Source organism: Sphingomonas sp. JC676 (genome assembly GCF_014489075.1).
Classification (GTDB): Bacteria; Pseudomonadota; Alphaproteobacteria; order Sphingomonadales; family Sphingomonadaceae; genus Sphingomonas.
On the sequence record NZ_JACTGR010000003.1, the window covers coordinates 486,111 to 574,827 of the forward strand.

Below are 88,717 nucleotides of genomic sequence, written 5' to 3' on the forward strand. Positions count from 1 at the left end.
GCACGTCGTCCTCGTCGCCGTCGAGGACTTCCTCAATCGCCTCGACCACCAGATCCAGCTGCTCAAAGCTCGCAGTGAACTCGATCGTCTCGCCGTCATCGTCTTCGAGATGCAGCGTGTAATCGCCGTCGCTGTCGGGGGTGATGGTGAATTGTGCCAGGGTCCGTGCCATGTCGCATGCTCCTTCGCTTGCGCCAAACCCCGGCTCTGGCAATTGGTTGCAGCCTGATGTCCGAACCCCTGCCCATACACGCCGTTTTGCCCGATCTGCTCGCCGCATTGCAGGCGGGGAGCAACGCCGTGCTCGTCGCGCCGCCGGGTGCGGGCAAGACGACCGCTGTCGCACCGGTCCTGTTAGCGGAAGACTGGTGCACGGGCGAGATCCTGCTCCTCTCGCCGCGCCGCCTTGCCGCGCGTGCCGCCGCCGAGCGGATGGCGGCGCTGGCGGGGGAGCCGGTCGGCAGGACCTTCGGCTATGCGACGCGGCTCGACAGCAAGCGTTCGGGGGCGACGCGGGTCACAGTTGTGACCGAGGGTATTTTCGTCAATCGCATCCAGTCCGATCCCGAGCTGGCGGGCATCTCCGCTGTGCTGTTCGACGAAATCCATGAACGCAGCCTCGACAGCGATTTCGGGCTGGCGCTCGCGCTCGACGCGCAGGCGGCGCTGCGCCCCGATCTGCGCATTGTCGCGATGTCGGCCACACTCGACGGAGTGCGCTTCTCCACGCTGATGGGAGGTGCCCCGGTGATCGAAAGCGAGGGGCGTAGCTATCCACTGACCCTGCGCCATATCGGCCGCGCTACCGAGGCGCGGATCGAGGATTCGATGGCAGCGGCGATCCGGACCGCGCTACGCGAAGAACAAGGCGGCGTGCTCGCCTTCTTGCCCGGCGTTGCGGAGATCGAGCGCACTGCCGAACGACTGGCCGACATTCCGGGCATAGTTCTGCATCGCCTGCACGGCAGCCTCGAGCCGCAGGCCCAGCGCGCCGCGATCGCGCCCGACCCCGAAGGGCGACGCAAGCTCGTGCTCGCCACCTCGATCGCCGAGACGTCTCTGACGCTCGACGGGATCCGCGTGGTCGTCGATTCAGGGCTGGCGCGGCGGCCGCGCTACGATCGCGCCGCGGGAATGACCCGGCTGGTTACCGAGCGGGCGAGCCAGGCATCGGTCACCCAGCGCGCCGGGCGTGCCGCGCGCCAGGGTCCAGGCACGACCTATCGGCTGTGGGAGGAGGCGGCGACCGCCGGGCTGCCGCGTTTCGACCCGCCCGAGATTCTCGAGGCCGATCTCTCGGCGCTCACGCTCGATTGCGCATTGTGGGGCGTCGCCGATCCGCGCCAGCTCGCCTGGCTCGATCCGCCGCCCGACGCCGCGATCTCCGAGGCGCGCGCGCGCCTTGCCGCGCTCGAAGCGCTCGACGTGGACGGCCGACCCACTGCGCATGGCAAGGCGATCGCCCGGCTGCCGCTGCCGCCCCGCCTGGGCCATATGCTGGTGCGCGCCGGCGAGCGCGGGATGGCGCATACCGCGGCGCAAGTCGCCGTGCTGCTCGGCGAGCGCGGCCTTGGGGGCAACGATGCCGATCTCGAGCTTCGCCTGCGCCGCTGGCGCTCGGAGCGCGGGCCACGCGCGGAAAATGCGCGGCGGCTGGCCGAGCGTTGGGCGAAGCTGGTCTCGGACCGGGGCGAAGGCGATGTCGCGATCTGCATCGCGCTTGCCTTTCCCGACCGTATCGCCAAACGCCGCGACGCATCGGGCGAGCATTGGGCGTCGGCGGGTGGGCGCGGCTTCCGGCTGGATCCGGCCTCGCCGCTCGCCCGCGCTGAATGGCTGGCGGTGGCCGAAACACAGGGCATGGCGGCGGGCGCGCGGATCCTTTCGGCGGCGCAGATCGATGCCGCCACGGTCGAGGCGCTATTCGGAGAGCGCATCGAGACGCGACGCAGCGTGACCTTCGATCCCGCGACCGGGCGGATAGAGACGCTGCGCGAGCGCCGGCTGGGCGCGATCCGACTTTCGAGCGGGAGCGATTCGGCGGCGAGCCCCGCCGAGATCGAGGCGGCGTTGCTGGAGGGTGTGCGCGAACATGGCCTGGCGCTGCTGCCCTGGTCCGAGACCGCGCAGGCGCTACGGACGCGCGCCGCCTATGCGGGGATCGATGCGCTGGGCGACGAAGCGCTGCTGACCAGCCTGGACGAATGGCTGCCGCCGGCGCTGGCCGGCAAGAGGCGGCTCGATGCGGTCGCGCCCGAGGCGCTGACCCAGGCGCTGCAGAATTTGCTCGGCTGGGACGGGCAGAAGACGCTCGATCGGCTAGCGCCGGCACGCTTCGAGACGCCAGCGGGATCGAGCCATGCGATCGACTATGCCGCCGAGGCGGGACCGACGGTGGAGATGCGCGTCCAGGCACTGTTCGGCCTCTCCGAGCATCCGGTGATCGGAAATGGCGTGCCGCTGGTGCTGAGCCTCACCTCGCCCGCCGGGCGTCCAATCCAGACGACGCGCGACCTGCCGGGCTTCTGGAAGGGGAGTTGGGCGGCAGTCGCCAAGGAGATGCGCGGCCGCTATCCGCGCCATCCCTGGCCCGACGATCCCGCTGCGGCTTCCGCCACGCTCCGCACCAAAAATGCGGATGCAAGGGCCGCACGCCCGCGCTAAAGGAAAATCCCATGAAGACCGCCCGAATCTATCAGCGCCCCAAGAACGCCATGCAATCCGGCCGCGCGCGGACCGATACCTGGATCCTCGAATTCGAGGCCGAACGCGCGCAAGAGCCCGATCCGCTCACCGGCTGGGCAGGCGGCGGGGACACGACCAACCAGGTCCGCATCGCCTTTCCTACGCTGGAAGCCGCCAAAGCGCATGCCGAGCGCGAGGGCTATGCCTTTCACATCGTCCCGGCGCCCGAACGCAAGCTCAAGCTCCAGGCCTACGCCGACAATTTCCGGTGACGCCGGCCCAGGTCCTCGACCGCTGGATCGAGGCCTTTCAACGCCGGTGACGCGGATGCCCTGGCGGCGCTCTATCATGCGGATGCGGTCAATCATCAGGTGGTCCGCGATCCGGTTGTCGGCCGTGATGCGATCCGTGCGATGTTCGCCGGCGAATTCGCCCAGGTCGAGATGGTCTGCGTTCCTGAGAACCGTTTCGCCGACGGCGAGTGGGCGATCCTCGAATGGCGCGATCCCCTGGGGCTGCGCGGCTGCGGCTTTTTCCGAGTTATCGAAGGCAGGATCGCTTTCCAGCGCGGCTATTGGGACCGGCTGAGCTTCGAGCGGCTCTACGCCAGCAGCGACTGAGCAAGCAGCAACAACAGCTTCACGTCGATCGCGAGGCCCTCCTCGCGTTTGGCGGCGACGAATTCCGGCAGTTCCGTCAGCGCGACGCGGTGGACGATGATGTCCTCGTCCGCCGTACCGCCACCCTGACCGATTCGCGTGAGACCACTGACCCGCACCAGAGTGAAGCCCTCGCTCACCAGACCGGGCGAGGAATAATAATCTCCCAGCGCCTCGACACTCGCGCAGCGATAGCCGGTTTCCTCCTCCAACTCGCGCCGCGCTGCGCCTTCGATCGTGTCGTTGGCATCCTCATCGCCGACCAGTCCGGCAGGCAGTTCGAGGCAGCGCCGGCCCAGCGGGACGCGATACTGATCGACCAGGAGCACATGGCCGTCGTCCACCGCGACAATCACTACCGCCCGGATCCCCCGCGCCCGCGAGACGAACTCCCAGCGCCCCTGCCGCTTGGCGGTGATCCACTTGCCCTGCCAGGCGATCTCGGTTGGTTCGTCGCTCATGGCCGCGGCCTTAGAGCTCGATGACGCGATCGGGAAGCTCGTTCGTGTCGCCCTCGCTGCGCGGGAAATGCTCCGCGAGGACGACGCCGACCTGGCGCACCGCCTCGGCCAATCCGTCGCCCAGCCGTCCCTCACGGACCGCGCCCAGCAGCCCGGCCATCGCCGCGCCCCACACATCGGGGGTGACCTTCGAATGGATCGCCTCGTCGGCGATGATCTCGGCGCGGTGCTCGGCGATCGAGAGATAGATCAGCACGCCGGTCGACGCCTTGGTGCGCTTCTCGGCGGCGGTGCGGAACAGTGCCAGTGCCCGGCGATTGACGCGGCGCGACTTGGTGACGCCGGGGGTGAGCGCGAAGCGCAGCGCGTCCCAGGTCAGCGCGACGCGCGCAACCAGGAAGGTCAATGCCATCAGGATCAGCGCGGCGGTGAGGTACCAAGTCGCCGGCACCGTCTGCGCCCAGCTGTCGACGAAGCGCGCGTGCAGCCATTCGGCGGGCGCGGGCTGCCAGGCGAGCAAAGCCAGCACCAGCAGCATCGCCAGCACCGTCCAATGGAGCGCGACGTCGTGATAGGCATCGGAGCGCCCCGCGACGACGGTGACGATCTCGCCGTCGGTGGAGAGCTCGGCCTGGGTCACCGCATTGGTGACCAGCGCGCGATCTGCGTCGGTCAATTGCATCACCAACTCCCCGAGGCGCCGCCGCCCCCGAACGATCCGCCGCCGCCGGAGAAGCCGCCGCCACCGCCACCGCCGTCCCCGCCGCCCCAGCCTCCGCCGCCGGAGCCGCCGCCCCAGCCACCGCGGCTCGATTCGCGGCCGATCTCGTTGGCGATGCTCCACAGGATGATCGGCAACGCGCCGCCGTCATTGCCGCGATAGCTCCGGGCGCCCCAAGGGCCCCCGCGGGCACGCCGCCGTCCGATGAACATCGGGATGAGCACAAAGGCCAGCACGATGCCCCAGAAGATCAGCCCGATCGGGAAGCCGCCGCCATGGCTGCGCTGGCGCGTCTGGACGGTCTTCTGCGTCGCCTGCTGCGCGCGTTGCTCGGCCGCCTCGAGCGGTAGCTTCATCTGCTCGCCGATCGCCTGCGCGCCGGCGACGATGCCGCCCGGAATATCCTTGGCGCGAAATTTCGGGAGAATGATCTCGTTGATGATCTGGCTCGAAAGCGCGTCGGTCATGATTGGTTCGAGGCCGTAGCCGACCTCGATGCCGACTTTACGGTCGTTGGGCGCGACAACCAGGATGATGCCGTTATTGGCACCCTTCTGGCCGATCCCCCAGGCACGGCCGAGCTGATAGCCATAGTCGCGGATTTCATAGCCCTGCAGATCCGGGATTGTCGCGACGACGAACTGACGCGTCGTCTTGGCGTTGATATCCTCCGCCAGCTTGGTGATTTCGGCCTTCTGCGCAGCGCTGAGCAGCCCTGCGGCGTCGACCACGGGCTCGCGATCGCGCTTGGGGAAATTGGGCTGCGCCTGCGCCGAAACCGGTAGGAGGAGCAGCAAAGCGAGCAGAACGCGTACGATGCTCATTGGGTGATCTCGCGAATGATGCCGTCGCTGCCGGCGAGGATGCCGTCAGCCATTTTCTGTTCGCGGAAGCGCGGCAGAATCATATTCTGCATGATCGCCTGCGCCTCCGCGTTGGTAAGCGCCTTCATCAGACCGTTGCCGGTCTCGATGCGCGCCTTGCGCTCGGTCGGAGCGACGATCAGCAGGGCGCCGTCGCCTAATCCATTTCGGCCGATCCCCCAATAATTGCCAAGGGTCCGGCCATAGTCGGCAATCTCATGCCCATCGAGAGACTTGATCGTGACCACCACGAATTGGTGCCTCGACCGAGCCTCGACCTGCGCCAATCGGCCGGCGAGTTTCTCCTCCACATCCTGCGGCAGAAGATCGGCCGCATCGACCACACGCCCCGTCAGCGCCGGGAAATCATAGCCGGCGGGAGGTGTCCTGGGTGGCGCCGCAGCGCTACAGGCTGCGAGCGCCCCACAGAGGAGGAGCGCCCTGGGGATCAGTTGCTGTTCCCGAAGCTGACCGGAGGCGCGACATCGGCGCCGGCCTTGGCCTCGAACGGCGTCATCGGCTTGGCGCCATAGAAGATCTTGGCGCCGACCGCGTCGGGGAAGGTGCGGATGCGGGTGTTATAGGCCTGGACCGCAGCGTTATAGTCGCGGATCGAGATCGCGATGCGGTTTTCAGTGCCTTCGAGCTGGCTCATCAGCGTGGCGAAATTGGCCTGACTCTTGAGCTCCGGATACGCCTCCACATTGGCGAGCAGGCGCGAAAGCGAACCACCAAGCTGCTGCTGCGCGGCCTGATATTGCTGGACCTTGGCGGGATCGCTCAGGTCTGCACCGGTCACCTGGATCGAGGTCGCCTTGGCGCGGGCATCGACAACGTCGGTCAGGATCTTGCCTTCGGACGCGGCCGCGCCCTTCACCGTCGCCACCAGATTGGGGACCAGATCGGCGCGACGCTGATAATTGGTCTGGACGTCTGCCCAGCGCGCCTTGGCATTCTCCTCGGCGGTGGGGACGCTGTTGATGCCGCATGCCGAAAGCAGGACGACGGCGGCAAGCGCAATGGCGGCACGAAACTTCATCGGTGGTGATCCTCCAGACGCAGTAAGTAGGTGTCTTATACGGTGCTTACACCCCCACTCGAAAGCGAAATCGGACATCAAGGGCTTGGCCCGCCCGGTCCGGCTCGTGCATGAAGGCACGGCAAGTCCTGGGAGACGCGAACCATGATCAAGGAATTCAAGGCCTTCATCGCGCGTGGCAACGTGCTCGACCTTGCCGTCGCGGTCATCATCGGCGCGGCGTTCGGCAAGATCATCAGCTCATTGACCGACGACATCCTCATGCCGCTGATCGGCAAGATCTTCGGCGGGCTCGATTTCTCGAGCTACTTCATCGCGCTGGGGCCGATCCCCGCGCAGCTCGCCGGATCGTCCGATTATGCCGCGCTGAAGAAAGCGGGCGTGCCGCTGTTCGGGTGGGGGGCGTTTGTCACGGCGTTCGTCAATTTCCTGATCGTCGCCTTCATCATCTTCCTGATCGTGCGCGCGGTGAACCGCGTGATGCCGAAGGCCGAGGAAGCCGCGGCTGCCGAGCCGGCAGACGTGACGCTGCTGCGCGAGATACGCGACGAGTTGAAGAAGCGCTGACGTCGTTTCGAGGCGATGCGCCAACAGGCGCATGGGAGGGCTCAGGCCGCGGCGAGATCCTCGGCGATCGCATCGGCCAGGCTGGTGCCGTCGAGGATTCGCGCGGTCTCATCGCGCACGCGCGCCATCGCCTGGCGAATCGCGCAGGCGGCCTCGTCCTTGCAGTCCGCGCAGGGGCGATAAGCGGTGCGGCTGACGCAGGGGACCAAAGCCAGCGGCCCTTCGATCACGCGGATGATCTCGCCCAGCGAGATGAGGTGCGAGGTGCGGGCGAGACGATAGCCGCCCATCTTGCCGCGGGTCGAGAAGAGGAAGCCCGCCTCGCGCAGATCGGCGAGGATCAGCTCGAGGAACTTGCGGGGTACATTGGCCTCGGCCGCGATGCGGTTCATCGGCACGGGGGCGCCGGCGGCGGGCTGTTCTGCGAGGAAGAGCATCGCGCGAAGCGCATAACGGGAACGCTGCGTCAACATGATGCACTCTCCATGCCAAGCGAATGCGGCACTGTGAAGGCCCCGGACGCTTTTTTGGCACCGCCGGCCTCGGTACCGGTCTCATAGGGCCGCCAACCTGACCTTTTCATTAAGCGCAAAGTGCTTATATCGGTTTTGCCGGGTTCGCCCGGCTATGGGGATAAACGACGGCGTGCAATAGGCGCAGCGGACCCGGGGGCGGTACCCGGCGGCTCCACCATAAACCCCGGAAACGGGGCTTCTGACGGGGCCGAACTAGGATCGACGTGTGTTGAAAAGCGCTAACTATCTCTCGGCGTGGGCCACCGTGACGGTCCATTACACAAGTGCCAACGATAACGAAGCACTCGCTATTGCGGCGTAACCCCAAGGCTTAACGGCCTAAGGTTATTCTAAAATGCGCGGTTGGACCGCACCGGGCAACAGAAGCGGAATCCAGCGGTACGGGGAGCACCGGGCAACAGAAGCTCCCCACTTCCTCCCAATCAATCCATCTTCAGCACGACGCGGAAGCGTGCCTTGCCGCTTATCATATGGTCATAAGCGGCCTGGGCCTGCTCGAACGGATAGATCTCGTTCATCGAGGCGATCGCGTGCAGCTCGCTGAAACGCAGCGTATCCTCCGAATCCGCCGATACCCCCGAATACCAGCCGCGCACGCCGGCGCTCTTGGTGATCAACTCGATCGGATTGATCTGGATCGGTCCGGTCGCGCCGATGACCATCATCGTGCCGCCGGCGCCCAGGCCGCCGACGATCGCCTGCATCGCATCGGTAGCGGTGACGGTGGCGATGATCACCCTGGCGCCGCCCATTGCCCGCAGCGCCTGGGCAGGGTCGTTCGCGGCGCTGTCGATATAGTCATGTGCGCCGAGCGAACGCGCCAGCCCCTCCTTGTCGGTGCCACGATTGACCGCGACGGTACGGAAGCCGAGCCGTGCGGCGAACTGGATGCCGAGATGGCCGAGCCCGCCAATGCCGTGGACCGCGACGAGATCGCCCGCCCGCGCGCCCGCATTGCGGATCGCGTTGAAGGTGGTGACGCCGGCGCAGAGCAGCGGCGCGGATTCGACCGAATCGAGCGAGGCGGGGACATGCGCCAGCGCCGAAGCCAGGGCCAGCATATGCGTGGCATAGCCGCCATCGCGCGAGACGCCGGTCGCGCCATGGACATTGTCGCAGGCATAGGCCTCGCTCCGCCGACAATGCGGGCAATAGCCGCACGAACCGGGGAACCAGCCGACCCCGACCCGGTCGCCGACGCTCCATCCGTCGACATCGGCGCCGACGACCTCGATCGTGCCGATGACCTCATGCCCGGGGATGCGCGGATATTCGATGCCGGGCGCGCCGCCGACCGTCATCGCGTCGCTGTGGCAGACGCCGCAGGCCTGTACCTTGACCAGCACTTCGTGCCGGCCAGGGGTCGGAATTTCGCGTTCCACCAGTTCGAAGGGAGCACCGGCTTGCGGAACGATCATCGCGCGCATCGTCGACATGGCATCATCTCCAACGGAAGACTCGCGGGGATTATACCATGCGCGCCTTTGCTATCGACGTTAGATCGCGTTTGGATCGTTGCCAGAATCGCCCGAATTCTCGAATATGCGCGCCGGTAGTTCCATCTCTCGGAAGAATGTCATGGACCGTATCGACGCGATGCGCGTGTTCGTCGCCGCGCTGGACGAGGGCAGCCTCGCCGGCGCGGGGCGGCGTCTGGGGCGGTCGCCCGCCGCCGTGAGCCGCGCGATCGCCTTTCTCGAGGCGCATGTCGGGACCGAGCTCCTGCATCGCACGACGCGCTCAATGAAGCTCAGCGAAGCCGGTGAGCGCTATGCGGTGGCGTGCCGGCGCGTGCTGATCGAACTCGAGGAGGCCGACCTGTCCGCCGCGGGCGAACGTGCCGCGCCGCGCGGGACGCTCACCATCACCGCGCCGCCGATCAGCGGCGAGGAGATATTGCGCCCGATCGTCGACGCGTATCTGCACGCCTATCCGGCGGTTTCGGTGAACTTCGTCCTGCTCGACCGTCACGCCAATCTGGTCGAGGAAGGCATCGACATCGCGCTGCGCGTCGGCGAGCTTCCGGATTCAGCACTGGTCGCCATCCGCGTCGGCGGTGACGTCAAGCGCGTGATCGTCGCGTCGCCGCGCTATCTCGCGGAGCATCCGCGCATCATCGAGCCCGCCGACTTGGCGAAGCACAGCATCGTGACGACCACCCATTTCGGGCAGGACAGCTGGGTGTTTCCGCCGGCGCCCGGCGCCCCGATCGCGCGGGCGGTGCACTTCAGACCACGGCTGCTCGTCAACAGCGTGCGCGCCGCACTCGCCTCCGCCGTGGAGGGCCAGGGCGTGACCCGGCTCTATACCTATCATGTCGCGGAACGCGTGCGGGACGGCTCGCTGAAGATCGTTCTGCGCGATGCGGAGCCACCTTCCATGCCGGTGCATCTGCTCCTGCCGGCCGGCCGAACCTCGGTGCCGAAGGTGCGGGCCTTTGTCGATTTCGCCGCTCCCAGGCTGCGTGCCGAGTTTGCCCGTCTCTCGGCGGAAGCAGGCGTATTCGCCCCCTAACCAGACCATTATTCCGCGAGTGGGAAGAGTGACCGCCGTATAACGAATATTCTGACGATTGATGATCGAACCTACGTGTTGCCCACGGCCTGAGGGCCTCGGCAGCAATTCCGCTGACCGAACGATCGAGACAGATCATGAGCAGCGAACAGAAAGTGGCCATCATCACCGGCGCGTCGCAGGGTATCGGCGCCGCGTTGGTCAAGGCATATCGCGACCGCAACTACCGCGTCATCGCGACGTCCCGCTCCATCAAGCAGGGCAGCGATCCCGACGTGGTGGCGATCGCGGGCGATATCGGCGATCCCGCCACCGCGGAGCGCGTCGTCAACGAGGCGATTACGCGGTTCGGACGCATCGATACGCTGGTCAACAATGCCGGCATCTTCACGGCCAAGCCGTTCACGGACTTCACGCTCGAAGACTTCTCCTCGACGATCTCGACCAACGTCGCCGGCGTCTTCCACATCACGCAGCGCGTCGTAGCGGAGATGCTGAAGCAGGAAGCCGGTCATGTCGTCAACATCACGACCAGCCTCAGCGATCATGCCATCACCGGCGTCCCGAGCGTGCTCGCCAATCTTACCAAGGGCGGTCTCAACTCGGCCACCAAATCGCTCGCGATCGAATATGCCCCGACGGGCATCCGCGTGAACGCGGTGTCGCCGGGTGTCATCAAGACGCCGATGCACGCGCCCGAAACCCATGAATTCCTCGCCGCGCTGCACCCCGTGAAGCGCATGGGCGATATCCGCGACATCGTCGACGCGGTGCTCTATCTTGAATCGGCCGCCTTCGTGACCGGCGAGATCCTGCATGTCGATGGCGGCCAGAGCGCGGGCCACTAAGGAGGATTTATGCCCATTGTCACGATCCAGGTAACGCGAGAGGGATCCGGCCCCGGTCGGGACTCGGTCACGGCGGAGGAAAAGGCCGAGCTGATCGCAGGCGTCAGCCAGCTCCTTCTCGCCGTGCTCCACAAGCCGCTCGAATCGACGTTCGTCGTCATCGAGGAAGTCGACACTGACAATTGGGGCTGGGGCGGCCTGCCCGCGCTCGAATATCGCAAAAAGCTCGCTGCCGGGACCGGCTGACGGATCTTGGGGCGCCGCCGATGCGGCGCCCCTCCCACTTCATCTTCACCTTTCCGCCGTGCTAGCTCTCCCTGACCTTGGGGGAGGATCGCATGTTCCTGCATTTCGTTTCGCTGCTCTCAGCGATGGCTGCGCAAGCTGGGCCCGCTGCCTGCCCGATCGAGGACGCAGCCTCGGAGAAGCCCGGCTGGCGCGCCGAGTGCGATGCCGCGATCAAGGCCGAGCGCGATCCCGTGGCTCAGGCGGTGTTGCTGTTCCGCAGCGCCTATGCCTATAACGAGGCTTCCCAATATTTCGAAGCGCGCGACGCGCTGGAGCGGGCGGTGAAGCTCGATCCGGCCAACCCGGTCGCCTGGCACGAACTTAGCTATACCGCGAATGCGCTGGGCGACTACGATGAAGGCGAACGGGCCGCGGATACCGAGCTGACGCTGCGGGGCGATTTTGTCGCCACCTATCAGGAACGCGCCTTCTCGCGCCTCTATCTCGCCAAGCTCGATGGGCTTTATGCGGATCGCGACAAGGTCGTGACAATGCTTCCGACCGAGGCCGCACCGTTGCTGGACCGGGCGGCGGCGGCGATGTGGCTGGGACGGTTCGACCGGGCGCGCAGCGATCTCGACTCGGCCACGAAGCTGGCAAAAGGCGACGCCGGGCTCGGCAAGTCGATAGCGGCGTTTCACGAGTCGCTGGTACTGTGGACGACAACTTCACCGAAGGGTGCCGCGGGCTGCGCATGGCCGCGCGACAATGCCGCGCTGCACGTGCCAGGTTTCATCGGAGACTGCACCGCAGCCTTTCTGGCCGCCAAGAGCCCCACGCGACGCGCCGAATTCCTCACCTATCGCTCATTGGCCTGGCTCAGCGCCAAGCAGGATAGCGCGACCGCCACGCTCGACCGGGCAGTGGCTGCGGCAATCGACCCGGGCAGCGCCGACGCGCACGCGAATCTGGGCTTCGCCTATCTCGACGCGCACCATAGCTGGGCGGCGGCGCGCGAGTTCGACCGCGCGATCGCGATCAAGGTTAGCTGGGCAGCGCTCGCCGGACGATCTGCCGCGAAATATAATCGCGAGGATCCCGAGGGCGCGTTGGCGGATGCCAAGCGCTCCTTCGAAATCGAGCCCAACGAGCTTGCGCTCACCGTCCTCGGCGACCTCGCTCATGATCGCGGGGACGACAAGTCAGCGAAGCTATACTGGATCGGCGCCTACCATCTGGGCAGCACCGGCGACGCCATGCGCGACCGGCTGAAAGGCATCGGCGTCGAGCATCCCGAAAGGGAACCGAGGGAAGGACCAAAGCCCTGACTGGACCCGCCGGCACGCCTTTCGGCGCCGACATCGGGCAAAAAAGAAGGGGCCCTTCCGGGCCCCTTCCTCATTTTCGATACAGCGAAGCTTAGTCGCGGTCGCCGGTCAGGAATGCGGGCAGGCCGATATTCTCGCCGCCTTCGTCCTTGCTCTCCGAACGCTCAGGGCGCGGACCACGGTCGCCACGGCCTTCGCCGCGGGGACCACGGTCACCACCGCCACCGCCGCCTTCGCGACGCGGACCACGGTCACCGCCACGGCCGCCGTCACGACGACGGTCGCCGTCACGCGCCGGACGGTCGCCACGATCACCGCGCGGACCACGATCGCCACGATCGCCGCCTTCGCGGGGCTCGCGGGCCGGACGGGTATCCGCCAGCTCTTCGCCGGTCTCCTGATCGACGACGCGCATCGACAGGCGAACCTTGCCGCGCGGATCGATCTCGAGGACCTTGACCTTGACTTCCTGGCCTTCGCTCAGGACGTCCGAGACCTTCTCGACGCGCTCATTCTTGATCTCCGAGACGTGGACGAGACCGTCCTTGCCGCCCATGAAGTTAACGAACGCGCCGAAATCGACGAGGTTGACGACCTTGCCGTTGTAGATCTTGCCGACCTCGGCCTCTTCGACGATGCCCTTGATCCAGGCGATCGCCGCCTCGATCTGCGCATGATCCGAGGACGAGACCTTGATCACGCCTTCGTCGTCGATGTCGACCTTGGCGCCGGTGGTGGCGACGATCTCGCGGATCACTTTGCCGCCCGTGCCGATGACGTCACGGATCTTCGACTTGTCGATCGTGATCGTCTCGATGCGCGGTGCGTGCGCCGACAGCTCTTCACGGGTGTGATCGAGCGCCTTGGCCATTTCGCCGAGGATGTGGGCGCGGCCTTCCTTGGCCTGGGCCAGCGCCTGACGCATGATCTCTTCGGTGATGCCGGCGATCTTGATGTCCATCTGCATCGTGGTGATGCCTTCGGACGTGCCCGCCACCTTGAAATCCATGTCGCCGAGATGATCCTCGTCGCCGAGGATGTCGCTGAGGACCGCGAAGTCCTTGCCTTCCAGGATCAGGCCCATCGCGATGCCCGAGACCGGGCGCTTCAGCGGCACGCCGGCATCCATCATCGACAGCGAACCGCCGCACACCGTCGCCATCGACGACGAACCGTTGGACTCGGTGATGTCGGAGAGAACGCGGATCGTGTAGGGGAACTCGTCCTTCGACGGCAGCACCGGGTGCAGCGCGCGCCAGGCAAGCTTGCCATGGCCGACTTCGCGGCGGCCCGGGGCGCCGAAGCGGCCGACTTCGCCGACCGAATAGGGCGGGAAGTTATAGTGCAGCATGAAGTGCTCGTAATTGAGCCCGTTCAGACCGTCGATCATCTGCTCGGCGTCGCGGGTGCCGAGCGTGGTGGTGCAGATCGACTGGGTCTCGCCGCGCGTGAACAGCGCCGAGCCGTGCGCGCGGGGCAGGAAGTGCACCATCGCCTCGATCGGACGGATCTGGGTGGTGGTGCGGCCGTCGATGCGGGTGCCGTCCTTGAGGATGGCGCCGCGGACGATCTCGGCTTCCAGCTTCTTCATCAGCTTGCCGGCGGCCATCTGGTCCTGCGGAGCGGCATCGGCAAAGGCAGCCTTGCCCTTGGCGCGCGCTTCGTTGAGCAGGCCCGAACGCTTGGACTTGTCGGTCACCTTGTAGGCGGCGGCGATGTCCTTGCCGATCAGCTTCTTGAGCTTGTCCTTGGCAGCCGTGAGATCGGCCTGCTCGGCCATTTCCCAGGGATCCTTGGCGGCCTTCTCGGCCAGATCGATGATCGCGTTGACGGCCTGGCGGCACGCCTTGTGCGCGAACTGGACGGCGCCGAGCATGACTTCTTCCGAAAGCTCCTTGGCTTCGGATTCGACCATCATCACGGCATCGCCGGTGGCGGCGACGACCAGATCGAGATCGCCTTCCTTCACCTGGTCGAGCGTCGGGTTGAGGATGTACTCGCCATCGACATAGCCGACGCGCGCCGCGCCGATCGGGCCCATGAAGGGCACGCCCGAGATGGTCAGGGCCGCGGAAGCGGCGACCATCGCGACGATGTCGGGCTCGTTCTCACCGTCATAGCTCAGCACCTGGGCGATGACGTTGATCTCGTTGTAGAAGCCCTCCGGGAAGAGCGGGCGGATCGGACGGTCGATGAGACGCGAGACCAGGGTCTCCTTCTCGGTCGCGCCACGCTCGCGCTTGAAGAAGCCGCCGGGGATGCGTCCCGCGGCCGAATACTTCTCCTGGTAATGGACGGTGAGCGGGAAGAAATCCTGCCCCTCCTTGACCGAGCGCGCGGCCGTGACGGCGCAGAGCACTACGGTTTCGCCGAGCGTCGCGAGGATCGCGCCGTCGGCCTGACGGGCAACACGGCCCGTTTCGAGAGTGAGCGTCTTGCCGCCCCACTCGATTTCTACTTTCTTGATGTCGAACATTTTATTTCCTTCACTCCCCGCGCCCGATGCGCAGGGGGCCTATGAGCCGGACCGTTGTTGGCCCGTTAGGAGGGACCGGATTGTCCCCCTTGTTCCCCCGCTCCTGCAGGGGTCCAGTTTTCCCCGGTTGATGCCGGGATGAAAAAACGGCGCCCGAAAAGGCGCCGTTTTGTTACTTGCGAAGCCCGAGCTTCGCGATGAGTTCCGCGTAGCGTCCTGCGTCCTTCTTCTTCAGATAGTCGAGCAGGCTGCGGCGCTTGTTGACCATCAGCAGCAGACCGCGGCGCGAATGATTGTCCTTGCCGTGGGTCTTGAAGTGCTCGGTCAGGTTCGTGATGCGCTCGGTGAGGATCGCGACCTGGACTTCGGGGCTGCCGGTATCGCCAGTGGCGCGGCCATGTTCCTTGACGAGCGCGTCCTTGCGCTCCTGCGAAATCGTCATGCTGTTTCCTTCGACATCGTCTTAGAGATTGAACCCGCGAACGACCCGGACAAGTCCGGATTGAGCCTCCACCAGCGCGACGGGAATAGCCTCCAGCAGCGCGAAATATTGGCCATCGTCAACGGCGGTCCCGGCCAAGACCTGCCCCTTGCGGAGCAGCCCTGCCTGGTCGGGGGTGAGGGATAGAGCCGGGATGTCGTCCAGCCCCGCCCTCAGCGGCAGGATGCAGTCTTCAAGGGTGCGGCCCTTAGCGGCTTCGCCCAATTTGTCCAGCGAAATCGCCTGTTCGAGGGTGAACGGACCCGCCTTGGTGCGGCGGAGCATCGTGACATGGCCGACCGTGCCCAGAGCGTGCGCGATGTCGCGCGCGAGGCTGCGGATATAGGTGCCCTTGGAGACATGGGCAGTGAAGGTGATGCACTCGAGATCCTCCCCGAGCTCGCTCGGGGAGGGGGACCGCGCGCGCAGCGCGTGGTGGAGGGGTGGTGCCAAAACGCCAGTTGCGCCTGCCCCTCCACCATCGGCTTCGCCGACGGTCCCCCTCCCCGAGACAAGCTCGGGGAGGATCTGGAGGGAGTGGATCGTCACCTTTCGGCTCGCCAGCACCACTTCCTCGCCCGCCCGGGCCAGATCATAAGCGCGCTCGCCATCCACCTTGAGCGCCGAATAGGCCGGCGGCACCTGCTCGATAGGACCGGTGAAGCGCGGCAGCACTGCTTCGATCTCCGCGAGCGTCGGGCGAATATCGGAATGCGCGACCTCGCGCCCCTCCCCGTCCAGCGTGTCGGTCTGCACGCCGAAGCGGAGCGTGAAATCATAGATCTTGTCGCTGTCGAGCATCCGCCCGGCGAGCTTGGTCGCCTCGCCCACCGCGATCGGCAGCACACCGGTCGCCAGCGGATCAAGCGTGCCGCCATGGCCGACCTTGAACTTGCCGTAGCCGCCCTCGCGCAGCGCGCGCTTGACCGCGCTCACACCTTGGGTCGAGCCCAATCCCAGCGGTTTGTCCAATATGATCCAGCCATGCATCGCTGCCGCCTAACCCAGCGGCCGCGATGCCGCCAGCGCTCAGCCCTTCTTGGCCTTCTTCGCCTTTTTGGGCGGGGGACCGCTTTGGACGATGTCGGCGATCTTGCAGCGTTCGCGATCGGCGAAGATCGTGTCGCCGCGTTCCAGCGAACTGCCATTGCCGAAGGTGTCGAACCCGATCCGGATCGCGTAGGGCAGGTTCTGGCAGCGGGCGAAGAAGCTCACATAATACCAGTTGCGCTGGTTGTTCTGGATATAGACGCCCTGGCCGTCGGGCGCGGATTCGAAGGTGCGGACGCTGCCGCGCGTGATGAACGGGATGGAGGTGCTTTCACCCTTGGGAGCGGGCGCGGCGTCCTGGGCCTGGGCAGCCGCCGCGAGCGCCAGCACCGGCAACAGGGCGGTGGCGAAGAGCTTGGACATGGAAGGTCTCCTTACGTGACCGGATCCTAGCCGATCGCGCCTGTACGCTGCATGAAGTGGCGGCGGCACAATGCGACATAGCGCTCGTTGCCGCCGATCTCTTTCTGCTCGCCCTGGCGCACGGCATTGCCCTCGGCGTCGACCCGCAGGTTCATCGTCGCCTTGCGCCCGCATTCGCACACCGACTTGAGCTCGATGAGCGAATCGGCGAGCGCGAGCAGCTCGGCCGAACCGGGGAAAAGCTTGCCCTGGAAATCGGTGCGCAGGCCGTAGCAGAGCACCGGAATACCGACTTCATCTGCGATATGGGCGAGCTGGCGGACCTGCGCGCCCGACAGGAACTGCGCCTCGTCGACCAGCACGCAGGCAAGCGGGCTGCGGAAATGCTCGTCTTCGGTGATGACGCGCAGATCGGTCTCGCCGTCGAAGGGAATGGCGCTCGCTTGGATGCCCAGCCGCGAATCGATCACGCCCTTGCCGCCGCGATCATGGACGCCCGCGGTGAACAACAGGGTGCGCATGCCGCGCTCGCGATAATTGAAATCGGCCTGGAGCAGGGTGGTCGATTTCCCCGCATTCATCGAGGCATAGTAGAAATAGAGCTTGGCCATCAGTCCTGGGCGTCGGTCTTCAGATCCTGCGCCACTTTGGGATCACGCAGAAGCTTGTCGATATGGGTGCCTTCGTCGAAGCTCTCGTCCGCGAGGAATTTGAGCTTGGCGGCGTATTTGGTCTGCACCCGCGCAGCGACTTCGCGCTGGAGATAGGCGGTGTTGGTGCGCAGCGCCTTGAGCACCACCTCCTCTTCCTTGCCGAGCAGCGGCTTCACGAACACCGTGGCGTGACGCAGATCGGGCGACATCCGGACCTCGGTGACCGACACCAGGTGCCGGGCCAAAGTTTCGTCATGGACTTCGCCGCGCTGGAGGATCTCGCTGAGCACGTGGCGCACCTGCTCGCCGACGCGGAGCAGGCGGACGGAGCGGTCTTCGGTATTGGTCGCGTTCTTCATTGCTGTCCCCGGCGCGCCATCGCGCTTTCCATGACGCGGCTCGTGAAGGTGCCGCGGGCGACGAGCGCGCCGCCTTCGTCAAATAATTCGGCCTCGGTCACCGCGATCGTCTTGCCGAGGCTGATCACCCTGGCCTTGCCGGTGAAATGGCCAGGCCGCGCTGGCTTCAGGCAGACAATGTGGAAGTCGATCGTCGGCGCATAGACCGTACCCCCGCTCGCCGAGAACAGGGCCGGGCCCTGAGTATCGTCGAGCATCGCCGCGAGGAAACCGCCCTGCACGTTGCCCGCAGGATTGAGGAAGCGATCGTCGAGGACGAAGCCGATCTCGATCGTCTGCGCCGCGGGATCGATTGCCCTTACTTCCCACCCGAGCAACCGGGCGGAGGAGGGCACGGGGAAATCATCGAAGATCGACTGGACTCCCACGTCCCCTCCTCATGTCACCGGTCAGAGCGTGCGCTCGCGCATCTCGACTTCGAACGTCTCCAGGAAGTCGCCCGGCTTGATGTCGACGAAGTTCTGCGTGAACGTCACGCCGCACTCCAGACCCGCGCGCACTTCGGGGACATCGTCCTTGAAGCGACGGAGCGAGGCGATCTCGCCCTGGTAGATGATGACGTCCTCGCGCGTGATGCGTGCCTTGAGCGCCTTGCGGATGACGCCGTCGGTGACGAGCAGACCCGCCGCCTTGCCATGCTTGCCCGCCGAGAAGACCTCGCGGATTTCGGCGCGGCCGACGACCGTTTCGAACGCTTCGGGGCCGAGCGTGCCCGCCATGCCCGCGCGGATTTCGTCCGTGAGGTCATAGATGACGTCGTAATATTTCAGCGCCACCTTGTTTCGCTCGGCGATCTCGCGCGCCTTGGAGTTGGGACGAACATTGAAACCGATGATCGGCGCGCCCGACGCACCGGCGAGCGTCACGTCGCTCTCGGTGATGCCGCCGACGCCTGAGTGCAGGATGCGCACCTTGATGTCGTCGGTCGAGATCTTGTTGAGCGAGCCCACGATCGCCTCGACCGAACCCTGGGTATCGGCCTTGATCACCAGCGGATATTCGATCGCCTGCTTGTCCTTGAGCGCCGAGAACATGCTCTCGAGGCTCGCGGGCGCGTTGGTCGTGCGCTTCTGGAGCGCGACACCCGAACGATATTCGGCGACTTCGCGGGCACGTGCCTCATTCTCGACGACCTGGAGCGGATCGCCCGACATCGGGACGCCCGACAGGCCGAGCACCTCGACCGGCATCGACGGGCCGGCTTCCTTGAGCTGGCGGCCCTTGTCGTCGATCAGCGCGCGAACCTTGCCGCTCTCGGCGCCGATGACGAAAACGTCGCCGACCCGCAGCGTGCCGCGGCTCACAAGGACGGTCGCAACCGGACCGCGGCCCTTGTCGAGCTTGGCCTCGATCACCGTGCCTTCGGCGCCGCGATCGGGATTGGCCTTGAGATCAAGCAGTTCGGCCTGGAGCTGGATCTTCTCGACCAGCGAATCGAGCCCGATTTTCTTGAGCGCCGAAACCTCGACGTCCTGGGTCTCGCCGCCCATTTCCTCGACCATCACCTCATGCTCGAGCAGACGCTCGCGCACGCGCTGCGGATTGGCGTTCTCGCGGTCGATCTTGTTGATCGCCACGATCATCGGCACGCCGGCCGCCTTGGTGTGATTGATCGCCTCGATCGTCTGCGGCATCAGGCCGTCGTCCGCCGCCACCACCAGGATGACGATATCGGTGACGTTGGCACCGCGGGCGCGCATCTCGGTGAAGGCTTCGTGGCCCGGCGTGTCGAGGAAGGTGATCTTCGACTTGTCCTTCAGCGTGACCTGATAGGCGCCGATATGCTGGGTGATGCCGCCGGCCTCGCCCTTCACGACATCGGTGCCGCGGAGAGCGTCGAGCAGCGACGTCTTGCCGTGATCGACATGGCCCATGATCGTGACCACCGGCGGACGCGGCTTCAGCGTCTCCTCGGCATCCTCGACCGTATCGGTGACGAGATCGATATCGGCATCGGAAACGCGGACGATATTGTGCCCGAATTCGGTAACCAGCAGCTCGGCTGTGTCCTGGTCGATCGTCTGCGTCATCGTGACGGGCGAGCCCATCTTGAACAGCATCTTGACCAGGTCGGCACCCTTCTCGGCCATGCGGTTGGCGAGTTCCTGGACGGTGATCGCCTCCGGCACCACGACGTCGCGGACCTGCTTGACCTGCGGCTCGCGCGGGCCGCCCATGCGGCGATGTTCCTTCTCGCGCGCCCGCTTGAGCGCGGCGAGGGAGCGCGCACGCGCGCCGTCATTGTCGCCGAGCGCACGATTGACCGTGAGCTTGCCCGCCTGGCGGCGGTCATCGCCCTTGCGGTCGCGCTGCTGCGGTCGTGCCGGCTCGGGTCCCCGGCGCACCGGAGCGCCACCGCCAGGTGCGGGACGCTGTGCGGCGGGCGTAGAGGCGGTCGATGCCGACGTGGCGGCGGCGGTCGCTTGACGCTCGGGCTGCTTCGCCTCGGGTTCGGGCTTGGGCTCCGGCTTCGGGATTTCCGGACGCTGCACCGGCGTGAACAGGCGCGGCGCGGGGCGGCTCGGATCGAGCTGCAGGCCCACGGGGGCGGGAGGCGGCGGAGGCGCGGCAGGTGCCGGCTTCGGCGCGGCCTGAACGGGTTCGGGCGCGGGCGTGGCAGCCGGCTCCGGCTCGGAGGCCGGAGCGGGAGCGGGCTTGGGCGCCTTGGCCTCTGCTTCCGCGCGGGCGCGCTCCTCGGCGCGGCGCTTTTCTTCCTCGATCGCCTCGATGCGCTCGCGCTCTTCACGACGACGCGCTTCCTCAAGCGCCTGCATGCGCTGCTCATCGGCTTCGCGCAGCAGCTTGGCCTGGCGCTCCTGCGGCGACAGATTGTCGGCAGCGGGACGCGGCGCCGGCGGCGGCGCGGGGCGCTCTGCCTGGGGCGCAGGCGCGGCAACGGGTGCGGGCGCCGGAACCGGCGTCTGCTCTTCTTGCGGCGTGCCCTGCGGACCGAGGACACGCCGGCGCTTCACCTCCACGACCACGGTGTTCGAGCGGCCATGGCTGAAGCTCTGCTTCACCTTGCCCGTCTCGACCGTGCGCTTCAGACCCAGCGGCGCGCGCATGCCCAGTTTCGGCTTATCGTTGTCGGTATCGCTCATCGCGTACTCAAAATCCTTCGTTCGTATTCTTATTCCGGTCGGGCCGTTCGCATAGCGCCGATGCGCCGTGCGAATGGGTTTCGCAAGGCTCAGGGACTGCGTTCGGGGCCAATAAAGTGCAGCCAACGGTCGAGCGCTTCGCTCACCCGCTTGGCCGCCCGGGCATCGATCAGGCCGGCATGTACCACATTTTCGCGGCCAAGCGCCAAGGACAATATGGTGCGCGGGACAGGCAATGCCAATCCCTTGAGATCACCGCCCTCCTGATCCGAGCCGACGCGCCACGCCTGGGCGAGCTTTCGCGACCCGTCCTCGCCCGCATCGGCGGCATGGAGCAGCAGATGGAGCTTGCCGGATCGCGCCGCCTTGTCGAGCTTCTCGCCGCCGGTGACCACCGCGCCCGATCTGGATTCGAGGCCGAGCCGATCAAGCAAATTGCGCTGGAGCTGCGTCTCGATCCGCTCGCCGAGATCGTCGGGAATGCGGATCTCACCGGTCTTGAACGCGCGGGCGAGCGCGCCCTTCAATTTGCCCTTGACCTGCGCGGTTTCGAGCTCGGCGCGGGTGACGCCGATCCAGGCGCCGCGGCCCGGGGCCTTGGCACGAACATCGGGCAGCACTTCGCCGTCGGGCGAGAGCGCAAGGCGCACGAGATGCTCGCGCGCCTCGTGCTCGCCAGAGAGGATGCAGCGGCGGATGGGACCATCCGCCGCGTCATCACTGCCGTTTACGCTCGGCGTCTCATTGCTCGGATTCCGCAACAGCGTCCTCCTCGCCGGCTGCGCCGGTATCAGAGGCGGAGGCGGCCGGAGCCGTCTCTTCGTCCGCGAACCAATGGGCACGGGCCGCCATGATGATCTCGTTGCCCTGCTCGTCGCTCAGGCCATATTCGGCGAGCACGCCACCCTTGTCCTCGGTGCGCTTTGGCGCATCCTCGTTGCGGCGGCGCGGCTCCTGGCGCTTCTTCTGCACCAGTTCGTCGGTGGCGAGATCGGCGAGATCGTCGAGCGTCTTGATGCCCGCCTTGCCGAGCGTGACGAGCATCGCCTCGGTGAGGTACGGCATGGTGGCGAGATCGTCCTCGACGCCCAGCGCGCGGCGCTCGGTGCGATTGGCTTCCTCGCGGCGCTCGAGCGCTTCCTGCGCGCGGCTCTGCAGCTCCTGGCCGAGCTCCTCGTCGAAGCCCTCGATCGTAGCGATCTCGCCGAGCTCGACATAGGCGACCTCTTCGAGCGACCCGAAGCCTTCGGCGACCAGCAACTGTGCCAGCGTCTCGTCGACGTCGAGCTCGTTCTGGAACATCTCCGAACGCTCGACGAATTCCTTCTGGCGCTTCTCCGAGGCATCGGCCTCGGTCAGGATGTCGATCGCCTTGGCGGTGAGCTGCGAGGCGAGACGGACATTCTGGCCGCGGCGGCCGATGGCGAGGCTCAGCTGATCGTCGGGAACGACGACTTCGATGCGATCCTCTTCCTCGTCGATCACGACGCGGCTGACATTGGCCGGCTGCAGCGCGTTGACGACGAAGGTCGCGGTGTCGGGCGACCAGGGAATGATGTCGATCTTCTCGCCCTGCATCTCCTGGACCACCGCCTGGACGCGCGAGCCCTTCATGCCGACACAGGCGCCGACCGGATCGATCGACGAATCATGGCTGATGACGCCGATCTTGGCGCGCGAGCCCGGATCGCGGGCGGCCGCCTTGATCTCGATGATGCCGTCGTAGATCTCGGGCACTTCCTGCGCGAACAGCTTCTTCATGAAGTCCGGATGCGCGCGGCTGAGGAAGATCTGCGGCCCGCGATTCTCGCGGCGCACGTTGAGGATGATTGAGCGGACGCGATCGCCGACGCGAACGACTTCGCGCGGGATCTGCTGGTCGCGGCGGATGACGCCTTCGGCACGGCCGAGATCAACGACGACATGGCCGAACTCGACGCGCTTCACCACGCCGGTGATGATCTCGCCCATCCGGTCCTTGAACTCTTCGAACTGGCGCTCGCGCTCGGCGTCGCGGACCTTCTGGAAGATGATCTGCTTCGAAGCCTGGGCCTGGATGCGGCCGAACTCGATCGCGGGCAGCGGATCGACGATGTAATCGCCGACGACTGCGCCCTTCTGGAGCTTCTGTGCGTCCTTGACCGAGACCTGCTTGAAATAATCGTCGACCGCCTCGACCACCTCGACGACGCGCCACAGGCGCAGATCGCCCGAGACTGGATCGAGCTTGGCGCGGATATCGTTCTCGACACCGTAGCGGTTCTTGGCCGCGCGCTGGATCGCGTCCTCCATCGCCTCGATGACGATGGCCTTGTCGATCAGCTTTTCCTTGGCGACCGAGTCGGCAATGGCAAGCAGTTCGGCCTTGTTGGCGGAAATGGCAGTGGCCATTCTTTATCCTTCCACTTCGATAATCTTGTCGGCGCCCTCGACGGAGAGCGGCACGGTTGCGGCAATCAGGGCATCGGTCAGCAATAATTTGCCGTCGGCGATCTGCACGAACGGCACGGTGACCTCGCGATGCTTGCGGACGTCGATGGTGACAGTGTCGCCCTCGACGCCTGCGAGAATTCCGGTGAGCTGCTTGCGCCCGTCCTCGGTCGGCTCGGTCAAATTGACTCGCGCCTCATGCCCGGCCCAATCGGCATAGTCCTTCAACCGGGTAAGCGGGCGATCGATGCCCGGCGAGCTGACTTCGAGCCGATAGGCATAGTCGATCGGATCGCGGCCGGCGGCCTCGAGCTCGTCGAGCCGATCCGAGATGCGGCGCGACAGATCGGCGCAATCGTCGATGCTCAGCTGACGCGTATCGGGGCGCTCGGCCATGATCTGCAGCGTCGGATCGCTCTGGCCGCCGAACATCTTTACGCGCACAAGCTCGAGCCCGAGCGCCTTGGCTTCGGGTTCGATCAAGCTGGTCAGTGCGGCGATGTCCGCCATCGGGTCTCCGGCAATCAGATAAGCAGCTTCAGCGCCGAGACCCGGGGGCCTCGACCTCGATCATGTTTGACGATGTCCGAGAAAGCACCGGCTATATACGCGCTGGATGCTGTGGCGGCAAGACCCTGTAGGCGAGCCGAATTGTACGTTAATTCAGCTCGGATTGTTCGCGTCGAGAAAGGCGCCGACGCGGGCCAGGAAATCGGCCTCGTGCGCCGGATCGGAAAGGCTGTGACCCTCGCCCGGATAGGCGACATAGCCATGTGCGCGGCCCAGCCGGGTAAGCGCCTGGTGCAGCCGCTCGGACTGGTCGGGGGGCACCACCGTGTCCGCCGTGCCGTTGGCGATCAGGATCGGCACGCGCATCTGCTCGACGAAATTGAGCGGCGAGAGCGATTCGAGCGAGCGGGCATCGCCCTGGATGCGGCGGCGCCAGACACGGAAGTCGCGCTCGTCGAAGGTCTTGCGGTCATAGTCGAGCTGGCCCTTCACATCGGAAATGCCGGCGAAGCTGATCGCGCAGCGATACGTTTCGGGATTGCGCACCGCCGCCCACATCGCCGCATAGCCGCCGAACGACGCGCCCATGATGCAGACGCGCTTCGGGTCGGCAGTGCCCTGCCCGGCCAGCCATTTCACGCCATCGTCCACATCGTCCTGCATGCCGCGGCCCCATTCGCCGTCGCCCGCCGCGACGAACTGGTCGCCGAACCCGGTCGAACCGCGAAAATTGGGCTGGAGCACGGCATAGCCCTTGCCCGCCAGATATTGGACCCAGGGATCATATTCCCAATCGTCGCGCGCGAAGGGGCCGCCATGCGGCATCACAATCAACGGCAGGCCGGCGGCGGCGCGCCCGGGCGGAAGCGTGAGATAGCCGCGGATCTCAAGCCCATCGCGCGCGCGGTAGCGCACCGCGCGCATCTCTCCCGCCGGCGTTCCGCGGAGCGCCGGATTGATCTCGGCGAGCAGTTCGGCGCGGCCGTCGGCGACGAGATAATAGGCGCCGGGATCGCTCGCCGATTCGCTCAGCACCAGCAGGCGCGCGCAGTCGGCGCTGGCGGAGATGACGTGGTTCGACCGGCCGGGCAGCGCCACATCGATCGCCGCCTGCTGTTTCGCCAGCGCCGGATCGAGCCAATGCGTCTCGCGCCGGTCGAGCGTATAGTCGACGCCGGTCACGCGCCCATCGGTTCCGGTCTCGAAACCGTCCAGATCCACTTCGGGATTCTCGTAGAGGAGCGCCCCCAGCCGACCCTTGCGGAAATCATAGGTGAACAGCCCGGTGCGGCCGCTCCGCGTATCGGCAAGCGCATAGCCTTGATCGCTGTCCCGCACCGCGGTCAGCTGGTCGATGCCCGATCGCGGATCGGCGCCGCGGCCGGAGCGGCTGAACCGCTCGCCCTCGCCCCTGCGATAGAGCATCCAGGACTTGCCGCCCCTGGCGCCCATGCCCGCACGTACCACGCCGGCCGAATCGACCAGCCAGTCCCACACGCCCGGCTGCGGCGCGACCGCGAGCGTCGTCGCACCCGTGCGCAGATCGACACGGTAGATCGCCGGCGCCTCGTCCTCCTGGTCCTGGTGCTTGAGCAACAAGAAGGCGCCCGCGCGATCGATATGGACGAGTTCGTCGCCGGCGCCGCCCGCTCGATCCGGGCCGATCTGGGTCGCTGCGCCGCTGGTCAGGTCGATCGCTACCAGCCGCGTGACGTCAGTTCCGCCACGGCCAAGGCTGGCGAGCAGCCGGTTCGAATCGAGCCAGTAGAACCATTCGAGCCGCTCACCCTGCGGCAACGCGATCGGCTGCACGGCACGGGCGGGATCGGCAAGGTTGAACAAGGCGAGCCGCGAGCGGCCATCAAGCCGCGCCCGCGCGGCGACGCGAAGCCCGTCGGGGGAAAGCACCGGGTCGGCGATCGCGGGGCTGGCCGCATAGTCGGCTGCGCTCGGCACTGGATCGGCGCCCGCCCAGGCCGGCGCCGCAAGAACCATGGAAAACAGGGCTGCACCGCGCAGCAATCGCGAAAAGGTCAACTTGGACCCCCCAAGCTCGATTCGCCGCGATCATGCCCGCAGTCGCGAAGTTGCGCAAATCCGTATTTTTGCGCAACTTGATGATTTCACTACCGAAATGACGCTTATATCGTTGCGTCAGCTCGGATTATGGGCGTCGAGAAACTTGCCGACGCGGGTCAGGAAATCAGTGGCATGGACGGGATCGCTGAAGCCATGGCCCTCGTTCGGATAGGTAACATATTCGTGCGGCCGCTTGAGCTTCATCAGCGCCTCGTGCAGCCGCCGAGACTGATAGAGCGGCACATTATCGTCGTCCTCGCCGTGCGCGATCAGGATCGGCACGGTCATCTGCGCCGCCTGCTTGATCGGCGAGATGGTGTCGAGCTCGAAGCTCTTGTCGCCGCGGACGCGATCGCGCCAGTTGCGAAAATAGCGGGTCGCGGAAAAGGATTTGCGATCGTAGCGAAGCTGCGAGGCGACGTCTGAGATGCCCGCAAAGCTGATCGCGCACCGATAGATTTCCGGATTGCGCTCCGCCGCCAGCATCGCGGCGTACCCGCCATAGGAGGCGCCCATGATGCAGACGCGCTTGGCATCGACCGTACCGCGCTCGGCGAGCCATTTGACGCCGTCGTCGACATCGTCCTGCATCCCGCGACCGAACTGGCCATTGCCTTTTTCGACAAAGGCGCGGCCAAAGCCGGTCGATCCGCGATAATTGGGCTGGAGCACTGCATAGCCCTTGCTCGCCAGATACTGGACCCAGGGGTCATAGCCCCAGCTGTCCCGCGCGAAGGGGCCGCCATGCGGCATCACGATCAGCGGCAATTTGGCGGGATCGCGGCCCGGCGGCAGCGTGAGATAGGCACGCAGCTCGAGCCCGTCGCGCGCCTTGTACCGGACCGGCTCCATCGGCGCGAGCCGCTTGCCGCCCAATCCCGGAAAGGGCTCGGCGAAGAGATCCATGTGATTGGTCGTGCGGTCGTAGAGATAATAGACGCCGGGATCCTCCGCCGATCCGCTCCACACCAGCAGACGCATCTTGTCGCGGCTCGACGAGACGATGCGGTTGAGGTGCCCCGGCACCGCGCGATCGAGCTTGGCCTGGAGCTTCTTCATCTCGGGATCGAGCCAGGTCACCTCGGGCTTGTCGTCGTCGTAGAAGATGCCGCGCACCGTGCCGTCGGACGCGACATCGTAATCGGTGATGTCGACGACCGGATTCTCGTAGATCTTCTCGCCGAGCTGATCGTTCTTGAAATCGTAGCGATAGAGCCCGAAGCGGCCGCTGTCGCCCGCCGCCACGGCCAGCCCCTTGTCGCTGCCGACCACCGGCTCGAACGTGTCGATATGCGCGTCGTTGTCGTCGAAATCACGCCGCTTGGTGCGCGCGAAGGTCCCTTTCGCGCCGTCGCGATAATAGACCCACCACTTATCGTCGCGGATCGCGATTCCGGCGCGCACGACCCCCGACGGATCGGCGTACCAATTCCAGACATCCTCCCGTGCATCGACGACGCGCGAGGATTTGCCGGTGGCAAGATCGACGCGATAGACGACCGGATATTCGTAGATGCTGGGCTGAGTGGAGAGCAGCACAAAATTGCCGCCCTCATCGATATGGACAATGTCGTCGCCGTCCACGCCTTGCTCACGCGGACCGACGAAGCGCTGCTTGCCGGTATCGAGATCGAGCATCACGATGCGCGTCATCCGCTGCTCTTCCTCGAGCTCGCGCGTGATGGTGCTAAGGCTCACCAGGAGTCGCCGGCTGCCCGCCCAGCGAATCCATTCGATCCGATGCTTGTCGGGAACGGGTATGGGCTTGATCCCGGACGGCTGGACGATCAGCACCACCGACTTGCCCTTGATCAGGCCCTCCGCCGCTACTAGGCTGCCGTCGGGCGACAGCTTGGGGTTTTTGATCATCGGCACCGCACCGAAATCCGCTGCCGTGGGAACGGTGGGATCGGGATCGGCGGCGGGCGCGGGCCCGGACAAGGACAGCGCGCTCGCCAGTGCGAGCACGCTCAATAGCTTAACTTTCATGGGCTTGCCCCCCAAGCCTGTGGAATATGCTGCCAGATTGGCGCGGTTGCCGAGAGATTGGCAAGCGGGAAATGCTACCCCGAATGCTAGCGCACGATCAGATAGTTCATCCGCGCCGCGGCGATCGGGCGGTCGGGCTCGTCCTGCCAGGCGATCGCCTCGACATTGGCGACACGATTGCCCAGGCGCGTGACGCTGCCCTGCGCGCGGGTGAGCTTGTCGCGGCCGCCGCGCATATAGTCGACGGTCACGTTGATCGGCTTGATCCGACCGCCACCATCGGCCTCGAGCGCGTGCTTGAGCGCCATCACCGCCGCCATTTCGAGCAGCCCGCCGATGGCGCCGCCGTGGAGGAAGCCGGGACGCCCGATCACGTCGGTGTGGAACGGCAGCAGCAGCACCGGCGCGCCTTCGCCCGGCTCGATGCTGAGGCCGAGGAATTCGGCATAAGGCGGGAGTGTCACCAATAGCGGTCCGCCGCCATGAAGGTACCGGCGACATGCGCCAGCGGATCGTCCGGATCGCCGTCATGCGCCTGGCCCCGCACGAACGCGATCGAGCGGGTGATGCGATAGCATTCGCCGTGCCCGATCACCGCTTCGCCCGGGCGGCCGGGCCGCAGATAATCGATGCGCAGATCGAGCGTGGCATGCGGCGCGAAAGTGCCGAGCCTGCGCCACACCGCGACGCTGGTCGCCATATCCATCAGCGCCAGGATCGGTCCCGAAGCGAGCACGCCCGAAGCGGGATCGCCGATCAGGGCATCGGCATAGGGCAGCACCAGCTCGGCCCAGTCGTCGCCATGTGCACGGTGCGAAATCCCCAGCTGGCTCCCATGGCCGGCAAAGCGGGCATTGAAGAACAAGCGCGGATCGAAGCCCCTGGCAGGGGCAGTATTGTCGTCGCCGGACATGCCCTGCCCCTAACCGCGCATGCCCCATCGCGCAAACCCGGCACATTACGCCGATGTAACGTGAGCCGGGGAAGCGGCGCGCCTAGTTTCGCGGACGGGCAAGTTTGAAAGGGGGACACCATGGCTCTGATCCAGATCGATTTGAGCGAAATCGCCGAGCTCGGCACCCAGGTGGCGATCAACGGCGCGCTGCGCGCCGGCGAAGTCCAGGGCGTCGACGATCTGTTCGAATTCCTCGTCGGCATCGCAATCCTGATCTACGAGATCGCGCCCTGAGCGCGACGCAGGTGACGGAGATGACCGAAGCTTTGCGCGCACGGATCGCTGCGTCCCGCGAAGCGTCCCGGGCAATTGCGCGGCGTTGGCTGGAGGGGGCGGAATATCGCACGCTCGAGAACATGTTTGCCGATTGCCCGCTGGAAAGCGCGGAGCCGGCAGCAGACCGGGCGGAGCGGCTGCTCTCGGACAGCGGCTGGGCGACGGCGCTGATCGATCCGCTGGTCGCGGCGCTGGACCACGATCCCTTCTTCGAGCCGCCGTTCAAGATCAGCCGGGATGCGCGCCGGTTCGGCGCGGTGCTGTTCGATTGCCCGGCGATCTCGATCACGATGAGCATCGCCAGCGCGACCGCCATGGCGACGCTGCCGGCGCCGGCATCGATGGTGTTCACCGGACGCATGGCGGTGACGCGGTATCTCAAGGCGGGCGGCGCGACACTGCGGCGCTGGCGCGCCGAACCGATCACCGCGCGGTTCGGTGCCGCGACCGCTGTGCCCGCCAGGGCGCTGCCGCCGGTGACGTTGGTGGATGGCGACATGATGCGGCTCGACGGCCGGATCGAAGCGCAGCTCGTGGCTGAGGCGCGCTCGGATGTCGTGACGCTTGCCGCCACGGTGCGCCCCGGCGCGGCTCCGCTGATGCGCGAATATGCGATCCCCGATGGCGTGCTGATCCGCACCGCCAGCAATGATGACCGGGCATCGCGAACCGAGATGCTGCTCGCTTTCCTCCGCCTCTCGGGTCGCGCCGATGCGGGCGAGCAGTTTGGCGCCGTGACGCGCGATCCCGCGTTTCACGTGCGATGGGCGGCGATGCGCGAATGGCTGGCGCTCGACGCGCGCGCCGCCCTACCTCGCCTGGCCGAGATGGCGACGGGCGATGCCAATATGGAAGTTCGCGCGGCGGCAACGCTGACTCTGGTCGCGGTCGAGCGACGGCTGGAGCAGGCGCGATGCCTCGCCTGATCGATCCCGGCGACGGCGCTCCGATCGGGCTCGACGACCTTGTCGTCGCGCTCGACCGGGCGGATTTCGACACACGCGACGAGGATTCGTTCGCGGCACTGGGTCCGTTGCTGGCGCGGCTCGGGCGCAACCGGAGCTTCCTCGCCGACCTGGCGATCGACGAACTCAAGACCCGATGCGAGGGGCAGCACAAAGGCGCTGCTTATGGTGCCCAGGTGTTCCTACTGCGGCCGCCCAATGGCCGCTATGTCCTGCGCGCCAATTTCTGGCCAGCGCGCAGCGATCCGGTGACGCGCGCGAGCGGGCCTGCGGCGTTTTTCTACGATATGCCGCACGACCATAATTTCCCGTTCCTCACTTACGGCTATCTGGGTCCGGGCTATTGGAGCGATTATTTCGAATATGACGCGCAAGCGCTGGACGGCATTCCCGGCGAGGATGCACGACTGCGCTTCGTCGAGCGGGCGCGGCTCGAACCGGGCAGGCTGATGCTCTATCGGATGCGGCGCGACGTGCATGTGCAATTGCCGCCGGACAGTTTCTCGGTCTCGCTCAACATCCTGGGCGCCGATCCCGCGCAACCCTGGATCGAACAATATCGTTTCGACATCGCACGCGGCGTGATCGTCGAAGGACTGACCGCCACCGGCGCGGAGGCGCTGATCGCGATCGCCACGCACCTCGGCAACGGGCTCGATTTGGCCATGGAACTGGCGCGCAGCCATCCGTGCGGCCGGATGCGGGTTACCGCGCTGACCGCGCTCGCATCGGCCCTGCCCGACGAGGCGGAGGCGATCCTCGGCTACGCGGCGGGCGATCCTTCCCGCTATGTAGCGGAACATGCCCGGGCGCGCCTGGCCGCGCTGGAGGCCGCCGGACTTGCTCCATAACGGAGTCGGTTTGCATCGGAACCGGATGTTTCCCGCTAGCCTGGCCTTCGTGACCGCCATCATCGCTTGCACGCTCGAGATACCGCACCTCGCAGAGGCAGCGGATGCGCGCGGGCTGCGCCTAGTACCCTTCACGAGGAATGTGGAAGCGCAGGCCGCGCTGCTTGCCGGCGACGGCGACTGTGCCGCCCAGATCTCGCGGCTCAGGGCGCGCGGCTGGCACGGACCCTTGATGCTGGTGCTCGGCGAAGGTGAATCCGTCGCTCTGGCCCTCGATGCCGGCGCCGACGATGCCGTCACCGCCCCCGCCAATGCAGGCGAGATCGCCGCCCGCCTTGCCGCGCGCGTGCGGCGGGCGCCGGCGCCCCTGATCATCGGGCCGCTGCGCATCGATCCGGTCGAGCGCAGCGTGACGCGGGAGGGGAAGGCCATCCGCCTGGTCGCGCGTGAATATGGCCTGTTGCTTCATCTCGCGCGCCATGCCGGGCGCTGCGTCAGCCGCGCCGAACTGCTCGCCGTGGTCTGGGCGCTGCGCTTCGATCCCGGCACCAATGTGGTCGAAGTCCATATGTCGCGATTGCGCGCGAAGCTCGACCGGGGCTTCACCGCGCCGCTGCTGCTTACCGACCGGGGGAAGGGCTACCGCCTGGTCAGTGAAACATGATGTCGGTGATGTAGAAGCGCGGCGCAGGATCGGCGCCGTCGTTCTGGAACCAGATGCCGTCGATCACTTTGTTCGCAGCACCCAGATCGCTGAGCGGCACATCGACCTTGGTCCAGCCTCCGGGTGCCAGCTTGACCAGCTTCTGCTTATCCGGGATCGGCTTGCCGCCACTGATCGCGATCACGCGGATCTGGCCGGTGCCTTCCCCGGTCTGAACGAGGAAGCTCAAGCCGACGAACGGCTTGGTATCGAACCCGGCATGGTGGAGATACAGGCCCTTATATCCCTGCGCCTCGACGCGGATCGGCTTGCGCGCGGTGCCGCCGAGCTCGAAGGAGAGCGCGGCCTCCGCGCCGTCCCATTTCCAGTTCTCCCAGCCATTGGCCAGCGCGTTGCTGTAGACCGCGCCGGGACTGACGGCGGGCGTGGTCTGGAAGGAAGCCGCGAGCAGTGCCGCGGCGAACGCCAGGGTCTTCATTTCTACCTCTCCCCTTGTTCCCGTTTTCGGGATTTGCCCTAATCATGCGCGCAAGCGCCGCTGCCGAAAAGCGGGAAATGGAGAGCGAGATGACCGACCAACGGGTGACGATCAGCTTCGAGAATGGCGTCGCCGATGTACGGCTGGCGCGGCCCGACAAGCTCAATGCGCTCGATCCGGCGATGTTCGCCGCGATCATTGCCGCGATCGCCGAGCTGGAGGCGATGCCGGGACTGCGCGTGGTGGTGCTGTCGGGCGAGGGGCGCGGCTTTTGCGCGGGGCTCGACATGGCGAGCATGGCGGCGGGAGGCTCCGGCATCGACCTGCCAACGCGCAGCCACGGGCTGGCGAACGACGTCCAGCAGGTTGCCTGGGGCTGGCGGACCTTAAGCGTGCCGGTGATCGCGGCGGTGCACGGCGTGGCGTTCGGCGGCGGGCTGCAGATCGCCAGCGGCGCGGACGTGCGGATCGCCGCGCCGGGCACGCGGCTGGCGGTGATGGAGATGAAATGGGGCATCGTCCCCGACATGGCGGGGTTCGCGCTGTGGCGCGGGACGGTGCGCGACGACGTGCTGCGCGAGCTCGCCTATACCGCCCAGGAGTTCGATGCCGGGGAAGCGCAGGCCTGGGGCTTCGTCACGCGGATCGCCGAGGATCCGCACGCCGAGGCGATGATACTGGCCCGGGCGATCGCCGCGTGTAATCCGCAGGCGATCCGCGCGGCCAAGCGGCTCGCCAATCTGGAGGGCGACGCCGCCGCGATCCTCCTCGCCGAGAGCGCCGAACAGGCCGCTTTGCTCCGCTCGCCCAATCAGATCGAAGCGGTGATGGCGAACCTGCAGAAGCGTCCGCCCAACTTCACCGACTGACGTGGATCCCGTCGACACGATCGGGATAGAAAGCGAGATGGCCGCTTATCTCCGCGACGGCGTCATAGGGCGCCTCATAGCTCCACACCGCATTCGCGGCGCCCCCGCGCACCGAATAATAGGAAGCCTCGCCCTTATAGGGGCAGTAGGTCGCATGATCGGTGCGCTCGAGCAGGCTCATGTCTGCGTCCTCGCGCGGGACGTAATAGGCGAGCGGATAGCTCGCCTCCTGCAGCGCCAGCGCGCGGCGCGTGTCGGCGATCACCTTGCCCCCGGCACGGACTACAACATGCGCGTCGCTGCGGGTGACGGTGATGGGATGATCGGGGCCGGGAATCCGAACGGGCTTGCTTGCCATGGGGCACCTCCAAAGGCGCCATATGGGGAGCGGCAAGCCCGCTGCAATCGCTCCGTCTAGAGACCCACCGCCCTCGCGGCGCGCGCCTCGGCCGCGGCATGGAGATCCCAGAAATTGGCGACATGCTCGCCCGCCAGCCGCTTCTGCAGAACGTCGAGATGCGCCCCCCAGCCACCGCCGAAATTGCGCGCGTCCTCGGCCCCGCGCAGGCGCGTATGGATGAGCGTCAGCCGGGTGCGGCCCGGGCCGGCTTCCGCCAACTCGATCGTCACATCGCCCGCATCGCCATTGTCCCAGGTAAAGGCGAGGAGATGCGGCGGCTCGATCCGGGTGATCGTCTCCGACCAGGCCTTGCCCTCGTTCTTCGCGTAACGCTCAGGGTTGGGCACCTCGTCATCGGAGAGATTCTGGTGCGCGAAGGTGAGGCCGAGCTTGCCGCCCTCGCGCGGCTCGGTGGGGCCGCCCATGAACCAGCGGGCGCGGAGCTCGGGATCGACCAGATATTGCCAGACGGTCTCGATCGGCGCGGCAAGGTTCCGCTCGAAGCGCAGCATCTGCGGCGTGATCGTATCGGCAGCGAGAGTGTTAGCCATTTCCGTTCTCCAGCGTGTGCGCCAGGCTTTCGAGGATCATCGTCCAGCCCTTGCGGGTCTGTTCCTCGTACGCGGCCCAGGCAGGGTCCATTTCGTGAGTGAGGGTGAGCGTCGAGCCGCCCGGCGCGGCTGCGATGGCGATGCTGACGCGGGTCCACTGCCCTTCCTCGGCCGGATCGGCGGAGAAGAGGAAGACGAGGCGGTGCGGACGATCGATCGCTTCGAACTGGATGCGGTGATGCGCGTCGCCGCCGGCACGGCGTTCAACGATCAGGCCGCGCCCGCCGACGCGCGCGTCGATCTCGCACGTCAGCATCTCGCCATCGGGCGTGGCGAAGAGGAACTGACGCGCCTTTGCCGGATCGAGCCAGGCGTCGAACACCCGCTCGGGTGACGCCGCGAGATCACGGGTGACGGTGAGGACGACCGGAGTACTCATGGCTTTGGCGCCTCGTAGAGCATGATCCAGTTGCCGACCGTGTCGTCGAAGGTCGCCATGGCAGGCATCGCCGCGTCGCCCGCGCTGGGCGGCCCTTTGAAGACGACGCCGGCGGCGCTGAGCCGTTCGTAATCGGCCTTCAGATCGGTACACAGAAAGGCAGTAAGCGGAATGCCCTTCTCCTTGAGCGTCGACTGATAGGTCTTCACAAAGTCGAAAAAATTGGGCTCGAGCGAGATCCGTGCGCCCTCCGGATCCTCGGCTGGCGCCAGCGTGATCCAGTGCGGCGCGCCCGGCGGTCCGGTGGACACATCCTCCTTGACGACGAAGCCGAGCCTGTTGCGATAGAAAGCGAGCGCCTTTTGCTGATCGTCGACGATGATCGAAACGAGGGTGACCTTCATAGCTTCTCCTGCGCGTTCTCGGCGGCGATCAGCGCCTCGAGCTTGTCGAGGCGAACGTTCCAGAACTTCTCCCATTGGCGGAGCCATTGATCCGCCTCGGCCAGCGGCGCGGGCCTGAGCGCACACATATAGCTGCGCCCGACCTTGCGCCGCGCGACGAGCCCGGCATCCTCCAGGACCTTCACATGCTTGGCAGCGCCCGCGAAACTCATCGAAAAGGGCTCGGCGAGCGCGCCGATCGACTTTTCGCCAAGTGCGAGATTGGCGAGCATCCCGCGCCTTGTGGGGTCGGCAAGCGCCTGAAATGTCGCGTCGAGTCGATATTCAACCATATGGTTGAATATTCCACCGGCCGATTGAATAGTCAACCGATTGGTTGAATAATTTTCGGCGGATTTGCCTGGTTCCAGCGCATCTCGGTTGTGGAGCTTCGCCACCCGAGGAGCGGAGCAGGCGAAATCCTGCATTGCCAGGTGCGGACGGACAAAAGATGCGCCGCTTTCGATCCGGTTGCGGACATTCGCATCGCTCGTGGAACGGCTCTGTCCGGAACCGGACAGTGGGTGTCCATGAGCGGACGCCGCACCATGCCTCGATCAGACGCTGGTGGGTTGCTCTCCGAGAGAGTGCGGGCGGGGCGCACGCTGACGCGGCGCAAACATCGCGGATTTTCCCACTTCTTAGCAGACTGGAGTCCGCCACGCCGTGGGCGTGCATGTGATATATATCAAAATCAATTACTTACGATTTTGGCACGCTTCCTGCTGAGATGTTGGCAGGCCCAACACCGGGCATTTTGACAACACAAGGAACGACATCATGACCTACCAAGCCACCTCGCTTCGCAACGCCTTTGTCGCAGTTGCTTTCACCTTCCTCGCCAGCGCCATCTTCATGGCCGGTGCCGTCGGCCCCGCTATCGCCTGAGCCGAGCATCGAACCCGTCCGCGGCGTCTCCGCCGCGGCAAAAGAACGAAAGGACACGCACATGATCATCCTCTTGGCAGCCCTGACCGCATTTTCCGCAGGCGGAATCGCCCTTGCTGAAAGCCGCGATCGTCCCCGCCGCCGCGCCGATCGGCTAGCCCAGGCTTCCTGAGTATTGCACGCATGACGTCTGTTTATGCCGCGACGGGCGCTCTCAGAGCCCGCAAACTATCCCAGGCATAGAGCGCACAGCCGCTCCAGATCAGCACGAAGGTGATGATGTGGACGGTATGGACCGGCTCGTTGAACAGCAAGACCGCCTCGAGGAACTGGAGCGAGGGCGCGATGTACTGGAGCAGGCCGAGCGTGGCATAGGGCATGCGGCGCGCGGCGGCGGCGAAGAGCAGCAAGGGCGTGGCGGTGACCGCGCCGGCAAGCACCAGCAGCAGATCGAGATGGCGCGAATGGCCGAACGCACCCTCGCCCGTGCTGGCGGCATAAACCAGCCAGGCGGCGCAGGCCGGGGCGAGCAGCAGCGTCTCGACCGTCAGGCCGCCCAGCGCGTCGATCGCGACGACTTTCCGCACCAGCCCGTACATGCCGAAACTCGCGGCGAGCGTTAGCGAGATCCATAGCGAGCCGCCGCCGTCGAGCGCGAGCACCACGACGCCGATCGCGGCGATCGCGATGGCGACGCCCTGGATGCGCCGCAGCCGCTCTCCCAATATCGCGACGCCCAAGGCGACATTGACCAGCGGGTTGATGAAATAGCCGAGGCTTGCCTCCAGGACGTGGTCGTTCTGGACCGCCCAGATATAGACGATCCAGTTGACCGCGATCAGCGCTGCGCTGGCGATCAGCAGCAGCAAAGTGCGCCGCTGCCGCGCGGCGGCGAGGATCGCAGGGCCCCGGCGCATCACGATCACGATCACCGCGAGCAGCAGCACCGACCAGAGCACGCGGTGCGCGAGCACCTGGAGCGAGGGCACGCCCTTCAGCAGATGGATATAGAGCGGCAGCACGCCCCAGAGCGCATAGGCGCTGACGCCAAGCGCAAGGCCCTTTGCATCGGGATGGGTAGAGCTTGTCATGCCGGGCGCTTGAGCCGATCGCGCCGCGCGGCGCAAGCAAGCGAGGCTTGGCCTGGGCAAAGCGAAATGCGAGCGGAGCGATCTTTCGGTCCGCCGTCCGACGATATTGCGAGTATCAAACACCGACCCTAAGGTTCGGCGGCAAGGGGGAAAGCCATGACAGAAACCGAGGAAACGCACGTCCACGCGCCGCACGATCATCCCGTGCTCGCCATATTGGCCGGGTGCGCCGTGCTGGTGCTGGCGGCGGTGATCGGGCCGCGGCTGGTGCCCCAGCTGACCTATGCGACCCTGCTCGGCGGTGGCGTAGCGCTGGGCGTGCTGCTCTGGGCGATCGGGTTCGCGGCGACCGTCCGCCGATCGCCGATGGCTTGGAAGGCAGGATCGCTGGCGATCCTGGCCGGTGCCGGCGTGATTGCGGGCCTCGTCGCGCATGGCCAATACCAGACGCGCGCGCGGGCGGATGCTAGCAGCTTCGCCGAAGTCGAGTTCGGGCCGCAGGGCGCGCCGCAGATGCCGGGCGACGCGTCGGCACGCGGACCGATCTCGCAACTGTTCGTCACCTCGGTCCAGGCCGATGCGCTGGCGCAGCGCGACTATGCGGCAGCGCTGGGCAAGTTCGGCGCGGGGGCGCTCAACAGCCCCTATCTGCTCCAGCAGGATCCGCGTGCGATCGGCCATTGCGGCGAGATTGATAGCGTCCGGAAGCTGGCGCGCGATCAGAGCGCCGCGCGCGCCGAGCGCAAGGAGTCGCTGCGGCACACGATCGACGCAGCTAATCTTTCGGGACAGGCGAAGCGCGGGATCGCGATCATGGCCGGCACCGATGTCGCTTCAGGCAACGACGCGGTGCTCACCAACCAGCTCGCGATACTCGACGCGACCGGCGAGTTGTGCACGCTGTTGGCACGGCGCGGCTGGTACAATGAGGGCGGCTATTTCGGCTTCAACAGCGGTGGGGACAAGGCACGGTTCGACGCCCTCGGCATCCGCCGGAAAGCACTCTCGGCCGAAACGGCACAGATCGCACGCGTGGCGACCGACAAGATGCAACAGGGCCGCGATCTGGTGCGCGACGCGCTCAGCCGATCGATCTTCGCGCCGCAGTGATGAGTCAGGCGCCGGGACGCACCGGCGTTGCCGCGTCTGCCCCGGCGACGGTGATCCAGGGCAGCACCTCCCAGCGCGTGACGAGGCCCTCGCCGACATAGGGATCGGCCTCGGCGAAGGCGCGGGCGGCATCACTATCGGTGAACAGCAGCAGCGCGCTCTCGACGGGGTCGCCGACCGCGCCGCCGAGGATCAGCCTGCCCTGATCCGCCGCCGCCCAGGCGAGCGCGAGATGCCGGTCGCGCAACTGCGCGCGGCGTTCGAGATAGTCGGGCGCCAGCGTGTAGCGGAGCAGGAAATGAGTCATGCGGGCTTCCTCAGCGCGATGAACAGATAGGCCTCGATCGCCAGGAACGGCCCAAGCAAAGCCGCGACGCCTGCCAAGCCCGCCAGCTCGAAGCCGAAGCTACCGACGCCGTACATCAGGACCAGCAGGCTCTGGAACATCGAGAAGGCACCGAGCCCGCGCCACATCGGGCCGATATGATAGCCGATCCAGAATGCCCAGCGGCCAAGCGTCCAGACGATCGCGGTGGCGGCGACGGCGCGAAGATCGCCCGCATAATGCGCAAGCAGGAACAGGCCCGGCACGAAGATCGCAGTCTGTTCCAGCGTATTCTGGAGACAGCGCCGGTTGACTTCCAGCCGGCTTGAATCGGCCCCGGCGAGCGGATCGATCGAAGTATGATAGAGCCGCTCATGCGCCACCGCCTCGACCATGGTCATCAGCGCGAGCAGGATCGCGGCGCCTGCGCATTGGAGGGCGAAGAGCATCGGATCGGCGTCGATCGGCGGAAGCCCGCGACGGAGCGCGAACCAGGCGCCGATCGCGACCGGCAGCGACAGCGCCACCGCCGCCACGATCGTTGTGCGCCCGCGCGCCATGGTCACTCCCCGATGCGCAGCCACAAGGCCGTGGCGTCGTCCGACGTCTTGAAGCGCGGAAAGCGGGCGCAGGCAATATCCTCGGCCTCGATCGCGCGCAGGCGTTCGCCGAGCCCAGCCAGCCCCTGGACCGCAAGCCCCTCGAAGAGCGCGGCTTCGTCATAAGCGGCATAGGCATCGATCAGCGCCGAGAAGCCGTCGCTCATCAGCAGGACATCGTCGCCGGGCGTGCAGGGAATTCGGGTGGTCTCGAGGCTCGCCATCGTCTCGGGTTCGACGCCGAGGATGCGCAGACCCGGGCGGCTGCGCGCGGTGCGGAGGACTTCGAGGATCGGCGCGCTGCGCTTCGGGCTGCCCAAGCCGTGCTGGGCCAGGCTGGCTGCGCGCTCGGCCTCCTCATCCTTTTCCTGGCGGGGCGGGCCGAGGCGGGTGACGCCGCCGGCACTCCGCAGCAGTCCGGCGCAATCGCCGAGCCAGCCGCATTCGAGCATGTCACCGACAAGGCGGACAGCGAGAAGCGAGGCCATCGGCAACTCCCAGCGGCCCTCGGGCGCGCGGGTGCGGGTGGCGGCGTAGGCGGTGGCGAGGCGATCGGCCACGCTCGTGCAGATCACTTCGATCGGCGCATCGGGCGCAGCGGTGAAGGCGGCCTGCGCCTCACCCGCCAGCCAGGCGGCGCCGCCGCGCGTGCCCATCAGCCCCGGCGGCCCGAGATCGGTGGCGCCGTCGATCACCCAGGCATGCGCGTTGGCCGCACCCGCGCGATCGTCATTGGGGGTGCAGGAGGAGCCGGCGAGGCTGAGCGACTGGATCAGATCGAAATGCATGAAGCGGCGCTAGCACCGCTTCGTGTCGGTTGTCAGTCGGTGAAAGCGCCAATTGAGCAAGCAGGTCGCGGGCGCGCAGATAGGGGCGAAATATCCTGCCCGTTCGCTCGCAAAATCGTATGTAAAATGATAGTTTCTCAAAGTGCTCGCGCACCAGTGCCTTGGCGTTCCTCAGAATCAAGGACAAAGGCCATGCTACACAAGAAGAAATTCATGATTGCCGCTCTGGTTGCGTGCGGTGCGACATCGATCGCGATCGCTGAACAATATGTCGATTATGTTCCTCAGTCTGGCCTGTGGGAAATAAACGCGATCGAAGTCGATCCCAATCATGTCGACGATTATCTCACCGGGCTGCGCAAATCGCAGGTTCCGGGCTTCGAGGTGATGAAGAAGCACGGCATCATCGACGACTATAAGTTCATGGTGCGGAACGGATACAATAAGAGCGCGCCGAGCGTGCTGATCATGATTCACTACACCAGCGCGGCGATGCTCGAGCCGGACAAGGCGCGCGACCAGATGATCGAGAAGGAAATCCTGGCCAAATTCAGCAAGAAGGACGGCGACGCCGCGGTGGCCGGTTACGAGAAATACCGGCAGTTCATCGACGATGGTCTCTGGACCGAAGTTAAGATGGTCCGCTGACCTTCCGGCGTCCGGCGGCGGCGTGGATAGCCGCCGGCGCCTCTCAGGTGCGCACCATGTAGCGCGCATCCGGCCCATAGCTGGCGAGTTTCTCGGCGAGGCCGGTCGCGTCCTTGTCCGCAAAACCCTGCGCACGCCAGAAGGCAGCGGAATCATTGACCGATACCAAAGCGATCGGCGTGCCGACGGCGCGGCCGAACAATAGGCCGAGGATCGCCTGCGTATGGCCGCCGCCGCGCGCATCGGGGCGCAGCGCGAGATCGTGGAGGTACAGCGCATCGCGTGCTTCGGGCAGCGCGCCGAGCAGCGAATTGAGCGGCGGAATGCGGCCGAGCGGCCAGGGATAGGCGATGAGATAGCCTGCGACATCGTCCCCGTCCGCAAGCACGAAACAGAGATCGGGCGACAGAGCGAGCCGCTCGGCGAAGCAGGCGCGTTCCTCCGGATGATCGGGAAACGCCACGCGCGCGACGGCGACGACCTTGTCCAGATCGTCCGCCGTCATCTGCCGCCAGCGCATGGCCTCAGTCCGCGAAGAGCAGCACCGGGGTCTCGAGCAGCTTGCGGAGCGCCTGGACGAAGCTCGCCGCGTCCCAGCCGTCGACCACGCGGTGGTCGCAGCTGATCGACAGGTTCATCAACTTCGCGCGGACGATCTCGTCGCCCTGGAAGATCGGGCGCTCGACGATCTTGTTCGGCCCGATGATCGCGACCTCGGGACGGTTGATCACCGGCGTGGTGGCGATGCCGCCAAGCGGGCCGAGCGAGGTGACGGTGAGCGTCGATCCGCTCAATTCCTCCGACTTGGCCTTGCCGGTGCGCGCGGCCTCGGCGAGGCGGCCGATCTCGCTGGCGAGCTGCCAGACATTCTTGTCCTGCGCGTCGCGGATGACCGGGACCATCAGCCCCGCATCGGTCTGTGCCGCCATGCCGAGATGGACGCGGCCGTGGCGTGTGACCACGCCGGCCTCGTCGTCATAGCGCGCGTTGATCATCGGGAAGTCCGGGATCGTCCGGCAGATCGCGACGATCAGGAACGGCAGCATCGTCAGCTTGGGGCGATTGCCGCGATTGTCGTTGAGGTCGCCGCGCATCGCCTCGAGCGCGGTGACGTCGATCTCGTCGACATAGGTGAAGTGCGGGATGGCACGCTTGGATGCGGCCATGTTCTCGGCGATGCGCCGGCGCATGCCGATGACCTTGATCGCCTCGTCCGGGCGGGCGCGATCGGCGTGGGGGGCGTGATAGCCCTGCCCGCTGCCGTAGCGCAGATAGGCGTCGAGATCGGAATGGCGCAGGCGATCGCCCTCGGCCTTCACGGCCGAGAGGTCGATGCCGAGATCGTGCGCGCGCTGGCGGACGGCGGGGGAAGCGAGGACGTGCTTCTCGGGCGCCCTGGTTTCTTCCTTGTGCCCCTGCGCAGGCAGGGGCCCAGGGTCACGGGCGACGCCTTCGCCATCCTGGGCTCCCGCGTTCGCAGGAACGCTCGTGGGGGCGGGTGCTTCGGCCACTTCTTCGACGCCGGGATTCTCGGCCTCGAGCACTTCTTCCGGCGGCTCGGCGGGCGCTTCCTCCACCACCCCGTCGGTCTCGACGATCATCAGCGCGGAGCCGATCGGCACCTGATCACCGACTTCGCCGGCAAGCTCGACCACCACGCCGGAAACCGGCGATTCCATCTCGACGGTCGCCTTGTCGGTCATCATGTCGGCGACCTGCTGGTCCTCCTCGACACGGTCGCCGACCTTGACGTGCCAGGCGACGATCTCGGCCTCGGCGATGCCTTCGCCGATATCGGGCAGGCGGAAAGTGAAGCGTGCCATGGTCGTCTCAGTCCTTCAGGATTTTCTGGAGCGCCGTCCCGATGCGCACCGGGCCGGGGAAATAGGCCCATTCGAGGCTGTGGGGATACGGCGTGTCGAAGCCGGTGACGCGCTCGATCGGCGCTTCGAGATGATAGAAGCAGCGTTCCTGGACGAGCGCGGAAAGCTCGGCGCCGAAGCCGCCGGTGCGCGTCGCCTCGTGGACGATCATGCAGCGGCCGGTCTTCTTCACCGATTCCTCGATCGCGTCGATGTCGAGCGGGACGAGCGTGCGCAGGTCGATAATCTCGGCGTCCACGCCCATCTCCTCGGCCGTGCTGGCGACGACATGGACCATCGTGCCGTAGCAGAGGATCGTCACCGCCTCGCCGGTGCGGACGGTCGCCGCCTTGCCGAGCGGGACCTTGTAATAGCCGGTGGGGACTTCGCCCGCCGGATGCGCCGACCAGTTCTTCGAGGGGCGGTCGTAATGGCCGTCGAACGGGCCGTTATAGATGCGCTTGGGCTCGAGGAAGAGCGTGGGGTCGTTATCCTCGATCGCGGCGATCAGCAGGCCCTTGGCGTCGTACGGCGTGGACGGGATCACCGTCTTGATGCCCGAGACATGGGTGAAGATGCCTTCGGGGGACTGGCTGTGCGTCTGGCCGCCGAAGATGCCGCCACCATAGGGGCTGCGCACGGTGATCGGCGCGGTGAAGTCCGCCGCCGAACGGTAACGCAGCCGGGCGGCCTCCGAGACGAGCTGGTCGAGCGCGGGATAGATGTAATCCGCGAACTGGATCTCCGGCACCGGGCGCAGGCCATAGGCACCCATGCCGATCGCGACGCCGATGATGCCGATCTCGGTGATCGGCGTGTCGAACGCGCGGGTCTTGCCATACTTGGCCTGGAGGCCCGCCGTGGCGCGGAAGACGCCGCCGAAATAGCCGACATCCTCGCCCATCACGACCACGTCGGGGTCGCGCTCCATCATCACGTCCATGGCGGAGTTGATCGCCTGGATCATGTTCATCCGGGCGGTCCCGCCCTGATCGATAATTTCGCTGTCGCTCACAGGCCGGCCGCCTTCTGCTCGTCGAGCATCTGCTGGCATTGCTCCTTCAGGTGCCACGGCGTCTCCTCGAACACGCCCTCGAACATCGAATCGAACGGCTGGTGCATGCCATGGCCGAGCACGCCGTTCTTCTCGGCTTCCTTCTGCGCGGCCTTGACCATCTCGGCGAGCTCGAGGTCCTGCGCGACATGGCGTTCCTCGTCCCATTCGCCGAGCGCGATGAGATGGTCCTTCAAGCGCCGGATCGGATCGCCGAGCGGCCAGGCATTGGGCTCGCCCGCCGAGCGATATTGGGTGGGATCGTCGGAGGTGGAGTGCCCCTCGGCGCGATAGGTGAAATGCTCGATCAGCGTCGGTCCCTGATTGGTCCGCGCGCGCTCGGCCGCCCACTGGGTGGCCGCATAGACCGCCAATGCATCGTTGCCGTCGATGCGCAGGCCCGCGATGCCATAGCCGATTGCGCGCGCGGCGAAGGTCGTCGCCTCGGCACCGGCAAAGCCCGAGAAGCTTGAGATCGCCCATTGGTTGTTGACGACGTTGAGGATGACCGGCGCCTTGTAGACTGTCGCGAAGGTCATCGCTGAGTGGAAGTCGCCTTCGGCGGTCGAGCCCTCGCCGCACCAGGTGGCGGCAATGCGATTGTCGCCCTTGGCCGCGCTTGCCATCGCCCAGCCTACCGCCTGGGGATATTGCGTCGCGAGATTGCCCGAGATCGAGAAGAAGCCATGATCCTTGGCCGAATACATGATCGGCAGCTGGCGGCCCTGGAGCGGATCGGCCTTGTTCGAATAGATCTGGTTCATCATCGCGACGAGGCTGTAGCCGCGGGTGATCAGGATCCCTTGCTGGCGATAGCTGGGGAAGCACATGTCATCCGACGCGAGCGCCATGGTGGCGGCAACCGAGACGGCCTCCTCGCCGGTCGACTTCATGTAGAAGCTGGTCTTGCCCTGACGCTGGGCGCGGAACATGCGCTCGTCGAAGGCACGGACCAGCGCCATGTTGCGGAGCATCTTGCGCTTGGCCTCAGCGTCGAGCCGCGGGTTCCAGTTGCCGACCGCCTGGCCACGCTCGTCGAGCACGCGGACCAGGCCATAAGCGAGGTCGTGGAAACTGTCCGCCGAATCGGCGGTGTCGGGACGGCGCGCGGCGTCCGCGGGGGGCACGTCGACATCGCTGAAATCGGCTTCGTCGCCGGGCCGGAACTTGGGCTCGGGCACGTGCAGCGATAGCGGCGGCAGGTTGGAGCGCGGGGCGTCCACCGTCATGATCTCTCCGAATTGCATGGACCGTGTCGTCAAACACAACGCACGGACTCGGTTTCGGGGCCTTGTTATAAAGTTTCAAAAGCCTTGTCGAGAAGGTCAGCAGGGCTGACCTGACGAACAGTGATTGACTCGCGACGGATATGGAACAGAATAGGAACATTCCGAATCCAGCGAGTCGCCGTGTCTGATCCTGCAGTCCTTGCCCAATTGCGCGCAACCTTGAGCGCGATCGAAGGGAGCGGTTTCCGCCGCCGGCCGGCGCTGCCGTTCGGCATGGAGGCGCTCGATTCGCGACTGGCCAATGGCGGGCTGCGACTCGATGCGTTGCACGAGATCGCAGGGGCCACCCACGACATGGCCGATGACTGCGCCGCGACTTTGTTCCTGGCGGGAATCGCGGCGCGCGCCTGGGGTCCGGTGCTGTGGGTGGTGCGACGGCGCGACCTGTTCGCGCCCGGGCTGGCGCAGGTAGGGCTCGACCATAAGCGGCTGATCTATGCCGAGGCGGCGGACGACGAGGAATTGCTGGCGATCATGGAAGAGGGCATCCGCCATCGCGGGTTGGGCGCGGTGATCGGCGAGGCGCGTCGCGTGGGCATGCCGGCGACCCGGCGGCTGCAGCTCGCGGCCGAGGGCGGACGGACGATCGCGCTGCTGATGAAGCGCCATACCCGCGAGGGGAGCGATCCGCTGGGCGCACCTTCCGCCGCGGTGACGCGCTGGCGGGTGGCGTGCGCGCCGTCGACGCCGCTGCCGGTGGCAGGGGTGGGACGGCCGCGCTGGCGGCTCGAACTGGTGCGCCAAAAGGGGGGAGAAGGTTTCGAACAGATAGTGGAGGCGTGCGATGCAACGGGTCGCTGCGCTCTACCTGCCGCATTGGGCCATCGAAAGGCTGTGGCGGGCGGAGCGGACCGCCAGGCCGCCTGAGGCCGGCCCCTCCGCTTCGCTGGAAGCACTGCACGCGGCGGCCGGTTCGGTACCGCGCGGCGGCGGCTGGCGGCCGGGCGCGCGCTGGGCGCGCGAGGATCAGCTCGGCCATGTCGCGGTGCTGCCGAGCGGCACTTCTTCATTCCTCCCCGAGCTCAGCTCGGAGAGGGGGACCATGCATAGCATGGTGGAGGGGCGGCGGACTGCATCCGCCGTCTTCGCCGGCGGCCCCTCCACCCCCGCCTTCGGCGGCGGTCCCCCTCCCCGAGACAAGCTCGGGGAGGAATTTCCCCTCGTCACCTCCATCCGCACCGGCAATCGCGTGGAGATCGCCGCGGCCTGCCCGCATGCGCTGGCGCTGGGGCTGCGCCCCGGCATGGCGGTCACCCAGGCGCGCGCGCAGGTGAAGGGAATCCACGTCCGCCCCGCCGATCCCGAGGGAGACCTGGCCGAACTCCAGCGGCTGGCGGTGCGCGCTGCGCGGCGCTGGTGTCCGGTAGTGACGCTGGACGGCGCGGACGGACTGCTGCTCGACCTGACCGGCACCGCGCACCTGTTCGGCGGCGAGGCGGCAATGGCGCGGCGGATCATCCGCTTCCTCGCGCGCGCCGGCTTCACCGCGCGGATCGCCGTCGCCGATACGGTGGGCGCGGCGCATGCGCTGGCCCGCCACACTGCGGGCGGGCTCTGTCCGGCGGGGCAGCAGGCGCGCGCACTCGCCGACTTGCCCGTAGCGGCGCTGCGCATCGAGGAACGCGCAGTCGAGCTGCTCAAGCGGCTCGGCGTCGAACGGATCGGCGGCCTGTCGGCGATGCCGCGCGCGCCGCTGGCGCGCCGCTTCGGCATGGCGCTGGTGCTGCGGCTCGACCAGGCGCTGGGACATCTCCCCGAGCCGCTCGATCCGGTGGTGCCGCCCGAGCCGATTGCCGTCGCCCAGCGCTTCGCCGAGCCGATCGCCAGTCCTGAGGCGATTACCCATTGGCTGGGGGTGCTGGTACCCCGGCTGACCGATGCGCTGGCCCAGGCCGGGCTCGGCGCGCGCCGCATCGAGTTGGTCGCCGATCGCGTCGACGGCGTGCCGCAGCGCATCCTGGTCGGGCTCGCCCGGCCCAATCGTGACCCCGCACATCTGTTGCGGCTGCTCGTCCGCCGGATCGAGGAGATCGAGCCGGGATACGGCATTGACGTCATGACGCTGCATCTGCGCCGCGCCGATCCGCTGGGCCCCGAGCCGTTCACCGAACGCCTCGACGAGGAAGCGGCGCCCGATCTCGCACCCCTGGTCGACACGCTCGCCACGCGGGTCGGCATGCGGCGACTGTGGCGCAGCCGGCCGGTGGAAAGCGACGTGCCCGAGCGATCGGTGACGCGCGCGCCGGTGCTCGATCCGCCGGTTCGCCCGGGCGCGCGCATCAAGGCCGACGATGTCCGCCAGCTCGATCGCAAGGGGGAAATGCCGGTCTGGCACCCCGAATGGCCGCGCCCCGCCCGATTGCTCAAGCGCCCCGAACGCGTCGACGATGTGATCGCCTTGCTGCCCGATCAGCCGCCACGGCGCTTCACCTGGCGCGGCCAGACCCACCAGGTGGTGCGTGCCGACGGGCCCGAGCGCATCCATGGCGAATGGTGGCGGCGCATGGCCGAGGCGCACAGCGTGCGCGACTATTTCCAGGTCGAGGACGATTGCGGCCGGCGCTATTGGCTATTCCGCAGCGGCGATGGCGAGCGCGCGGTGACCGGCGACCTCGGCTGGTATCTCCACGGGGTGTTCGGATGACCTATGCCGAGCTCCAGGTGACGACGCATTACTCGTTCCTGCGCGGGGCGTCGTCGTGCGAGGAATTGTTCGCCACCGCCGCGCTGATGGGCATGCCCGCGCTCGGCATCACCGACCGCAATTCGGTGGCGGGCGTGGTGCGGGCCCTGGTGGCGAGCGAACAGACCAAGGTGCACATGGTCGCAGGCTGCCGGCTCGATCTGGTCGACGGCACCTCGCTGCTGGTCTGGCCCGAGGACCGGCCGGCATGGAGCCGGCTCACCCGGCTGCTGACCCTGGGCAAGTCGCGCGCCGATCCACAGCATGGCGAGAAGGGCAAATGCTTTCTCCACTGGGAGGATGTCGCCGAGCATGCCGAGGGGTTGGTGGGCGCGCTGGTGCCCGGTTTTGCCGACTCGGGTGATCCGCTGGCGTTGCGCTGGATGGCGGATGTGTTCGCGGAGCGCGGCCATGTGACGCTCACCCAGCATCGCCGGCCGGGCGATGCGCTGCGCATCCACACGCTCGCTCAGGCTGCCCGGCACCACGGCCTGACCCCGCTCGCGACCGGCGACGTGCTCTATCACCATCCCGACAAACGCATGCTGCAGGACATGATGACCGCGATCCGCGAGAAATGCACGATCGACGAACTCGGCTTCCGTCGCGAGCGCAGCGCCGACCGGCATCTGAAGCCGCCCGAGGAGATGGCGCGGCGCTTCAAGGAATATCCCGAGGCGCTACGGGCGAGCGCGGCGATTGTGGAGCGCTGCACCTTCAGCCTGCGTTCGCTCGATTATCAATATCCCGACGAGATATTCATGACGCGGCATACGCCGCAAAAAGCGTTGGAACGGATGGCATGGCGCGCGCTCAATGCGCGACACAATGGGCGCCCACGGCAAGCCTATCGACACCTACTGACCAAGGAACTCACTCTTGTCCAAAAGCTCGGTTATGCGCCCTATTTCCTAACCGTGCTGGCGATTGTCGAGTTCGCGCGCAGCCAACACATCCTTTGTCAGGGGCGCGGCTCGGCCGCCAATTCGCTGATCTGTTTCCTGCTCGGCGTTACGTCGATTGACCCGGTCAAGAACCAGTTGCTGTTCGAGCGTTTCGTCTCCGAAGAACGCGACGAACCGCCCGATATCGACATCGATTTCGAGCATGAGCGGCGCGAAGAGGTGATCCAGTGGATCTACGAAACCTATGGCCACGATCATGCCGCGCTCACCGCGGTGGTCAGCCGCTATCGCTCGCGTGGGGCACTGCGCGAGGTGGGCAAGGCGATGGGGCTGCCCGAAGATCTGACCGCGGCGTTGTCCTCGCAAGTCTGGGGCACGTCCAATGACGTGGACGATGGCCATGCCGCCGCGCTCAATCTCGATCGTAGCGACGCGCGCCTTGCTCTCACACTCGAACTCGCACGACAGCTGGTGGGCACGCCGCGCCATCTTTCGCAGCATCCCGGCGGCTTCGTACTGACGCGCGACCGGCTCGACACGTTGGTGCCGATCGAACCCGCAGCGATGGTCGATCGGCGCGTGGTCGAATGGGAGAAACTCGATGTCGAAGAACTCGGTCTGATGAAGGTCGACGTCCTAGGTCTCGGCATGCTCGGTTGTATGCGGCGCGCCTTCACGCTGCTCGAAGAGCATAAGAACGAACGGATGACGCTAGACGCGGATGTGCTCCAGGGCACCGACCCACCGACCTTCGAGATGATCCAGCGGGCGGATACGCTAGGTGTGTTTCAGATCGAGAGTCGCGCGCAGATGTCGATGCTGCCGCGTATGCTGCCGACCTGCTTCTACGATATCGCAATCCAGGTCGCGATCGTCCGCCCGGGTCCGATCCAAGGCAACATGGTTCACCCTTATCTGAAACGCCGGGAACTGCTGCGAAACAACCCCAAGGCGAAGATCGACTATCCGTCGCCAGCGCTGGAAACCGTGTTGACCAAGACGCTCGGCATTCCGCTGTTCCAGGAACAGGCGATGCAGGTCGCGATCAAGGGTGCCGACTTCACGCCGGCCGAAGCGGATCGACTGCGGCACGCAATGGCGACGTTCAAGTCGAGCGGCGACATCGGTGAATTCGGTCCCAAGCTGATCGCGGGCATGCGCAAGAACGGCATCAGCGAGGAGTTTGCCGAGCGGATGGTCGAACAGATAAAGGGCTTTAGCAATTACGGCTTCCCCGAAAGTCACGCCGCCAGCTTTGCCAAGATAGCTTACGCTTCCTCCTGGATGAAGTGTCATCATCCTGACGTGTTCTGCACGGCGCTACTCAATGCGCAGCCCATGGGTTTCTATGCCCCCGCCCAGTTAATCCGCGATGCGCGCACGCACGGTGTTGAGGCGAGGGCGGTGTGCATCAATGACAGCGACTGGGATACGCGGGTGGTACGCGAAGGACCTAACACGCGTCCACGGCATGTGAGCTTCTGTGGCAGCGAAGCTGACTGGGCCAGGTTGCAACCGATCCGGCTCGGCATGCGGATCGTGCTGGGGCTGGCTGAGGCGGATGTCGATGCGATCCTCGGTGCCCGCGCCAAGGCACCTTTCGTGTCGATCGAAGACGTCTGGCGACGTTCACGCGTGAAGCCGGCCGCGTTGGAGCGACTGGCGCGCGCCGATGCCTTCCACGCACTGGGACTCAACCGTCGCCAGGCGCTCTGGGCGATCAAAGGGTTGGGCCAGGCTCCGCTCGATCTTTTCGCCGCTGCCGATGCGGGCGCGAGCGTAACCGTGGCGGAAGCGGTCGAACCCAAGGTCGCGCTCCTGCCGCTGACCGCGGGCAGCGAAGTGGTGGAGGATTATCGCGCGACCCAGCTCACGCTGCGCGCGCATCCGATCACGTTCCTGCGCGATCGGCTCGATACGCGGCGGATCGCGCGGTGCGGCGATCTCAGCGCCATGAAGGACGGCGACCGCGCCGAAGTCGCCGGGCTGATCCTGGTGCGCCAGCGGCCGGGCAGCGCCAAGGGCGTGGTGTTCGTCACGCTGGAGGACGAGACCGGCATCGCCAATGCCGTGCTCTGGGCCGACCGGTTCGAGGCCAATCGCCGCACCGTCATGTCCGCGACGATGCTGGCGATCCGGGGCAAGGTGCAGCGCGAGGGAATCGTGATCCACCTTGTCGCCGAGCAGATCACCGATCTGACGCCGTGGCTGCGCGAGCTGGGCGAGCTCGATCTGCCGCGCATGACCATGCCCGGCGACGGCGCGACGCATGGCGGCACGATCGACCCGCGCGACCAACTGAAGCTGCCACGCCAGCGCGCGCTCGAGAGCTGGCCGCCGCGCCGCAGCCTCAAGGACACGGAGCTGATCCCGATCCGCTCGCACGACTTCCACTAGGTGAAAAAACGATGATGTTGTCCGCAATACAAGAGCCAGCACTGAGCCGTCGGCGAGAGCATGACGATCAGATGCTTTATCTCATGGCGAAGCCGTACGAGCAGGGCGCGGCCGCAATGGATAGCGTTCGGCTAGTCCACGGACTGTCGCGAAAATACGCCGTCTCGCGCTTTCATTTCACGCTTCTGCCGTTCGGAGACATCAGGACGATTTCGCGATCGGATTTCGAACGCATCTGCCTTGCTGCCGCATCGCTCCAGGCCGAACCTTTTGAAGTCACCCTCAATCGAGTCCGCGGCAATGCGCTTGTCGGCAACGCAATGCGTCCAATGCGTGACTTCCAGCGCGCACTCGTCATGCGTCTGGCCACATTCGGGCTGATTACGCTCGACTATGATTTCGATCCGCACGTTTCACTCGCCTATACCGATTGGCAGCCGCGCAACATCCGCATCGACCCCATCAGCTGGCGCGTCGAGGAGTTCCTGCTGGTCAACAGCATCCACGGCGAGGGCCATGAGCTGCTCGGCCGCTGGCCGCTGATCCAGCGCCAGGGCACCTTCCCTTTCTAGCCCTCGACCGTCTGCTCGATCGTGCCGAAGATCGCGTGGTGCTTGTCGTCCTCGGCCCAGATGCGGACGGTGTCGCCCACCTTCAGGAACGGCGTTTCCGGCTCGCCGCCCCGGATCGTCTCGATCGTGCGCACTTCGGCGATGCAGCTGTACCCGACGCCGCCTTCGGCCACCGGCTTGCCCGGGCCGCCATCGCTGTCGCGGTTGGAAACGGTGCCCGATCCGATGATCGTCCCGGCCCCCAGATTTCGCGTCTTCGCGGCATGCGCGATCAGCGTGCCGAAATCGAAGGTCATGTCCTCGCCCGCTTCCGCCCGGCCGAAAGGCTTGCCGTTCAGGTCCACCATCAGCTTGCGGTGGAACTTGCCGTCCCGCCACCAGTCGCCCAGCGCATCGGGGGTGACGAACACCGGCGAAAAGGCGCTGGCCGGCTTGGACTGGAAGAAGCCGAAGCCCTTGGCGAGCTCGCCGGGGATCAGGTTGCGCAGCGACACGTCGTTGGTGATGCCGACCAGCCGAATCGCCGCCAGCGCCTCGTCGCGGCTCGCGCCCAGCGGCACGTCGCCGGTCACCACGACCACTTCGCCTTCGAAATCGCAGCCCCAGGCCTCGTCGGCGAGCGGAATGGCATCGCGCGGCCCCAGGAAACCGTCCGATCCGCCCTGATACATCAGCGGATCGTGCCAGAAGGTCTCGGGCATCTCGGCACTGCGCGCCTGCCGGACCAAAGCGACATGGTTCACATAGGCCGAGCCATCGGCCCATTGATAGGCACGCGGCAAGGGCGAGGCGGCCTGGCGCTCATGGAAGCGCATCATCGGGATCGCCTCATGATCGAGATCCGTGGCGAGATTGCGCAGGTCACCCTCCACCCGATCCCAATCGTCGAGCGCCGCCTGGAGCGTCGGCGCGATCGCGCTGGCATCGGCGCACCAGGCGAGATCGGTCGATACGACGACGAGCTTGCCGTCTCGCTGATGCTTGAGGCTGGCCAATTTCATGCATTCTCTCCTCTTTGTGCCATCCATAACCGTCCGGGCGGCCAAGTCGAGTTGACTCGGACAAACCACCCCCGCATCGATAGGGCATGGGCGGGGCACTTCGATTTCTGGACCACCGCGGCGAAATGTCGGGGCGTATCCGTGACTTCGGCTGGCGCGGGCATCCGCTGGGAACGCCCGAAACCTGGCCCGGGCCACTCAAATTCGCGCTCGACATGGCGCTGGCGTCGAGCTTTCCCACCGCGATCTATTGGGGGCCCGAGCTCCGCCTGCTCTATAACGACGCCTGGTCCGCGATCCCGGCCGATCGCCATCCCTGGGCGCTGGGTCGCGCGGGCGCGGAAGTATGGGCCGATATCTGGGACACGGTCGGCCCGCAGATCGAAAAAGTCGTGCGCGATGGCGAGGGGTTCGTCGCCTATGACCAGATGCTGCCGATGGAGCGCGACGGCCGACCCCAGGAAACCTGGTGGAACTACAGCTTCACGCCGATCCGCGACGAGACCGGCCGGGTGCTGGGCGTGCTCAACCAGGGCAACGAGACGACCCGGCTGGTGCTGGCTGAACGCGCGCGGAGCGCCGAGATCGAGCGGTTGCGCGATTATTTCCAGCAGGCGCCGGGGGCGATCGCGCTGCTCCACGGCCCCAACCATGTGTTCGAGATCGCCAATTCCGAATATCTGGACCTGATCGGCGGGCGCGACGTGATCGGCAAGACCGCCGCCGAAGCGCTGCCCGAAGTGGTGGAGCAGGGATTCATCGACCTGCTCGACCAGGTCTATCGCAGCGGCGAGACCTTCCGCGCATCGGGCATGCCGGTGCTGCTGCACCGCACGCCCGGGGCGGACCCCGAAACGCGCCTCCTCGATTTCGTCTACCATCCGATCAAGGACACCAACCGCAACAGCACCGACATTTTCGTCGCCGCCAGCGACGTGACCGAGACCGCGGCCGCAGCCGAGGCGCTCAGGCGCAGCGAGGAGCGGCTCCAGCTCGCGCTCAACGCATCAATCGGCATCGGCACCTGGGACTGGAACGCCGCGACGGGACGCATCACCGGAGACGCGCGCTTTGCCAAATTGTTCGGCATCGAGCCTGCGCGAGTATCGGGCGGCGGATCGTTCGAAGCGGTGCTGCCCTTCATCCATCCCGAGGATCGGGAGAGCCTGGGCGCGGCGGTCCAGCACGCGGTGGCCGCGCGCACGCCGCTGTCGATCGAGATCCGCGTTGTCCGCCCCGACGGCGAGATCCGCTGGCTGCTCACCCAGGGTCAGTGCATCTATAACGATGCCGGAAAGCCGGTGCGTTTCCCCGGCGTGAGTTTCGACATCACCGAGCGCAAGGCCAGCGAAGAGGCGGCGCGGACGGCGGCGGAGGATCTGCATGAGGCTATCGAAGCGCAGTCCTTCCTTCACGAGCTCGCGGACAGGCTTCGTGCGCTCGACACGCCGGATGCGATCATGCGCGAAACCGCCCACGCACTGGGCGAGCGGATGGCGCTGGATCGCGTCGGCTTCTACCGCGTCCTGAGCGAGGACAGCATCCAGTTCGGCCCGGCATGGACCAGCGCGCGATTGTCCGTGCTGGAAGGGACGATGTCGATGGAGGCCGTGGGGCCCAACGCCGACATCTATCGCTCCGGCCGAACCACGGTGATGCGCGATACCGCGCGCGAGAAGCCGGGCAGCATGGCCGCCAGGGTGGCGCCATCCGGCGTCGGCGTGCCCCTTTTGCGCGGCGGGGCATGGGTCGCGGTATTCTTCGCCAACTATGCCGATCCGCACGATTGGGCGGCGGAGGAGATCGCCTTCATCGAGGCGGTGGCCGAGATTTCATGGGACGCGGTCGAACGCACCGGGGCGATCGTCGCCCTGCGCGAAAGCGAGGCGAAATTCCGCGCGATCGCCAATTCGATTGACCAGATGGTGTGGTCGACGCGCCCGGATGGCTTCCACGATTATTATAACGACCGCTGGTACGAATATACCGGCGTGCCGCACGGTTCGACCGACGGCGAGGCATGGAACGACATGTTCCACCCCGACGATCAGGCGCGTGCCTGGAGCCTGTGGCGGCACAGCTTGGCGACGGGCGATTTCTACCGCATCGAATACCGCCTGCGCCATCGCAGCGGCCAGTATCGCTGGGTGCTCGGCAGCGCCCAGCCGGTGCGCGACGAGAGCGGCACGATCACGCGCTGGTTCGGGACTTGCACCGACATTCAGGACATCATCGACGCGCGCGAAGTGCTTGCCCGCTCGCGCGGCGAGCTCGAGGCCGAGATCGCGACGCGCACCGCGCGGCTGATGGCCGCCGAGGAGCAGCTGCGCCAGGCGCAGAAGATGGAAGCCGTAGGCCAGCTTACCGGCGGCATCGCGCATGACTTCAACAATATGCTGGCGGTGGTGATCGGCGCGCTCGACCTGCTCGAGCGGCGGCTGGCCAGGGGTCAGACCGATGTCGACCGCTATGTGACCGCGGCGCGCGACGGCGCGACCCGCGCGGCGGCGCTGACCCAGCGCCTGCTCGCTTTCTCGCGCCAGCAGCCGCTCGCCCCCGCGCCGATCGACGCCAACGAAATGGTCGGCGGGATGATTGATCTGCTGGTCCGCACGCTGGGCGAGGGCGTGAGCGTCGAGACCCACTTGCCCGCCAGGCTGTGGCGGGCGATGGCCGATCGCAACCAACTCGAGAATGTCATCCTCAACCTCGCGGTGAACGGGCGCGACGCGATGCCCGAGGGCGGCCGGCTGACGATCGAGACCGGCAATGTAGCGGTCACCGCGGACGAAGCCGAGCGCTACGAGATCGCGCCCGGCGACTATGTCGAGATCGCCGTGGCGGATACCGGATCGGGAATGCCGCCTGACGTGGCGGCGCGCGCCTTCGATCCGTTCTTCACCACCAAAGGCGTGGGCAAGGGCACCGGGCTGGGGCTGAGCCAGGTATTCGGCTTTGTCCGCCAATCGGGCGGGCATGTCCGCATCGAAACAGCGCCGGGCACGGGTACGCGCGTCTGCATCTGGCTACCGGCCGACCATGCGGCGGATCTCGGCACTCCCGAGAATGATCCGGACCGCGACGTGTCCGGAGCGCAACCCGGCGAAGTGGTGATGGTGGTGGAAGACGAGGAGCGCGTACGCGCCTTCTCGGTCGAGGCGTTGCGCGAGCTCGGCTATGCCGTGGTCGACGCGCGCGACGGCCTCGAGGCATTGCAGATGATCGAGCGCGGCCAGCCGGTATCGCTCCTGTTCACCGATGTCGTGATGCCCGAAATGAGCGGGCGCGACCTCGCCGAACAGGCGCGCCAGCGATTGCCCGAACTGAAGGTGCTGCTGACCAGCGGCTACGCGCCCGAAGTGGCGGGCGGCGCCGACGAATCGATCCTGAGCAAGCCTTTCGACATCGATCAGCTCGCCGAACGCGTCCGCGCCGCGCTGGACGGTTGAGCGGCTCGCCGATCGGAAGGCCCTTGACGCGCGGACGCGGGGGGGCCATTCGCGCCGCGGCTTCGGGACACGCCGGGCCACCCGTACAGCCCGGCCGCCGAGTCCTGTCGAAGGGCGGCTTTGGGTCCGCCCCGGCAGGCGGAGACTCGCATCCATGGCAAATGTAGCAGTGATCGGCGCCCAGTGGGGCGATGAGGGCAAAGGCAAGATCGTCGACTGGCTCGCCGAGCGCGCCGACGTGGTCGTGCGCTTCCAGGGCGGGCACAATGCGGGCCACACGCTCGTGGTGGGCGAGAAGGTCTACAAGCTGTCGCTGCTGCCCTCGGGCATCGTGCGCGGCACGCCCAGCGTGATCGGCAACGGCGTAGTGCTCGACCCCTGGGCGCTCAAGGCCGAGGTCGAGAAATTGCGCGACCAGGGCATCCAGATCACCCCCGACACGCTCAAGATCGCCGATACCTGCCCGCTGATCCTGCCCTTCCACCGCGACCTGGACGCGCTGCGCGAGGATGCCAGCGGATCGGGCAAGATCGGCACGACGCGGCGCGGCATCGGCCCCGCTTATGAGGACAAGGTCGGCCGCCGCGCGATCCGGGTGTGCGACCTGGCGCATCTCGACGACCTCGCGCCGCAGTTCGATCGCCTGGCCGCGCACCATGATGCACTGCGCGCCGGCTTCGGCGAGCCACCGATCGACCGCGATGCGCTGGTCGAGCAGTTGCGCGAGATCGCCGGCTTCGTGCTGCCCTTCGCGCAACCGGTGTGGCGGATGCTGCACGAGGCGCGCGCACGCGGCCGCCGCATCCTGTTCGAGGGCGCGCAGGGCGTGCTGCTCGACATCGATCACGGCACCTATCCGTTCGTCACCTCGTCCAACACCGTGGCGGGAACGGCGGCAGCGGGATCGGGGCTGGGCCCGAGTGCGGTCGGCTTCGTGCTGGGGATCGCCAAGGCCTATACGACGCGCGTCGGATCGGGGCCGTTCCCGACCGAGCAGGACAATGAAATCGGCGAGCGGCTGGGCACGCGCGGGCATGAATTCGGCACAGTTACCGGGCGCAAGCGCCGCTGCGGCTGGCTCGATGCGGTGCTGCTGCGCCAATCGGCGGCAGTATCGGGGATTACCGGCATCGCGCTGACCAAGATCGACGTGCTCGACGGGTTCGACGAAGTGGCGATCTGCACCGGCTATACGCTGCGCGGCGAGACGCTGGACTATTATCCCAGCAATGCCGCGGACCAGGCCGCGGTCGAGCCGATCTATGAAACCATGCCCGGCTGGTCCGATTCGACCGCAGGCGCGCGAAGCTGGGCACAGCTGCCGGCCCAGGCGATCAAATATATCCGCCGGGTCGAGGAGCTGATCCAATGCCCGGTGGCGCTGGTTTCCACCAGCCCCGAGCGCGAGGATACGATCCTGGTCCGCGATCCTTTCGCGGACTGACCCGGCGGAGAGGGGTTCGCGCTCTTATTCGGGCTTCTTGCCCTTCTTCTTCTTGTGCGTGTCGCTCGATTCGGTCGGCGCCGACGTGGTGCTGGCCGAGCTGTCCTCGGGCTTGGTCATGCTGCTGTCGGGTGCCGGGGCAGGCGCCTGGCTCGCCTCGGGCGCGGGTGCCGGAGCCGGCGTTGTCGTCTGGTCCGTGGTCGGTGGCGTCTGCTGCTGATCCGGCGTGGTCTGCGCGAAGGCGGCAGGTGCCGCGAACAGGGCGGCGGCGGTAATCAGTGCTTTGATAAACATACAGGGCAGTCCTCGGTTTGTTTTTGCCAAGGACCTTTCCAGACCTCAAATGTGTCTGTTATGTTTCAAACGAAACACCGCCAACCCAGCCTCGCCACGCCTTAACCACGAGCCGAGAGCGGGGTCAGCCGACCTGAGCGCGGTGCAGCAGCTTCTGGTCCGCCAGCACCAGCGCAACCATCGCCTCGACCACCGGAGCGCCGCGAATGCCGACACAGGGGTCGTGCCGCCCCTTGGTCATGATCTCGGTCGCCTCGCCTTCGCGGGTGATCGTCTCGACCGGGGTTAGGATCGAGCTGGTCGGCTTGAACGCAACGCGGACGCGCACCGGCTGGCCGGTCGAGATGCCGCCCGCGATGCCGCCGGCATGGTTGGCGAGGAAATGCGGGTGTCCGTCATTGCCCGGGCGCATCGCATCGGCATTCTGCTCGCCGGTCAGCGCAGCGGCGGCGAACCCGTCGCCGATCTCGACGCCTTTCACGGCATTGATCGACATGCACGCCGCCGCCAGCTCGCTGTCGAGCTTGGCATAGAGCGGCGCGCCCCAGCCCGGCGGCACGCCGGTCGCCTCGCAGGCGATCACCGCGCCCAGCGACGAGCCGCTCTTGCGCGCTCCGTCGACCAGCGCCTCCCAGCGCTTCGCAGCCTCGGCATCGGGGCAGAAGAACGGATTGTTGCCGATCTCGGCCGCATCGAAATTGGCATAGTCGATCGTATCGCCGCCGATCGCCTCTACCCAGGCGAGGATTGTCACCTCGGGGATCACCAGCCGCGCCACCGCGCCCGCGGCGACCCGCGCCGCCGTCTCGCGCGCCGAGGAGCGCCCGCCGCCGCGATAGTCGCGGAAGCCGTATTTGGCGTCATACGCATAATCGGCATGGCCGGGGCGATAGGCCTTGGCGACCTCCGAATAATCCTTCGAGCGCTGGTCGACATTGTCGATATGGAGCGCGATCGGGGTGCCGGTCGTCCGCCCCTCGAAAATGCCGGAAAGGATGCGGACCTGGTCCGGCTCCTGCCGCTGCGTCGTGAACCTCGACTGGCCCGGGCGGCGCTTGTCGAGGAAAGGCTGGATGTCGCCCTCGGACAGGATCAGCCCCGGCGGGCAGCCATCGACCACCGCGCCCAGCGCGGGCCCATGGCTCTCCCCCCAGGTGGTGAAGCGGAAGACGCGGCCGAAGGTATTGAAGCTCATGCCCGGGAAAACCGCGAACGGATCAGCCCGGCACCGGTCATGCCGATCATTATGCCAGCGATCCATCCGATCGTGGACGATCCGAGCGCATCACCGATCGAACCGCCTGCCACAATGCAGAAGATGGTCACACCCAGCACGACGATATCGAGACGCGACCAGCGCGGTCCCAATTCCGCGAGGTTGAGCAACAGCGCAACCGCCATCGCTCCGACCGACGTCAGCAGGGGATGAAACAGCATCACGCTAGACGAGCGCGATGTCCGGGGCGTCCTCGGCCTTCATGCCGATGACGTTGTAGCCGGCGTCGACATGATGCGTCTCGCCGGTCACGCCCGAGGCGAGATCGGAGAGCAGGTACAGCCCCGCGCCCCCGACATCCTCGATCGTCACGTTGCGTTTCAGCGGCGAATTGAGCTCGTTCCACTTCAGGATCAGCCGGAAATCGCCGATTCCGCTGGCCGCCAGCGTCTTGATCGGCCCCGCCGAGATCGCATTGACGCGGATATTGTCGCGGCCGAGATCGACCGCGAGATACTGGACGCTGGTCTCGAGCGCGGCCTTGGCGACGCCCATCACGTTATAGTGCGGAATCACCTTCTCGGCGCCGTAATAGCTGAGCGTCAGCAGGCTGCCGCCATTGGGCATCATCGCCGCCGCGCGCTTGGCGACCGCGACGAAGGAATAGACGCTGATGTTCATCGTCATCAGGAAATTTTCGAGGCTCGTGTCGACATAGCCGCCGCGCAGCTCGTTCTTGTCCGAAAAGCCGATCGCATGGACGACGAAGTCGATCGTGGGCCAGCGCTCCGCCAGCGTGGCGAAGGTCTTGTCGAGTTCGGTCATGTCGGAGACGTCGCACTCGATCAGGAAATCCTGGCCGAGCTGCTCCGCGAGCGGACGCACGCGCTTCTCCAGCGCCTCGCCCTGATAGCTGAACGCCATTTCCGCGCCCTGTTCATGGAGCTTCTTGGCGATCCCCCATGCCAGCGAGCGGTCATTGGCCAGGCCCATGATCAACCCGCGCTTACCCTGCATCAATCCGGTCACGTGCTTTGCACCTCTTGTTCGTGGCGTCCGTCTAGCCCGTCTTCGGGCGCTTCCGCCAGCGCCGCGTTGAGTTCGGCGCCGACGACGAGCCCCAGCCCGACGAGAAAGAAGAAGATCAGCGCGATCATCACGCCCGCAAGGCTGCCATAAGTGAGGTCGTAACTGCCAAGCGTGCCGAGCACGCTGGGGAGCAAGGCCGTCACCAGCAGCCACCAGCCGGCGGTGAATGCGGCGCCCGGCCATTTGGGACATTTGGTCTTGCGGTAGCGGCTCGGCGTCAGCGAATAGAACAGCATGTAGAGCGCGCCGAACAGCGCGATCCCCGGCGCGATGCGGCTCAACGACACGATCCGCTGCGCCTCCGAAGCCCAGGGAAAGACGCGATAGACCAGTTGCTCGACCCCCGTGAGGATCACCTGGAAGCTGAACGCCGCCATCACCAGGATCACCGAGGCGATGATCATCCCGATCGCCCCCAGACGGTAGCGCCAGAAGGGCGTGCGCGACTGGACGCCATAGGCCTGGCGCAAGATGCCGCGGATCGTCTCGATAAAGCCGGCGGTGGTCCACAACCCGACGATCGCACCGAACCACAGCAGATTGCCGGTGCGGGCGTGGAGCACGTCGAGCACCGGCTGGCGGAGCAAAGCGGCGACATCGGGCGGGACGGTGCGCAGGAACGCCTCGAGCGTCTGGATGCCCTCGCCGGTGCGCCCCAACAGGCTAGCCAGCGCCGCCGCCACGATGAAGAAGGGGAAGAGCGTGACCAGCGAGAGATAGGCAAGGTTGCCGGCATAGGTGAAGCCATCGGTAAAGGTGCCGATGGCGACGCGCTTGAGCACCACGAAGAAGCGCTGCGAGACGCCTAGATCGCTGAGATGCTGATGGATCTGGCCGCCCAGCCCGCGCCGACGCGCCTCGGGCGATTCCGGAGAGATGGGAGGTTGTTCAGAATCCACGCGGGTTCAGACGCCCATGCGACCGCGCGGGTTCCCCTTGTCTTGCCAGCCCTGGACGAACTCGATCAGTGCGTCGTCGTCCACCGGCAAATCGACCATCAGCGTGACGAGCAGGTCCCCGCGCCCGCCGCCCTTCTTGTGGAAGCCGCGGCCCTTGAGGCGGAGCACCTTGCCCGAGCTCGACCCCTTAGGAACCGTCAGCATCACCGCGCCATCGGGCGTGGGCACGCGAATCTGGCCGCCGAGCACCGCTTCGGACAGGCTGACCGGCAGGTCGAGTCGGATATCGTCGCCGACGCGCTCGTAGAAGCGATGAGGCTGGATCTCGATCGTGACGATCGCGTCGCCAAAGCCGCCCGGCCCTTCCTCGCCCTTGCCGGCGAGCCGCATCTGGGTGCCGTCCTCGACTCCCGCGGGCAATTTCAGGTCGATCGTCTTGCCGTCGCGCAGCGTGATCCGCTGCGGGCTCAATCGCGCGGCATCCTCGAAACTCACCGCGAGCTTATAGGCGACATTGGCGCCCTTGGCCGCCGGGCGTCGGCCGAAACCACCAAAGCCGCCGCTGAACCCGCCGCCACGCTTCGCGCCCCCACCGCCGAACAGACCTTCGAAAATGTCGCCGAGATCGCCATTGCCCTCGCTGCCAAAATCGAACTGGCCCCCGCCGGGGCGGAAACCGCCCTGCTGGCCGCCGCCGCCAAAGCCGAATGGCGCGGTGGGATTGCCGTCACCGTCGATCTCGCCGCGATCGAAGCGCGCGCGCTTGTCCTTGTCGGTGAGCAGGTCATAGGCCTGGGTGACCTGGCTGAAACGCTCGGTCGCCTTCGGATTGTCCTTGTTCTTGTCGGGGTGCAGCTCCTTGGCGAGCTTGCGATAGGCCTTCTTGATATCGGCCTCGGTCGCTCCGCGCGCCACACCCAGAGTTGCGTAAGGATCGGCCAATGTATTCCCCAGTTCGTCCACTCTAACCTAGTCCGCTCCTTATAGGACGGACGATGGCGCCGAACATCGGCGCGCAAGGCCTGTAGTGCAAGGGCAAGGCTCAGGCGGAGACTTGTTCCAGCGGCTCGACATCGACCGAGACGCGCAGTTCCTGTGCGCCCGAGCCGAGCACGATGCCGTCGATCGGTGCGATATCGGCATAGTCGCGGCCGATCGCCATCACGACATGATCCTCGGCCATCCAGATGCCGTTGGTGGGATCGACCCCGACCCAGCCGAGATCGGGGCCGCACCACAGCAGCACCCAGGCATGGGTGGCGTCCGCGCCGACCAGGCGGGGCTGGCCGGGCGGCGGCAAGGTGCGCAGATAGCCCGAGACATAGGCCGCGGGCAGGCCCGCGGCGCGCAGGCCCGAGATCATGATCTGCGCGAAATCCTGGCAGACGCCGCCGCGCTTCACGAATGCCTCGTGCGGCGAAGTGTCGACAAGGGTCGCGGTGGTATCGAATGCGAACTCGCGCTGGATGCGCCGGGCCAGCGCGATCCCCGCCTCCAGCACGCCGCGGCCCGGATCGAGATCCTCGGCGCACCACAAAGCGATGTCGCGATCGAGCGGGATCAGCGGCGAGGGGAACAGATAGCTAGCCGGGCTGACCGGCGAGGCGTCACGGCTGGCGCGGGCAAGCCGGGCGATCTCGCCAAGCGTGGGATCGCTCGCCTGCGGGACCGGAATCATCCGATCGACGCGGACTTGTGCGCTGCTCTCGATCGTCAGCGACCGGACCGGCGCATCGAGCACGAGGCGCACAACATTGGCCAGGCCGGCTTCGGCGCGCGCGGGCGAGGTCTCGCCGCTGGGGGTGATCGTCAGGCGATAATCCTCGATCACCTGCCCCGACCACAATATCGGCTGGAGCCGCAGGTTGCAGCGCGCGAAGGCGACCGGCTGCGCATATTCGAACCGGGTGACGTGACGGATGCGGTAGAGCATGGGTTCCTAGGCCAGAACGAGCCCTGCAGCGCGCAAGGGTTCGGCGCCCTGGAGGAAATAGCGGCGCGCGATCGCGTCCGAGAGGCGCCCAAGGCGATTCTCAAGGTCCCAGAGCATCGCATCGTCGATCCGCGTGGCGCGTGCGGTGACCATCAGCGCGGCGAACTCGCGCGCCTGCTCTTGTTGCGGCTCGGCCAGGCCATCGTCCGACAGCACCGGCAACTTGTTGAGATGCTCCGAGATCGCCCCGGCCTGGAAAGCGATGGCGCGCGGGTTGCCCGGATCGAGCGCGACCAGATCGATTACTGGCACGCGGGCGATGCCGGTCAGATACCGCTGACGATAGCTGATCTGGCTGTCGGCGAGATCGAGCAGGGTGGAAAGATCGTCGCTGGTCGCGTCCGCCCCGCCAAAGCTGCGCAGGAAGCGGATCGCGGCGCTGGCGCGCTCGATGCGGCGGCCGAGTTCGTGGAAGCGCCAGGCATCGGTGCGCGCCATATGCTCGCCCGCCAGGCCCGCCAGCGCGGAATAACGGCGCTGGAGCGATCCCGCCTTGTCGAGCAGCGAGCCGCCTGTCGGGAACGGCGCATCGAGCAGCCGGACCATGTCGGCCGATAGCCGTTCGCGGGATACTTCGCCGATCAGCTTGGCCTGGGCATTGATCGCGCGAACGCTGCGCGCGCCTTCGTCCTCCAGCGCGGTGCGCGCGAGATGGGTGAGGTCGGCACGCTTCAACGCGCGCGGCTCAGGCGCCGCACCGCTGGTCACGACGAGCGAGACCAGGCGACGAACCGTGTCGCCGGCGAGCGCAGCCCCGGTATCGGCGCTGATCGAATTGCCGAGCAGCACGCGGAGCACCGAGAGCAAAGCCTCGCCGCGCTCGAGATAACGGCCGAGCCAGAAGAGATTGTCGGCGACGCGGCTGGGCAAGGTGCCCGGATTGCGGCGGAGCTGGGTCGAATCGCCCGACGGGAGCAGCGACACCGGCGCCACCGGATCGGGACCATGGACGCAGACATCGGCCGACCAGGTACCCTCGCCCATCACCGCGGCGCGTGCGTCGGGATGCTCGCCGATCCGCGCGAAGCCGCCGGGTAGGACGATCCACTGTCCATCGGCACCGCGCGCGGCGAAGACCCGAAGCGTGAAGGGGCGCGGCGCGAGGCCGTCCTCCGCGCCGACGGGCATCGTCGACAGGCACACGACTTCCTGGCCGACATAGTCCTGCGGCCGGCGCGCCATATCCTCGAGCAAAGCGGTGCGGGCATCGCCGGTGATCGTCGAGCCGAGCGCGGCCTGGCCCTCGGGCAGACCCAGCGGCGGGTTTCCGAATGCCGGCGCTATCAGCAGCGAATCGAGATTGGCGGCGACATGGTCCCGTTCTGTGTCCTGGCCGCACCACCAGGTCGCGATGTTGGGCAGCTTGAGTGGCTCGCCCAGCAGCAGTTCGGACAGGCGCGGCAGGAAGGCGGCGAAGGCGGGCGCCTCGAGCAGCCCGACGCCGGGGGCGTTGGCGATGACGACATTGCCCTCGGCCATCGCGTCGATCACGCCGGGCACGCCGATCGTCGAGTGCGAATCGAGCGCGAGCGGATCGAGCAGGCGCGGATCTAGCCGGTCCCACAGCGCATCGACGCGCTTGAGGCCCGCAATGGTGCGCACATAGAGCTTGTCGTCGAGCACCGCGAGATCGGCACCCTCGACCAGGAGGAAGCCCAGATAGCGCGCGAGATGCGCCTGCTCGGCATAGCTGGGATTGAGCCGGCCGGGGGTGAGCAAGGCCATGCGCGGCTCGGCTCGCCGGCACAAAGCCGCCAGCCCTTCGCGGAACGCCGCGAAGAAGGGCGCATGGCGCTCGATGTTGATCCGGGTCTGGAGCCCATCGAGCGTCCGCGCCATCGCCAGCCGGTTCTCCAGCGCATAGCCGGCGCCGGCGGGCGCGCGGAGATGATCGGCAAGCACCCGCCATTCGCCCGAAGGTCCGCGGCAAAGATCGGCCGCGACGAACTGGAGGTGATAGCCGCCCGGCGGGGTGAGCCGCGCGAGCGGGCGCAGGAAGAAGGGGCTCCCGGTGACAAGCGCGGCGGGTACGTCGCCGTCGGCGACCAGCTTGCTCTCGCCATAGAGGTCCTGGAGCAAGGTCTCCATCAGCTCGGCGCGCTGGGCGATGCCGTCGGCAATGCCCTTCCATTCCGCCTGCTCGATCAGCAGCGGCACGGGCGATAGCGGCCAGGGACGCTCCTCGCCCTCGCCGGCGATGCGGAAGCCGGTGCCGATATCCTCGGCATTGCGCTGGGCGCGCTCGCGGGCGATCGCCAGATTCTCGCCGGAAAGCGCGGCCAGTTCCTCGAAGAGGCCGGCCCAGGCGCTGTCGCTATGGGCGCAGAGCATGTCGCTGGGGGGAACATGGGCGCAATAGTCCGCGATCCACCGGTCGGCGATCAGGCCGGCATCGAACAATCCGGTCGCTGCGCGGCTGGCCAAAATCGCTTCCTTCAACCCTTTGGTCGACGATGGGGCAATCCATGCTGCCTTGCAACAATGGAGATGTGCGGAGGGCTATGCCTTTCGCGACTAGAGGTCGGGCAATTCTTGCGCGGTCTCTCCCCAGCCCTGCAATGCGCGCGAAGCGGCGCGCTCGATCAGCTCGGCGGCATCGCGGATCGTGAAGCGCTTGGCGCTGTCGATATCGCGCAGCTCGGTCCAGGTGACCGGCGCCGCGACCGGTGCGCCCTCCCGGGCGCGGGCGACATAAGGGAGCACGGCGGTGCTGCCGCGCTGGTTGCGGAGATAGTCGATGAAGATCTTGCCCTTGCGATTGAGCTTCTTGAGGTTGGCGGTGAAGCGATCGGGCTCGGCCTGGGCCAGCGCACGCGCGAAGCGCTCGCAGAAGGACCGCGCCTCGGGCCACTCCGCCTTCGGAATCAGCGGCACCACGACGTGGACGCCCTTGCCGCCCGAAAGCAAAGGCCAGCTCGTCAGGCCGATGTCCGCCAGATGGTCCTTGAGGTCGACAGCCGCCTTCTTGACCACCTCGAAGTCGAGCCCCTCATCGGGATCGAGATCGAAGACGAGCCGGTCGGGCTTCTCGATATCGGCGACCAGGCTGCCCCAGCCATGGAATTCGATCGTCCCCATCTGCACGCAGGCGAGCATCCCGTCGGCATCGTCGACATAGAGATAGGGTTCGACCGATCCGTCTTTCTCGCGGACGTCGACATGATGGACCTGCTCGCCGAACGAGCCGGCATCATGCTTCTGGAAGAAGCATTGTTTCGCGCGGCCCTGCGGGCACCGGACCAGGCTGATCGGGCGATTGCCGACCCAGCGCAAAGCGATCGGCGCGACCGCGGCGTAATAATCGGCGAGATCGCCCTTGGTCAGGCCCGATTCGGGGTAGATCACCCGCTCGCGGCTGCTGATCTTGATGCTGCTGACCGGCGCTTCGGGTTGCGGCAAGGGCTTCTCGACCACCACATCCTCGGCCTTCTTGTCCTCGCGCAGTCCGATGAAGCTGGCATGGCGTACGACATTCTCAGCAGTGAATTCGGCAAAGGCGATCTCGGCGATCAGCTTGGGCTTCACCCATTTCGCGCCGCGCGCCTCCGGACGCGGGACCTTCACCGGCGGATCGTCGGTGGCGATCTTCTCAAAGCGTTCGCGCAGATCGTCGAGCGTCGCGGCGTTGAAGCCCGTCCCCACCTTGCCGGCATAGACCAGCCCGTCCTTGCCGTTGACCGCCAGCAGCAGCGAGCGGAAGCCGCGCCCCTTGGCGCTGCTCGGCGTCCAGCCGATGATCACGAATTCCTGGCGGTGGATGCACTTGATCTTGAGCCAGTTCTTGGTCCGCGCGCCGCGATAGGGCGCATCGGCGCGCTTGGAGACCACGCCCTCGTAACCCTCACGGCACATCGTCTCGAACAATTTCTCCCCGGCGCCCTGGATATGCTCGGAGAACTGGATGCGTTCGTCCACGCCCTCGAGCAACGCGCGCAGCCGTTCCTTGCGGGCGAGCAGCGGGAGTTTGGTCAGGTCCTCGTCACCTTGCGAGAGCAGGTCGAACGCGAACATCGTCAGCCCCTCGCCGCCGTTCGAGATCGCTTCCTGCAGCGTCGAGAAATCGGGCTTGCCCTGCTTGAAGGCGACGATCTCGCCGTCGATCAGCGCAGCACCGGGGAGCGTCGCAGCCGCCTCGGCGATGCCCGGGAACTTCTCCGTCCAGTCCAGGCCGGTGCGGGTGTAGATCTTCGGCCCCTTGTCGCCGATCGCGAGCAGCGCGCGATAGCCGTCATATTTGACCTCGTGCAGCCAGTCGTTGCCGGTGGGAACGGTGTCGACGAGCGTCGCGAGCTGGGGCGCATGGAAAGTGGGGAGCTTGCCCTTCGCCGCCCGCGGCGCGGCCTTCTTCACCTTCTCGGCCTTCTTGCCCTCGGCGATCTCCTGCATCGTCCGGCCGGTCTTGATGCTGGTCAGCCCGGTCTCGACCAGCGCGTCGGTCGCGCCGGCAAACTGGTCGTCGATTTTCCGCAACAGCCAGTTCTCCGCCTTCTCCTTGACGCGCGGCTTCAGGCGGATCAGCAGCCATTCGCCCTTCATCCGTTCGCCGTCGAGGCGGAAATGGAGATGTCCCTTCTCCAGGTCCTTGGCGCTCTTGCCCTCGATCGGCTCCCAGACGCCGTCATCCCACAGCATCACCGTGCCGCCGCCATATTGGCCCTGGGGGATCGTCCCCTCGAAATCGGCATAAGAGAGCGGATGATCCTCGGTGCGCACCGCGAGGCGCTTCTCGTCGGGATCGAGGCTGGGGCCGCGCGTCACCGCCCAGCTCTTGAGCACGCCGTCGATCTCCAGCCGGAAATCCCAGTGCAGCCGCGACGCATCGTGCTTCTGCACCATGAAGCGATTGCCGCCGGTGCGCGCGATCGCGCCGGCGGGCTCGGCGGTCTTCGCGAAGTCCCGCTTGGCATTGTACTTCGCGAGGGGATCGGCCTCAGGCACGCTTCTTCGCCGGCGCGCGCTTCGCCGGGGCCTTGGCCGGCTTGGTCTTCACCGCCGCGCTGGCCTTGGCGCCCGGCTTCTCCAGCGATTTCTTGAGCGCCGCCATCAGGTCGACCACGTTCGAGCCGCGGGTCGGCGCGCCGTCATCGGTCTCCTCGATGATCTTCTTGCCCTTGGCCTTCTTCTTGCGCTCGATCAGGTCCCGGAGCGCATCGACATAGCGGTCGTGAAACTGGCCGGGGACGAACTTGCTGACCTTCTTCTCGATCAGCGTCTCGGCGAGGCCGAGCAGCTCGGGATCAGGCGCATCGTCAGGGATGTCGCGGAAATAGCCCTGCGCCTTGTTTACCTCATCGGCGTAACGGAGCGTCTCCAGCACCATGCCGCGCCCGCACGGCTTGAGGCTGACGACATATTCGCGGCCGCGCAGCGCCAGCTGGCCGAGCCCGACCTTGCGGGTACGCTTGAGCGCCTCACGCAGCACGATGAAGGCCTCCTCGGCCAGATCGTCGGCGGGCACCACGAAATAGGGCCGCTCGTAATAGAGCACGTCGATCTCGTCGGCGTCGACGAACTGGGTTAGCTCGAGCGTCTTCTTCGATTCGAGCTTCACCGCGTCGATCTCGTCCTGCTCGAGCAGGACATATTCGCCCTTCTCGACCTCATAGCCCTTGACGATCTCGTCGGCCGGGACCTCGCCGATGCCGGGCGCGACCTTCTCGTACTTGATCCTCTTGCCGCTGGGCTCGTGGATCTGATGGAAGCTGATCTGCGCGCCCGATTTGGTCGCGGTGTAGATCTCGACGGGAATCGAGACCAAGGCCAGCCTGATCTGCCCCTGCCAATAGGCGCGCGCCGCCATCACTCGTTCCTCTCTCGTTGCGAGGCCGATTCAATTCCCCAATAGGCTCAGTGTTCCTCGACACAAAAATGGTCTGGCGATAGAGGCTCCTTGGCTATGTCCACCTATCCCTTCGCACTGTTCGACGCCTGGTACGCCGAAGCGCGCGCGAGCGAGCCCAACGACTCCAACGCGATGACCTTGGCCACGGTGGGCGCGGACGGCCAGCCCTCGGCGCGGATCGTGCTGCTCAAGGGGCATGGATCCGACGGCTTCGTCTTCTACACCAACCGCGAGAGCCGCAAGGCGCGGGAGCTCGGCGAGGGCAGCAAGGCGGCCTTGCTCTTCCACTGGAAATCGCTGCGCCGCCAGATTCGGATCGAGGGCGCGATCAGCCAGGTGAGCGATGCCGAGAGCGACGCCTATTTCGCTTCGCGCAGCCGCGATTCGCAGCTCGGCGCCTGGGCGTCGGACCAGTCGCGCCCGCTCGATACGCGCGAAACCTTCGAGGCGCGCTACGAGGCAATGCGCGCGCGGTTCGAGGGGGGCGAAGTGCTGCGCCCGCCGCATTGGGGCGGCTACCGAGTAACGCCGACGGCAATCGAATTCTGGCAGGACCGCGAGCACCGGCTCCACGAGCGCCGCCTGTTCACTTGGGAAGGCGATAGCTGGAACGAAGGACTGCTGTACCCGTGACCAACCTCGCCCGCCGCGCCGCGCTGGCGAGCGTCGCCTGCGCCGTGCTGCTGGGCGGCCTCAAGGCCTATGCCGCGTGGCGCACCGGATCGGTCGCGGTGCTGGCCAGCCTCGCCGACAGCCTGCTCGATCTCGTCGCGTCGCTGGTAACCTTGGGCGGGGTGCATTGGGCGGCGCAGCCCGCCGATCGCGAGCATCGCTTCGGGCACGGCAAGGCGGAGGCGCTGGCGGCGCTCTTTCAGGTCGCCGTGATCGCGATCTCGGCCTTCGCGATCCTGGTCCGCGCGGTCGAGCGGATGTTCACGCAACAGGCGAGCGCCGATCCCGAATATGGTATCCTTGTCTCGATCGTCGCGATCCTCGTCACCTTGGCTCTGACCAGCTACCAGCAATCGGTGATCCGCCGCACCGGATCGATCGCGATCGGCGCAGACCGTATCCACTACACGTCGGACCTGTTCCTCAACGGCGCGGTGATCGCGGCTTTGGTGCTGGAGAATTATGCAGGCATCCAGGGCGCGGACGCGCTGTTCGGCGTGCTCATCGCCTTCTGGCTGCTGTTCGGCGCGTGGCGCGCGTCGGTCGCGGCAATCGACCAGCTGATGGACAAGGAATGGCCCGAAGCGAAACGTCAGCGCTTCATCGAGTGCGCCGGCCGCCATCCCGAGCTGATCGGCCTGCACGACCTGCGCACGCGCACCAGCGGCGCGATGGACTTCGTCCAGTTCCATATCTGGATGGACCCCAAGATGACGATCGCCGAATCGCACGAGGTCGTGGAAAAGCTCGAGACCGAGCTCGGCGCCGAGTTTCCCGGCACCGAAATCCTGATCCATGTCGATCCCGAAGGCCAGATCGACGAGCCCGGCAACCCGATGGCCGAAACCAATTTGCTCGAGGAACGCGAACCGTGAAGCTGCCTTTCGCCCAGATCGACGCCTTTGCCGACAAGCCCTTCGCCGGCAATCAGGCCGCGGTGATGCCGCTCGACGCCTGGCTGGCCGACGAAATCCTCCAGGCGATCGCCGAGGAGAATAATGTCGCGGAGACCGCCTTCTTCCTGCCCGACGCGACCGGCCAAGCGGACTATGAGCTGCGCTGGTTCACGCCGGCGGTGGAGGTCGCCTTGTGCGGCCATGCGACGCTGGCGAGCGGGCACTTCGTGCTGAGCGCCGATCCGGCCCGGGACCGCGTCACCTTCCGCACGCGCAAGGCCGGTGTGCTCGAAGTGGCGCGCGACGGCGACCGCTATGCGATGGCGCTCCCCGCCTATCCGCCCCAGCCGAAGGCGCTCCCCGACGTGCTGCGCGCGCTCGGCATCGCGAACGCCGAGACGCTGCATCATCCGGGCGGCTACGACCTGACCGTGCTCGACAGTGCCGAGGCGGTGCTGGCGCTGACGCCCGATTTCCGCGCGCTCGCCGCGATCGGCGATACGCTCAACATCGTCACCGCCCCGGGCCGCGCCCCCAGCTCGGAGGCCGGGGCAGGCACCGATGTGATCAGCCGCGTCTTCGCGCCCGCCGCCGGGATCGACGAAGACCCGGTGACCGGCTCCGCGCATTCGGTGCTCACGCCTTATTGGGCGAAGCGCCTGGGGCAGGACAGCTTCACCGCCTATCAGGCGTCGAAGCGCGGCGGCCATGTCGCCTGCACCCTGGCCGGCGACCGCGCGATCCTGGGCGGCAAATGCGTGACGGTGATCGAGGGCGAGTTCACGCTCTGACCTTCGGGGTGCAGACATCCGCTGCGCATGTCGGGGACTAGGAACTCAATCGGGGTGCGTTGACCTCATTCAGCTTATTCCGCAGCCGCGGCGCGATCCAATCGATGAAGGCGCGAACTTTGAGAGGCAGAAGCCCCTGTTTCGCATATATGATATGGATGGGAAGCGGCTCGGCCGGATAGTCCTTGAGAAGCTCGACGAGTGCGCCCGACCTAAGGTGCTCGTCGACGATGAAGTTGGGCAGCCTGATTATCCCAAGGCCCCAGATCGCAGCGTTGCAAGCATCCGTGGCATCGTTCGCGTGCACACGCCGTACCGGCTCGGCGGCGGGAACCGACGCGCTTCCGAATATCCAGGCGCGTGCGAAATGGCCGATCTGAACGCCGTCATGCCCCACCAACTCCGCTGGCGTCCTCGGCGTGCCTCTGCGCTGCAGATATTCGGGGCTGGCGCAGGTTAGTATGCCGGTAGTGCCGACCTTCATCGAGTAGAGCGCGCTGTCGGCCAGATGGCCAATTCGTATACCGACATCGACCCGCTCTTCGACAAGATCGACGAAGCGATTTGCCGTGATGATGTCGAGCGTAATCTTGGTGTGCTCGCGAAGAAATTCATAGACGAGCGGGAGAACGATCCTGCGGCCAAATTCGTCGGGTACGGTAAGCCTCAGTTCGCCCCTTGGCTCCTCATATTCGCCCGATGCGCGTAACTCGGCTTCCTTGATCTGGCCGACGACCTGGCGAACGACTTCGACATAGTCACGTCCGGCGTCCGTGAGTTGGACCTTACGGCTCGTGCGGATGAGCAGCCGCGTGCCGAGATGGCGCTCGAGCTCGGCGACTTTCCGGCTTACGCTTGGCAGCGGCGCATTGAGCTTGCGGCTTCCCGCCGAAATGCTTCCCGCGTCGACGACCGCCAGCAGCACCTGCATTGCGTCGAGGCGATCCATGAAACCTCCGCATCTGTGCTCTGCGGCAGTTACTCTCTTTGCTCCCCTGGCACAAAAGGAAGGACCGCGGGCGGTTTGGGCATGACGAGCGGCCGACCAAGCCGCTTTCTAGTCTCCGCAAATGGATCGCCAACAGCCATTCCGGTTTCCGCGACTGCGACGTGGTTCGTCACTCCGACTCACATCGGCGCACCCGCCGAAAGCCCCCCGGGGACTGGCAATGTAGGATTTCGTCTGCTTCCTGCTGGCGGTGCCGATGCGGATTGCGACGACTATGCGATTCCGGACGCCCCAAGCGCATTTCCGCGGCCGGCGACCGCGCCGGTCGCGCGCATGCGGATCCGGCTTTCGAATCCGGGGAAGGTGCATTCGCCCCGACATCCCCGTTACCTTCGTTACCTTTGGAGGGACCGGTATCCGCGCCGGTCAGGCGGGCAGGAGCTCGGCACGTTCGGTCTCGGCGATCCAGCCGCCGCCGAGCACGCGGTCGCCAGCATAGAGCACCGCCGCCTGGCCCGGCGCGACTCCATATTCGGGGGTCTCGAACACGATTCGGTCCCCCTGCTTGCGCGCCGGCACCGGCTTGGCAAGCGAGCGGACCTTGGCGGTCATCGGCCCGGCATGGTCGCCCGCGAGCCAGTTTATATTCTCGATCCGCGCGGCGCGCACCGCGAGCGCGCGCCTGGGGCCGACAATCACGTCGCGCGTCGCCGGATCGAGGCGCAGCACATAGAGCGGTTCGGGGCTGCCGCCGATCTCGAGCCCGCGGCGCTGGCCGACGGTGAAATGGATCAGGCCCTTATGCTCGCCGAGCTTGTTGCCGCTCTCGTCGACGATGGCGCCGCCCGCCTCGGCCTCGGGGCGCAATTTCTTGACCAGCGAGGCATAGTCGCCGTCGGGGACGAAGCAGATGTCCTGGCTGTCGGGCTTGCCCGCGACGCCCAGCCCCAGCTCGGCGGCGAGCGCGCGGACCTCGGGCTTGGGCATGCCGCCCAGCGGGAAGCGCAGGAAGTCGAGCTGCGCCGCGGTGGTCGCGAACAGGAAATAGCTCTGGTCGCGCGCGGGATCCATGGCGCGGTGGAGCTCGGGGCCCTCGGCCCCCTCGACCCGGCGGACATAATGTCCGGTCGCCAGGCAATCGGCGCCGAGATCGCGCGCGAGCGCGAAGAGATCGGTGAATTTCGGACCCATATTGCACTTCACGCACGGGATCGGCGTGCGGCCGGCCAGATATTCGTCGGCGAAATCGTCGATCACCGTCTCGCGGAAGCTGCTGGCGTGATCGAACACATAATGCGCGATGCCCAGTTTATCGCACACCGCGCGCGCGTCGCGGATGTCGCGGCCGGCGCAGCACGAGCCCGCGCGGCCCACCGCTTCGCCATGGTCGTAGAGCTGGAGCGTGACGCCGATCGTCTCCGCGCCCGAGCGCGCGGCGAGCGCGGCGACGACCGACGAATCGACCCCGCCCGACATCGCGACGACGATTCGCCGCTTGGTCAGCGGCCCGCTCAACTGGAAATCTCCGGGGTTCATCGAGCCCGCACATAGGGGCAACCGAGCCCGGGTTCCACCCGGAGCTGCACCTAAACGTTTCGAACACCGAGGTTAAGCGCCCGTTTTCAGCGCCTTTACTGCCCCTTCAGGTCTCTTCGCTAAGAATGGCCAACCTTAGAGACGAATGGGTGTGCGAACGTGGATTTGAGTTTTGCCAGGCTGGAACGCGATGTGGCGGTCACCGCCATGCCGACCAGGCTGGCGGTGCTGATGGTGGGCATCGCCGCCCGCCAGGCGGCGAGTCCCACGGCGCGAATCCAGGCCAGGATTTCTTTTTCGGTCCCGGTCGAAGCGTTGCTGGCGCCTGTGCACGGCGCCTTTCACCGCGTTGCCGCGCAAGCGCTAACGCGATGGCAAGAGGAGTGAATCGACTGTTTACCGTGCCATTTTAGCCGTTGTTCAAGTGGCGCGTTTATCGGTCGTTTCAGAGTTTGAGTAACTGGGTGCCCCCGCCCCATTCGAGGTTGGTAGATGATTGAGAACCAGAAAATCCGTCCCGCGAAAGTCATCGGCCCGCTCGGCGAGCCGCTGACGCTGGAAACACTGCCGCCGCCCGAGACGACCCGCTGGGTCGTCCGTCGCAAGGCGGAAGTCGTTGCCGCGGTCAATGGCGGGCTGCTGAGCGTGGACGAGGTCTGCGAGCGCTACAACCTTACTGTAGAGGAATTTGCGGGCTGGCAGCGCGCAATCGATCGATCTGGCATGCCGGGGCTGCGCGTGACGCGGATTCAGCACTATCGGTCGCTCTACGAACGCCAGCAGAAATACTGATTGCCTCCCTCGAGGCTCGACGCGGCCCGCTCTCCGGTCGAGAGTGGGCCGTTTTTTTGCCCGCCACCGACGAGCCGAAGGAAAGTTCCGCCAGCGCATCGAAATTTCGGTACGGAACCAACACGACTGGTCACGGATTAGTTCACCGTCTGCCCGGCTGGCCGGGCTAGCAACGGAGGGACTATTATGGTGGGTCTTCTTATCTGGCTCGTCATCGGCGGCGTTGTCGGCTGGCTGGCGAGCATCGTCATGCGTACCGATGCCCAGCAGGGCATCTTTCTCAACATCATCGTCGGCATTGTCGGCGCATTTATCGGCGGACTGTTGTTCGGCGGCAACATAAACAGCGGCGTGATCACTCCGACCACGTTCCTGGTGTCGCTTGTCGGCGCAATCATCCTGCTGGCGATCGTCAACCTCGTTCGTCGCGGCGCCGTCCGCTAACAGACGCAGGTTCGATAGAAAAAGGGGCTACCCCAGCCGGGGCGGCCCCTTTTTCACGTTCATTTGAGCAGGAAGCGTACCGTGATCGTCGCGGCAACCTGCTGCTCGCCGGGTGCCACTTCGCTCTGCGCCTTGTCCTGGGCCATGGCTTGCGCCCGCATCATCACGGGCATCGGCGGCATCGGAGCGCTGCCTTCGGAGATCGTCAGGATGCGCTCGACGCGCAACCCCGCCGATTCGGCATAAAGCGTCGCCCGCGCCTTGGCCTTGGCCACCGCGTCGCGGCGCGCCTCGTCCATCGCGGCATCGGGCTTGTCGATCGAAAGCGTGGGGCCGGAAATATTGTTGGCACCCTGCTGCACCAGCAGATCGAGCACGGGGCCGCTCTTGGCCACGTCGCGGAAGCGGATCGAGACCTGGTTCGACGCCTGGTAGCCGGTGATCGCCGGCGCTTCGTTCTGGACATAGCGATATTGCGGGCTGAGCGAGATCGCCGAGGTCTGAATGTCGCGCTCGGCGACTCCTGCCTTGCGCAACGCCGCGAGCACGGTGCGCATCCGTTCGGCATTCTGGCTCATCGCCGCCGCGGCGCTGGGCGCAGTGGTGACCACGCCCGCCTCGATCAGCGCCAGATCGGGCGTGCGGGTGGTGGTGCCGGTCACCGACACGTCTAGAATCGTGCCGTCGATCGGCGCGTAGGGCGGGCGCATATCCTGCGCCGTCGCGGGCAGCGTTGACAGCGCCAGCGCCGCAAGCGTGGCGGGCATTAGGGTCCGCATCATCTTCAACATCTCCCGAACAGTTTTGTCCTGCGCACGGCCATGCCGAACGCAGGACAAATGCGACATGAACGCAATCGTCAGCGCCGCGTCAGGTTCGGCGCGCGATCAGGAGCCGGTAGATCACAAGCAGCACGACCGCTCCCGCGGTTGCCGCAGCATAGGCCTGCCACGTGCTGTCGCGGACTTCGATGTGAAGCAGTGGCAGGAGATAGAAGGCCAGCAGCGCGCCGGCGATGCCGAGCAGGATCGTGACGATGATGCCGCCCGGATCCTTCCCCGGCATGATCAGCTTGCCGAGTGCGCCGGCCACAAGGCCGATCAGAAGCCATCCTAGGATACCGCTGGGCATCTTCTCTTCTCCCGTCATGACCCGTTGACCCGAGCCTGGGGAAAGCTTGCGCCATGCGTTTGCGAATGCAAACCGTTTCTTAGAGGAAACAACCCGAGATACTTGCGCAATCTGGCGGACACGGGCATTTGCCGCGCCGCATGCGAAACGGCTCTTGTGGTCGGTGCCTTATTCATCTAATACAGTGCGACCTGGGGCAGCGGCTTGCATGGCCGAATCGGGATTGTCGCACATGAACTACGAGGCAAAGATGTTGGGACGGCAAGAGCGGCTGGAGTTCACCGGCGACGAACCGGCGCGGCGCAGCCGCCGCTGGATCTGGATCGGCCTCGCGGTGGTGATCGTAGTGGGCGTGGCCGCCTTCTTCATGATGGGCAAGCCCAAGGCGGACACGCCCAAGGGCGGCGCGGCGCAGACCCAGTCGCAGATCCCGACGGTCACCGTCGCGGTTCCGGGTCGCCAGAACGTGCAGACGATCGTCACCGGCACCGGCAGCCTCGCGGCACGCCGCGAGATGCCCGTCGGCGTCGCGGGCGAGGGTGGCGTGGTCACGCGCGTTCTCGTCGAGCCGGGCAGCTGGGTCGCCAAGGGTCAGGTGCTCGCCACCGTCGACCGCTCGGTCCAGGTACAGACGGCCGATTCGCTCGCCGCATCGGTGCGCGTGGCGCAGGCCGACGCCAAGCTGGCCCAGTCCAATCTCGAACGCGCCCAGAAACTGGTCGGGAACGGCTTCATCTCCAAGGCCGATATCGACCAGAAGACCGCGGCGCGCGATCAAGCAACCGCCCGCGTCCGCGTGGCGCAGGCCCAGCTCTCCGAGACCCAGGCGCGCAACCGCCGACTCGACATTCGCGCGCCCGAAGCGGGCCTGGTGCTGACGCGCCAGGTCGAACCCGGCCAGATCGTCTCCGCGGGCTCCGGCGTGCTGTTCCGCATGGCGATGGGCGGCCAGATGGAGCTGCGCACCCAACTCGCCGAAAGCGACATCCAGCGGCTCCACGCCGGTGCCCAGGCCGAAGTGACGCCGACGGGCAGCACCCAGATGTTCAAGGGCGAGGTGTGGCAGGTCTCTCCGGTGATCGATCCGCAGACGCGCCAGGGCATCGCCCGCGTCGCGCTCAGCTATAATCCGGCGCTGCGCCCGGGTGGCTTTGCCAGCGCGCGCATCATCGCCGGTGGCAACGCGGCGGTCTCGCTGCCGCAGTCCGCGGTGCAGAGCGATCCCGAGGGAAATTACGTCTTCATCCTCAACGACAAGAACGAGGCGGTGCGCCGCGCGGTCACCACGGGCGATGTCTCGGAGAATGGCGTCGCCATCGCGAGCGGCCTGAACGGCACCGAGCGTGTCGTGCTGACCGCGGGCGCGTTCCTCAATCCCGGCCAGAAGGTCATTCCGATTCTCCAGAAGAAGTAAGGCTGCGTCATGAGCTTCCGGAACATCTCGGCCTGGGCGATCCGCAATCCGGTCCCCCCGATCGTCCTCTTCCTGTTCCTGACGATCGCGGGGCTCGTCAGCTTCGCCAAGATGGACGTGAACAACGATCCGGACATCGATTTCCCGATCGTGTGGATCTCGATCAGCCAGCCGGGCGCCGCGCCGAGCGAGCTCGAAACCCAGATCACCCAGAAGGTCGAATCGGCGGTTCGCAGCCTACAGGGCATCGACGAGATCAATTCGACGGTTTCGGAAGGCAACAGCCAGACGGTCGTCCAGCTCGACATCGGCACGCCGATCGATCGCGCAGTGGAGGACGTGCGCAGCGCGATCCAGCAGATCCGCGGCAATTTGCCCGACGGCATCCTCGAACCGCAGGTCGGCCGCGTCGACACTGCGAGCGACAACGACATCGCCAGCTTCACCGCGGTCGCCACCGACATGACGGTGGAAGACCTCTCCTGGTACATCGACAATACCGTGTCGAAGGAATTGCTGGCGGTTTCCGGCATGTCGGCGGTCAACCGCAACGGCGGCGTCGATCGCGAGATCAGCGTGGTGCTCGACCCCGCCAAGCTCCAGGGCGTCGGCCTGACCGCGAGCCAGGTCAACCAGCAGCTCCGCGCGGTCAACATGAATGCCGCGGGCGGACGCGCGGAGATCTCGGGCTTCGAGCAGTCGGTGCGCGTGATCGGCAACGCGAAGAATGCCTATGCACTGGGCCAGACCCAGATCTCGACCGGCGCCGGCCGCACCGTGCGCCTGGCGGATATCGCCAACGTCAAGGACGGCTTCGCCGAGCAGCGCAGCCTGGCCAAGTATAACGGCCACCAGGTGATCTCGTTCGACATCCAGCGCGCCAAAGGCGCGTCGGACGTCGAGGTGTTCCATGACGCCGACAAGAAGCTCAAGGAGCTCGAAAAGACCAATCCCAAGGTCAAGTTCCAGCTGCTCGACAATAATTCCAAATATGCCGAGCAGCAATATCACACGGCGATGGAAGCGATGATCGAGGGCGCCGTGCTCGCCGTCATCGTCGTCTTCATCTTCCTGCGCGACTGGCGCGCGACGGCGATCTCGGCGCTGGCGATCCCGCTCTCGGCGATTCCCAGCTTCTGGTTCATGGATATGCTGGGCTTCACGCTCAACCAGATGACCTTGCTCGCATTGAGCCTGGTGGCGGGCGTGCTGGTCGACGATGCGATCGTGGAGATCGAGAACATCGTCCGCCACATGCGCATGGGCAAATCCGCCTATCAGGCATCGATCGACGCGGCCGACGAGATCGGCATCGCGGTGCTCGCCACCACCATGTCGATCGTCGCGGTGTTCCTGCCGGTCGGCCTGATGCCGGGCATCTCGGGCCAGTTCTTCAAGAATTTCGGCCTGACCGTGGTCGCCGCGGTGCTGATGTCGCTGGCGGTGGCCCGACTGCTGACACCGATGATCGCGGCCTATTTCCTGAAAGCCAAGGGCCATGCGTCGCACGGCGAAGGCCGGATCATGGATGCGTACATGGTGCTGCTGCGCTGGACGCTGATGCATCGCTGGGTGGCGGTCGCGGGCTATGCCCTGTCGCTCGGGGCGACGGTCTTCCTGTTCGCCACGATGCCGCAGACCTTCCAGCCGGCGCAGGACCAGGACAGCGTGACCGCGAATGTCGAGATGGTGCCGGGCACCACGCTCGAGCAGACCGAACGCGTCGTCAGCAGGGTGGCCGGCATCCTGCGCGGCGAATCGAACGTCATGAACGTCTATGAGCGCAGCTTCGTCGGCAACGGCCGCGTCCGCGCCGAGCTGAAGGAAGACCGCACCGAGAAGAGCACCGCGTTCGAGAAGCGCCTCGCGCCCCAGCTGCTGGCGATCCCCGACGCGCGCGTCACCTTCCGCTCGCAGTTCGGCTGGGGCTCCAGCGGCCGCGACCTGACCGTCACGCTGGGCGGCGAGGATCCCGCGCTGCTCAACGACACCGCGCTCAAGCTGGTCAAGCAGATGGAGGGGATGAAGGAAGTCGTCGCTCCGCGAATCTCGGGCGATCTTCAGCGGCCCGAAATCATCATCAGGCCGCGGCTCGACCTGGCGGCGAACCTGGGCGTGACCACATCGGCATTGTCCAACGCGATCCGCATCGCGACGCTCGGCGATATCGAACAAAACAGCGCCAAATTCTCGCTCTCCGACCGCCAGATCCCGATCCGGGTGGCGATCAATGAGGATGCCCGCGCCAAGCTCTCGACGCTTCAGAACATGCCGGTGCAGACCCAGAACGGCGGTTCGGTGCCGCTTTCGGTCGTCGCCGAGATCGGCTTCGGCGCGGGGCCGACCAAGGTCGAGCGCCTGAACTTGCAGCGCCGCCTGGTGGTGGGCGCCGACCTCGCGATGGATCCGGCGACGGGCAAGCCCTTCGTCAATGGCGAGGTGATGAAGAAGATCCACGACCTGCCGATCATGAAGAGCCTGCCGGTGGGCGTGGGCGAGATGACCGTCGGCCAGGCCAAGTGGCAGGCGGAAATGCTCAACAACTTCTTCATTGCGCTGGCATCGGGCATCTTCCTGGTCTTCGCGGTGCTGGTGCTGCTCTATCGCCGGTTCGTGTCGCCGCTGGTCAACATGGGTTCGTTGCTCAACGCGCCGCTGGGTGGCCTCCTCATGCTGCTGATCATGGGCATGCCGCTGTCGCTGCCCGTCTATATCGGCATCCTGATGCTGTTCGGCATCGTCGCCAAGAACTCGATCCTGCTCGTCGATTTCGCGCTGGAGGAGATGTACAAGGGCGTACCGAAGGTCACTGCGATCGTCGATGCCGGGCACAAGCGCGCGCAGCCGATCGTGATGACCACGATCGCCATGGTCGCCGGCATGATCCCGACCGCCGTGTCGCTGAGCGGCGACTCGTCCTGGCGCGCGCCGATGGGCGTGGTGGTGATCGGCGGCCTGATCCTGTCGACCGTGTTGACCCTGGTGATTGTGCCGGCGCTGTTCAGCCTGGCGGTTGGCCTCGAACAATGGCTCGGACCGAAGCTGTCCAAGCGGCTGCTCACCTATCGCCCCGGCGACGATGGCAGCCGCGTGCTCGGCCCGGCGCATGACGGCGGCGCGATCGACCACAAGCCCGGGGACGACGCGCCGCAACCGGCGGAGTGAACTTAGCCCGTCCTGATGTATTGGGGAGCGCGTGACCCTACGCGCTCCCAGCACCATCGAGGCCGTGCCCATTGGCCTGCGCCGCATGCGGCTGGTCGCCACCGGGCTGCTGGTGCTGATGGCAGGCGTGTTCCTGGCCGCGCGGCATTTCCAGGATCTGCATCCCGCCATCCCCTTCATCCGCGCCTTTGCCGAGGCCGCGATGGTCGGCGGGCTGGCCGATTGGTTCGCGGTGACGGCGCTGTTTCGCCACCCGCTGCACCTGCCGATCCCGCACACCGCGATCATCCCGCGCAACAAGGATCGCATCGCCGGCACGCTAGCCCAGTTCCTGCGCGACAATTTCCTTACTCCCAGCGTCGTGGCGCGGCGAATGCAGCGGCTGAACCTGGCCGGCGCTGCCGGGCGCTGGCTCGCCAATCCGCCGATGGGGCGCGGGCGGATCGGCGCCGGTGCCTATCGCCTGGGCGCCGACCTGCTCGAATCGCTCGACCAGGAGCGGCTGGGCGGCATGGCCAAAAGCGCGATCGCCGCCCGGCTGCGCGCGATCGACATCGCGCCCCTGTTCGGCCAGGCGCTGGGCGCGGCGATCGCCAATGGCCGGCATTTGCCGCTGCTCGAAGGCATGATCCGCTGGGCGCAGCGCATCCTGGAATCGAACGAGCATCTGATCCGCGAGATGGTCCATGCCCGCTCGGGCGCGGTGATGCGCTGGACGGGACTCGACGAGACCGTCGCCAACAAGATCATCGACGGGCTCCACAAATTGATCGCCGAAATGGCCGACGATCCCAGCCATCCGCTGCGCGCCAAGGCCGAAGAGGGGCTGGAGCGCCTCGCGCACGATCTCCAGAACAAGCCCGAGCTGCGCGAGAAGGTCGAAGCCTTCAAGGCCGAGATGCTCGAGAATCAGGCGTTCCAGCGCTGGATCGACGGGCTGTGGGAACAAAGCCGCAGCGCGCTGCTCCGCCTCGCCCGCGATCCCGAGCGGGCGCTGGGCGGCAAGTTGGGCGAAGCGATGCGCCAGTTCGGCGAAACGCTGCAGGACGATAAAAGGCTGGCGGACACGATCAACCGCTTCGCGCGCCGCACCGCCGTGGGCGCTGCATCGGACTATGGCGACGGCATCGTCCGGCTGGTGTCGGACACGATCCGCGGTTGGGACGCGCGGACCGTGACCGGCAGGCTGGAAAATGCCGTTGGCCGCGACCTGCAATATATCCGGATCAACGGCACGCTGGTCGGCGGCTTGGTCGGCGTGGCGATCCACGCCGTGGATACGCTGCTATAGGTTCGAGCAGAGAGGCGCAGAATGGACCGATTCACCGGCGGCTGTCTGTGCGGCAACGTCCGGATCGTGGCGTCGGGGCTCCCATATCGGGTCGGCCTTTGTCACTGTCTCGACTGCCGCAAGCATCATGGCGCCCTTTTCCACGCTTCCGCAATCTTCCCGCGGGACGCGGTGACGGTCGAGGGCGAGACACACGACTATGCCGGGCGGCATTTCTGTCCGCGCTGCGGCTCGTCTGTTTTCGGATGCAGCGCGGACGAGATCGAAGTGAATCTGGGATCCCTGGATGCCCCTGACCAGCTGATGCCAACCTACGAACTCTGGACCGTCCGTCGGGAGTCCTGGTTGCCGCCGTTTCCGCTCACGAGGCGATACGACCACGATCGCGACGCCACGAGCCGCTTCGAGGCGTAGGCCGGGCGCCGGCTTCGGCCCGACGCGAGTTGGTTCGTTCAGCGCCAGTCGAGCAGCGGCCAGCCCCTTTGCTTCGCCAGCGCCGCCAGCGGCCCATGCGCGTTCACCGCGAACGCCTCGTCCGCCCAGTCGAGCATGGGCGCGTCGGAGACATGGTCCGAATAGGCGCGGATATGCAGGTCGCTCCGCGCAAGGCGCTGGCTTGTCATCCAATTTTCGATCATGCGGAGCTTTACGGGCCCGTAACAGTTCTCGCCTTCAAGGCCGGAGAGAATATGACCTCGCGCATCGCGCTTCGCATTGGTGGCAATCACCGCATCGAACCCGAGCCGGTGCCCGATGGCGGTGGCGTAATAGCCGTGCGAAGCGGTGGCCATCACCAGGCGGTAGCCGGCGGCGCGGTCCGCCGCGATGCGTTCGCGGGCGCCGTGGAGCACGCCGGTTTCCATTTCGACATCCGCGAACGCCTCCGCGACCCGCGCCATCTCTTCCGGCGCCAGCGCCGGGCCGATCATCAGCCGCTGCGAAATCGCCTTCAATCCCGCGCGATCGACAAGCTTGAGCAGATAGCCGAGCCCGGCCATGCCAACCGCCGGCAGCAGCGCCAGGCGCCAGGGGCTGCGCATCCGCGCGGCGTGCACCAGAAAGCGCGTCCAGGTCGGCTGGGCGGTGATCGTCTTGTCCATGTCGTAGATCGCAAGGTGCTGCATTGACGCATCTAGGGCCTGTATCCGTAACCCGCAAAGCCCGTGATCGCCCTGTGATAGCCGCCGGCAAGGAGCGGCTCGCAGCCGCGTGGCGGCGCCACGCGCAAGAGACGCGACGCCGTCCAGCGGCTTTCACAGGGCGACCCCTTCGGGGCGGGCGGATTCCCGGGCATTGCGGGTTACGGATACAGGCCCTAGGCGCGCGGCTCCTTGCCGTTCCACCCCAAATCGCGGAAAGGTGCCCGCGATGAGGGCACGAACCGAATTCGAACGCAGCGATGCCGAAGGCGAGCCCGTGCTCCGCTTCAGTGGCAACCTGTCGCTCGCGTGCCTGGACGACCTGCCGACCCGGCTCGAACAGGTCGACGGCCAGATCGCCCGCATCGACCTGAGCAATGTCGATCGCATGGATACGGTCGGCGCCTGGGTGATCCACCGCTTCGCCCGCGAGCGCGGCGCGACGATCGAGGGACTCGATCCCAACGAACAGCATCTGCTCGACCAGGTCGCCGCCGCCGAGCATCCGATCGAGCTGCCCGCGCGCCTTGCCGATCCCTTTACGCGGATGCTCAACGAAGTCGGCAGCGCCGTCTTCGTCGCGGGGCACACGCTCTACGGCCTGCTCGGCTTCATGGGCGCGACCCTGATCGCGTTCTGGAACATCGCGCGGCATCCGCGCCGCTTCCGCTTCAACGCGACCGTCCAGCGTTTCGAGGTTGTCGGCGTATCGGCGCTCGGCATCATCGGGCTGATGAGCTTCCTGATCGGCATCGTCATCGCCCAGCAGGGCGCGGTGCAGCTCCGCCAGTTCGGCGCCGAGGTCTATACGATCAACCTGGTCGGCCGGCTCACCCTGCGCGAGCTCGGCGTGCTGATGACCGCGATCATGGTCGCCGGCCGCTCGGGATCGGCCTTTGCCGCGCAGCTCGGCACGATGAAGCTCACCGAGGAGATCGACGCGATGCGCACGATCGGCGTCTCGCCGATGGAGGCGCTGGTCGTCCCGCGCACGCTGGCGGTGGTGCTGATGATGCCGCTGCTCGGCTTCTACGCCTCGCTGGTTGCGATCATCGGCGGCGGCCTGCTCTGCTGGGTGTCGCTCGGCATCCCGCCGGTCACCTTCATCCAGCGCATCCGCGAGGTCGTGCCGCTCAACGATCTGTGGGTCGGACTCATCAAGGCACCGGTGTTCGGCGCGATCATCGCGATCGCCGGCTGCTTCCAGGGCATGCAGGTCGAAGGCGATGCCGAGCAGGTCGGCCACCGCACCACCACCGCGGTGGTCCAGGCGATCTTCCTGGTGATCGTGTTGGACGCGTTCTTTGCCGTGTTCTTCAGCAACGTCGGATGGAACTGATGGTGCCGCGCGATTCCACCGAGACCGTCATCTGCGTCCGCGGCCTCAAGAACGGCTTCGGCGACCAGCTGGTCCATGACGACCTCGATCTCGACGTGCGCCGAGGCGAGATATTGGGCGTGGTCGGCGGATCGGGCACCGGCAAATCGGTGCTGATGCGCTCGATCATCGGACTGCAGACTCCGCTCGCGGGCAGCATCGAGGTGTTCGGCGAGAACACGATCGGCCGCGAGGAGACCGAGGCGATCGAGATCCGCAAGCGCTGGGGCGTATTGTTCCAGGGAGGCGCTTTGTTCTCGACACTCACCGTGTCCGAGAATGTCCAGGTTCCGCTCAAGGAATTCTACCCCAAGCTCGACCAGGCGCTGCTCGAGGAGATCGCCGCCTACAAGGTGGTGATGACCGGGCTGCCGCCCGATGCCGCGCCCAAATTCCCCGCCGAGCTTTCCGGCGGCATGCGCAAGCGTGCCGGGCTTGCTCGCGCGCTCGCACTTGATCCGGAACTCCTGTTCCTCGACGAGCCGACCGCCGGCCTCGATCCGATCGGCGCCGCCGCATTCGACGAACTCACCGCGTCGTTGCAGAAGACGCTGGGACTTACCGTGTTCCTGATCACCCACGATCTCGACACGCTCTATGCAATCTGTGATCGCGTGGCGGTGCTCGCCGACAAGAAGGTGATCGCGGTCGGCACCATCGACGAGCTGCTCGCGTTGGATCATCCGTGGATCCAGGAATATTTCAACGGGCCGCGCGGCCGTGCCGCGACCGCTAGCGCCGAACGGCACGAAGCTGAGAATGTCGGGGCCGAGAGCGCCAGGACTGAGGACATGAGGGGCTGATGGAAACGCGTTCGAATCATGTGCTGGTTGGTGCCGTCGTGCTGATCCTGCTCGCCGTGCTGGCATTGTTCATCGTCTGGCTCGCGCGGCTGGGCGGCGGCAACGAGCGCGAATATGACATCTTCTTCAAGCAATCGGTCGACGGGCTGAGCCCCGGTTCATCGGTCAGCTTCTCGGGCGTGCCTTCGGGCCAGGTGAAGGACATCCAGTTCTGGAAGCCCGATCCCAGCCTGGTGCGGGTGCGCATCAGCGTGAAGCCCGATGTGCCGATCCTCGAAGGCACCACCGCGTCGATCCAGGGCAGCTTCACCGGCCCCAGCACCGTCCAGCTCGATGGCGCGGTCAAGGGCGCGCCGCCGATCGCCTGTCCAGTCGAGCATCCGCGCGCAGCCTGCCCCCTTGGCGTGCCTGTCATCCCCACCAAGCAAGGCGGCCTCGGCGCATTGCTCAGCTCGGCGCCGAAATTGCTCGAGCGTATCTCGACGCTGACCGAGCGCCTGTCGGATCTGCTCGGCGACAAGAACCAGGATTCGATCCGCGGCATCCTCGCCAACACCAATCGCCTGACCAAGTCGCTCGCCGATCGCGGGCCCGAGATCGCCGCGACCCTCGCCGAGACGCGCCAAGCCATCGAGAAGGCGGCGACCGCCGCGGAGCAGATCGGCAATCTCGCCCAGACCACCAACGGCGTGCTCTCGGAGAACGTCAAGCCGACCATCGCCAATCTCAACGAGACGATCTCGGCGGCCAAGAAGAGCATGCAGACGCTCGACGCGACGATCGGCGATGCGCGGCCGGGGCTCCAGGCCTTCTCCAAGACGACCGTCCCGGAAGTCGGCCAGCTCGTCCAGGACCTGCGCGAGATGGCACTCGCGCTCACCTCGGTATCGCAGAAGCTCGATCAGGGCGGCGCTTCGAGCCTGCTCGGCGCGCCAAAGCTGCCCGACTATAAAGGCAAGAAATGAGGGGCCCGATGAACACGCGCATCATGATCCTGACCGTGCTGCTGGCCGCGCCGCTTTCGGGCTGCATCTCGTTCGGCGCCAAGCCGCCGCCCTCGCTGCTCACGCTGACCTCAGCGAGCGGACTGGCCGTCGGCGAAACGCAGAAGTCGAACGCCGCCGGGACGATCACCATCGGCGTTCCAGCCGTGTCGCAGGAGCTGGCGAGCAATCGCGTTCCGGTGCATTCGGGCGGCACCGCGATCGCCTATGTCAAGGATGCCCAGTGGGTCGAGCCGCCCTCGCGGCTGTTCGCGCGGCTGCTGTCCGACACGATCACCGCGCAGACCGGGCGCGTCGTGCTGAGCTACCGCCAGTCGCGGATGGACCCCGGTGCCCAGCTGACCGGCGAGCTGCGCGCCTTCGGGATCGACGAGGAGACCAGCGAGGCCGTGGTCACCTATGACGCCGCGCTGCTGCGCGGGGCCGATCCGGTGTTCGAGAAGCGCCGGTTCGAGGCACGCGTGCCCGTCACAAAGATCGATTCGGAAGGTGTCGGCCCGGCGCTCAACCAGGCCGCCAACAAGGTCGCCGCCGAGATCGCCGACTGGGTGGGCAAATAGCCTATTCGGTCGGCGTGCGTCGCACTGCCGGGGCAAGATCACAAACCTCGACGCCGGTGGCGATCGTCGGGGCGTCCGGATGCTCGCGCTTCTGGATCATCGCGGCGTAGCGCGGATTGTCCGCCGCGCGATATTGGAAGCGCGGCCGTTCGTCCTCGGGCAACTGGCTGGCGAGCCGCACCGACGCGATGGGCGTCCGCTCGGACTCGTCCTTGTACACGCCCATGGCCGCACTGCTGCGCGGCATTGCCGAGAAATACTGCATCCCTTCAATGATCCGCCCGACGACGGTGTAATTGCGGTCGAGCCGCCGCGCCGACTGCCCGATTGGGGTGAAAAGCTCGGCGCCATTGCCCGTGTCGGGCAGCGAATCGCGTGCGACGCCCACCGATCCGTAGCAATGCGTCAGCCAGGCCGCCTTTCCGTCGGTAGCGATCGGCCAGCCATCGGCCGTCACGCCGGAGGCCGTCGAATAGCCATCGGCCCGCGACAGGCGTTGCGCGGGAGTGAATGCGCCGATCTCGAACTCTGCCGGCGGCCGCGCGATGATCTCGGGCGGAAGCGGCTTCTTCTCGGAAGCGTCGCCCCATTGCACGACCCAGTTTTCCTGGACGCGATAGACGCTGGCATCGTCCCACCAGCGCGCTTCGGTGAACTTGCGGATATTGGCGACGTGCGCGGGCGCGAAGCGCGCGGCGAGGCGGATGAAAACCTGGCGCCCGTCCTTCAGCGTGATCACCATGATCTCGTTGTCGGGAATGTCGTGCCAGTCGGCCGGGATCGCATCGCCGGGCGCGGGCGCGGTTTGGGTCTGGGCGGTCAGGGATACCGGGGCGGCGAGCGCGAGCAGCGCGAACAGAGGCTTTAGCATGGCGCGGAAGGTGGCACGGTCGCGCACGCTTGCCTAGGGCCTGCACAGGCGGTAGGGCACGCGCCTTCCTGGTATGCGGAGCGGTGGCCGAGTGGTCGAAGGCGCTCGCCTGGAAAGTGAGTATACGTCAAAAGCGTATCGAGGGTTCGAATCCCTCCCGCTCCGCCACTTACCCCCTTTTTGGGGCTCGCCAAGACCCTCCTAAAGCGCTATAAAAGCTTACGAAATCCTGCATTCTCCGTCTCATCGGATTTCACTCAATCCTACCACTTCCCACCATAATGTGGTGGGTAAAATGGCGGGTATTTTGGGAGCGAGGGTTATGGGAAAGCTCACCGCGCTTAAGGTACGCTCACTGTCTGAGCCGGGGCGGTATGCAGATGGCGATGGCCTTTTTCTCGATGTGACCAGCAAGGCGGCCGGCAGATGGGTCCTTCGGGTTCAGTCAAATGGGCGGCGAAGGGAAATCGGCCTGGGTTCGCTGAAAAATGTCTCGTTGGCAGACGCACGCGATTCAGCCTTCGTCATGCGCAAGAAGATCGCGCAGGGAATCGACCCGGTCGCGGAGCGAAAGCAGGAACGGCAGACTGCCCCGACCTTCCGTGATGCGGCCAAACTCGTGCACGAGGAGCACGAAAAGGCATGGAAGAACGGTAAGCACCAGAACCAGTGGCTTGCGACCCTGACCACCTATGCCTTCCCCAAGATCGGGGACCTCCCGGTGGACAAGATCGAGGGTCCCGCGATCCGAGAGGTGCTGATCCCGATCTGGCTTTCCAAGCCGGAGACGGCGAGGCGAGTACGGCAGCGCATCGGCACGGTTCTCGATTGGGCTTGTGCTAAGGGCTTTCGCGCCACCGAAGCGCCGATGCGGTCGCTGTCTAAGGGGCTACCCCGACAGCCCAAGAAGGACGGCCATTTCGCCGCGATGCCCTACGCGGACGTGCCGGAATTCGTGGAAAAGCTTGGCGAACGAAGGTCCGTTGGGCGGCTCGCGTTAGAAGCGCTCATCCTAACGGCCGCGCGGTCGGGTGAGATTCGCGGCGCGCTCTGGTCGGAGCTGGATTTGCAGGCTGGCCTATGGACGATCCCGGCGGCGCGCATGAAGATGGGGCGGCCTCACATCGTGCCACTGTCGCCTGAAGCCGCTGCCGTGTTCGAACGCGCGAAGGAGTATAAGGCGGGAGTCGGAGACCTCGTTTTTCCCGGTCAGGACGTGCAGAAGCCGCTGTCCGACATGACCCTGCTCAAGATTCTTCGGGATGGCGAGCTAACCGTGACGGTGCACGGCTTCCGATCGGCATTCCGGGATTGGGTAGCGGAGCAGACAGACTATTCCGGTGAGGTTGCGGAGGCTGCACTCGCCCATACGGTCGCGAACAAGGTGGAGGCGGCGTATCGCCGGACCGACTTCCTCGATAAGCGCCGCCTCTTGATGCGCGGTTGGGCCGTGTTCTGCAAAAAAGGTCCCCGCTCTGTCGAATGAGGAGGGAGCAGACTACTCGCTTGGCCGCGTTGGCCGGTAAAATCATAAATCACGATTGGCCGGAAG

The 88,717-nt window shown here is 66.3% G+C and carries 90 protein-coding genes, 1 tRNA gene and 1 other RNA gene (1 of these 92 running past the window's edge); 38 read left to right on the forward strand and 54 right to left on the reverse strand.

Translation table 11 applies throughout. The features are described 5' to 3' along the window. Positions 1 to 172, reverse strand: the 5' portion of a protein-coding gene (locus IAG41_RS12950) for a hypothetical protein (RefSeq protein ID WP_187729033.1). 47 nt of this gene lie to the left of the window's left edge; the window shows 172 of its 219 coding nt (coding positions 1–172); it begins with the start codon at positions 170 to 172; its stop codon lies off the left edge, out of view. Positions 173 to 228: 56 nt separating this feature from the next. Between IAG41_RS12950 and hrpB the strand changes: the two genes are divergently transcribed. The 3 genes from hrpB to IAG41_RS12965 are packed head-to-tail and all read left to right on the forward strand — an operon-like array spanning position 229 to position 3,305. Beyond that, positions 229 to 2,664 carry an ATP-dependent helicase HrpB gene (hrpB, locus tag IAG41_RS12955; protein WP_187729034.1) on the forward strand — a complete coding sequence of 812 codons (2,436 nt, stop codon included), beginning with the start codon at positions 229 to 231 and terminating at the stop codon, positions 2,662 to 2,664. Between the two features lie 11 nt (positions 2,665 to 2,675). After that, the gene (locus IAG41_RS12960) at positions 2,676 to 2,957 is read left to right on the forward strand and encodes an ETC complex I subunit (RefSeq protein WP_187729035.1); all 282 of its coding nucleotides are present in this window, start codon (positions 2,676 to 2,678) and stop codon (positions 2,955 to 2,957) included. A 60-nt stretch (positions 2,958 to 3,017) separates the two neighbouring features. Next, the gene (locus IAG41_RS12965) at positions 3,018 to 3,305 is read left to right on the forward strand and encodes a nuclear transport factor 2 family protein (RefSeq protein WP_222950703.1); all 288 of its coding nucleotides are present in this window, start codon (positions 3,018 to 3,020) and stop codon (positions 3,303 to 3,305) included. On the opposite strand, the gene IAG41_RS12970 is transcribed toward IAG41_RS12965, so the two are convergent. The 5 genes from IAG41_RS12970 to IAG41_RS12990 form a co-directional block, all read right to left on the reverse strand. After that, positions 3,287 to 3,805 carry an NUDIX hydrolase gene (locus IAG41_RS12970; protein WP_187729036.1) on the reverse strand — a complete coding sequence of 173 codons (519 nt, stop codon included), beginning with the start codon at positions 3,803 to 3,805 and terminating at the stop codon, positions 3,287 to 3,289. The genes IAG41_RS12965 and IAG41_RS12970 overlap by 19 nt on opposite strands. A 10-nt stretch (positions 3,806 to 3,815) precedes the next feature. Continuing rightward, a complete protein-coding gene (locus tag IAG41_RS12975) occupies positions 3,816 to 4,487 on the reverse strand; it encodes a TPM domain-containing protein (protein WP_187729037.1) in 672 nt (223 codons plus the stop codon). Beyond that, entirely contained in the window at positions 4,487 to 5,350 is an 864-nt protein-coding gene (locus IAG41_RS12980) for a TPM domain-containing protein (RefSeq protein WP_187729038.1), read from the reverse strand. Before IAG41_RS12980 ends, IAG41_RS12975 begins: the two co-directional genes overlap by 1 nt. Next, positions 5,347 to 5,733, reverse strand: coding sequence for a TPM domain-containing protein (locus tag IAG41_RS12985; protein WP_187729039.1), 387 nt, complete (start codon positions 5,731 to 5,733; stop codon positions 5,347 to 5,349). Before IAG41_RS12985 ends, IAG41_RS12980 begins: the two co-directional genes overlap by 4 nt. A 104-nt stretch (positions 5,734 to 5,837) precedes the next feature. Further along, positions 5,838 to 6,428, reverse strand: a complete 591-nt coding sequence (locus IAG41_RS12990) for a LemA family protein (protein WP_187729040.1) — start codon at positions 6,426 to 6,428, stop codon at positions 5,838 to 5,840. 144 nt (positions 6,429 to 6,572) lie between these two features. Here IAG41_RS12990 and mscL point away from each other — a divergent pair, with 144 nt between their 5' ends. Next, positions 6,573 to 6,995, forward strand: a complete 423-nt coding sequence (gene mscL / locus IAG41_RS12995; RefSeq protein ID WP_187729041.1) for a large conductance mechanosensitive channel protein MscL — start codon at positions 6,573 to 6,575, stop codon at positions 6,993 to 6,995. A gap of 41 nt (positions 6,996 to 7,036) precedes the next feature. Here mscL and IAG41_RS13000 read toward each other — a convergent pair whose 3' ends face one another. Next, positions 7,037 to 7,468 carry an RrF2 family transcriptional regulator gene (locus IAG41_RS13000; protein WP_187729042.1) on the reverse strand — a complete coding sequence of 144 codons (432 nt, stop codon included), beginning with the start codon at positions 7,466 to 7,468 and terminating at the stop codon, positions 7,037 to 7,039. 99 nt (positions 7,469 to 7,567) lie between these two features. On the opposite strand from IAG41_RS13000, the gene ssrA reads away from it, so the two are divergent. Further along, positions 7,568 to 7,944: a transfer-messenger RNA gene (ssrA, locus tag IAG41_RS13005) on the forward strand. Positions 7,945 to 7,953: 9 nt separating this feature from the next. Here the strand turns inward: ssrA and IAG41_RS13010 are convergent. Beyond that, on the reverse strand, positions 7,954 to 8,967 hold the full coding sequence (locus tag IAG41_RS13010) for an alcohol dehydrogenase catalytic domain-containing protein (protein WP_187729043.1): 1,014 nt from the start codon (positions 8,965 to 8,967) through the stop codon (positions 7,954 to 7,956). Positions 8,968 to 9,109: 142 nt separating this feature from the next. Between IAG41_RS13010 and IAG41_RS13015 the strand changes: the two genes are divergently transcribed. The 4 genes from IAG41_RS13015 to IAG41_RS13030 all read left to right on the forward strand — a co-directional run bounded on the left by IAG41_RS13015 (position 9,110) and on the right by IAG41_RS13030 (position 12,449). After that, on the forward strand, positions 9,110 to 10,045 hold the full coding sequence (locus IAG41_RS13015) for a LysR family transcriptional regulator (protein WP_187729044.1): 936 nt from the start codon (positions 9,110 to 9,112) through the stop codon (positions 10,043 to 10,045). 137 nt (positions 10,046 to 10,182) lie between these two features. Next, the gene (locus IAG41_RS13020; protein WP_187729045.1) at positions 10,183 to 10,893 is read left to right on the forward strand and encodes an SDR family NAD(P)-dependent oxidoreductase; all 711 of its coding nucleotides are present in this window, start codon (positions 10,183 to 10,185) and stop codon (positions 10,891 to 10,893) included. A gap of 9 nt (positions 10,894 to 10,902) precedes the next feature. Continuing rightward, complete coding sequence (locus tag IAG41_RS13025; protein ID WP_187729046.1) at positions 10,903 to 11,139, forward strand: tautomerase family protein; 237 nt, start codon at positions 10,903 to 10,905, stop codon at positions 11,137 to 11,139. A gap of 92 nt (positions 11,140 to 11,231) precedes the next feature. Further along, positions 11,232 to 12,449 (forward strand): tetratricopeptide repeat protein, encoded by a 1,218-nt coding sequence (locus IAG41_RS13030; protein WP_187729047.1) that lies wholly within the window; start codon positions 11,232 to 11,234, stop codon positions 12,447 to 12,449. A gap of 91 nt (positions 12,450 to 12,540) precedes the next feature. Here IAG41_RS13030 and pnp read toward each other — a convergent pair whose 3' ends face one another. The 15 genes from pnp to IAG41_RS13105 all read right to left on the reverse strand — a co-directional run bounded on the left by pnp (position 12,541) and on the right by IAG41_RS13105 (position 28,913). After that, the gene (gene pnp, locus IAG41_RS13035; RefSeq protein ID WP_187729048.1) at positions 12,541 to 14,925 is read right to left on the reverse strand and encodes a polyribonucleotide nucleotidyltransferase; all 2,385 of its coding nucleotides are present in this window, start codon (positions 14,923 to 14,925) and stop codon (positions 12,541 to 12,543) included. A gap of 172 nt (positions 14,926 to 15,097) precedes the next feature. Further along, entirely contained in the window at positions 15,098 to 15,367 is a 270-nt protein-coding gene (gene rpsO, locus IAG41_RS13040) for a 30S ribosomal protein S15 (RefSeq protein ID WP_187729049.1), read from the reverse strand. Between the two features lie 21 nt (positions 15,368 to 15,388). Then, positions 15,389 to 16,396, reverse strand: a complete 1,008-nt coding sequence (truB, locus tag IAG41_RS13045; RefSeq protein ID WP_187729050.1) for a tRNA pseudouridine(55) synthase TruB — start codon at positions 16,394 to 16,396, stop codon at positions 15,389 to 15,391. A 39-nt stretch (positions 16,397 to 16,435) separates the two neighbouring features. After that, entirely contained in the window at positions 16,436 to 16,819 is a 384-nt protein-coding gene (locus IAG41_RS13050) for a DUF6491 family protein (RefSeq protein ID WP_187729051.1), read from the reverse strand. A gap of 26 nt (positions 16,820 to 16,845) precedes the next feature. Further along, positions 16,846 to 17,430 (reverse strand): thymidine kinase, encoded by a 585-nt coding sequence (locus IAG41_RS13055; RefSeq protein WP_187729052.1) that lies wholly within the window; start codon positions 17,428 to 17,430, stop codon positions 16,846 to 16,848. After that, complete coding sequence (gene rbfA / locus IAG41_RS13060; RefSeq protein WP_187729053.1) at positions 17,430 to 17,831, reverse strand: 30S ribosome-binding factor RbfA; 402 nt, start codon at positions 17,829 to 17,831, stop codon at positions 17,430 to 17,432. Before rbfA ends, IAG41_RS13055 begins: the two co-directional genes overlap by 1 nt. Further along, positions 17,828 to 18,259: a PaaI family thioesterase gene (locus IAG41_RS13065; RefSeq protein ID WP_187729054.1), complete on the reverse strand. Its 432-nt coding sequence runs from the start codon at positions 18,257 to 18,259 to the stop codon at positions 17,828 to 17,830. The genes rbfA and IAG41_RS13065 overlap by 4 nt, the downstream gene beginning before the upstream one ends. Positions 18,260 to 18,280: 21 nt before the next feature. Beyond that, positions 18,281 to 20,992, reverse strand: a complete 2,712-nt coding sequence (gene infB / locus IAG41_RS13070) for a translation initiation factor IF-2 (RefSeq protein ID WP_187729055.1) — start codon at positions 20,990 to 20,992, stop codon at positions 18,281 to 18,283. A gap of 89 nt (positions 20,993 to 21,081) precedes the next feature. Beyond that, positions 21,082 to 21,753 (reverse strand): DUF448 domain-containing protein, encoded by a 672-nt coding sequence (locus IAG41_RS13075; RefSeq protein ID WP_262408647.1) that lies wholly within the window; start codon positions 21,751 to 21,753, stop codon positions 21,082 to 21,084. Further along, a complete protein-coding gene (nusA, locus tag IAG41_RS13080) occupies positions 21,734 to 23,383 on the reverse strand; it encodes a transcription termination factor NusA (RefSeq protein ID WP_187729056.1) in 1,650 nt (549 codons plus the stop codon). Before nusA ends, IAG41_RS13075 begins: the two co-directional genes overlap by 20 nt. Positions 23,384 to 23,386: 3 nt before the next feature. Further along, entirely contained in the window at positions 23,387 to 23,932 is a 546-nt protein-coding gene (rimP, locus tag IAG41_RS13085; RefSeq protein WP_187729057.1) for a ribosome maturation protein RimP, read from the reverse strand. Positions 23,933 to 24,085: 153 nt separating this feature from the next. Continuing rightward, the gene (locus IAG41_RS13090; RefSeq protein ID WP_187729058.1) at positions 24,086 to 25,927 is read right to left on the reverse strand and encodes an alpha/beta hydrolase family protein; all 1,842 of its coding nucleotides are present in this window, start codon (positions 25,925 to 25,927) and stop codon (positions 24,086 to 24,088) included. A gap of 159 nt (positions 25,928 to 26,086) precedes the next feature. Then, positions 26,087 to 28,000: an alpha/beta hydrolase family protein gene (locus IAG41_RS13095; RefSeq protein WP_187729059.1), complete on the reverse strand. Its 1,914-nt coding sequence runs from the start codon at positions 27,998 to 28,000 to the stop codon at positions 26,087 to 26,089. 86 nt (positions 28,001 to 28,086) lie between these two features. Continuing rightward, on the reverse strand, positions 28,087 to 28,464 hold the full coding sequence (locus IAG41_RS13100; protein WP_187729060.1) for a PaaI family thioesterase: 378 nt from the start codon (positions 28,462 to 28,464) through the stop codon (positions 28,087 to 28,089). Further along, entirely contained in the window at positions 28,461 to 28,913 is a 453-nt protein-coding gene (locus IAG41_RS13105) for a PaaI family thioesterase (protein WP_187729061.1), read from the reverse strand. Before IAG41_RS13105 ends, IAG41_RS13100 begins: the two co-directional genes overlap by 4 nt. Before the next feature lie 120 nt (positions 28,914 to 29,033). Between IAG41_RS13105 and IAG41_RS13110 the strand changes: the two genes are divergently transcribed. Genes IAG41_RS13110 through IAG41_RS13125 form a run of 4 tightly spaced genes read left to right on the forward strand, consistent with a single transcriptional unit; the run spans position 29,034 to position 31,711 of the window. Further along, entirely contained in the window at positions 29,034 to 29,189 is a 156-nt protein-coding gene (locus IAG41_RS13110) for a hypothetical protein (RefSeq protein WP_187729062.1), read from the forward strand. Between the two features lie 20 nt (positions 29,190 to 29,209). Then, complete coding sequence (locus IAG41_RS13115) at positions 29,210 to 30,157, forward strand: hypothetical protein (protein WP_187729063.1); 948 nt, start codon at positions 29,210 to 29,212, stop codon at positions 30,155 to 30,157. Beyond that, positions 30,145 to 31,047: a transposase gene (locus IAG41_RS13120; protein WP_187729064.1), complete on the forward strand. Its 903-nt coding sequence runs from the start codon at positions 30,145 to 30,147 to the stop codon at positions 31,045 to 31,047. The genes IAG41_RS13115 and IAG41_RS13120 overlap by 13 nt, the downstream gene beginning before the upstream one ends. Before the next feature lie 49 nt (positions 31,048 to 31,096). Then, the gene (locus IAG41_RS13125) at positions 31,097 to 31,711 is read left to right on the forward strand and encodes a response regulator transcription factor (protein WP_316251148.1); all 615 of its coding nucleotides are present in this window, start codon (positions 31,097 to 31,099) and stop codon (positions 31,709 to 31,711) included. Here the strand turns inward: IAG41_RS13125 and IAG41_RS13130 are convergent. After that, positions 31,698 to 32,189: a hypothetical protein gene (locus tag IAG41_RS13130; protein ID WP_187729065.1), complete on the reverse strand. Its 492-nt coding sequence runs from the start codon at positions 32,187 to 32,189 to the stop codon at positions 31,698 to 31,700. The genes IAG41_RS13125 and IAG41_RS13130 overlap by 14 nt on opposite strands. Positions 32,190 to 32,278: 89 nt before the next feature. Between IAG41_RS13130 and IAG41_RS13135 the strand changes: the two genes are divergently transcribed. Then, positions 32,279 to 33,058: a crotonase/enoyl-CoA hydratase family protein gene (locus IAG41_RS13135; protein ID WP_262408648.1), complete on the forward strand. Its 780-nt coding sequence runs from the start codon at positions 32,279 to 32,281 to the stop codon at positions 33,056 to 33,058. Here IAG41_RS13135 and IAG41_RS13140 read toward each other — a convergent pair. The 6 genes from IAG41_RS13140 to rarD all read right to left on the reverse strand — a co-directional run bounded on the left by IAG41_RS13140 (position 33,048) and on the right by rarD (position 36,870). After that, positions 33,048 to 33,416 (reverse strand): DUF427 domain-containing protein, encoded by a 369-nt coding sequence (locus IAG41_RS13140; protein WP_187729067.1) that lies wholly within the window; start codon positions 33,414 to 33,416, stop codon positions 33,048 to 33,050. The genes IAG41_RS13135 and IAG41_RS13140 overlap by 11 nt on opposite strands. 56 nt (positions 33,417 to 33,472) lie before the next feature. After that, on the reverse strand, positions 33,473 to 34,009 hold the full coding sequence (locus IAG41_RS13145; protein WP_187729068.1) for an SRPBCC family protein: 537 nt from the start codon (positions 34,007 to 34,009) through the stop codon (positions 33,473 to 33,475). Continuing rightward, on the reverse strand, positions 34,002 to 34,448 hold the full coding sequence (locus IAG41_RS13150; protein WP_187729069.1) for an SRPBCC domain-containing protein: 447 nt from the start codon (positions 34,446 to 34,448) through the stop codon (positions 34,002 to 34,004). Before IAG41_RS13150 ends, IAG41_RS13145 begins: the two co-directional genes overlap by 8 nt. Then, positions 34,445 to 34,852, reverse strand: coding sequence for a VOC family protein (locus IAG41_RS13155; protein WP_187729070.1), 408 nt, complete (start codon positions 34,850 to 34,852; stop codon positions 34,445 to 34,447). The genes IAG41_RS13150 and IAG41_RS13155 overlap by 4 nt, the downstream gene beginning before the upstream one ends. Continuing rightward, on the reverse strand, positions 34,849 to 35,184 hold the full coding sequence (locus tag IAG41_RS13160) for an ArsR/SmtB family transcription factor (protein ID WP_187729071.1): 336 nt from the start codon (positions 35,182 to 35,184) through the stop codon (positions 34,849 to 34,851). Before IAG41_RS13160 ends, IAG41_RS13155 begins: the two co-directional genes overlap by 4 nt. 789 nt (positions 35,185 to 35,973) lie before the next feature. After that, positions 35,974 to 36,870 (reverse strand): EamA family transporter RarD, encoded by an 897-nt coding sequence (gene rarD, locus IAG41_RS13165; protein WP_187729072.1) that lies wholly within the window; start codon positions 36,868 to 36,870, stop codon positions 35,974 to 35,976. Between the two features lie 156 nt (positions 36,871 to 37,026). On the opposite strand from rarD, the gene IAG41_RS13170 reads away from it, so the two are divergent. Further along, on the forward strand, positions 37,027 to 37,980 hold the full coding sequence (locus IAG41_RS13170; protein ID WP_187729073.1) for a hypothetical protein: 954 nt from the start codon (positions 37,027 to 37,029) through the stop codon (positions 37,978 to 37,980). A gap of 4 nt (positions 37,981 to 37,984) precedes the next feature. Here the strand turns inward: IAG41_RS13170 and IAG41_RS13175 are convergent, their stop codons facing one another. The 3 genes from IAG41_RS13175 to IAG41_RS13185 are packed head-to-tail and all read right to left on the reverse strand — an operon-like array spanning position 37,985 to position 39,692. Next, on the reverse strand, positions 37,985 to 38,287 hold the full coding sequence (locus IAG41_RS13175; protein WP_187729074.1) for a YciI-like protein: 303 nt from the start codon (positions 38,285 to 38,287) through the stop codon (positions 37,985 to 37,987). Then, positions 38,284 to 38,865 (reverse strand): MAPEG family protein, encoded by a 582-nt coding sequence (locus IAG41_RS13180; RefSeq protein ID WP_187729075.1) that lies wholly within the window; start codon positions 38,863 to 38,865, stop codon positions 38,284 to 38,286. Before IAG41_RS13180 ends, IAG41_RS13175 begins: the two co-directional genes overlap by 4 nt. A 2-nt stretch (positions 38,866 to 38,867) precedes the next feature. Beyond that, positions 38,868 to 39,692, reverse strand: a complete 825-nt coding sequence (locus tag IAG41_RS13185; protein ID WP_187729076.1) for a protein phosphatase 2C domain-containing protein — start codon at positions 39,690 to 39,692, stop codon at positions 38,868 to 38,870. Between the two features lie 213 nt (positions 39,693 to 39,905). Here IAG41_RS13185 and IAG41_RS13190 point away from each other — a divergent pair, with 213 nt between their 5' ends. Continuing rightward, entirely contained in the window at positions 39,906 to 40,340 is a 435-nt protein-coding gene (locus IAG41_RS13190) for a hypothetical protein (RefSeq protein WP_187729077.1), read from the forward strand. Positions 40,341 to 40,383: 43 nt separating this feature from the next. On the opposite strand, the gene IAG41_RS13195 is transcribed toward IAG41_RS13190, so the two are convergent. The 4 genes from IAG41_RS13195 to IAG41_RS13210 are packed head-to-tail and all read right to left on the reverse strand — an operon-like array spanning position 40,384 to position 44,485. Beyond that, a complete protein-coding gene (locus tag IAG41_RS13195) occupies positions 40,384 to 40,860 on the reverse strand; it encodes a GNAT family N-acetyltransferase (protein WP_222950675.1) in 477 nt (158 codons plus the stop codon). 4 nt (positions 40,861 to 40,864) lie between these two features. After that, positions 40,865 to 42,163 (reverse strand): dihydrolipoamide acetyltransferase family protein, encoded by a 1,299-nt coding sequence (locus IAG41_RS13200; RefSeq protein WP_187729078.1) that lies wholly within the window; start codon positions 42,161 to 42,163, stop codon positions 40,865 to 40,867. Between the two features lie 7 nt (positions 42,164 to 42,170). After that, positions 42,171 to 43,175 carry an alpha-ketoacid dehydrogenase subunit beta gene (locus IAG41_RS13205; protein ID WP_187729166.1) on the reverse strand — a complete coding sequence of 335 codons (1,005 nt, stop codon included), beginning with the start codon at positions 43,173 to 43,175 and terminating at the stop codon, positions 42,171 to 42,173. 38 nt (positions 43,176 to 43,213) lie between these two features. Beyond that, entirely contained in the window at positions 43,214 to 44,485 is a 1,272-nt protein-coding gene (locus tag IAG41_RS13210; RefSeq protein ID WP_187729079.1) for a 3-methyl-2-oxobutanoate dehydrogenase (2-methylpropanoyl-transferring) subunit alpha, read from the reverse strand. 273 nt (positions 44,486 to 44,758) lie between these two features. On the opposite strand from IAG41_RS13210, the gene IAG41_RS13215 reads away from it, so the two are divergent. The 4 genes from IAG41_RS13215 (at position 44,759) to IAG41_RS13230 (ending at position 51,102) form a co-directional block, all read left to right on the forward strand. Continuing rightward, complete coding sequence (locus IAG41_RS13215; RefSeq protein WP_187729167.1) at positions 44,759 to 45,412, forward strand: ImuA family protein; 654 nt, start codon at positions 44,759 to 44,761, stop codon at positions 45,410 to 45,412. Then, on the forward strand, positions 45,330 to 47,189 hold the full coding sequence (locus IAG41_RS13220) for a Y-family DNA polymerase (protein ID WP_187729080.1): 1,860 nt from the start codon (positions 45,330 to 45,332) through the stop codon (positions 47,187 to 47,189). The genes IAG41_RS13215 and IAG41_RS13220 overlap by 83 nt, the downstream gene beginning before the upstream one ends. Then, positions 47,186 to 50,530, forward strand: coding sequence for an error-prone DNA polymerase (locus IAG41_RS13225; RefSeq protein WP_187729081.1), 3,345 nt, complete (start codon positions 47,186 to 47,188; stop codon positions 50,528 to 50,530). Before IAG41_RS13220 ends, IAG41_RS13225 begins: the two co-directional genes overlap by 4 nt. A gap of 71 nt (positions 50,531 to 50,601) precedes the next feature. Next, a complete protein-coding gene (locus IAG41_RS13230) occupies positions 50,602 to 51,102 on the forward strand; it encodes a 2'-5' RNA ligase family protein (protein ID WP_187729082.1) in 501 nt (166 codons plus the stop codon). Here IAG41_RS13230 and IAG41_RS13235 read toward each other — a convergent pair. Next, positions 51,099 to 52,103 (reverse strand): fumarylacetoacetate hydrolase family protein, encoded by a 1,005-nt coding sequence (locus IAG41_RS13235; protein ID WP_187729083.1) that lies wholly within the window; start codon positions 52,101 to 52,103, stop codon positions 51,099 to 51,101. The two genes, IAG41_RS13230 and IAG41_RS13235, sit on opposite strands and share 4 nt — an antisense overlap. Positions 52,104 to 52,228: 125 nt before the next feature. Here IAG41_RS13235 and IAG41_RS13240 point away from each other — a divergent pair, with 125 nt between their 5' ends. Then, on the forward strand, positions 52,229 to 55,552 hold the full coding sequence (locus tag IAG41_RS13240; protein ID WP_187729084.1) for a PAS domain-containing protein: 3,324 nt from the start codon (positions 52,229 to 52,231) through the stop codon (positions 55,550 to 55,552). A gap of 154 nt (positions 55,553 to 55,706) precedes the next feature. Continuing rightward, the gene (locus IAG41_RS13245; RefSeq protein WP_187729085.1) at positions 55,707 to 56,996 is read left to right on the forward strand and encodes an adenylosuccinate synthase; all 1,290 of its coding nucleotides are present in this window, start codon (positions 55,707 to 55,709) and stop codon (positions 56,994 to 56,996) included. A gap of 24 nt (positions 56,997 to 57,020) precedes the next feature. Here IAG41_RS13245 and IAG41_RS13250 read toward each other — a convergent pair whose 3' ends face one another. From IAG41_RS13250 to IAG41_RS13295, 10 genes are all read right to left on the reverse strand, one after another. Further along, entirely contained in the window at positions 57,021 to 57,290 is a 270-nt protein-coding gene (locus IAG41_RS13250) for a hypothetical protein (RefSeq protein WP_187729086.1), read from the reverse strand. 124 nt (positions 57,291 to 57,414) lie between these two features. Continuing rightward, on the reverse strand, positions 57,415 to 58,485 hold the full coding sequence (gene aroC, locus IAG41_RS13255; protein WP_187729087.1) for a chorismate synthase: 1,071 nt from the start codon (positions 58,483 to 58,485) through the stop codon (positions 57,415 to 57,417). Further along, positions 58,482 to 58,691: a hypothetical protein gene (locus tag IAG41_RS13260; RefSeq protein WP_222950676.1), complete on the reverse strand. Its 210-nt coding sequence runs from the start codon at positions 58,689 to 58,691 to the stop codon at positions 58,482 to 58,484. The genes aroC and IAG41_RS13260 overlap by 4 nt, the downstream gene beginning before the upstream one ends. 40 nt (positions 58,692 to 58,731) lie before the next feature. After that, positions 58,732 to 59,535: an enoyl-ACP reductase FabI gene (fabI, locus tag IAG41_RS13265; protein WP_187729089.1), complete on the reverse strand. Its 804-nt coding sequence runs from the start codon at positions 59,533 to 59,535 to the stop codon at positions 58,732 to 58,734. Further along, positions 59,532 to 60,494: a YihY/virulence factor BrkB family protein gene (locus IAG41_RS13270; protein WP_187729090.1), complete on the reverse strand. Its 963-nt coding sequence runs from the start codon at positions 60,492 to 60,494 to the stop codon at positions 59,532 to 59,534. The genes fabI and IAG41_RS13270 overlap by 4 nt, the downstream gene beginning before the upstream one ends. 6 nt (positions 60,495 to 60,500) lie before the next feature. Beyond that, positions 60,501 to 61,436 carry a DnaJ C-terminal domain-containing protein gene (locus IAG41_RS13275; protein WP_187729091.1) on the reverse strand — a complete coding sequence of 312 codons (936 nt, stop codon included), beginning with the start codon at positions 61,434 to 61,436 and terminating at the stop codon, positions 60,501 to 60,503. Positions 61,437 to 61,536: 100 nt separating this feature from the next. Next, positions 61,537 to 62,427, reverse strand: coding sequence for a transglutaminase N-terminal domain-containing protein (locus IAG41_RS13280; protein WP_187729092.1), 891 nt, complete (start codon positions 62,425 to 62,427; stop codon positions 61,537 to 61,539). A gap of 6 nt (positions 62,428 to 62,433) precedes the next feature. Continuing rightward, entirely contained in the window at positions 62,434 to 64,911 is a 2,478-nt protein-coding gene (locus IAG41_RS13285; protein WP_187729093.1) for a circularly permuted type 2 ATP-grasp protein, read from the reverse strand. A 90-nt stretch (positions 64,912 to 65,001) separates the two neighbouring features. Then, entirely contained in the window at positions 65,002 to 67,425 is a 2,424-nt protein-coding gene (gene ligD, locus IAG41_RS13290) for a DNA ligase D (RefSeq protein WP_187729094.1), read from the reverse strand. Next, positions 67,418 to 68,287, reverse strand: coding sequence for a Ku protein (locus IAG41_RS13295; protein WP_187729095.1), 870 nt, complete (start codon positions 68,285 to 68,287; stop codon positions 67,418 to 67,420). The genes ligD and IAG41_RS13295 overlap by 8 nt, the downstream gene beginning before the upstream one ends. 96 nt (positions 68,288 to 68,383) lie before the next feature. Here IAG41_RS13295 and pdxH point away from each other — a divergent pair, with 96 nt between their 5' ends. From pdxH to IAG41_RS13310, 3 genes are read left to right on the forward strand one after another with little or no spacing between them, the layout of a single operon-like run. Beyond that, positions 68,384 to 68,962: a pyridoxamine 5'-phosphate oxidase gene (pdxH, locus tag IAG41_RS13300; protein WP_187729096.1), complete on the forward strand. Its 579-nt coding sequence runs from the start codon at positions 68,384 to 68,386 to the stop codon at positions 68,960 to 68,962. Continuing rightward, positions 68,959 to 69,876, forward strand: coding sequence for a cation diffusion facilitator family transporter (locus IAG41_RS23235; RefSeq protein WP_187729097.1), 918 nt, complete (start codon positions 68,959 to 68,961; stop codon positions 69,874 to 69,876). The genes pdxH and IAG41_RS23235 overlap by 4 nt, the downstream gene beginning before the upstream one ends. After that, positions 69,873 to 70,688, forward strand: a complete 816-nt coding sequence (locus tag IAG41_RS13310; protein ID WP_187729098.1) for a PhzF family phenazine biosynthesis protein — start codon at positions 69,873 to 69,875, stop codon at positions 70,686 to 70,688. Before IAG41_RS23235 ends, IAG41_RS13310 begins: the two co-directional genes overlap by 4 nt. 37 nt (positions 70,689 to 70,725) lie before the next feature. On the opposite strand, the gene IAG41_RS13315 is transcribed toward IAG41_RS13310, so the two are convergent. Together IAG41_RS13315 and mnmA are read right to left on the reverse strand one after the other, a co-directional pair. Continuing rightward, positions 70,726 to 71,637, reverse strand: coding sequence for a LysR family transcriptional regulator (locus IAG41_RS13315; RefSeq protein WP_187729099.1), 912 nt, complete (start codon positions 71,635 to 71,637; stop codon positions 70,726 to 70,728). Positions 71,638 to 72,063: 426 nt separating this feature from the next. Continuing rightward, positions 72,064 to 73,173 (reverse strand): tRNA 2-thiouridine(34) synthase MnmA, encoded by a 1,110-nt coding sequence (mnmA, locus tag IAG41_RS13320; protein ID WP_187729100.1) that lies wholly within the window; start codon positions 73,171 to 73,173, stop codon positions 72,064 to 72,066. A gap of 192 nt (positions 73,174 to 73,365) precedes the next feature. Here mnmA and IAG41_RS13325 point away from each other — a divergent pair, with 192 nt between their 5' ends. From IAG41_RS13325 to IAG41_RS13335, 3 genes are all read left to right on the forward strand, one after another. Then, positions 73,366 to 73,560, forward strand: coding sequence for a hypothetical protein (locus IAG41_RS13325; RefSeq protein ID WP_316251149.1), 195 nt, complete (start codon positions 73,366 to 73,368; stop codon positions 73,558 to 73,560). A gap of 105 nt (positions 73,561 to 73,665) precedes the next feature. After that, positions 73,666 to 73,965: a DUF1153 domain-containing protein gene (locus IAG41_RS13330; RefSeq protein ID WP_187729102.1), complete on the forward strand. Its 300-nt coding sequence runs from the start codon at positions 73,666 to 73,668 to the stop codon at positions 73,963 to 73,965. Between the two features lie 189 nt (positions 73,966 to 74,154). Then, positions 74,155 to 74,409 carry a GlsB/YeaQ/YmgE family stress response membrane protein gene (locus IAG41_RS13335; protein WP_187729168.1) on the forward strand — a complete coding sequence of 85 codons (255 nt, stop codon included), beginning with the start codon at positions 74,155 to 74,157 and terminating at the stop codon, positions 74,407 to 74,409. Positions 74,410 to 74,468: 59 nt separating this feature from the next. On the opposite strand, the gene IAG41_RS13340 is transcribed toward IAG41_RS13335, so the two are convergent. Both IAG41_RS13340 and IAG41_RS13345 read right to left on the reverse strand, forming a co-directional pair. After that, the gene (locus IAG41_RS13340; RefSeq protein ID WP_187729103.1) at positions 74,469 to 75,191 is read right to left on the reverse strand and encodes an SIMPL domain-containing protein; all 723 of its coding nucleotides are present in this window, start codon (positions 75,189 to 75,191) and stop codon (positions 74,469 to 74,471) included. An 88-nt stretch (positions 75,192 to 75,279) separates the two neighbouring features. Further along, a complete protein-coding gene (locus tag IAG41_RS13345; RefSeq protein WP_187729104.1) occupies positions 75,280 to 75,540 on the reverse strand; it encodes a GlsB/YeaQ/YmgE family stress response membrane protein in 261 nt (86 codons plus the stop codon). Between the two features lie 232 nt (positions 75,541 to 75,772). Between IAG41_RS13345 and IAG41_RS13350 the strand changes: the two genes are divergently transcribed. The 4 genes from IAG41_RS13350 (at position 75,773) to IAG41_RS13365 (ending at position 81,824) form a co-directional block, all read left to right on the forward strand. Next, the gene (locus tag IAG41_RS13350; protein WP_187729105.1) at positions 75,773 to 76,954 is read left to right on the forward strand and encodes an efflux RND transporter periplasmic adaptor subunit; all 1,182 of its coding nucleotides are present in this window, start codon (positions 75,773 to 75,775) and stop codon (positions 76,952 to 76,954) included. Positions 76,955 to 76,963: 9 nt separating this feature from the next. Then, positions 76,964 to 80,119, forward strand: coding sequence for an efflux RND transporter permease subunit (locus tag IAG41_RS13355; RefSeq protein ID WP_187729106.1), 3,156 nt, complete (start codon positions 76,964 to 76,966; stop codon positions 80,117 to 80,119). 85 nt (positions 80,120 to 80,204) lie between these two features. Then, entirely contained in the window at positions 80,205 to 81,410 is a 1,206-nt protein-coding gene (locus IAG41_RS13360; protein WP_187729169.1) for a DUF445 domain-containing protein, read from the forward strand. A 21-nt stretch (positions 81,411 to 81,431) separates the two neighbouring features. Beyond that, complete coding sequence (locus tag IAG41_RS13365; protein ID WP_187729107.1) at positions 81,432 to 81,824, forward strand: GFA family protein; 393 nt, start codon at positions 81,432 to 81,434, stop codon at positions 81,822 to 81,824. Positions 81,825 to 81,862: 38 nt separating this feature from the next. Here IAG41_RS13365 and IAG41_RS13370 read toward each other — a convergent pair whose 3' ends face one another. Continuing rightward, positions 81,863 to 82,534: an HAD family hydrolase gene (locus tag IAG41_RS13370; protein WP_187729108.1), complete on the reverse strand. Its 672-nt coding sequence runs from the start codon at positions 82,532 to 82,534 to the stop codon at positions 81,863 to 81,865. Between the two features lie 244 nt (positions 82,535 to 82,778). Here IAG41_RS13370 and IAG41_RS13375 point away from each other — a divergent pair, with 244 nt between their 5' ends. From IAG41_RS13375 to IAG41_RS13390, 4 genes are read left to right on the forward strand one after another with little or no spacing between them, the layout of a single operon-like run. Beyond that, positions 82,779 to 83,888 carry an ABC transporter permease gene (locus IAG41_RS13375; protein WP_187729109.1) on the forward strand — a complete coding sequence of 370 codons (1,110 nt, stop codon included), beginning with the start codon at positions 82,779 to 82,781 and terminating at the stop codon, positions 83,886 to 83,888. Continuing rightward, positions 83,879 to 84,730: an ABC transporter ATP-binding protein gene (locus IAG41_RS13380; protein ID WP_410468087.1), complete on the forward strand. Its 852-nt coding sequence runs from the start codon at positions 83,879 to 83,881 to the stop codon at positions 84,728 to 84,730. The genes IAG41_RS13375 and IAG41_RS13380 overlap by 10 nt, the downstream gene beginning before the upstream one ends. Further along, positions 84,730 to 85,695, forward strand: a complete 966-nt coding sequence (locus tag IAG41_RS13385; protein ID WP_187729110.1) for an MlaD family protein — start codon at positions 84,730 to 84,732, stop codon at positions 85,693 to 85,695. Before IAG41_RS13380 ends, IAG41_RS13385 begins: the two co-directional genes overlap by 1 nt. A gap of 8 nt (positions 85,696 to 85,703) precedes the next feature. After that, positions 85,704 to 86,294: an ABC-type transport auxiliary lipoprotein family protein gene (locus IAG41_RS13390; RefSeq protein ID WP_187729111.1), complete on the forward strand. Its 591-nt coding sequence runs from the start codon at positions 85,704 to 85,706 to the stop codon at positions 86,292 to 86,294. A 1-nt stretch (position 86,295) separates the two neighbouring features. Here IAG41_RS13390 and IAG41_RS13395 read toward each other — a convergent pair whose 3' ends face one another. Then, entirely contained in the window at positions 86,296 to 87,192 is an 897-nt protein-coding gene (locus IAG41_RS13395; protein ID WP_316251150.1) for a peptidylprolyl isomerase, read from the reverse strand. A gap of 50 nt (positions 87,193 to 87,242) precedes the next feature. Here IAG41_RS13395 and IAG41_RS13400 point away from each other — a divergent pair. Both IAG41_RS13400 and IAG41_RS13405 read left to right on the forward strand, forming a co-directional pair. Then, a tRNA-Ser gene (locus IAG41_RS13400) sits at positions 87,243 to 87,333 on the forward strand. A gap of 154 nt (positions 87,334 to 87,487) precedes the next feature. Next, on the forward strand, positions 87,488 to 88,651 hold the full coding sequence (locus IAG41_RS13405; RefSeq protein WP_187729112.1) for a tyrosine-type recombinase/integrase: 1,164 nt from the start codon (positions 87,488 to 87,490) through the stop codon (positions 88,649 to 88,651). The last annotated feature ends 66 nt before the right edge of the window (positions 88,652 to 88,717 follow it).

What these genes read in the sequence shown, in the direction of transcription:
- hrpB (WP_187729034.1), top strand. Translation starts at nt 229, where the DNA reads ATGTCCGAACCCCTGCCCATACACGCCGTTTTGCCCGATCTGCTCGCC.
- IAG41_RS12960 (WP_187729035.1), top strand. Translation starts at nt 2,676, where the DNA reads ATGAAGACCGCCCGAATCTATCAGCGCCCCAAGAACGCCATGCAATCC.
- IAG41_RS12970 (WP_187729036.1), bottom strand. Translation starts at nt 3,805, where the DNA reads ATGAGCGACGAACCAACCGAGATCGCCTGGCAGGGCAAGTGGATCACC.
- IAG41_RS12975 (WP_187729037.1), bottom strand. Translation starts at nt 4,487, where the DNA reads ATGCAATTGACCGACGCAGATCGCGCGCTGGTCACCAATGCGGTGACC.
- IAG41_RS12980 (WP_187729038.1), bottom strand. Translation starts at nt 5,350, where the DNA reads ATGAGCATCGTACGCGTTCTGCTCGCTTTGCTGCTCCTCCTACCGGTT.
- IAG41_RS12990 (WP_187729040.1), bottom strand. Translation starts at nt 6,428, where the DNA reads ATGAAGTTTCGTGCCGCCATTGCGCTTGCCGCCGTCGTCCTGCTTTCG.
- mscL (WP_187729041.1), top strand. Translation starts at nt 6,573, where the DNA reads ATGATCAAGGAATTCAAGGCCTTCATCGCGCGTGGCAACGTGCTCGAC.
- IAG41_RS13000 (WP_187729042.1), bottom strand. Translation starts at nt 7,468, where the DNA reads ATGTTGACGCAGCGTTCCCGTTATGCGCTTCGCGCGATGCTCTTCCTC.
- IAG41_RS13010 (WP_187729043.1), bottom strand. Translation starts at nt 8,967, where the DNA reads ATGTCGACGATGCGCGCGATGATCGTTCCGCAAGCCGGTGCTCCCTTC.
- IAG41_RS13015 (WP_187729044.1), top strand. Translation starts at nt 9,110, where the DNA reads ATGGACCGTATCGACGCGATGCGCGTGTTCGTCGCCGCGCTGGACGAG.
- IAG41_RS13020 (WP_187729045.1), top strand. Translation starts at nt 10,183, where the DNA reads ATGAGCAGCGAACAGAAAGTGGCCATCATCACCGGCGCGTCGCAGGGT.
- IAG41_RS13025 (WP_187729046.1), top strand. Translation starts at nt 10,903, where the DNA reads ATGCCCATTGTCACGATCCAGGTAACGCGAGAGGGATCCGGCCCCGGT.
- IAG41_RS13030 (WP_187729047.1), top strand. Translation starts at nt 11,232, where the DNA reads ATGTTCCTGCATTTCGTTTCGCTGCTCTCAGCGATGGCTGCGCAAGCT.
- pnp (WP_187729048.1), bottom strand. Translation starts at nt 14,925, where the DNA reads ATGTTCGACATCAAGAAAGTAGAAATCGAGTGGGGCGGCAAGACGCTC.
- rpsO (WP_187729049.1), bottom strand. Translation starts at nt 15,367, where the DNA reads ATGACGATTTCGCAGGAGCGCAAGGACGCGCTCGTCAAGGAACATGGC.
- truB (WP_187729050.1), bottom strand. Translation starts at nt 16,396, where the DNA reads ATGCATGGCTGGATCATATTGGACAAACCGCTGGGATTGGGCTCGACC.
- IAG41_RS13050 (WP_187729051.1), bottom strand. Translation starts at nt 16,819, where the DNA reads ATGTCCAAGCTCTTCGCCACCGCCCTGTTGCCGGTGCTGGCGCTCGCG.
- IAG41_RS13055 (WP_187729052.1), bottom strand. Translation starts at nt 17,430, where the DNA reads ATGGCCAAGCTCTATTTCTACTATGCCTCGATGAATGCGGGGAAATCG.
- rbfA (WP_187729053.1), bottom strand. Translation starts at nt 17,831, where the DNA reads ATGAAGAACGCGACCAATACCGAAGACCGCTCCGTCCGCCTGCTCCGC.
- infB (WP_187729055.1), bottom strand. Translation starts at nt 20,992, where the DNA reads ATGAGCGATACCGACAACGATAAGCCGAAACTGGGCATGCGCGCGCCG.
- nusA (WP_187729056.1), bottom strand. Translation starts at nt 23,383, where the DNA reads ATGGCCACTGCCATTTCCGCCAACAAGGCCGAACTGCTTGCCATTGCC.
- rimP (WP_187729057.1), bottom strand. Translation starts at nt 23,932, where the DNA reads ATGGCGGACATCGCCGCACTGACCAGCTTGATCGAACCCGAAGCCAAG.
- IAG41_RS13090 (WP_187729058.1), bottom strand. Translation starts at nt 25,927, where the DNA reads ATGGTTCTTGCGGCGCCGGCCTGGGCGGGCGCCGATCCAGTGCCGAGC.
- IAG41_RS13095 (WP_187729059.1), bottom strand. Translation starts at nt 28,000, where the DNA reads ATGAAAGTTAAGCTATTGAGCGTGCTCGCACTGGCGAGCGCGCTGTCC.
- IAG41_RS13105 (WP_187729061.1), bottom strand. Translation starts at nt 28,913, where the DNA reads ATGTCCGGCGACGACAATACTGCCCCTGCCAGGGGCTTCGATCCGCGC.
- IAG41_RS13110 (WP_187729062.1), top strand. Translation starts at nt 29,034, where the DNA reads ATGGCTCTGATCCAGATCGATTTGAGCGAAATCGCCGAGCTCGGCACC.
- IAG41_RS13115 (WP_187729063.1), top strand. Translation starts at nt 29,210, where the DNA reads ATGACCGAAGCTTTGCGCGCACGGATCGCTGCGTCCCGCGAAGCGTCC.
- IAG41_RS13120 (WP_187729064.1), top strand. Translation starts at nt 30,145, where the DNA reads ATGCCTCGCCTGATCGATCCCGGCGACGGCGCTCCGATCGGGCTCGAC.
- IAG41_RS13130 (WP_187729065.1), bottom strand. Translation starts at nt 32,189, where the DNA reads ATGAAGACCCTGGCGTTCGCCGCGGCACTGCTCGCGGCTTCCTTCCAG.
- IAG41_RS13135 (WP_262408648.1), top strand. Translation starts at nt 32,279, where the DNA reads ATGACCGACCAACGGGTGACGATCAGCTTCGAGAATGGCGTCGCCGAT.
- IAG41_RS13140 (WP_187729067.1), bottom strand. Translation starts at nt 33,416, where the DNA reads ATGGCAAGCAAGCCCGTTCGGATTCCCGGCCCCGATCATCCCATCACC.
- IAG41_RS13145 (WP_187729068.1), bottom strand. Translation starts at nt 34,009, where the DNA reads ATGGCTAACACTCTCGCTGCCGATACGATCACGCCGCAGATGCTGCGC.
- IAG41_RS13150 (WP_187729069.1), bottom strand. Translation starts at nt 34,448, where the DNA reads ATGAGTACTCCGGTCGTCCTCACCGTCACCCGTGATCTCGCGGCGTCA.
- IAG41_RS13155 (WP_187729070.1), bottom strand. Translation starts at nt 34,852, where the DNA reads ATGAAGGTCACCCTCGTTTCGATCATCGTCGACGATCAGCAAAAGGCG.
- IAG41_RS13160 (WP_187729071.1), bottom strand. Translation starts at nt 35,184, where the DNA reads ATGGTTGAATATCGACTCGACGCGACATTTCAGGCGCTTGCCGACCCC.
- rarD (WP_187729072.1), bottom strand. Translation starts at nt 36,870, where the DNA reads ATGACAAGCTCTACCCATCCCGATGCAAAGGGCCTTGCGCTTGGCGTC.
- IAG41_RS13170 (WP_187729073.1), top strand. Translation starts at nt 37,027, where the DNA reads ATGACAGAAACCGAGGAAACGCACGTCCACGCGCCGCACGATCATCCC.
- IAG41_RS13175 (WP_187729074.1), bottom strand. Translation starts at nt 38,287, where the DNA reads ATGACTCATTTCCTGCTCCGCTACACGCTGGCGCCCGACTATCTCGAA.
- IAG41_RS13180 (WP_187729075.1), bottom strand. Translation starts at nt 38,865, where the DNA reads ATGGCGCGCGGGCGCACAACGATCGTGGCGGCGGTGGCGCTGTCGCTG.
- IAG41_RS13185 (WP_187729076.1), bottom strand. Translation starts at nt 39,692, where the DNA reads ATGCATTTCGATCTGATCCAGTCGCTCAGCCTCGCCGGCTCCTCCTGC.
- IAG41_RS13190 (WP_187729077.1), top strand. Translation starts at nt 39,906, where the DNA reads ATGATTGCCGCTCTGGTTGCGTGCGGTGCGACATCGATCGCGATCGCT.
- IAG41_RS13195 (WP_222950675.1), bottom strand. Translation starts at nt 40,860, where the DNA reads ATGCGCTGGCGGCAGATGACGGCGGACGATCTGGACAAGGTCGTCGCC.
- IAG41_RS13200 (WP_187729078.1), bottom strand. Translation starts at nt 42,163, where the DNA reads ATGGCACGCTTCACTTTCCGCCTGCCCGATATCGGCGAAGGCATCGCC.
- IAG41_RS13205 (WP_187729166.1), bottom strand. Translation starts at nt 43,175, where the DNA reads ATGAACATGATCCAGGCGATCAACTCCGCCATGGACGTGATGATGGAG.
- IAG41_RS13210 (WP_187729079.1), bottom strand. Translation starts at nt 44,485, where the DNA reads ATGACGGTGGACGCCCCGCGCTCCAACCTGCCGCCGCTATCGCTGCAC.
- IAG41_RS13215 (WP_187729167.1), top strand. Translation starts at nt 44,759, where the DNA reads ATGGAGGCGCTCGATTCGCGACTGGCCAATGGCGGGCTGCGACTCGAT.
- IAG41_RS13220 (WP_187729080.1), top strand. Translation starts at nt 45,330, where the DNA reads ATGCAACGGGTCGCTGCGCTCTACCTGCCGCATTGGGCCATCGAAAGG.
- IAG41_RS13225 (WP_187729081.1), top strand. Translation starts at nt 47,186, where the DNA reads ATGACCTATGCCGAGCTCCAGGTGACGACGCATTACTCGTTCCTGCGC.
- IAG41_RS13230 (WP_187729082.1), top strand. Translation starts at nt 50,602, where the DNA reads ATGCTTTATCTCATGGCGAAGCCGTACGAGCAGGGCGCGGCCGCAATG.
- IAG41_RS13235 (WP_187729083.1), bottom strand. Translation starts at nt 52,103, where the DNA reads ATGAAATTGGCCAGCCTCAAGCATCAGCGAGACGGCAAGCTCGTCGTC.
- IAG41_RS13240 (WP_187729084.1), top strand. Translation starts at nt 52,229, where the DNA reads ATGTCGGGGCGTATCCGTGACTTCGGCTGGCGCGGGCATCCGCTGGGA.
- IAG41_RS13245 (WP_187729085.1), top strand. Translation starts at nt 55,707, where the DNA reads ATGGCAAATGTAGCAGTGATCGGCGCCCAGTGGGGCGATGAGGGCAAA.
- IAG41_RS13250 (WP_187729086.1), bottom strand. Translation starts at nt 57,290, where the DNA reads ATGTTTATCAAAGCACTGATTACCGCCGCCGCCCTGTTCGCGGCACCT.
- aroC (WP_187729087.1), bottom strand. Translation starts at nt 58,485, where the DNA reads ATGAGCTTCAATACCTTCGGCCGCGTCTTCCGCTTCACCACCTGGGGG.
- IAG41_RS13260 (WP_222950676.1), bottom strand. Translation starts at nt 58,691, where the DNA reads ATGGCGGTTGCGCTGTTGCTCAACCTCGCGGAATTGGGACCGCGCTGG.
- IAG41_RS13280 (WP_187729092.1), bottom strand. Translation starts at nt 62,427, where the DNA reads ATGCTCTACCGCATCCGTCACGTCACCCGGTTCGAATATGCGCAGCCG.
- IAG41_RS13295 (WP_187729095.1), bottom strand. Translation starts at nt 68,287, where the DNA reads ATGGCGGCGCGCGCCTATTGGCAGGGGCAGATCAGGCTGGCCTTGGTC.
- pdxH (WP_187729096.1), top strand. Translation starts at nt 68,384, where the DNA reads ATGTCCACCTATCCCTTCGCACTGTTCGACGCCTGGTACGCCGAAGCG.
- IAG41_RS13315 (WP_187729099.1), bottom strand. Translation starts at nt 71,637, where the DNA reads ATGGATCGCCTCGACGCAATGCAGGTGCTGCTGGCGGTCGTCGACGCG.
- mnmA (WP_187729100.1), bottom strand. Translation starts at nt 73,173, where the DNA reads ATGAACCCCGGAGATTTCCAGTTGAGCGGGCCGCTGACCAAGCGGCGA.
- IAG41_RS13330 (WP_187729102.1), top strand. Translation starts at nt 73,666, where the DNA reads ATGATTGAGAACCAGAAAATCCGTCCCGCGAAAGTCATCGGCCCGCTC.
- IAG41_RS13340 (WP_187729103.1), bottom strand. Translation starts at nt 75,191, where the DNA reads ATGATGCGGACCCTAATGCCCGCCACGCTTGCGGCGCTGGCGCTGTCA.
- IAG41_RS13345 (WP_187729104.1), bottom strand. Translation starts at nt 75,540, where the DNA reads ATGCCCAGCGGTATCCTAGGATGGCTTCTGATCGGCCTTGTGGCCGGC.
- IAG41_RS13350 (WP_187729105.1), top strand. Translation starts at nt 75,773, where the DNA reads ATGAACTACGAGGCAAAGATGTTGGGACGGCAAGAGCGGCTGGAGTTC.
- IAG41_RS13355 (WP_187729106.1), top strand. Translation starts at nt 76,964, where the DNA reads ATGAGCTTCCGGAACATCTCGGCCTGGGCGATCCGCAATCCGGTCCCC.
- IAG41_RS13360 (WP_187729169.1), top strand. Translation starts at nt 80,205, where the DNA reads ATGCGGCTGGTCGCCACCGGGCTGCTGGTGCTGATGGCAGGCGTGTTC.
- IAG41_RS13365 (WP_187729107.1), top strand. Translation starts at nt 81,432, where the DNA reads ATGGACCGATTCACCGGCGGCTGTCTGTGCGGCAACGTCCGGATCGTG.
- IAG41_RS13370 (WP_187729108.1), bottom strand. Translation starts at nt 82,534, where the DNA reads ATGCAGCACCTTGCGATCTACGACATGGACAAGACGATCACCGCCCAG.
- IAG41_RS13375 (WP_187729109.1), top strand. Translation starts at nt 82,779, where the DNA reads ATGAGGGCACGAACCGAATTCGAACGCAGCGATGCCGAAGGCGAGCCC.
- IAG41_RS13380 (WP_410468087.1), top strand. Translation starts at nt 83,879, where the DNA reads ATGGAACTGATGGTGCCGCGCGATTCCACCGAGACCGTCATCTGCGTC.
- IAG41_RS13385 (WP_187729110.1), top strand. Translation starts at nt 84,730, where the DNA reads ATGGAAACGCGTTCGAATCATGTGCTGGTTGGTGCCGTCGTGCTGATC.
- IAG41_RS13390 (WP_187729111.1), top strand. Translation starts at nt 85,704, where the DNA reads ATGAACACGCGCATCATGATCCTGACCGTGCTGCTGGCCGCGCCGCTT.
- IAG41_RS13405 (WP_187729112.1), top strand. Translation starts at nt 87,488, where the DNA reads ATGGGAAAGCTCACCGCGCTTAAGGTACGCTCACTGTCTGAGCCGGGG.